Here is a 115343-nt window from a genome sequence, read left to right as displayed (position 1 = left end):
TCAGGTATCAGGACAGCGGAAAGTACGAAGCCTGGCAGAATCCAGTTTAAGTTTTTCAGAATCCATTGAAGGGGTTAAACAAGCATCCTCCAGTGTGACCGAGTTGTTATTCCTGGATGATGAGTACCAAGATGACCAAGAAATTATTGGGGCATGGACTACCACGGCTGATGGTTGGAACATGAGCCGATATTATGATTACCCATACGAGCAATTGATTGTTATTGGTGACAAGTTATATGGCGTTACATCGAATGGTATTGAAGAACTCAAGCATGGTGCACAAAGCATTACGGCAAAGATCAAAACCGCAAAACTGGATCTAGGGGATGGTGGTTTAATTCATCCTGAAAGCATGATTTTAGAATATAGCCTAGACGGTCAATTGTCGGTCGATGTGGGAACCACTCAAACAGGCTACCAACAAACATTTAACTATGCCTTGAAGAAAGAACCAAGCGAGTATTTGACCAATGGTCGTGTGGTGTTTGGTCGGGGTTTACGTGGCAGACATTTTGAATTTGCAGTCAATATTGAGGGATCTACAGCCTACATTAACGACATGGTTGTGAACATCACTAAAACAAAACGGAGAATTTAAACATGATTATCCCCACACTCAATGTCGTTGACCAGGCGATTTCCGAAGTCCAAGACAAGATGAAATACTTTGAAGGACGCAGTAATCAGTTACTCGGTGAAATGAGTAATGCGATGACAACGCTTTCTGGTGTTCAGGTTGAACCGGTTAGTAATGTTCCAGAATTGCCGCGACCTGAAAATGCACAGTTCCAGAATATTGAAACACCGGACGCGCCTGAACTGAATGTCACTGCACCAGTACCGCATATCCTGGACCTGGATATTGAAAGACCTACAGCCATGACTGCACCGGCAATTCCTAATCTGGAAATCAATCTGCCTGATGCACCCATCATGCAGAATGATATTGAGATTCCGTCAGAACTCACTAATTTTTCTTTACCTGAAATCGACACCAACATTGAAATTGGTACCTTGCCACAACTCAGCTTAACTGGTCTGGATATTGGCCGTAATACAGTCAATATTGATGTATCAGAACTTTTGGGTGGTCTGGATTTATCTGATCTGAATTTACCCGAAGCACCTGAAAACCCGATCTTAACCTTTCCGACATTGCCAAGCCTGGGTAACTTTGATTTACCGGTGCGACCAGATATTGATATTGGCAGTGTGGAAATCCCCGATGCGCCTGAAATTGTATTGCCTGAAATAGAAGCCCTGCAAGCCATTACCTTGCCGACCTATGAGCCAGAAGCCTTACCGGTATTTGATGACTTGCCACCGGAGTTTAGTGTAGAGCTGCCAAGTGATATTGATAGCATCATGCAACAAGCACAGGACATTGCTGCAACGGACTATCACGCTCATAACAAGGACAGCGCGATTCAACCATTGGTTGCTGAAATCCGCGACTGGATACAAAGTAAAGCATCTGGAACCGGTTTACCTGTAGATATTGAAACAGCACTGTTTAATCGTGCACGTGAACGTAATAGCCGTGAAACAGAACGTGCTGTACAAGAGGTGATTGATCAGTGGGCCAGTCGCGGTTATAGCTTGCCACAAGGATCGACACAGAAGCAGATCGATGCCATCCGGGATGATGCACGTTTAAAAAGTGCTGATCTGAATCGTGACATTATGATTCAGTCCTTTGAAAAGCAGCTTGAGCATATCCGTTACCTCACCGAGCAAGGTATTGCCCTGGAACGGTTAAAGCAAGACCTATGGATTGCTTATGTCGGTAACATCATGGATGCAGCCAAGTTCCAGGTCGAAAGTAAACTGAGTTTATTTAATGCACAAATCTCGATTTTTAATGCGCGTACCGATGCGTTTAAATCGATGATCGATGTATACAAGACCAAGATTGAAGGCACCATTGCTAAAATCACCGCATTCCGTTCCCAGGTGGAAGCACAGGTGGTGATTGGTCAGATCAACCAACAGACAGTTGAAATCTTCAAGTCCAAGATTGATGCGGTCATGTCTAATGTTGATGTGTATAAAGCACTCATCCAAGGTGCAACTGCACGTGCTGACCTAGTGAAAAGCCACTTTGATGCCTACAAAACCGAAGTGCAAGCATACAGTGAGCAGGTTGGGGCAGAGCGAATCAAGGTGGAAATGTTTGATTCTCAAATCAAGGCCGAAGGCACCAAAGTACAAGCCTATGAATCTTTGGCACGTACCTATGCCACCACTATTGAAGGTCTTTCGTCTAAAGCCAATATCAAGATGAAAGAAGGCGATATGAAACTGGAAGCGGCACGTGTACGAATTGCAGAGTTTCAGGCCAATACCGAAGCCTATCGCGCATCTATGGATGCACAGTCGAAAGTGCTGCAGTTTGAAACCGAAGCATACACGGCCAATCTGGAAGCAATGAAGTCGCAGATTCAATTGTCCATTGAGAAGATGAATGCGCAAGGTAATCTGGTTGAATCCAATTCACGCACACGGATTGCCCTGGCCGATGCCTTGTCTAAGTATGCTGAAATGAAAATCCGGGTCGGGATTGCTAATTCAGATACCCTGGCACGATTTGCCGATATGCGCTCACGTACTGCGATTGCGGTATCAGAAGCACATTCACGCTATGCAGACTTATCGCTACGGACCACGATTGCCAACAGTGATATTTATAACCGCTACATTGAATCTCGTACACGTGTCGCACTGGCCAATGCAGATACCCAGGCCAAGTATGCCGACTTGAATTTACGCACCAACCTGGCGTATGCAGATACTCAAGCCAAGTTTGCTGATATGAAAATGCGTACCGGTATTGCCAATGCAGAAACCCAGGCTCGTTATACCGATATGAATATCCGGACTAACCTGGCTTATGCTGAAATGCAGATCAAAAAATATGAAGTCGATCTCAGTAATGCTATCAAGAAAGCCGAACTTGCAGCGGAAAGCATGAAAGGTATTGCGCAGTTCAATACACAGCTTGCCGCAGGTGCTATGTCTGCTATGCACGTTTCAGCTAGTATTAGTGGTAGTGGTTCAACTTCAATTGGCTACAGTGCCAGTGAGTCTGAATCTAAGAGCGAAAGCCACAACTACAGCTATTAAGCGTAGTGTTCATTAGAAGCAGCTAATTAAAGACATACTTTTAATCACTCTCAAAACTATCTTTGCACAAAGATAGTTTTGTGTTTCAACTTTATAATTATTTATATTACTTCTATTTCACCAATAGATTCGATGTTAATTATAGATTCAGAATATAGGTCATGTAAGTGATCATCTAAATCATCTGGATCACATTTAGCAATCTCAGAAAAATCTACACTACTTGTATCTATTGTAATCGACACGATTCCTGTCACTTTAATATTGATATCACTTTCAGCACGAAGAACATGATCATTCCAATCTTCAACGGAAATATTTGAAGCAAGGTTTTGACCCGAATAAAATTCGGAATAATAATCAGATTTATTAACAAAATAATCGACCAATACTCCCACTTCAAGTTCAAAATTATATCCAATTTGATTATCGCCATAATGTATAGGATTATCTAAATCAATTCTGATATTTTCGCCATTATGATAAGAATTTATGCTGGCTTCACCATCCATATCATTCGACAGAGGAATATCATAAATATTGGCATATAAAATTTTTTCACCAATTTGAGACTCAAGAAAAGATTCTATTAAACCTGTAGTTGCTTCGTATTCTTTAATAAAGTCCACTAAATTTGTGAGCCTACCTTGGAGAATAACTTTACCCCTAATAGTGTCTAGTTCTTCAAGTATTTCTTGTACTTTTTTTGAATTAATAAAATCAACAATTGTCTTATGTATTTCAATATTAGACATGTCTTTAAACGTATTATATACCTTTGAATCTTTTGCTAAGACAGTTAAATTGGTAACTGTTTCTTTGATTTCTTTAATAGCACTACAGATAAAACTATCTGGTATATCCTCTCTATTCTTTTTCGATGTTAGGGGTGCTGTTCCATTGAAATATGCATCCCAAGCAGAAATTGCCTGAGCCTTGTTTAATTCCCATATATTGCTATTTAGGCCATTTACCCAAGCATTAGAAAACCTTTCAACATCTGATAAAATCTCACTATCTATTTGCTTAACTTCTTTTTTCATACCATTAAATTTTTCATAGAGTTCGGTTGGTTTTTGAACACTATTGAATTCTTTTAAACTTTTCTGTAATGCCTTATATCTTGTTAGGTAAAATTCTTTCTCTTGAGACTCAATTTCTTTTTTAACGATATAGGGAATGTGTATGGTTATTTTATTGGCATTAACGAGTCGTTGAAGTGCTTTGTAATTTGCATCATTAACAGATTTATTATTTTCAATTGCACTTGTATCGATAGCTATATGAATCATAGATTTATTTTTAAAATTGAATACATTGCTATGCTAAAAAAATATTTGAATGAATGCAAGTTAAACCTATAGTCCTCTAGGGTTCGCCTTAAGTCCTATCTGATGGGTATCTTTTACCAATCAAATAAGATTTAGGGCTTTTTTATGGGCTTCGGTTTAAAAAAAGGGCAGAAAAAGCCCAATCAGGAAGGCGGTAAAATTCAGGGGCCGGGTACAGGTACGTCTGATGACGTACAAAAGACTGTGCCGAATGGAACCTACATCATGCCGGCAGATTCAACCGCTCAAATTGGTGAACAGAATTTAGAGCAGCTTGGCCAAGGTAAACCGCTGGATATAAATGTCAGCAATGGCGAATTCCAGATGACACCAGAGCAGGTGCATGCAGTCGGTGCACAAGCACTGGATCAAATGAAAGATCAGACCCATACCCCAAGTGGCTTACCACAAACCATCATGGATCAACCAGGTGAAAAACCAAAGCTATTTTTCCGGGATGGTGGATTGGTGCAAAACCGTTATCCTTCTGCAGATGAAGTGCGTAAAGCACAACAGACACGTTTAGGCGGCCCTCAAATGCGGGATGTCACACCGGAGCAACGTCAATTGCCAGCGACACGCACTCCACAACCAAGTGCTCCATCTGTACAGCATCCTCAATTTCAAGTGCCCAAAACTTCTGAAATGCTAAAAAGTAGTGCTAAAAATACCGCAAAAGGTCTAGGTGTATTCCATGGTATTGCATCGATGGCAGGGGGGGCGGTTGATGGTTTTAATACATCAACAGAAGATTATGCGACACGTATGGGGTTGGATCCTAAGGTTGAGCGTGGCGTACTGCCTGATTTAGGGATTCGTACCGCTGGTGTATTATCTGATGTTGGGAATAGAGCATCATTTGGCTTGCTTGGCAGCCGATTTGCCGACAAACAAATCAATCAAGCCCGTGCAGATGCCGATGCAAATATGGCAGATATTGCCAAACGACGTGCAGAGCGGGATGCAATACGTGCAAAAGCAACACCACAACAGCAAGTAGCTACAACACCAGCACCGTCATTTAACGATCAAATGAATGAGGCAATGTATGGTTCAACTGCAGGTAATCAAGCACAATCTGGCACAACAAATCCTTATGCAATTCAGCAGAACGGGAACAGTTTCAGCTATGCCAATCCAGGAGCAGCAGCTCAGGCCCGTGCTTCAGGTGTTCCTGAAACTCAAGCGAGTGGTATTCGTCGTCAGGCTCGAGATCCTGAAGGTGTGGCGAAGTTTATGGCCAATACCCGGGAGATGGGACCAAGTGAACAGCAGATTCAGGCTGCGATTGGGCAGCAGATGAATCCACAGGGTTTTGGATTGCGCTATCCAGATCGACCGCAAATGACAGATGAACAAGTAAATGAACGTCGTCAGTTGGTCCGTGATATCAGTGCGCCTATCAAGGGTGCACGTGGGATGACTGCGAATCAACGTGGACAGTTACTTGAGCTGAACCAGGGTGATCAGAACCGGGCGGTGCAGATGTATAACACTGATGCCAATAATATGACCAGTGTTCAAAACAATAGCACCAACAATGCTGCCAGCATATTGCAAACTGGTATGCGCGAAGATGGTCAGAACATGCGTCATGGTGCCAGTCTTGCTCAAGATGGTGAGCAGTTCAATGCCAACTTTGGTTTAAAAGCGCGTGAACAAAATCTGACTGAGAAGAAGGAAGGTTTTGGTATTCGTCAGGCGGAGCGAGTTGAGAAACTGCATGAAATGTATGATAAAGCTCAGACTGATGAACAGCGTCAGTCTATCCAGCAGCGTATTAACCGCTTAACTGGTGCGAAAGATCAGAATGGCCGTGATCGTTATATGGCAGTTGGTGGTGGTCAGGAATGGGATGAAAATACAAGAAGCATGATCAATCGTCCACAACAGATTTTTGATACTCAGTCTCGTCAGTATGTCGATCTTGGCAATCCGCAACAGGGACAGGGTCAGTCGACACAGCAATTTGAAAACTACCAGGTGGTTGAGGATGCCAACGGTAACCGAGCCTATGTAGTTAATGGGGAATATGTCCAGATCCCTTAAATAAAAAGCCACCTAAACGGTGGCTTTTCTTTATTAATTACATTGCATCTGACCACCAATATCTCGGCACATACGACCATTATTATAATAAGTGCCATTATTTCCATTATAGCGGTTGCCCTGATTATCCCAACAACCAGACCCATCACAACTGGTCATATGTGTTGACGTTGGTGCTTTTGTCTGAGGAGGCATAGGTGCTGAATAGGAGTTTCTTGAGTTTGAGTTAGCAGCTGGTACATCTACACCTGACATGGCAGCTAAAGTATTGCGCTGATTAGCAGTCAATCCTTTTGAACCCTTATAAGGTGTGCTCGCTTCTTTAATAATTTTTTGACGCAAAGCTTCATCTTCTGCGTTGCGTTCAGATTGCCGTGGTGTATAAGCTTGCTGCGTGGCGGCCTGATATTGACGGTTTTGTGTACTATTAGTAGAAGGCTTTGGTGTATAGGCTCGTTGTAGTGCAGGAGGTGTGCCAAGTGATCTTATGGTGTCAATTTTTTGCTGTTTTGCACCTGATGGGGGTGGCTTACTTGAATAGGTGACATTCCCCTTACTGTCTACCCACTTGTAATAGTTTTTGGCTTGTACGTGTGAAAATGAAAACCCCAATATCAAACTCGTTAAAATCACTTTTTTTAACATTATGTTATCCCTCGTTTTTTGTAGATTATTAAGGACTGAAATGAGCATTAATGCAATAGTTTTGTAGGGTTCGACCAGTACTAAGTGGAAGCAGCATGATTTAGGCATACCATAGGAGCGTGTCATGCCTGATTCCAAAGTCATCAATAATCCCTTCTTAGAAGAACAGAATACTACAAAAGTTAGTCAGCCCAATGGCTCTAAATTTGATCCAAGTACTGCCAAGCCTGTGGCAAATACAACTCAGGCTTCAAACAATAAAAATACCAAGTTTGATCCAAGTACAGCCAAGGCGGTAGATAAAGGTTTTGGTGGGCATGTCCGTGACTTAGGTGCATCCCTGATGGGTGGTCTTGCATCGGTGCCAGACGTTGCAGTCGGTGTTGCTGATCTGTATTCCGGTGGTCGCGCAGGTAAGGCTGTAGATAATCTTTCAGACAATTTCAAACTGGGTGATGGTCGGAAGTACTGGCAGGACCAAAAAACAGATCATGCCAAGGTTCAGTCGCAGGAATTTTCTGATACTGAAGGAATTGTTGATAAAACCAAGGTGGCATTATCCAATCCATCCATGATCACCAATACAGTCGTTGAGTCTTTGCCATCTATGGCACTGGGTGGTCTGGCAGGCCGTGGTCTAAATGTAGCATCCAAAGGTCTGATTAATCCGGTTGCTGCAGGTGCTGCTGGTGAAGGTCTGGTCATGGCTGGTGCTCAGGCTGAACAGATCCGTCAGGAAACTGATGATGGTCTGCTGACTGGAAAGCAGGTTGCTGCGGCAGCGGGTACCGGTGTAGCAGGTGGTTTGCTTGGTTTTCTGGGTGGTACCGTTGCTAAAAAACTAGGTTTTGAAGATGTAGATACGCTGATGGCCCGTGGCGTTAAGCCTGAACAAATGGCGAATGAAATTTCACAAATCCCGTTCTCGAGTATTCCTAAAAGTGTCGTACTCGGTGCAATCAGTGAGGGTCTACTTGAGGAAATGCCACAGTCAGTGACTGAGCAGGTCCTTCAAAACTATGCGCTGGATAAGGATCTGTTTGAAGGTGTGGATGATGCCATCGTTATGGGCACCTTAGCTGGTATGGCCATGGGTGGTACCGTGGCAGGGGCCAGCCAAGTATCGAAGTGGGCAGGTCAGCCAAATATTGAAAATCTAGCATCAGGTGACGAAACAGATACTACAGGCAGCACTCCAATGTTGCCAGCACCAACGGGTGGTAATGGCGGCACCGGTTTAGGTTTTGATGGCCTGCAAGGTGAGTATATTCCTGCCGGTCAGCAAGATGCTGTAGATCCAGTCCAGGCGCGTCAGAACTTTGAATATGACCAGATGCCGACCGATGCAGAACGTCAAATTGAATTTGGTGGTCTGTCACGTCAGTCTGCGCCAACACCATCCCAGCAGATGGGGCTTGATCCAAATCTAGGTCCACTTTCTGCAGCAGCTGCAACAGCTGTAGACAATGGTGTATCTCAGCAGATGCAGATTGAGATGCAGGCACAAACGGCAGCTGAAACAGCGTCTAACGTTGCCGGGAAGACTGAAGACAGTAATGCACCATTACAACAGGCAGCAGATGCAGCACGTGAACTTACACCTGAACAGATCCATGGCAAACAAAGTACCTATGGCGCAGACGTTACTACGGCGATTGAACAGCTGAAACAGCGTCAGCAAGGAGAACAAAATGCAACAATCACTATTGATGAAGGCATTCAGAATGGAACAGCACAGCAAGGAAATGCACCGTTTAACAATGGAAGCCAACCAGTTTCTGAACAGCATGACACCAATGCAGCGTCTGCGATGGGAGCAGCGCAGAAGGGATTACAACCTGCGAAATCTGATGCAGATCAGATCGTCCCATCTAACCAGAGTCTAAATGAAATCCAAACTAGCGAAGCAAAATCCAAACTACCTGATATTCAATCCAAAGTAACCGAACTGGAAGCACAGCTTGTCACTGAAAAATCAGTACCTAAAAAGGCGCAGATCCGCAAGCAGATTGCTAAATTGCAGCAAGACAACCCGATTGATCAGGGTGCGCATGCAGCTGCGACCAGCATTCAGAATGATTTGCCAGAACCTACTCAGGCACAAATTGAAGCCGGAAATTACAAGAAGGGACATATCAAAGTTCATGGTTTGGATATCACTGTAGAAAACCCGCGTGGTTCTGAGCGACGCGGTACCGATCCTGATGGAAAGGAATGGGCTCATGAAATGAGTGACCATTACGGTTACATTAAAAAAACGACTGGCGCAGACAATGAGCACATTGATACCTATGTAGGACGTAATCCTGAATCAGATCAGGTTTTTATTGTGGATCAGATTGATCAGAAAACTGGTGGCTTTGATGAACACAAGGTAATGATGGGCTTTAATTCAAAAGAAGAAGCAGTTCAGGCCTATTCATCTAACTTTGATGACGGCTGGAAGGTAGGCCCTGTGCGTGCCATGAGTAAGGATGAGTTTAAGTCATGGTTAAAAAATGGGGATACCAAGAAACCTGCAGGTGGAAGTGCAGCACCTCAGTCCGAAACCACCATAGATCCACAGAGTATTCAGCGTGACTATGGTGACAGCCTGGAAAGCGTGATGTCTGATGTTGAAACACTGGCTGATGATTTTACGATTGACCTGCATAGCGTTCCCAAAAAGAGAAATGCACTCAAAAATCCAAACTATCATGCAGTACAACATGAAAATGGCCGTGTTGAAATTTTGGGAATGAAGCATCCCGCTACGGGTGAATGGGTCGGGAAAGCACCGACAGAGGATAAAGCTCCGGTGCAAGACAGTCCGGCTCCGGCACAAGCTCCGGTGCAAGAGCAAAATAAGGATATTAAATCCAACTCTCCGGAAAAACCGGATAGTTCAAAACCTGCTGCCACAAAACCAAAAGAAGTCATTCAGGACTTTGGTGAAAAAATTGGTGGTGCACGTAAAGACACTGCAGTAAAAACTGGTAAAAAACCTGTAGCAGAAAAACCTAAAGATGACCGTCCGACCTGGGCCAAACGTTTTGAGATTTCGGAAATTGCAGCATCATCCAATCCAGCTGAAGTCGGCAAGTGGACGATTTCAGATGCCAAAAATAAGGACTGGATGGGCAATAACCGTCGTCTTACCAATCAAATGTTTAACAGCCAGGAAGAAGCTGAGAAGTTTCTACCTGTGGCAGCGGTTGCTATGAAGCATCGTGTCACCACTGACACAAAAGATGGAAAAAAAGGCTACATCATTGTCCGAACCGTATCAGACCGTAAGCATGTGCAGGTTGTGCAGCAGTTGTTTGATACCCGTGATGCAACAAATGAATACCTGGTACGTCATGCGCAGGAAATTTTAGAGACTAATACCACGTTTGGTGAGCTAGATCTGCCACGTCCTGAGAATACTCAGCGTACCGGTGTAGCCCGCCGTGAAGGAGATGCCAAAGATTCTGACTTTAGCCGTGTATTCGGGTTCCGTGGTGTGGAATTTGGCAACTGGAATAATCAGGCCGAACGTCAGGAATTATTGAATGATGCATTTGATGGCCTGATGGATCTGGCTGAAGTTTTGAATATTCCACCAGAAGCTTTAAGCCTGAATGGAGAACTGGCACTGGCATTTGGTGCCCGTGGTCAAGGCTTGAGTAGTGCCAAAGCACACTATGAATCTAATCGTGTCGTTATCAATTTAACCAAAATGAATGGTGCCGGATCTCTGGCGCATGAATGGTGGCATGCATTCGATCATTACCTGTCACGCCAAGATGGTTCAGCCAGTTCTGTATGGATCCAGCATGAAGATGGGTCCCGTAGTCTGAATGTAAAAGCGAACCCGGCAGATCGCTTTGCAAGTCATGGTTTCAAGGTGGTGAAGTCCGGCGTACGTGAGGATGTGCGTAATAACTTTGAAAAGCTTATGGTGACAATGTTTAAAAAGTCACAGGCTTATATTGAAGATACACAGGCAGCAGATGAGTTTGTGGCACGTTCACGTGACGAAGTTCAGGATAAGCTAAATTCTATCCGTGAGAACCTGACCAAGCAGCTCGATCCGCAGTACTACAAACGATTTAATAAACCTGCCTCTGCAGACCAGCTGGCAGAGTTCGACACTGCAGCAGAGCTTATTATCACAGGCCAGTTACTTGAGACTGAGGCGCGTAAGAACCCCAAAAGCCGTAGTACTTTTGGTGGGTACCGCCATACTAATGATGCGCTGGACAAGATCAATGAGATTTTTAAAGCCGTCCGTGGTCGATCAGGATTTAATGCAGACTTTAAGGGAGTACTGGACTATCTTCGCGGCAGCATGAGCCGCTATATGGGCCGCCTTAAACTACTTGCTGATGCACAGCAAAGCACGACCAAGTACAAGTCTGTACCGACTGAGTTTGCCATGAATGCCAAAGAGCTAGATCAAGGTCGAGGTAGTGACTACTGGACGACTCCACATGAGATGTCGGCACGTGCATTCCAGGGATATGTAGAAGATAAGATCTCTGCCAAAAATGCCCGTAGTCCTTTCCTGAATTATGGTCCTGAAAATGTGGGTATCCTTACACCTTATGGCGTAAAGCGACCTTTCCCATCTGGTGAGGAACGTGTTGCAATCAATCAGGCTTTTGATGATCTGATCGGCGGGTTGCAGACTGAGAAGACTGATACCGGTACACGTCTTTATAGTCGTGCTCAAGATAATATGCAGTCTGGCCAGACACCAAAACAAGTGCGTGAAGCTCTAGTTGATCGCTTCGGTGAAAAGACTATTTCTAGCCTGGAGCGTCGTGGGCTACTCGATATTGTCAGTACTGTAGATGAACCAGGTGTGGAAGGCTTTTATCAGAATGGCCGTGTAACCTTGGTTGCAAACAACCTGAACGAAACCAGCATTATCCCAACCTTCCTGCATGAGCTGGGTGGTCATGGTGGATTCCAGAATGTCATGAGTGAAGAAAAATATGCCGACCTTATGGGTATATTCAACGATATGGTTCAGCGTAAACATCCGCTTGCACTAGAAGCCAAACGTCTTGCAGAACGTGAAACTGATACCAAAACACAGCAGCTGGAATACCTGCCTTATCTTTTAACCCTAGCTTCTACTCAGCAAGAGATGAATGCCCTGCAAAAAAGTGCAATCAAACGCTTTATTGATAAGGTCGTGAGTGCTGTGAAGGCATGGGCCTTTGATCGCTTGGGTATCAATTTAAATCTGAATGAAAACGATATGGTGGCCTTGGCCAACCGCATGATCCAGCAGCAAATTGCCGAACCGACTTCAGTAGAAAATGTACGTGCACAACTCCAAGGTACAGATCAGTGGATGAAAGCACCGAATGGTAAACCTACCAATCTGACTGAACAGCAGTGGTTGCAGGTACGGACACCAGAATTTAAACAATGGTTTGGTGACTGGGAGAATAGCCCTGAGACCGCCTCTAAAGTGGTCGATGAGAATGGCGAACCTCAAGTGGTTTACCACGGCACATCCTCTCAATTCACCCGCTTTAAACTTGGAGGTGGTTTACTGGGTCGTGGCGTGTATCTAACCGATCGTTATGAAGAAGCGCAAAATTATGCCGGCAGCCGCTCTCAAGATAATGAAGGGACAGTGATGCCCCTGTTCGCCAATATTCCAGAGATGTTTGATAGCAATTCCAAGACCACACGTGAGCAGATTGTTGGTGCTATGCAAGACGGTTTCAATGGAATTCGGCACCAGTTCAACGATATGGATTACCTGGTCGCATTTAACCCGGAACAGGTCAAATCAGCCGTTGGAAATACTGGACTATTTAGCAGTCAAGATACCGATATCCGGTTTAGCCGGCAGGCCAACGCTCAGCAGATTATTCAGAATCTGGTTAGCAATATGAATAAGCAGGGTCGTAATAAACTTAAAACCGAAGCAGGTTATAAGGCTACACATGCTTTGCAGTATGTATTAGGTGCACTGGGCCGTCGTCAGTTGACAGAGTTGTATCAAAAGCTATTACCACAATTAAAACCATATAACGATATGGTGGCGATGATGGATGCTGATCAGAACGAAGTGGCTGCAATGTCAGATGAACTGGCACGTCGTTGGGCTGACTTGAAAGATGAAAAAGAGTTGGCCAATGTGATGCACGATGCAACCTTGGCCAAGATTGATCCTGCCAAGCCATATCAACCAGGTGACAGTGTTGCAGAATATGCCAAGCTGAAAAAACAGTTTGATGCATTATCTGATGACGCGAAAAAGGTTTATCGAGAAGCACGTGATGCCTATAAAAAGCATCACCGTGATGTGCGCCAGGCAATTCAGGATCGTATTCTGCGCTCAAGTATCAGTAATCAGAAGAAGACTGAATTACTGCAGCAGATGGATGCTAATTTCTTTGGTTATACGCAGGGTGTGTACTTCCCGTTACAGCGTTTTGGTAAATATGTGGTAGTGGCGAAGAATAATAAAGGCGAAGTGTTGAGTGTTAGTCGTGCTGAAACCTTGTCCGAGGCTTATAAATTACGTGAAGTTTTATTGACAGAATATCCAGGCAGTAATGTGCTTGAACCAAAACTTGATAAAGAATTTAATGCGGCCCGAGATGGTGTAGGCCGTGGCTTTATGACTACTCTATTTAATGAGTTGGGCAGCCTAGGATTGAATGCACAACGTCAGACAGAGCTAGAAGATATTTTAGGGCAGTTATACCTAAAATCATTGCCGGATCTATCTTATGCAAAACACTCAATTCACCGTAAAGGTACCGCAGGTTTTAGCCAGGATGCTCGTCGTGCCTTTGCCCAGAATATGTTTCATGGTGGCAGTTACTTGGCCAAGCTGCGTTATAAAGATCAACTTGAGGAAATGCTGGATGGAATGCAAAAGCATGCTAATGATGAATTTAATGCTGGTAAAGGTTATGACCAGCGTGTAGCACAACAAGTCATCGAGGAGATGAATAAGCGTCACAAGAATATGATGGAGGCGAATTCACACCCATTATCGACAGCTTTAACCAGTTTAGGCTTCCTGTATTACCTGGGTTTATCACCAGCATCGGCAGCAGTAAACACCTTGCAAACAGTATTGGTGGCCTATCCTCAGATGGGTGCCAAGTGGGGATATGATAAGGCAGGGGCAGCACTGGCTCAGGCATCAAATGATTTCCGTAAAGGCGTGTCAATCAAAGGGATCAATCCAAAGAACTGGGAAAATGATATTGCCAAGATTCTGAAAGGCGATGAGCTCAAGGCTTATGAAGAAGCTGTGCGTCGTGGTGTGATCGATGTGACCATGGCACATGACTTGGCCGGTATTGCCCAAGGTGAAGATAGTGGTGTGATGTGGAAACTGCGTCCGATTATGCGGGTCGCAAGTACTCTATTCCACAATGCTGAACGTTTTAACCGTGAAGTGACCTTTATTGCAGCGTACCGGCTGGCACGTGATAGTGGCTCAATGCACGAACAGGCTTTTGAGCAGGCAATGGACTCTACCTATAAGGGCCACTTCGATTATTCATCAGGGAATCGCCCACGAATCATGCAAGGTAATATTGCCAAGGTCATTTTGTTGTTCAAACAGTTTGGCCAGAACATGATTTACACCTTGGCACGTACCGCTCACCAGTCGCTTAAAGGCGAAACTCCTGAAGCACGTCGTGAGGCACAGCGTGCATTAGCCGGTATTATCGGTATGCACACCGTATTTGCCGGGGTAATGGGCTTGCCTTTGGTTGGGCCGATTCTGGCCATGGCTTCAATGCTTGGAAGTGATGATGATGAACCTTGGGATGCGGAGGTAGCGATACGCAACTGGCTGGCAGATACCTTTGGCCAAAAAACTTCTGAAGTTCTTATGAAAGGTGCTTCACGGTTTGGCCCAGCTGACTTGTCTGGCCGTGTTGGTATTAATAATTTGTTATTACCAGATGTACAGGATGGCCTGCAAGGTAAAGACTTTAGTGATGCCATGGTGATGAGTGCATTAGGCCCAGTGGTAGGGATTCTCACCAATACCTTTAAAGGCTTGGAAGAACTTAAAGATGGTTATGGTATGCGAGGGGTGGAAACCATGTCACCTGTATTCTTGCGCTCTCCGTTACGATCTATTCGTTATGCGACCGAAGGTTCAATAGATAAGACAAAAGTGGTTATTAAAGATGATGTGGGTATGTTGGGCCTTGCAGCACAGGCAGTTGGTTTTAGCCCAAGTGAAGTGCGTTTGGCCACCGAAGGGCGTAGCGCAATCTACTCTCATACCAAGCGTTTGGATAATCGTCGTGATGATCTAATGAATGATTATGTCCGCGCGGTTCAGCGTGATGATACAAATGACCAAGAAAAAATCTGGGCAGAGATTCAAACCTTCAACCAAAAGAACCCATCACGTCGGATCAGTAGAGTCCAAGCGATGCAAAGTTTACGTCAGCGTGAAAAACGTGTGAAGCAAGCAGAGCATGGTATTTATCTGCCGAACAAGAAACGTGAGGATGCAGATATAGGACGTTTTGCGTTTGATGAGTAAAAGAGAAAGCCCCTTAGGGGGCTTCTTCTTTTAAGCTTAATAAAGGCTAAATTCTATAAAGTCCAACTACCACCTTGTCCTATCTCATAAATGATGAGAATTAAGGCTACTATCATTAGAACGACAACGGCGATTTCTGTTTTTGTTAGCATTTTCGGCGCTTCACTTTTCATCATTCATATGCATATGATAAGTAAAGCAAACAATTAATAACATAAATGTTACAAAAGAATTATTGGTTGTTACAAAGGTGGGGAGGTTTGGTTTTATCTAACCCATTTTGGCAACTGTCTATATTTCTTCAAATACATTTCATCATGGCGACCTGAGACGTCCCAATAAAAAAATACAGCAAGTACCACTGGGAGGACAAGTTGCCCCCAAAATAACCAACCTATATTTTCTGCAATCAGATTTTGCAATGGATAGCTACCGAAATAGTTAAAGCTATGTGCCAATTTTAAAATAGGCATATAGAAAATCGCTAACAAAATTACCAGTGCAGCATAAAGCAAGGATAAGTACTTCAGTTTAGGAAACTCTCTAAAAGCACAATCTATTTTAGTTATTCTAAAATCTAACCACTCAGGCATGGCAACCTCATAATATTATTTATATATTCAATTTATACAATATATTGTTGTTTTTTCAAACATTAAAAAACCACTCTCCGGAGTGGTTTTAGTTTAATTAAGTTATCAGGCAGTCTTTGGGGGGAAATATTTTATATATAATGCCTCTACCAACGCTTGGGAAATTTCTTTTGCACTTTCTACACGTTCACTCCAGTCTAATTTAAATTTCTTCATTATCATTATGCTTAAAATCTAGACTTGGTTGTACTTGTTCAATGAGATCGTCTAATTCTTTTATGAGCGCCGGTTTAGTCTGTTTCCCATTCACTGATAAGAATCGACCCGCCTCTGATAGTGATTGGGTAATAATTTCTACTTGCACGGAAATTTTTGCAATTTGTGCCTGTAACCCATCTTTAAGCTGACGTGCTAGTTGCTCTTGCTCAATAAAATATTTTCGAATCTCATGGCCTTTTTCATTTCGTTCCATCATTCCGAGGTGTTTGGTCATATCTACCGAGATGATGTATTCAGTGGTTGGTCGTCCACCTTTTAGGTTATCGTCTTTTTTGACGTAAACCTGATAATCAAAATTTTCTTCAAATTTACACTGTGCAATTCGTCGTTTAATCCAATGAGAAAACTCAGCCTTTACTTCCAGCATCTTGTATAAATCACGCGCATTCACACCCAACTGGATTCTTCCATTCAACTCAACTTCGATGAATAGAGGTCGATCTTCAATTTTTAAAACTGTGCTCACCGCCTTACTCCAAATGATTCCGTATTCATAAAGATGCTTCTGGCTTTTACGTCTTGCTGTGTGTTTTTTAGGCTAAATGCTCCTGTGTAGGGTTCGCGTAACTATCTGTAAAAAGTCAATGATGCATCAATAGATCAGAATTTGTATTGAGAGCGTTATGCAAGAGAACACCATCCCCTGGATCATCAAGATCGTACCCGCAGTTGTTGGTGCAATCTTGGCACTGGTCCTAAGTGGTGACATTGATAAAGACGGAAAGATAGAAGTCTCACTGAATGTCATCGTCAAGTTTATGGCCAGTGTAACTGTCAGTTTGTATGGTGGTTCGGCTTTCATTGAATATTTCAACTTACTCCACGTATCTACGATGTACCAAGGCGCAATCATGCTGTTCTTTGCAGTATTTGGCTTGCTTGGGATCGGCATCGTTTATCAGTCTGTTGCGTTACTGCAGGGGAAATCTATGTCCGAAGTGCTGCATGAAATTAAAGCGGCATTTTTAGCAATTTGGGGGAATGGGAAGAAATGAATATTGAACAATTTTTAAATGAACTCATCCGCCGTGAAGGTGGCTATGTAAATAATCCTGCGGATCGAGGCGGAGCAACAAAGTACGGTATTACCGAAGCTGTAGCGCGTCAAAACGGTTATAAGGGCCACATGAAGGATCTGCCTGAATCACTTGCGCGAGATATTTACCGCAAACAATATTGGATAGTACCGCGTTTTAACCAGGTGAATGCACTTAGTCCACTGGTTGCAGAAGAATTGCTTGATACAAGCGTGAACTGCGGTGTTGGTTTTGCCAAGCCTACTTTGCAGCGCGCCTTAAACCTATTGAACAACCAGGGTAAAGGTGGTTGGCCTGACTTGGTACCAGATGGTGTATATGGTCCGGCTACCTTAGGTGCATTAAAAACATTTTTGGCCAAGCGTGGCAAGGAAGGCGAAAAGACCTTATTGAAAGTCTTAAATATTTTGCAGGGCAATCGTTACATTGAAATTTGTGAACGCAACCCAAGCCAGGAGCAGTTTTTCTTTGGATGGATCTCGAATCGAGTGGTGATTTAAATGGTACTAGATGCCTTTTTAGCCCAATTCTATAAAGCTGTGATTGTGGTGCTGCTGGCCTTACTTGCCCTAGCAGTTGCCTTTGGTGCATGGAAGCACATTGCACTTGAGCGCAGTGAAGAACAGCGCGAAGCCGATATTGCAAAAGCAATTAAACCTTATGTAGATGCGGAACGTGAACAACGTAGCCGCGCTGATAAAGTGAGTGGTCAATATGAAGAACTTAAAGGTCAGGATCGAGTGCACACGGAAGTCATTAACAACAAAGTTGAGAAAATCACGGAACGCCCTGTTTTTCGTAACGTGTGTCTTGATGCTGATGGCGTGTCAATCCTCAACGAAGCCGGTCGCATGGAACCTGCCGGCGAATCTGACTCAGGACTGTCCCGACCTCCCTGAGATTGAATTGGGTGATGGTGGTTATGTGCTGAAAGCCTGGGTAAAAGATCGCCGAATGTATGTTGAATGTGCTCAAGCCAAACGTGCTTTAAATCAAGCTATTAAAAGGCCTTCAAGTTGAAGGTCTTTTTTGTGGGGTAACTATGCAGGAAGATCAGGTAATTCGAGTAAAAGCTAAGCCATCATTAGGTGTGAGAATTTTGCGCTGGTTGATTTGGTGGGGATAGCCAGACGTAAATGGCGGATTTAAACTTAAGGTAAATCACCTTGAGGTCATGATGTTACAACAAGAAATTAAGGTTGCCTGGTTGCAAGAACAAACTCCTAATTGAGCGTTTTGGTTGGAGTAAAAATAGTTAGGAATATTTTTGGAATAAAAAACTATTAAAAAGTAAAAAAAGGTTGTATAAATACTTATAAATTATTCCTTAAGAGAGTTGTATGGCTTTAGCAGAAGAGATTCGCGCACATGATTTAATTAATCCTTATGCAGATATAATTATTGAATCTATTAGAAGTGCATGGATGGAATGGCTTGGTAGTCCATTTTTTGGAAAATGGTCTTCGAGAGGAAGGGCTACATTTGTTTGGGAAACAGTGATGGATTCTCTTAAGGATAAATTCAAGGGAAATAGAGATGTATATATTTTAGATAAAGGCACAACAGTTCTTTTTGTTGTAAAACAAGAAATTGTATTTCGATTTAAGCTAGCTGACAAAAGTGGTCGTAGTAAAAATGTTCAGACGAAATCTGCAAAAAGCTTTCATGATCCTGAATTAGATTATAATTTGTTAGCAGAGGGTGGTATCGCAAGCGATATACCTCGTGTTGAAGTTGTTTATTCTTTAAATAAAACAGCTACTCAAATTGATAATATTAAAATGATCGCAAGAGACAAGAGTGCACTGGTTTGGAATACAAGTTTAGTCAGTACTCAAAGTTCATTTGTCGAACTTGGTAATATTTCAAATAATACTGTTGATAGTGAACCTAAAGCTAAACGACGCTTTAAAGGAAAATCAACAGAAACTGTTAGAAAGAAAGCGGTAGGTGAGATGTGAGTAATGTGACCTTTAATCCTGAGTTGTTAAGGATATTAAGGCAGTATAGAGGCTTTGGGCAAACCGCTCTGGCTAAGGAAACTTCCATGTCGCAGGGAACTCTGTCTAAACTGGAAGCTGGACTATTAGAGCCCAATGAAGAAATTATTACAAAACTCTCTAAGGTTTTAAATTTTCCTGAGTCAATTTTTTTCGAAAGCTACAAGCCGTTTGGTTTGCCTTTAAGTGTGCATCCAATGTACAGAAAAAATGCTTCACTTGGAAAAAAGGCAATAGAGCAATTAGAAGCTGAATTAAATATTCGAATTTTTAATTCCGTGAAACTAATTAAGGCTATTGAATTCGAGGAAGATCTACCTTTGCCTTTTTTAAGTTTGGATATTTATGAAACACCTGAAAAAGTTGCTGAGCTTGTAAGACGGACATGGTTAATTCCTAATGGACCTTTAAGGAATCTAACAGAATATATTGAGCGTGCTGGTTGTTTGGTCTTTCATTGTGATTTCTCCCAAGAGGGGGTTTCTGGAGTTACTTTAAAAGTTCCTGGATTAAATCCATGTATTTTTATTGATAAAAACATGCCATCGGATCGCCAAAGATTTACACTTGCTCATGAGCTTGGGCATGCAATTATGCATAAAATTCCTTCAGAAGATATGGAAGATGAAGCAAATCGCTTTGCTAGTGCTTTATTGATGCCTTCCAAGGATATTAGAGGGCAACTTTCTGGAAAAATAACACTGGAAAAGTTAGCCACATTAAAAATGATATGGCGGGTTTCTATGTCTTCACTTCTGATGACTGCAGATAGGGAAGGACTTTTAACACCATCACAAAAGAAGTATCTTTGGATTCAGATGACTAAATTAGGATATCGAACAAGAGAACCTACAGAGCTTGATTTCCCAAAAGAAAAAGCTCTTACGATAGACCAGATCTTTGATTATTATCAAAATGATTTGGAGTATTCAATAGATGATCTTGTTAACTTGCTTCATACTCCTAAAGAAGATATTGATCAATTATATTCATTAAATATTGTAAGAAAGAAAACACATTTAAGAGTCGTATAAATAGATACTCTTATCAAAAAAAAGCCATGCTGCATAAATATTTATGCGACATGGCTTTTTTCAAAATTTAATCTCCAATTGTCCCCAATACTGGCACCATTCTAGGCCCAAATTTTCGTGCTTTACTTACAATTTCTACCAATTCATCATAAGTCAGATTAAATGAATCAGAACTGTCAAAAACATAGACTACATTCTTATCCTTAAGCTCTTCAGGTTTTTCTGGAATAAAGCGGGTAGGGATCAGCTTCTGAGTTAATTGCTCATCTGTTAAAGCTTTTGGTAAATTATTTGGATCGAATTTTTTAGTCTGCATTTTATTGCCCCCATTTATCAACTATGTCAGCCCAGTCTTGTAGCATTTTCCGGCGTTGACTAATGTATTTAGCGTGATTGTATGATGCTCTTACCTTATTCTGCTCGGCATGAGCAAGTTGCTTTTCAATCCAGTCATCATCGAAATCAAGTTCATTTAAGATAGTACTCGCGGTTGCCCGAAAGTCGTGTGATGTCGAGTTTTTAAGTCCTATTTTCTTTAGAGCACTATTCAATGTAGCACTTCCGATTGTGGTAGCGCTACTGTATGCACTTGAGAATACATACTCTTTGTTGCCTGTTTCAGCATATTGAGACTTGAGTACATTGAACAGTTGATCAGACATAGGAACCAAGTGGATCCTATTCTTTTTCATAGTTCTTTCCTGAGAGTTACTTCGTGTTGAAATCGGGAAAGTAATAATTCTTTCTTCAAAATCGACATACTCCCATTTCATACGTCTAATCTCGATTGAGCGTAGCATTGTATAAGCTAAAGTGAGTAAGGCATTTTTAACTGTTGCTGTGCCATGGTACTTATCAACCCCCTTTCTAAATTGCACCTGCTGCTCTTTTGATAGTGGCTGAGCATGCTCGACATCTGGACGATTGATGGAACCACGTACTGCATAAGTTGGATCATTCTCAGCTCTTAGAGTGGCGATCGCATACCGCATAACAGCACCAATAATTTTAATATTATTTGCTGCGGTAACTTCACCAGTCCCTCTAGCGCCTGTTGTCCGAACACGAGTGATGGTTGATCTTGCAATATACAGGACTTCTGCAGCAGTCACGTCAGCAACACTCTTGGCTCCAATTACTGGGTAGATATCCGTATCAAGAGACCATCTTACTTTTCCAACGTATTTTTCTGATCTGTTTTTTAAGATATCGGCAATATATTCCTCAGCAACGGCTTTAAATGTATTTGCATTCTTCACACTTTGTATGACTTTTTCTTCTTTGCGGGCTAAAGCCGGGTTTTTGCCCTCACTGAGTAGAGCCTTCGCCTCATCACGATTCTTTCTTGCTTCTGCTAGACTTACCCGTGGATATTCCCCTAAACTTAACATTGAGGCCTTGTTTTCAAATCGGTATCGATAGCGCCAAAGTTTTGTACCTGTAGGTCTAATCTCAATACAAAGCCCGTTATGATCAGCAATACGATATGCTTTATCTCTTGGTTTAAGGCTCTTAATTTTGGTGTCGGTGAGCATGTGAGTAACCTAAATAAAATATGAGTAACTTGAAAAATTACTCACAATACTACTCACAAAATAAGATTTTGCATATAGTGTTTAGATTTGTTTTGGTTTTATAAGTGCTTAATTTATAATAAATACAATAATTTAAAATTTGTTTAGATTTGCCTAGCTTTATATAATATTGTTTTCGGATGAAAAACAGTATTTTGTTGCCATCTTACCGGTACATCATCAACTCAATCTGAAAAAAGTAGCGCAGGCCGTAGGATGCAAAAAACTCCAGATGGCAGATCCTAAACATGCAGAACGCTTGACCGGTTATCTAGTCGGCGGAATCAGTCCCATTGGTCAAAAGAAACGATTAAAAACGGTGATTGATGCCAGCGCAGAACAGTTGAATACGATCTATGTCAGTGGCGGTAAAAGAGGCTTGGATATCGGAATAAAACCAGCTGATCTTGCCAATGTGCTCAATGCACAGTTTGTCGATGTACTGGATACATAAGATCGAAGTACGATGATCACCTAAATTCATAGAACCTGAAGTGATAGATTTAAAATGGCTGCATATTTTTTGGTCGGAAATAACAGTAAATCATTTTATACGTTTGTATATTAGATAAGTTAAAACACAGCCTGACTGTGTACACAACAAGGAATGAAAACAAAAATATAAATTATGATGCGGAGCATAATGGATGAAAATTCAAAATAAAAAATGACCACGGTTCTGTCTGACATTATCTGCAATGGCGATGCTTTCTGCGTTGCCGAGTGTACAGGCCGCTACTTCGTCTTTAGCAGCACCTGCCAATTCACAGCAGGTTTTCTTTGTCGGAAATAACTGGGATGGCACAGTAACCGTGATTCGTCCATCGGGTGATTTTGGCAAAATAGGCGTCATTAACATGATTCCTGACCGTAAAGAGCGCCTTAAGGAAATTCACCTGAATCCAATCAAACTGATTGCTTATACTTATTCAGACTACAGCTGGTGAAGGCAATGACCAGCTGGTGGATGATATGTACTCGACACCAGACGGTCAGTCAGTCGTTGCATCGCGCCCAAGTTTCGCTGATGTGGTATCGATTAATATCAAAACCGGCAAGATTAACTGGCGGACGCCTGTTGAAAGCTTCCGTGCCGACCATATGGCGGTATCACCAGATGGGCAACGAGTCGCCGTATCTGCATCTTCAGGAAATGTGGTGCATGTACTGGATATCCATACCGGTAAAGAGTTGGGCCGTTTCAGCACTGGCGATAAACCGCATGAAAACATTTACTTCGATGGCGGCAACAAGATCCTGAACTCTGCCATCGGCAATGTTGAAACCTCGATGGATGCACAGTGGCAAGACTTTACTAAAGGTAAGCGTTTTATCACTATCGCAGATGCCAATACGCATCAGGTGGTAAGAAAAATCGATTTCAGGCCTGCATTGGATGCATTTGGTCGAAAAGATTTGTCCAACTCAGTACGACCAATGGTATTTAGTAAGGATGAAACCAAACTGTATGCCCAGGTTTCATTTTTTAATGGGCTGATTGAGTACGATCTGAATCAGAACAAGATTAGCCGGATCGGACAGCTGCCTGGCAGTGACAGTATTCCGAAAGACCGGACAAAATGGGTGAATGATTCGCGTCATCATGGCCTATCAATCAGTGCTGATGGTGAAAAGCTCTGTGTCGCCGGTACCATGGATAACTACGCTACGATTGTAGATCGCAAAACACTGACAGCCGGGAAACTGATTTCTGCAGATAAACCTTATTGGGCAACGCGAAGCCCGGATGGTCGTAGCTGTGTAATTTCAGAAAGTGAAACAGATGTAGTCACAGTGATTGATTTTGCCACAGGCAATAAAGTGCTGAGTGTACCGGTAGGAAATCATCCACAACGCGTTCGGATTGGTTATGCACCAGCAGACTGGTCAACGCCGTAGTCAATCGTCGATTAGCGAAAAAGACAGCTTTTTGATAAAGGTTGTCTTTGTTGAGCTGAGGACATAAAAATGAATGATAAAACAATTCTGTTCTATGTAATGATCGGATTGCTCTTGTTTGGGACTTTAGTGGGTATTGGTTATCAGGTACGACAAGAAATCTATCGGACGAATTTTACTGATCAGACCCATTCTGATCCGGTCCTGCCAGTTGAAAAATCGGCAAGCTATATATCTGTTAACTCTCCTGAGAATAGTCAAACTACGAAGAAGAAACAGAACGATACGGTTGCAAAGCAAAGCGAATTATCAAAGCAACAAGAACAGTTATATCTGGACTTTACTCAGATCATTAACGCTTTAAGTGAGGGACAACGACCAAATCCTCAACAAGTCAGTTTGTTGATCAGTCAGCAGCAAAAACTGGTAGAGGCCCAACTGGTGAGCAAGGCCGAAGCGAAAGCACAAATTGAGTTTCTGATTAAAGTTCTGCCTGAAATGGATCATGAATTGCATCGGGCGTTGCGAGTATTAGAACAAACTCGAACTTGACGAATTAGATCCAGCTGTATCTTTCATTATTCTCAGTCTGAAAATTGCTCTCATAAAAAAAAGCCCAAAAAATGATCTGGGCCTTTAAATACACACTATAGAAAGCTAAGTATCTTTATAAACAATTTGCAGGCTTGGGTACACCAGCCAAACGGCTTAAGTGACGGGCCACCAGACCAGTATTAAACTTTTCTTGAAGCATGGCATTATTGATATCGGCACTGACAGTTTTCATTAAAAATTTAATCAGTGGTCGTGTTGCTGGTGAATGACCAAACTGCTGATAGAACTGACGTACCGCTTGCAGAATTTCAAAATGCCAAGGAGTTAAGCTCAGTTCCAGACTATCGGCCAGCACTTGAGCGACTTCTTCATTCCAGATGGTATAGTCAACCAGATGGCCATCTTGATCCAATTCTAAATTCATATCTAACTCATTTATTATTTCATTGAAATGCAGCGATTAAACTCGAGGCAAAGATCTGCAAAATCCGCATAATTCAAAAGCTTTATCTGATCAGGCAAAGGCTGTACTAATAACTCCGCATCATTTTTCAGTATGTGAATTTTCGGCAAGCTTTGAAGAAATGAATGCTCTAGCAGCAAAACCGCTTCACCCATCAGTACGACCTGATCACCCATTGTATAAGTTTGAGCCAGTTGCTCTAGGATCTGCGCTGTTGCCGAATAGCTGGATTGGATCAGATAAAGTGTGTGATTTGACATTTTTATATCCTTGTTCCTTACCAATACATCACATGATCAAAGCTTTGAATAAATTCAGAATTAAGCTCAATAAATTCGATTTCTTGTTCGCTCTGTGCCACAAATGAGGAATGCTGGTTTTTTTTCTCAATCAGAATCGGAGTGAGATCATAAAACTCGAAACTGTCGACCATATTTGATGCCAGTTTGAATGCATGATGCACCTGGTCAAATTGCAGGTCTGAATGCAGCAAACTGAGGGCAGCACTTTGTAGCAGGACTTTAACTTCTGCGCCAAAAGTTGCCAGGACCATCGTAGCCGATAGGCTTTCATGCACCTGCAGACTGGTCAGATTGGCTTGGGTTAATATAACAAGTACAGATTTCACACAAGATTCCTTGGAAAAGCAACACATTCTAAAAAATGAAACATCTAGAATTGAATGAGACGTTGTGAGGACTGAACAGCATCGGCAAGTTCACCTAAACCGACCAATTCAAAGGCATCTGCCAGATTATGCTGCTGAATATTGTGACGTCGAGCATTGTCCAGATCTGTAATTCCACGTGCCAATGCTGCACTTACACAGACCGGGAGGCGAATCTGTAGCGCTTGCCATGCATGTGTAAGATGACGTTGATCGTCGGGTACCCATTGCAGTGCATTTGCGACCGATACGCCGTCCTGATAGAAGAATACACGGAATGCTTCCTGTTTATCTTGCAAGGCCTGAGCCAAACCCAGGGCATGCCAGGCATAAATGGAAGTCGGTGCGGAGGTAACAAGAATTAAGGTGCTCATCGAAATTCACTACAGGCTTGATCAATAGCAACAGATTGATCTTGGCTTCATCAGAAAGTAGGTAGTATAAATGATTTTAGTGACGGGTGGATTAGGCTTTTTAGGCTCACATATTGCTTTAAGTCTGTTAGCACAAGGACTAGAGGTCATTGTGGTCGATAATTTGGCCAATGCGAACTTACAGACTCTGGAGCGTCTTGAGTTTATCTCCGGCATGTACGTACCTTTTATCAAGATTGATATTCGCAATACCCCAGCATTGAACAAAGTCTTTGAGCAGCATTCGATTCAGGCTGTGGTACATACCGCAAGTTTTAAGTCACTGGAAGAATCAGTATTAAAACCACTTGAATATTATAATGATAATGTCAGCTGTATTATGAGTCTCATGCGTGCCATGCAACGTACCGGAGTGCGTCATCTGGTACATTTATCCAGTCTGGCGGTATATGGACAATCTGGCACAGATTTAAGCGAAGATCTGCCTTTTAACTATACCTATCCGAATCCCTATATCAAATCGCAACAAATGGTTGAGGAAATTATCCGGGATACTGCCAAAACTGATAATGAATGGCGGATTGCGATCCTACGTCTATCCAATATCGCCGGCGCCTTTGAACACGGTGTGCTGGGGGAAGCGGTGCCACCTTTACCGAAAAATATTTTGCCTTTGGCGATGCAGGTCGCTGCACAGCAACGTGAATATCTGGAATTACGCCGTCAGGCCCATACTGCGGATGGCACAGTAGAACGCAGTTTTCTGCATGTCGCAGACTGTTGTGATGCCGTGATCAAGTCCTTGCAATGGCTATCACAACAGCAGGAATTAAAATGTGAAGCCTTTAATATTGCCGGTGAATTGATTTCCATACAGGATTTGCTAGATCAACTGGCTGAAGTGACTCAGTCTGCAATCAAAACCATGGATGCTCTGCCATACCCACATGCGGAAATGGATCAATTGGGGGCGAACATTGGAAAAGCGCGAAATATCCTACATTGGCAACCTCAGCGATCACTCAGAAAGATGCTTGAGGATGAATGGTTGTTTTATCAGAATATGCTCAGAGGGCAGTAAGTAAGAGAACTTAGCTTATATTTGATAATAATTATCATTTACATTGATACTGTAATCGATTACTTTAAATAAATAGATTAAATCATTGATATAGAAATTCCTAAGATCCGTAACAGGCAAGAAGAATTGAGGTTGAACATGCAAACACGTATTGAACATGACACGATGGGAGAGGTGGCTGTACCGAGTGAGGCTTTATGGGGCGCTCAGACTCAGCGTAGCTTGCAAAATTTCAAAATTGGCAATGAGCGGTTGCCACGGCCAATGATTCGTGCCATGGGACTCGTCAAAAAAGCGGCTGCCTTGACCAATGCCGAGCTAAACCAGATTCCCCAAGAACTGTCACGCTATATCGTGGATGCGGCAGATGAAGTCATCAGCGGGAAATGGGACAGTCAATTTCCACTGGTAGTCTGGCAAACTGGTTCAGGTACACAAAGCAATATGAACTGTAATGAGGTGATTGCCAATATTGCCAACCAGAAATTGGGCAATCATTTAGGGGCACAAAAACCGGTTCATCCAAATGATCATGTCAATCGTGCCCAATCTACCAATGATTCATTTCCAACTGCGATTCATGTGGCTGCGAGCTTGCAGATTAATGAACTTTTAATTCCGGCTGTCACACGTTTACGCGATACTTTATATGCCAAATCTCAGGATTTTGCCGATATTGTAAAAATTGGCCGGACACATCTACAAGATGCTACGCCTTTAACCTTGGGGCAGGAATTCAGCGGTTATGTCTCTCAGCTGGATCATGGGCTTCTTCGTCTAGAACAGGCATTGGTCGGACTATATGAATTACCATTAGGCGGTACAGCGGTTGGTACCGGTCTGAATGCCCATCCTGATTATGCCGTTCAGTCTGCTAAAACCCTGGGACAATTAACTGGCTTGCCATTTGTAACTGCGCCAAACAAGTTTGAGGCTTTGGCAGGCCGTGATGCTGCGGTATTTGCTTCTGGTGCATTAAAGACTTTAGCGGTTAGCCTGAATAAGATTGCCAATGATATTCGCTGGCTAGCCAGCGGGCCACGTTGTGGTTTTGGTGAATTGCGTATTCCTGAAAATGAACCGGGTTCTAGCATCATGCCGGGTAAGGTGAACCCGACGCAAAGTGAAGCGATGACGATGGTGGTCGCGCAAGTTCTCGGAAATGACACCACCATTAACGTGGCAGGTGCATCAGGTAACTTTGAACTGAATGTATTTATGCCGGTCATTGCCTATAATCTGTTGCAATCCATCCAGCTTTTAGGCGATGCGTGTAACAGTTTTAATGATCATTGCGCCGTAGGCATTGAGCCGAATCATGAGAAAATTGAACATTTCCTGCATGATTCTTTAATGCTGGTCACGGCATTGAATCCGGTCATTGGTTATGAGAATGCAGCCAAGGTTGCCAAAACAGCTTATAAGGAAGGAAAAACCTTAAAACAGGTGGCTGTTGAACTGGGTTTAGTCACCGCTGAACAGTTTGATGAAGTGGTGCGTCCTGAACAGATGGTCTCACCGAATGCTAAATAAGGGCCGGAGCACTTTTATTTTCAATCTTTACGCCTGTTTTATCATGGAATAGTCAGCAGTGGTTTTTATCTCAGGCAGAGTTGCGTACAATAATGTTAGATGAGATTAACCACTGATGATTGTTTTATGCTTGATATTTATTTAACAGATGTTCAAAGAAAGGTGCAATTCAAGGATTATCCAGGTGAGCATCCTGTTAAATTTATTCTGAATTTCAAAAAGATTTTCCCAAGTGTGATGGAACTTCTTTTACCTGTGCTTCCCGATAATGAAAATCTGGAAGAAATGTCTTGGGAATCGACCAGCGATGATTTTGAAACCTTCCAGATGTTCTTAACTGGATGGGGTATTATCGAACTTCGATTAAAAGCAATTACCCAGTTTAAAGATAAAGCATTTGCGGATCGTCTGGTTAAACAAGCCCAACAGAAACGCAAAGACTATCAAAAACAGCAGACTAAACTAACCACAGTTGAACTGGATTATTTGTTTATGCATGAGATGCATGCTCTGATTGATGCAGAACTGGTGGAACTCGGTGAGAAATTCTATTTACCGATTTTACGTGAGCTCTGGAAGACTAAAGTATCTGCTCAGGTGCTGAACGCGAAGTTTTAAATCGGTTTTTTAGCTTTTAATTATAAAATTAATCCTCCAATTTTGGGGGATTAATTTTATCTGGAATATGAGATTTATTTCATGATGCATGATCTCTTGAAATAGCCTAAGCAATATTAAATATGGTCATTGAACTTTTTCATTCTTAAAATTTTGATCAATAATAGCGCATGTTGAACCATTGTTTAGCGTCAGGCACTCGCATAGGGCAGTAGTTTTAACGATTGTTCAAAAAATAGATGAAAATGATCATTTTTAGCTAAAAAATATATAAAAATATCAATTAAATAGCCTAGTAATTGAGTCCATTATTTTTTAAGGTATATAGGCTTTATCTCACGTTAAAGCAAAAGCTCCATTGATTAGCTATCCTTCATAAAAATAACTGAAGGTTCAAATTTTCCCGAAGATATATCCCAGGATTTTCAAAAATGTCGAATCAGTTTTTAGATTTAATTACTAAACGCCGTACTATTTATGCCATTGCCAAGAATGTTGAACAATCTCCTGAACATTTAACTGATTTGATTCAGACTGCAATTAAGCAAAGCCCATCTTCTTTCAATTCTCAGTCTTCACGCGCCGTCATTTTATTCAATTCAGAACATGAAAAGTTCTGGGGCTTTGTAGCAGAAAAATTAAAAAGCTATGCTAAAGATGAAGAAAGTGCTGCAAAAACCACAGTAAAAATGGCAAGTTTTGCGGCAGGGCTAGGTACCGTTTTATTTTTTGAAGATCACACAGTCGTACAAGGCTTACAGGAACAATTCCCATCTTATGCTGATAACTTCCCAATCTGGGCAGAGCATTCGACTGCGATCGCACAATTTGCAACCTGGACAGCATTGCATACAGAAGGTCTGGGCGCATCATTGCAGCATTACAATCCGATCGTGGATGAACAGGTACATGCGGAATGGGACATTCCATCGAACTGGAAGTTGCGTGCACAGTTGGTCTTTGGTTCGATAGAAGGCGAGCCACGTGCCAAAGATTATCTGGCAGATGAAGAGCGCTTTAAAGTATTCCAATAAGCTGAGATCCATATCTGCACTTAACACGGTTTAAGGGCAGATATTTTTTAGATCTCGATGAAATCCCAATCAGCTTCATTAAAATTAAGTTAAAATAGCGTGCTAATGAAAATTGATGAGTAAGACCGAATGTCGAAAAACACGCAAAACCTATCACCTTTACAAGAACTGATCGCAGAGCAAAAACTACTTTGTGAAGAAGTAGGCTCGGCTTATGTTGAAGTCACGGGTGATGATGTTGTTGCGGTGGCCGTACATACCTTGAAACAAGATCCGATTGTCGGCATCCGTAAAAAGCCTGAAACGGCTGAAAATATTAGCTGGTATATTTATGGTGGAGAACCTTCAAGTGAAGAAACTTTTGAAACCATGACAGTACGTGAATTACAGGACATTGCACCAGAAGTTTTACCGTATCTGGCTCTGGAAACAGGTTTTCGTTTCATGATCGATGCCGATGATTATGAAGATGTCTGGAAAGAAGAAATTTAAATGCTAAAAAAATCATCTTTCATTTGTGCTGGATTATTATTAGGACTGAGTAGCGTAGTCTTCGCACAGCCGCTTTCACAAAGTGCCTATGATGAGTTTATTTCAGCACAGACTAAAATCGTGAATGAAACCAAACATATTTTAGATGAAGATGATCAAAAGGCAGATGCCCAAACTCAACGCCAGGCTTTCTGCAAGCGACTGAAAGCCTATCAGGATATTCAAAAGGTGTCCGAAGAAAACAGCAGTCTGAATATGGCACCTACGATGTCTATGATTGCCAGAAATTTTCTTGAGCGGCAGGATCAAAGTTTGACTAAATCTGGAATGACGGCGAGCGTATTTTGTAAAAATAGGGAAGTAGAATAAGTTATAAACTACTTTTTTATCTTGAAAGTTTTTCGCAGTGGAATAAAAATAAAGTATCTAAGTCTATTTCACAATCAAATTTTATAGATATTAAAACCTGAAAGACCATCTCCCGAATATCATTTGATAAAGAGTTTGTTAAGTTAATTTAAATTTATTTTAATGTGAATACCTCATACCTCGGGGATATATCCACTGTATTCAAGCTATTGATAAGAATAGATGAATAATCGTGGTTTTGTAATTTCTAAAAAATGTCTTATTTATGCGGTGTAATTTCTTGAACAGGATAATTTAAGTAGGATAGCGTGATTGCACGTTTATATTTAAGCTAATAACTTGAACATCCTAAGATATTAAAATAGCCTAAGCAATACATAATTTTAACAACTTTATCAAGAAAGGGGGAGAGGGGAAATTTATAATGTTGATGTTTACTACCTGTAACTCATTTGGACTTAAGACGTATTATTCTAAACAGAATCAAGTGGATTAATAAGCTACTTATGAATAGTCATTTTTTGATAAATAATAAGCAATGAATAATTAAAAACAATATTTTCAAAATTACCTCAGTCTATTTGGGTAATAACAGCGAGTTAGTTTAAGAAACACTCTGACCTAAAAGTGGTTTACATGTTATTAAATCCCAGTTTTAAGATTTTCATTAATTTTATTTAGTCTGCATCACAACTCAACCATCTTCTTTCATATTTATAGCCAAATATCCATCCAGATCTAAAATCGTAATTTTAAATACTTACAAATCGATTATGAATTATTTAGCCTAAGCAAAATATATCCCCATAAAATAGCCTAAGTAAAATTTATATTTAAAAATTTCGCAATTGATTAATTCCCAATATAAATCCATTATAAACACTTAAATAAAGAAAGAAATCACGGAATTCTCAAATGATCCTAAATTATCAACTCCAACACCACGAAACGTCAGTACTATCTCCAATGATTTTTATTCATGGTTTATTCGGTAGTTTAAGTAATTTAGGAATACTAGCTCGATATTTTTCTGAGCAAAGAACCGTGCTTCAAATTGATGTACGCAATCATGGTCTTTCTGGTCATAGTTCAGACTTAAATTATCAGTTCATGGCGGAAGATGTCCTAGAAACTTTATCAAGTTTAAATATTCAAAAGTTCATAGTAATAGGGCATTCTATGGGCGGAAAAATTGCTATGAAATTGGCTGATTTAGCCCGAGTACAAACTGAAAAGTTGGTCGTTCTTGATATTACACCAATCCAATATCATGAGAGTCATCATACTGAGATTTTTAAAGCCTTATTTGCTGTGCAGCAAGCAAATGTTGCTTCACGACTTGAGGCAGCAAAAATTATGCGTGAATACATTCATGAAGAAATGGTAATTCAGTTTTTATTAAAATCCTTTAATAAAGGGCAATGGCTCTTTAATGTTCAAGCTTTATTTGATCATTATCCAGATATTATGGCTTGGGAAAAGGTCGAAAAAGTTAATCAGCCAGCTTTATTTCTTCGTGGCGGTAATTCTTTTTATATCTCAAAACCTGAACATTTTGCGGCAATCAATGAACAATTTTCTCAGGCGAAAATTGAATGCATTGAAAATACAGGACATTGGCTGCATGGTGAAAAGCCAGATGAAGTCATTAAACATATGCAGACTTTTCTAAATTAATTTACGATTTCGCACTCAAGGCTGAAATGTTTGAGTCTGTAATTGTCCTTCATGAATGAGTTGATGCGCCATTTCAGCTGTTTTCTTTAAACCGAGAATGCTCAGACAACCATGTTGGGAAGTTATGCCTTACCCGGTTTTTATAGCTATCAAGCCTGGAACGAATATGTACAACCTGCCATAGAAACCGCGGCGCAAAGCCCAACTGAAAGTAAAGATTGGGTACTTAATACATCACAGTCTGATGATTTGAGTTTTAGTGGCAGTCCTGAACAAATTCGACGCCAGCTGACTGAAATGTATAAAAAAGAATATATCAGCGAATGGCGTAAATTCTTGGGTGCCATTTATTATGCCAAGGCCGGTGACTTTAATCAGCAAACATATCAGATAGATATTCTTAGCGAACCAGAAAACTCACCGATTCGTAAAGTCATACAACGGGTAGCGCAAGAAACCAGCTGGGATAATCCAATGGTACAAGCTGAGTTGGCGGTTCCACAAAAAGGTTTTATTGCCTGGTTTAAACGCAAGATATTGCAACGTCATGATGGCAAGTTGGCACAGAATTCTGCATCGACTTTCTCTCAGGGGATGATTGCCAAAGACTTTCAGATCTTCTACCAGATTGTACGTACACGAGATGATTTGCAGAACCGGTCGCTGCTGGATGAGTATATGCAATCTCTGGCCAAGATACGGAGTCGCTTTAATGATCTAAAAAGTTCTGGAGATATTGGTCCGGCGAGCATGATGCTCCTTAAGCAGACCGTTGATGAGCAGAATTCTATCTTTAATATCACTCAAAAGTTTGTGGATGAGAAAATGTCGGTAGGAACCCATGAGCTGGATCAACAGCTGATTAAGAAGTTGTTTAGTGTTCCTCTCACACGTTCCTTTGAAAGTCTGATGCTTCCGGCACAAGCTGAAATGAACGAACTCTGGCTAATACAGGCCTATCAACCATTTAATGCAAATTTATCGCAAAAATATCCGTTTAGCAGTCAAGGTAGCTTACAGGCAACCTCTCAAGAAATTAATCAGATTTTTGGTGAAAATGGCAGTATTTCCCGTTTTGTCAAAGAGCATCTTGATCCCTTAGTGATCCGTCGTGGCTATAGCTTAAGCTCGAAAACCTGGCAAGATTTAGGGCTTAATCTAAATCCTGTGTTTGTTGCAAACTTTCAAAATTATGTCGCGCCTGTGAATGGTATGGCAACTGGTGAGTTAAATAATACCAGTCGTCAGGCAGTGAGACCCAATCAATCTAATTTCCAGTTTTACCCACTGGAACAGGCTCATTTATTGGCTTATACCATTGATATTGATGGACAAAGAATGCTATTTAAAAACGGAATTCAACAATGGGTGAATTTTATCTGGCCAAATTCCGGCGCAATTCCAGGCGCACGGATCACGGTGATTGATTTGGAAGGGAAGACCCATACCATTTTTGATGAGCCTGGGGAATATGGAATCAATCGTTTGATTGATAGTGCTCAGCGTACACAAAAAGGCAATATTTTTGAAATGGTCTGGCGCAGTAAAGAGAATCCTGAACTATTTGTGAAGACCAATTTTCGGTTGGTGAGTGGGAATAATACAAGTTCTATCGGAAGTAATCCAAGTTATAGTAATTTGCAGTTGGTGGATCAGGTGGTTTCGAATAAAGCAGTAAGAGTGGTCGCAGCTCAGAATAAGACGATATCAGGAAAAACTGTTCAGACAACTACCACGGCTGCTGCAAACATAGGAACTTCAGCGCCATGACATTGATCAATCAATTATATTGTAAATGGATCACGTGGGTGAATTGATATGAATTAAAAACAACTAATTTTAATGTAGAAAATAATTCAAGGTTGGCGGCACTAGAATAGTCTTTAACTGAAAATCAGATGAGCCTGACTCAAGGCATTAAATTAATTAAATAAACATTTATAGAAGCATAAAATGAAAATAAATACTTAAAGTTAAATAAAATCATTATTTTATCCTGTTTTTTAATTGGTTTTAATGTGCATGCACAACCTGTAATTGCTGAAGGTAATGTACCGAATAACAATAGTAAGCAAGCTATTTTGGCGAAATTGCATTCAAATTATGGTCAGGAAAATGTGATAGATCGCATTCAGATTCGTCAAGTAGTGGCATCAACGGATTGGTCGAATATAGTCAGTGATGTGATTAATAAAGACCTTAAAAAAGTTAAACAGGGAACGTTAACGGTTAAAGGTTCTGATATTAAGCTAACGGGTAAAGTATCAAATTTTTATGAAATTCAGGATACTACAGAAAAATTTAAGGGTTTAATACCTGAAAATTATCGTTTAAATGCACAGCTTTCAGTCAATCAGGCCGAACAGCGGATTATTGATGCTGCATTAAAGAACCGGATTATTGAATTTGAATCTGGCAGTGCAGTATTAGCAACCTCAGGTATACAAATTCTGGATGAAATGGTCAGTGCCTTAAATAAGGTTAGCGGCAAAAAAATACGGATTATTGGACATACGGATAGTTCAGGCGATATTAATAAAAATCTCATGTTGAGTCAGCAACGTGCAGAAGCAGTGAAATCTTATTTAATCGCAAAAAATGTTCCAACACATTTACTGAGTACTAAAGGCTCAGGTTCAAGTAAACCTGTAGCGGATAATGCAACAGCTGATGGTCGCAAGAGAAATCGTCGGATTGAATTTGAAGTGCTTTAACGTTTAAGTTGCTTGAGCAGCAGCTATAAGTATATGGTGAATGCAGTTATATGAACATATTAGGTTGTGTTATTCACCAATTAAAATGTCTATGCGATAAACCATTTAAAATGTCCTGTTTTTAACCACAAGAGTCAAGCACAGGATTTAACTTTCTTTGTTCAATAACAGCTTTCTGAGCTTTACAACTCGGCATACTTTTCTTGAGACGGGAACGTTTATTCTGTTTTTCCAACTCTTCATGCTGTTGCTGAATATGTGCCAGAACTGTACCTAACCGTTTATTCTCAACGATCTCATTCTGCTGTAGCCCAGCTAATTTATTGAAAATGCTGTAGTTGAGCTTTCGTCCCTCGTGCATGAGGGCCACAGTCCCATCCGGGTACTCCAGAAATGAAATATATTGCCCAACAAGCTTATGATTCAGCTCTGTCGGTTCAAGCAGATAAATACATTTGTCATAGGTCAGGGTCAGATTCTTGGTGACCTTACGCAGTTCCTGCCAGGTAAAAATATCATCCAGTTCAAGATGAGATTCGGTTAATGGCCGATGTAAATTCTTTGAGTCTCGCGCACACTTGGCAAACTTCTGATTGAAATGCTCAATAAAGCAGGGCAGCCAGGCATTTGCCTCGGCAATTGAACAGATACCTTCTAGGCGCATTTCCTTGATCAGGCGATCCTGGAGTGTTCTATTGGCACGTTCCACACGGCCTTTGGCCTGGGGTGAGTTGGCGAAGATAATATCAATATTTAACTCATTCAGAATCCGCCCAAATTGCGTGATCTGGCTATCTTGGCTCGATTTCTGATTCACTCGGAATACCGAGTGTTTATCGCTATAAAACGCTAAAGGCTTGCCGTATTGCTCAATGTAGGCTCGGGTTGAAAGCATATAATCAAAGGTCGTTTCAGCCTCACAAAAGCGCAGATGCAACAGCTTTCCAGTGGCGTCATCGATATAAACTAGCAAGCAGCATTTGGAAGCTCGACCTTCAAACCAGTCATGATATGAGCCATCGATCTGGATCAGCTCACCGAAGCAATCACGGTTGTATCGAGGCTGATATGGACGTTTCAGGCGCTTGGATCGAGGAATCCAGAGGTCATTTGCAGTCATCCAGCGACGAACCGTTTCTACCGGGATATGCAGGCCAAACATGCTGCTGAGCTTCTCATGAGCCAATGTAGGACCAAAGCCAAGTAAATGTTCAGAAATAATGGAAAGACATTCTGATTTTAACAGGACGTCATGGCGACGATGACCCGGTTGACCACGACTGGCATGTGCCATACCTGAGACACCATCTTGATTGAGCTTCTGCAATAACCGGGTAATTTGACGGGTGGAAAGATTCAGGATTTCAGCAGCACGGACCTGGGTAATACGATGATCTCTAACGTCTTGCAGAACTGCAAGACGTTGAATTTCTTTATCAGACATAGTGATCAGCATCTATATTTTATATCCAGTCCATGGTGATAAAAACCATCATAAACCAGACATTTTTATTGGTGAGAATATAGACACTTTAAATGGGTTCTAACAATAGTATTTCGTATAATGTATATTATGTTAAATAACATCTCTACGACAGCACCCTAATTTAGTTGCGTTACCGCAACTCATTTCAATCGTTGGTGCTGTGCTTGACAGCTTATGTAACCAGTGACATCGCTGTCAAGCATCTGTTAATGAATATAATATAAGTTATGCAGAAATCAGATCGCTACTCGATTTGCGTGCAAGCAAGCTTACGCAAATCTGCGTGGCTATGACATCAATATCATTATTGATAAGACTTGATCTCAGCCATAATTTTTTGAATGGATGCTCTATCGTGAATTTGTAAATGATCTCTTATGTAGATGAGTTTATTTATATTTTTTTGAAGTACGTCTTGTTGTTCAGGGTCAGCTAATTTCGTTTGTCTGCTTAATTTAAATATCAAGCTACAAATACTTTCCTTGACAATTTCATAGTCAATAATTTGTTTATATTCAATACGTTGTTGATCAGATAAAGTCTTGTCTAAATAATCTAAATTAAACTGAATGAGTTGCATCACATGATCTCAAGTTGAGGATCGAAACACTGGCGCGTCTGTACTTATGGTAACGATAGCAAATATTTCCCGTCCTTGCCTGCTCCTTAAGCCACGCATAAAGCGTTTGTTATCAATGATCACCAGATCACCATCCTGCCAGTCAATTTCTGAAGTCTGGGTTTCACAGCGCTCTGCCAGTTCTGCGAGTAAGTCTGAACTGATTTCTGAACCGTCTGCAAAATAAAAACGGGGTTTTTCATAATTGTAAGAAGGCCCAAGTAAGGTATTGGCGAAGGCTGGAACACCCTTAAGATTGTCATGGCGGACCATCGGCATATTTAAATGGTAGTACACTCCCCCATCATGTGTCGGGCTAATCTGCTGTCCAGGCACCATCTGGATAAAATGTTGTAGCTCCTGCTGGCCGACCTGCTCTGCATTTTCAATATTCAAGGCAGTGGCCACATATTTCTGCCAGATCGGTTTGGGTAAATAACGGCTAATGATCATCGGTTCGGCAAATTTCTGCTTGAGAGCATCCGACATATTTTTCCAGACTTCATGCCCATCACATAAGGTAGTCTGCGAACCGCGCGAAGCACTTTTCTCACTGAAAAAGGCGATGATATCGGGCGGTAAAGGCGTCGTACCATTTTCAATATGTAGTCCCATGGCCTGGGTACCGGCATCAACTCTCTGGGACTGCCGGGTGATGTTTTCCCGCGCCGGATCATAGGTCAGCCGCTGGCACAACCTATTCATGAGCTCACTAAACGATGTCACGTCATAGTGTTCATGTCTTAACAAACCCAGCCCTGTTCTACCAATTGCGTTTTAATCTGTTTAGGGGTGGTGTGCAAAGCTTGCTGTGCAATATTCATGTGTTCGCTCTCATTCAACAGATCTATGGGTCTGTGAACTATGCAAAAATAGATTGGGACTCGTCCGGTATCAGTTCAGCCTGAAACTTTTGCTGGATCTGCTGTCTGCGCAGTTTGCCGTTGTCGGTCAACATCTGGTTTGTTCAGGGAAAATGGCTCTGGAGATCTACACCAGTGTTTGATCTGAGCATAGTCTGGCATCCGGCTATTGGCCCGTTGAATCGCTGCTACCAGTTGCTGGTCTGAGGTGTCATTAGGGGCATAAATCACAGCCGACAGATAGGGCTGGGCTTCGCCAAAAATGGCAATCTGCTGGATTTCCGGCTCGGTCAGACTGTTGGACTCAACCCATTCCGGGGAAATATTGCGTCCAAAACTGCTGATAATCATCTGCTTGATGCGTCCGGTAATGTACAAATAGCCTTCCTCATCAAAATAGCCGGCATCACCCGTATGAATATACGGTGTCGCGGCCTGATCATTGACATAACCCAGCATGGCATTACCTTTCACCACCACTTCGCTGTTGGCTGCAATCTCAACTTCGACATGCGGTAAAACCCGACCCACACTGCCAATACGGCGTGCATCCGGCAGATTCAGGCTGACTACCGAGGTACACTCGGACAGGCCATACCCCTCATAAACCGGAAGGTTAAGTTGCTGACACTGTTTGAGTAAATCAGCAGAGACTTTCCCTCCACCGACCGCAATAAATTTCAGCGTCTTGAACCCTGCAGCACCGTGTTCAGCGCTATATTCCACAATCGCTTTCAGCATCTGCGGTAATAAAATCACACTTTCGATTTGATAGCTCTGCACTGCATTTACAAACCGCTGTGTATCAAAAGTATGGTTAGATACCAGACCGAACTGGCTCACCTCGCCAACAATTACGGCGCGTCCCATGCTCAGTGCGACATAAATGCCGGCAATATTTTCCAGCAAGGTGGCAAATGGAATCAGGCACAAATGCCGTCCAAGCTGACTGCTGGCCAGTGCCTGACTGAGTGAATGAATGCGTAATTGATTCTATGGTATCTTCTACCAGACACACGCCTTTCGGTGTTCCGGTACTGCCTGAGGTATAAGTGATTTTTGCCGGCTGCTGGGTTTGTAAAGGAGCTGAATGCTGTACTGCCTGCTCTAGCTGAAAAAAGCGCGCATGTAGCTGGCCAGCAATAAAAATCTCATCTCTACTCATGTCTTGAGCCAGATTTAACAGCCATTCTGGTGCACAGAAAGATTCATCCAGAATACAGAGCAGCTCTGTTTGGCTGTCGGAAAGCAGATGCCGTACTTGGGCTACAGTAAAAAATAGAGGAACAGGTATTACAGTCATGCCGGCTTTTTGTGCGGCAAGATCGACCACAATCCAGTCGATGCTGTTCACGCCCCATAAGGTCAGACGTCGCAGATTAAGCTGCATGAAACTGGCACTCAATAATTCTATCCGCCGTTGTAGTTCCGCATAGCTCAGTGTTGCCTGTGCGGTAACCACAGCTTCTCGCTGCGGATACTGGTGTGCTTGTAGGCTGATATGTTCAAATAAAGCAGTCATCATTTAAATTCTGTGCCTCGGTAAACAAGCAAAATGCTTTAATGACTAAATTGATAAAGTTGACGAGCGACTTGTAGGGCTTCTGCCACATCAATCGCCAGGACATAAGGTTTCTGCTGGTAATAGCTGCCCCACAGGTGCTGTGCCTCTCCTAGGACTTGCGGGTCAGCCTTTTCAAGTACATGGAATGTAATCCCATCTGTTGCAGCACATAACGTACTGCAGTTGTTCCGGTACATACTGCCCATTCGATGTGTTGCTGCGAGAGATGAAAAACCAGAAAGGCCACCATCAGTTTGGCTTTGTCCATATCTAGTGCTGCCAGATTGCCAATTTCTACTACTTTGTCTCGGCTGACCCTGGTCTGGCTCAGTTTGCTTAATATGTTTTCAACGGGTTCATCGAGATACTGTTCCAGAAAGGCATTAAATTGATTTAAATGCTGCATACCAATCACCACCTGCATCTCGGCTCCGTGATAACCGGCAAACAGGGTCGAAGAGAAGCTCGATACAGTGGCCTGATGGACTTGCTGATATTTTTCCTGAATAAAATTTTCCAGGCTACGGCGTTCAGGTGTCTCTCTTTGTTCTACAGTTTTGACCGTCAAATGTAGCGATTGATCCTGTGCTGAAATTACCGGATACGCCGGAGGTACTTGTAGTAAAAATTTATTGTGATGGGTTTGTTTTTTATATTCAGGCTGCTTGAAATATGTATTTAGAAAGTGAATCTGACTAGAGAAATAAGGATCAAAACTAAACTTGATCATTTGGCTCACACCACGAAATTAACTTGCTACTCAAGATAGAAGTCCAAACTTAAAAAATTCTTAATTTTGTGCAAAAGAATGTAAAAGCTGTGTGTATAAAAAACCCAGAGAACGGCCGGTTTTTTAAGAGCATTTTAAGATTGAAAATTTAAGTTATTCCTATCTCTCTATTGAACTGAATCTGCTTTATGTCTTCCTACCGATCACCTTATAAAGGCACCTCAGGAACGCAGCGTATTTTTAATGCGACCCGTTATTCCATGGCTGGCTTTAAAACCGCCTTTCAAAATGAGGCCGCCTTCCGGCAGATCCTGCTGATTAATCTTATTTTGATTCCTCTAAGCTTTTGGATGCCAGTTATCCGAGTTGAGCAAGCGCTCATGGTCGCCGTGTGCCTATTGGCGTTGATCATTGAACTGATTAACTCAGCGATAGAGGCAGTGGTAGATCGTATTTCCATGGAACGGCATGAACTGTCTAAAAATGCCAAGGATATGGGCAGTGCGGCTCAGTTTGTAGCACTCAGTTTAATTGCCCTGACCTGGGGCATCATTTTGGCTGGTCATTTGATTTGACCTCTGCTCTTGCTACTGCCTGAAATGGACAACTTAAAAATGATCACTGACCGTTCCCGGTTTTTACTGACCCAAACCTTACTTTTGATCTTCAGTTTTTTGATTCTTCTCAACTTCTTTGATATTGGAGGAGTGCTGGACTTGCAGCTCATCTATCCCTTTATCGATGATCAGGGTCAATTTCCCCTTCGACAACAATGGGCACTGGCAGAACTCAATCATCGCTATGTTAAAGACCTGCTGATTCTGGTGTATATCACATTATTACTGGCCTGGTTGGCATCACTAAAATGGCAGAACTGGCATACGCAGCGCTGGGAATTTGGCTATTTCTTTAGCATGGTGGTGCTGACCACGGCCTCGATCGGAATTTTAAAATCTCAGTCGGCCCATGCCTGTCCCTGGGATATGACCATACCTACCCATAACGGGATTTTGTGGGATTTTAGTGCTACTGCGGGCCACTGTTTTCCTGGAGGGCATGCATCTAGTGGTTTTGCGTTGATGGCTGGTTATTTTGTTTATCGCATTTCTAACCGCAAGCGTGCTTATTTTCTTCTGATCGCTGCAGTAATTTTAGGGTTGACCATGGGCTGGGCACAAATGATGCGCGGAGCACATTTCCTGAGTCATAATTTATGGACTGGCTGGATTATCTGGTGCATGAATGTCATTGGCTATACGCTGTTTAGCCATAAACTACCCATAGAAAAGACCACTCCTATACTCTCTAGTATCAGGCAACCTTAACTCCAAAAAAACCAGAAGCTTATTCGCTTAGGCTTCGATTAAAGGAAGCTTGACCTGTACACAAAGGCCACTCAGATTGGTACTTCGCGAAAATTCTAGTGTTCCACCCAAGCGCTCGGTGGCTTTATCTACAATGGATAAACCCAAACCGCTGCCAATTTCTGCATGGTTATGTATCCGGTAGAAGCGTTGCCGGATCTGATTGAATTGAGCAGGATCTATCCCTGCCCCACTGTCTTCAATTTGTAAAACCGCCTGCCGGCCTTGCTGGAAAATAGATACATTAATCACGCCATCCTTCGGACTGTATTTAATTGCATTATCAATTAAATTATAAATAATCGAGTGCAAAGCTGAAGCCCGGCCCTGAATCTGCAGTTCCTGTTGCTGTTCTACGCCCAAATCAATGTCTTTCTGTAGCGCCAATTGAATTAGTTCTTCGATACAGGTGGCTGTCATTTGATTCAGTGATAGCAATTGAACAGGTTCGCTTAAACCTTCGGTCACATCCTGTTTTGCCAGACTCAATAACTGGTTGACCAGATGCTGCATACGCAAAATGCCTTGACTCAAATTATGGATAGACTCGCTTTGAGGGAACTGCTGTAGCAAAATTTGCAGCTGTAAGTTTAGTGCTGTCAGTGGCGTGCGTAATTCATGGGCAGAATCTGCTACAAATTGACGTTGTTCCTGTTGGGCCAGAGAAATGCGGCCAAACAAATAATTCATTTCCTGAATGGTCGGTTCCAGCTCCAAGGGATAATCTTTCATTGCAATTGGCTTTAAGTCTTGTGCCTTGCGGCTGGCCAATTCAGTTTTAAAATCATTGAGCGGCTGAAAATTTTTCCGGATCATCCAGCCTAAACTGAATAATGCAAAAGGTAAAAAAAGCACATAAGGAAGAAACATATTGGCTGCCAGCTCCAGCGCCAGTTCCTGCCGGACATTTTGCTGCTGGCTCACCTGAATCTGTAATTGCTTAGCAGGAATAATATAAGTTAACCAGGTTCCATACGGCGTTTGATGCTTGTAGAAACCTGCTTTCCTGACCGGCGCCACCAGAACATCCTGCAGATGCAAGGAAGTGGCTGTATCTGTATAGGACCAGATATCTACAAATAAATCTTCTTCACTGTACTGTTTTGCCAGATCGATTTGACTTTGTAAGGGTTGCGGATGATTTTCTGAAATACGTTCTGCCAGACTTTGCATCTGTTTATCCAGTACCTCGTTAATTTCTTCGAGCGCAATCCGGTATGCAGCAAAGATCAGCACACAGCCCAGCACCACGCTAAACAGTGAAATATAAATAACCAGACGTTTTTGCAAGGAATAACGTTTCTGCATGGCGCTCATCCTAAGCGATACCCTAGCCCACGTATGGTACGTATGAAGTCTTTTCCTAATTTTGCCCGCAGATGATGGATATAGACTTCTACCGTATTACTGCTGACATCACTGTCAAAGTCATAAAGCTTGTCTTCCAGATCATTCTTGGAAAAAATTTTATTCGGATGATTTAACATAGCCATTAAGATGGACCATTCCCGATTGGATAATTCTATAGCCTGTCCATTAAACAGAGCGATATGCTGCTCCAGATCTAGTTCCAAACCGCTGTGTGATAATTTCTTATTCGTATCTATCCCGGTATTTTTTAAACCACTACGGCGTATTAAGGCATGAATACGGGCCAGCAACTCGTCAAATTCATAGGGTTTAATCAAGTAATCATCTGCTCCCTGATTCAGCCCATCCACCCGGTTTTGTAACTGATCCCGGGCGGAGATAATCAGCACCGGTAAATTCGGAAACTTCTGCCGGATATTTTTTAGCACCAGCATGCCATCCATCATCGGCAAGCCTAAATCGAGCAGGACAATATCGTAGACCTGCTGCTGTAACTGTTTTAAACCCTCAATCCCATTATTGACCCAATGCACATCAAACTGATGCAGCTTGAGCAATGTTTCAGTCGACTCGGCAATCATAAAGTCGTCTTCAATAATCAGTATTTTATGCATTTCAAGCTCTGTTCTTTAATGATGGTGAGCATTGTGCAAGCATATCATTTTTAGCTTCAGTCACTTGCGTTTTTATATCCAGCAAGCTTAATAAGCTGGGGAAAAGATGATCCTGACTACGGGCTTGGTTGGTCTGTCCTTTGAGACAGCTGACCTGCTGGGTATTCTGCTGCTTCCAGGCATCGGAGAACCACATCAGCATCGGGACATGGGTTTGCTGGGTCGGCGCCATGCTATAAGGAGCACCATGCAGGTATAAACCATGCTCTCCGGTGGATTCTCCATGATCAGACAGGTACCAGAAACCGGTCTGATATTGAGTCTGCTGCTTTAAAGTTTCAATGATCTGGGCAAGAACATGGTCTGTATATACAATCGAATTATCATAGCTATTCTTTAATTCTTCTGTACTGCAGCCCTGAATAGCATTGGTATTACAGGTCGGTTGAAATGGCTGATATGGCGCTTTGGAACGCTTGTAATATGCGGGGCCATGACTACCCATCTGATGCAGTACAATTAATTGTGGTTTCGGGTTGTTTTTATCCAGATGTGCCAGATAATCTTTCAGGCTATCCACCAGGATTTCATCAAAACATTCACCACCGGCATCACACCACTTCTGTTTCAGTTGTGCCGGAATCTGGTATTTTTGTACCCGGTCACAGGCACCTTTACAGCCCGAGTTATTATCAATCCAGGTCACCTGATACCCGGCGCGCTGAGCAATATCCAGTAAACCTTCTCGGTGGCTGGCTAACTGTTCATCATAGGTTTCACGTGACATGCCCGAAAACATACAAGGGACTGAAACGGCTGTTGCAGTTCCACAAGAGCTGACCTGATTGAAATTAATTACTGGTAACTTGCTCAGTTCAGGATTGGTATTGCGTGCATAACCATTTAAAGCAAAACTCTCGGCACGTGCAGTCTCCCCAACCACCAGCACCATCAATTTGGGATGATCCTGCATTTGGGCCTGCTGTAACAGATGTGCATCTTCGCCAAAAGCCACCAAAGGTAAATTCGCTTTAGGTGCTTTCTTTTTATAATAGGACAAGGTGGACGCGATGCTATTTTGTGGAGAAAGCATACCCTTCAGATCGCGGTGCTCACGGAAGATGGCGGCATAATCGACATAGAAACAGAACAATAAACCTAGAATCAGTCCGAGTGAGACTACACTGCTCAGGCTTTTATGCACCAGCTGATGCCCAAGCGATGCAGGCTGAATTTTAAGCATCCAGATGATAAAAAGTGGAAAAACTACAAATACTAGTGTCCAGATGACCAGTCGCATTGACCAGAGATCTCGAACTTCGCGGGCATCGGTTTGCAGCATATTCTGAATCTGGTCTGGCGTAATAACGACCCCCAGACTATTGACAAAATAAGCACTAAAACCACCCAAAATGATCAGGGCGCTGGCCAGTATTTTGGCGTTCCATTTCCAGTTCAGCCACTGTAGTATCAGATTGTAAAAGGCAATAATAATCAGTGCCGTAGCGACCAGTAATACGCCTGCTTTCAGATTGGTATAAGGTGTAAATTCATGAATTTTCTGGTAGAAAGCAAAGTTTAGGATCAATCCCAGCCACATAGCCAGCAACATGTTGAAGCCTGAAAGACTAATCGACTTTTTAGGTCGCTGACTAAAAAAAGACGAATGGGAAAACAGCTTCAGCATGATCCGTGGCTCAAAGACTTTAAGATGCTTTAGCCTAGAATCTGAAACTTAAAAATGGCTTAAAATGACTGGATCATTTTATAATATATGCAAACCAGCTCCCTTTTATTTCAAACTCAGAAGAATAAAGATAAGCCCTAACATATGTAGAATTTGGCTAGGCGCAAAATACAGAAAAAACTTCCATCCCCCAGTCACAAAAGAATTGATACTTTTAGACACCGCATGTGCCGCAAGTCCAATCATGACAGCATAAATTAAAGTCAGGTTATGAGGATTTCCCTGTATCACTACACCTGCTACAGCAGCATGCACTTCAAATAAAGAGGCTAAAAAAGTACCTAAGATTAAGCCGCTATCTCCCAGTAAAAGATTCGCGCCGTAAATCCCAGCCTGGATTAAGGTCAAACTGACCGCAATAATCACCGCTTCTTTGATACTGAACATTCGGCTATCAATTTCTTGTATTTCATTGATGGTCGTACTGTTATCCGCTTGGGGAGTTCGATAAATCAAGAATCCGGCAGCAATACATAAAATTCCGATCCCCACCAAACTCGGAATCAGCAGGAACTTGAACCACTCTACGCTCACTCCCAGAACAATCAGCAAGAGCTGTAATAAGGTGGTAATACAGGAGATCAATCCGGCGCCTGCATTTAATTTTGCACTGGCCCGCCCGGATCGGACTTGCATGCCCAAACTGGCAATCGTGGCCGTACTGGAGACAAATCCCGAGGCTAAGGCAGATAAAATAAGGGCCTTATCATTGGACAGGATTCGTTTTGCCACATGTGCCATGGACTGCACAATCAAGATTAAAATGAGTAGTTTAAGGATGATATAGGGATTCAGTACGGCGCCCCACAAGGGCTTATTGGGCATGACCGGCAACGCAATCAATATCAAAGCCAATAAAAGTAAGCCATCTCTTAACTCATAGCTTTGGATCGTTTTTCCGGCAAATTGATGCAATGTCTGTTTGCCCATCAGGATAATCGTGAGTAGAACCGCCATCCCTGCAGCCAGTGGGATATTCCACACACAAATAGCGCCAATGATATAAGTCATCAAAAAAGCCAGTTCAGTGGTAGAACCGATATCCTGCTTCTGTTGAAACAGGCTATACACAGAACAGGCTGACCGCGACGGCTCCTATCACTCCAATATAGAGATGCAAAAGGAAGCATGAAGCACCCAATAAGGCTGTAATCGTAAATGATCTTAATCCTGCAAAACTCTGCTCATGGTTATTGTTTTTATGACGTTCACGCTCAAGTCCAATTAAAAGCCCACAGCCTAATGCCGACAGCATGATGGTCAGTAATTCCTGAAAAGATAAACTTTGCAAAAGCATATTCAAGAGCATTCACCTTGTGTCATCCAGTGACAGTGCGTATTTTTAGTATATAAATAGTTTTTTAAAGCAGCCCATCAATTTAACCGCTGTATCTTTAAATTCTGGGCTATAGATAGCTGTAAATTATTGGATCAGTCTGCCATTCATCCTTATTTATGGTTTACATAATTCCCTATTCTTAGTAGACCATTTTAATCAAAATTACAAAAGTTAATAAGCTTTTAAATCTAAAATATTTTAATCCTACATCAGCTCCAGGATTAGGCAGGTTCTGTTTCCCCGACCTGATGGTAAGCACGATTAAAATAAACCAGGGCTCGATCTTCCTGATTCTGTTGAATGGCAACAATCGGACAAATCAAAATCGTATGTGTACCAACTTCCTGGATCTGCCCAATTTCACAATCAAAGCTCACCAGTGCATCTTGAAGTACAGGAGAACCTGTTTCTAATTCAGTCCACTCACCCTGTTCAAATCGTTGTTCAGAACTGAATTTTGAAGATGCAAAAACATTTGAAAGATGCGCTCGATCTGCACTGAGTACATTTACGCACAGCACTTTATTTTCAACAAAGTTGATATAAGAACGCGATGATTTATTCATACAAACCAACAATGTCGGTGGTGTATCGGTCACGCTACACACGGCAGACGCAGTAAAACCATGACGACCTGAATCGCCCATCGTGGTCACTACATTCACTGCACTTGTTAATAAAGACATTGCGTTTCTAAAGTCTGTCGCTTCAACCATCACCGTATTCCAACATTCAGCTTTTTATAAAGAGCGTTATATCACTCAAATGATGCTTTCAATCTTTAAAAGCATCATGGATTCACTTTAATTAGCGAGATAATTCCTGACGAATAATTTCAGCACCTGCACTGAGTGCATTGAGTTTGCCACGAGCAACTTGGCGACCAAGTGGTGCCATACCACAGTTGGTTGATGGATAGAGTTTGTCTGCATCCACAAACTGAAGTGCTTTACGCAACGTATTTGCCACTTCTTCAGCTGTTTCAATTTGATTACTTGCGACATCAATCGCACCGACCATGACTTTTTTACCGCGAATCAATTCGATCAGATCCATCGGGACACGTGAGTTATGGCATTCGAGCGACACAATATCAATTTTTGATTTTTGCAGTTTCGGAAATGCTTCTTCGTACTGGCGCCATTCTGAGCCTAAGGTCTTTTTCCAGTCGGTATTGGCTTTAATACCATAGCCATAGCAAATGTGTACCGCAGTTTCACACTTCAAGCCTTCAAGCGCACGTTCTAAAGTTGCCACACCCCAGTCATTCACTTCATCAAAGAACACGTTAAATGCAGGTTCATCAAATTGGATGATATCCACGCCAACGGCTTCAAGTTCACGAGCTTCCTGATTCAGGATCTTGGCAAATTCCCAAGCGAGTTTTTCGCGGCTCTTGTAGTGACCATCATATAAGGTATCAATCATGGTCATTGGACCAGGAAGCGCCCATTTAATCGGCTGATCTGTGAGTGAACGTAAGAATTTGGCATCTTCAACAAAGACAGGTTTTTGACGAGAAACTTCACCGACTACAGATGGAACGCTCGCTTCATAACGATCACGGATTTTGACCGTTTCACGCTGATTGAAGTCAACGCCTTCAAGGTGCTCAATAAATGTGGTCACAAAATGCTGACGGGTTTGTTCACCATCGCTGACAATATCAATGCCTGCCTGCTGTTGTTCATGCAGTGACAAACGCAGTGCATCTTGTTTTGCATCCAATAATTCCTGGCCTTCCAATTTCCAGGGTGACCAAAGTTTTTCAGGTTCTGCCAGCCAAGACGGTTTCGGTAAGCTCCCAGCAGTTGATGTTGGGAGTAGCTTTTTAGGTTGTAAAAGTGCCATGTCTAATCTTCTATCTCTATATTCGTAAAGTAATAATGTTGTGTATTAAGCAGCGCGTTCTTGGTCAGCAGTATTTTTAATCGTGAACTCTGCAGCCCATTGCTCCAGAATGTCTTTATAAGGCTGGATAAAGTGTTCTTCCGTCCACTTCCCTTGCTTCACTGCCAACTGACCACGCTCAACACGGTCATACACAATTTGAGTCAATGAATAATCCGGGTACTCAAGGCTGGGTTGATAGACCTGACCTGCAGCAGAATTCGCATTATAAATTTCAGGACGATAAATCTTTTGGAAGCTTTCCATGGTGCTGATCGCACTGATCAACTCCAGATCGGTATAATCACGTAATAAGTCACCTGCGAAATAAAATGCTAAAGGTGCAGCACCATTTTCAGGTTTGAAATAACGGACGGTTAAGCCCATTTTGGCGAAGTATTCATCGGTACGTGAATACTCATCATTTTTATATTCCACACCCAATACAGGATGCACATTCGCTGTACGGTAATAGGTTTTCGAGGTCGAAACGCTCAAACAAATCACCGGCTGTTTTTTAAATTCTGCTTTAAATACTTCAGAACTGACGAGATATTGATAAAGCTTGCCGTGTAAATCACCAAAATTTTCTGGCTTGGTCGAGGCTGGATTTTTCTTGATATGTTCAGGAAGTACCACGCTAAAATCATAATCGCGGACATAAGACGAGAAACTGTTGCCAATCATGCCATCAATACGCTGATTGGTTTGATGATCAATAATCGTGATTTTTAAAGTTTCAATTGCAGGGAACTTTTTGCCATTTCCTTCAATATCCAGGTCAACTGAAATAATATCGATTTCAACTGAATAACGATCTGCTTTTGGGTTATCCCAATGTGCCAATGCATTAAAACGGTTATTGATCATTCGTAGAGTGTTACGCAAATTCTGTTCGCGACTTTCGCCACGTGCCAAATTGGCAAAGTTCGTCGTCAGACGTGTGCTATCTGCAGGTTGATAGTTTTCGTCAAAACGAATGCGCTTAATTGAACATGCAAACTTTTTACTCATTGTGATTCACTACCCTAAGTTCTAATAACCAAATTTCTGAATAAGCCTAGTTATACGTGAACGTTAAGATGAATAAAAATGATTTAAACTCAATGAAAAGTGAATATTACTCATGATTGGTTGTTCTTAAGATATCAAGATCACTTAATGAAGAAAAATATGAAAGATTTTTTCTATGAAATTTTAGGGTTTAATAGATGATAAAATAATGAATATTAATAATTTAAGATAAATTCTATCGAATATTAAGTGGATGAAATTGAGGGGTAAATTCAAAGAATGGTTTTATAGCTTATTAGATGCAATTTAGAAGTGAATGAATGAAACTCATCTAAAGATTAGAAAATATCAGTCTATTCACTCTGTTTAATTTCATTTAAATCATGCGTTAGAAAGGCGTCTGAGGTCACCCCACTATCAATGAATAACCTCAACCCCCACGTAAATCTTAAAATTCTTCCCGCTGTAATTCATTCACCGTTTGCCCCTGCTTTGCAAACCACTGATCACGACGTTCAAACAAGCGTGGCGCCGCCTGATTCACTTGATCAATTAGAGCCTGTAAATCGGCATTGATCAAACGGCCATTTTTAACCACAGTCTGTCCCGCCACCATCGTCATCACGACATCTTGGCCTTGAACTGCATGGACTAAATTGGTATGCAAATTAAATAATTTTCTATGATCAATCAACGGCGTCATCCGCGGTGTATCCAGTTTCACCGCAATCAGGTCGGCCTGTTTGCCGACTTCCAATGAACCAATTTCATCTTGCATACCCAAGGCTTTAGCTCCTGTAATCGTAGCCATTTGACAGACTGACCAGGCATCCAGGGCGGCCGCATCCAGCGAAGAAAATTTGGCCAGCAATGATGCCGTTTTCATTTCTTCAAATAGATCCAGGTTATTGTTTTCTTTTTCTCCGTCAGTACCCAAACCCACCGCAACGCCTTGACGTAGCATTTCAACGACAGGCGCTGCACCGGAAGCCAACTTCATGTTGGAAATAGGATTGTGCGCAACCCCTACCGCATGTCGCCTTAAAATCTGAATTTCATTTGCATCTGTCCAGACGCAATGTGCCAACAAAGTTTTAGGCAGATCTAGCAAGCCCAGTTTTTGCAGACTCTCAATTGGGCGAATACCTGAACGGCGCAGGTTTTCCTGTACATCAAATTGGCTTTCATTGCTGTGGGTATGAAAACCGGTTTGATAATCCTGACAAAGTTTCTCAATGAGGCTTAATGCTGAAGCTTCAGCATAAAACAGGTGCTCTAAACCCACCCAAACCTGAATACGTCCATTCGCCTGCTGATGCCAACGGTTGATTAAAGCCTCATTACTTTTTAAGGTTTCAAAATAATTGTGATCCGGATGTTCCGCGACATAAGGTACTAGAACGGCACGAATTCCCAATGCTTGCGCAGCTTCAGCACTTCCGTCCATATAACGCCACATATCAACGATGGTGGTCGTTCCCGACAATAGTGCCTCGGCATAACATAAATAGGAGGCGATTTTCGCATCCTCTGGTGTCAACACCCGGTGCATCGGGTCAATATACTGCTGTAACCAATCCCAAACCGGTAATCCTTCAGCCGTACCACGCAATAAACCGGAATGACAATGGGTATTGATCAAGCCCGGCATCAGGATCTTTTGTGGGTAATCTTCAATGAGCACCTCTGGATAGCATTGAGTTAACTGTGCCAATGTACCCACTGCTTTTATTTGGTCGCCCTCAATCAGTATCGCGCCATTTTTAATACATTCATTCTGCGCATTCATGGTAAGGACATAGGAAGCTGTTAAAATTTTCATGATTTATACTCAAATCTATTCTATTTATGATGAATGGCTGCGGTTATGGCACGAAGGTTTTGCCTAAAGAAGATGGCAAATTCATTTTGAGTACTTTTTTATTCCGTGAAATCATGACCAGTACCACAATGGTGGCTATATAGGGCAATGCGGCAAGCAGCTCGTTCGGAACCTTGATTCCAAGCGCCTGGGCGTGAAATTGCAAAATGGTTACGCCCCCAAACAGGTAAGCGCCGAGCATTAAACGTGTTGGTTTCCACACCGCAAATACTACCAGTGCAATGGCAATCCAGCCGCGGCCTGCGACCATATTTTCAATCCACATCGGGGTATAGACGGTTGATAGAAATGCTCCGCCAACTCCTGCCATCAAACCGCCAAATAGTACTGCGCCATAACGAATCGCCAACACGTGATAACCCATGGCGTGCGCACTTTCCGGTGATTCTCCAACTGCTTTAAGCAATAAGCCCAAACGGGTTTTGGCCAGCACCAGCCAAACGGCAAAAAATGCCAAAATCGACAAATACACCACATAGTTTTGCTGGAACAAAATCGGACCCAATACTGGAATATCCGCTAATAGTGGAATATTAAAATTAGCCAGACCCGGTAAAGCCATACTGACGTAGTTCTGTCCCAAAAATGCAGAGATACCGAGTCCAAAAATGGTTAAAGCCAAACCGCACGCGGATTGATTGGTACTTAAAGACAAGGTAAAAAAGGCAAAAATCAGGGCCATCAGCATGCCTGCCAGACCACCCATCAATAAGGCACTTAATACACTGGCATCATATTGCGCAGCAAAAGCAAAACCTGCAATTGCACCGACCAGCATCATCCCTTCTACTCCAAGATTAATCACACCTGTCCGCTGTGTGACCAATTCCCCCAGACCTGCGAAAATCAGTGGTGTTGCTGCTGCAACAGTACCTGCAAGAATTGCAGTTATTTCTAAAGCCATATCATGCTTCCTTTTGCTGTAGACAACATTGGGTTAAAGGGTAGTTGCTGTGGGCTGAGGGACCGGTGACGCCATTTTTTTGCTAAACCGGTAACGGTTTTCAATTAATGCATCGGAAGCCAGCAGGAAAAACAACAGCAGCCCCTGGAAAATACCGGTAATCGCGACCGGAAGCTGTAGCTGCATTTGTGCCATTTCACCGCCCAGATAAATCAGCGCCATAAAACAGCCTGACAGCACAATACCGATTGGGTTTAAACGCCCTAGATAGGCCACGATAATCGCTGCATAGCCATAACCTGGGGACAGGTTCGGATTCAGCTGACCAATAGGTCCAGCCACTTCACAGATTCCGGCAATACCTGCCATCATTCCGGAAATCACCAGACTCATCCAGATAGCTTTGGAGGAAGAAAAACCTGCGTATTTGGCAGCTAAAGGTGCCTGACCGCTGACTTCCAGTTTATAGGCCGTCAGACTTTTACGCATAAAAACCCAGAACAGAAGGACTGCAAAAAAAGTGATAAAAATAGAGGTATTAATGCGTGTGCCTTCTACAATAAATGGCAGCGTCGCACTCTCACTAAAAACCACCGATTGAGGGAAGTTCATCCCTTCCGGATCACGCCAGGGACCATTGACCAGGTATAGCAACACACATACTGCGACATAATTCATCATCAGGGTGGTCAGGGTTTCTTCAGCATTAAAATGGGTTTTCAGTAAGGCAGGAATTGCACCCCAGAGTGCCCCACCAAGTGCGCCCATAACGATCATTAACGGGAGAATCCACCAGCCGATGTGATCATGAAATAAAATCGCAATACCACCGCCAAAAATCGCGCCCATGGTGAGCTGACCTTCAGCACCGATATTGAATAATTTGGCTCGAAATCCGACCGTCAGCCCCAAGGCAATCAGAATCAGAGGTCCGGCTTTGACTGCCAGTTCACTCCAACCATAAGACGATGTCAGCGGTTCAATAAAGAAGATGTACATGGCTTGCGCGGGATTAATCCCCAACATTAAAAACAGAATACTACCGACAATCAGCATGGCCAGCAGCGCAATGAGTGGTGAAAGCCACTTCATGATTTGAGATGGATGTTCACGCGGTTCCAGTAAATGCATGTCGCTTTCCTCTCAATTTATAGATTTATTATTGACTGTATTAAGCATGAGCTTGCTGCTCCTCTACTATGATCGCAGTGTCATGACTTGAAATACCTGACATCAAGACCCCAACATTTTCAGTATTGGTTTCATGGATAGGTATGGCTGGAGATAGTTCACCATTGGCCAAGACACAGAGACGATCACTGATTTCAAACAGCTCTTCTAATTCTTCTGAAATCACCAAAATGGCAACACCTTGTCGAGAGAGATCGATCAGGGTTTGCCGGATAAACATGGACGCGCCGACATCTACGCCCCAGGTCGGTTGAGCCACAATCAGGAATTTCGGGTTTTGCAGAATTTCCCGGCCGACAATAAATTTTTGTAAATTTCCACCGGACAAGGAACGTGCTTCTGCCTCTGGGCCACTGGCTTTCACTCCGAATTTTTCAATACAGTGCTGGGCAAAAAGCTTACATTGTGAAAACTTGATTAATCCCCATTGCGTCAGATTCTGCCGAAATGCAGTCAGCAAGGCATTCTGGGACAGCGTCATGTTCGGGACTGCTCCTCGACCCAGACGTTCTTCAGGTACAAAGCCCAGACCCAAGTCACGCCGTTGTCCAGGACTGAATTGGGAAATATCGATTTGATTCAGAACCATCCGGCCATATTTCAGGCTGTTTTCGCCCGACAATAAAGATAGTAATTCTGCTTGCCCGTTGCCAGAAATCCCGGCGATTCCTACAATTTCACCGGCACAAATATTTAAATTGATATTTTTCAGCGATACACCAAATGTGTCATCAGACTGGTAATCCAGATTCTCGATCTGGAATAGCACCTGTTTTGCACCTGTATATTCTGGGCGTACATAGGTCGGTAAATCACGACCAATCATTAAGCGCGCTAAATCACTGGTGCTGTTGTGTTTGGGATCAACATTTCCGGTAACATGGCCATTGCGCAAGATGGTTGCTTCATCACAAAGTTCTTTGATCTCGTGTAATTTATGACTGATATATAAAATCGAAACACCTTGGGAGGCCAATAACCGTAAAGTTTTAAACAGTTGCCGTACCGCTTGTGGTGTCAATACTGAAGTCGGTTCATCTAAAATGATTAAAGCGGGATTTTGCAAAAGGCAGCGAATAATTTCGACACGTTGCCGCTCACCTACCGATAAAGAATGTACTTCGCGGCGTGGATCAATGGGTAAACCATATTGTTCTGAAACTGCAATAATTTTTTGACTTAGAGCTTTTAAAGGAATCTTTTCATCCAGTCCCAGCGAAATATTTTCGACTACAGTCAAAGTCTCAAACAAAGAAAAATGCTGATAGACCATGCCAATCCCGAGCTTTCTTGCCATCGACGGGTTATCAATATGAACTTCTTTACCGTTCCAGAGGATTTGTCCCTGATTGGCCTTGGTTGCTCCATAAATGATTTTCATCAGCGTACTTTTGCCAGCACCATTTTCACCCAAAATGGCATGAATCTGCCCAGGTTGAACGGTTAAATGTATCTGGTCATTCGCTTTCAATGAATTGTAACTTTTACAGATATTGATGAGCTGTAAACGCGGTACACCTGAAGAAGAACGTGCGTTCAACTCTTGCGCATGAGCAGATCTATCGTGTTGAGAGGTCATCATCAGTGCCCTATTCAATGCTGTGACAGTGCGGCATCCATCTGAAGCGTGCAGGCATTCAGATGGATGCGGGAAAGTACATCAAAGTATTTAAAGTTTTTTGAATTGCAAAATGACAAAGCTTTATTTCGGTAATGAACCCTCTACGCCCTTCACGTAGTAATTCATTTTGCTTAGTGCCGCATCATCTAGGCGCTTGCCCTTTGCCAAGACCAATGTGCCATCCTGTTTATGAATCGGGCCGGTAAATGGATGCAGTGTGCCTTTTAAAATGCCATCACGTACGCTGAGCGCTTTTGCTTTAGAGGCTGCCGACACTGAAGGACCAAAGCTTTCGATATCGACGGCTTTTTGTTTTACGCCATACCACATTGCACTTGGTTTCCAGGTTTTCTTGCTGACTTGCGTCATTACCGGAGTATAAATTTTTTCCCAATGTAAAACCGATGCAGCAAGATGCGCTTTAGGGCCAAATTTGCTCATGTCAGAATCCCAGCCAAAAGCAAAGACACCTTTTTGTTCAGCCGCCTGTACCACTGCTGGAGAATCGGTATTTTGCATCAGCACATCTGCGCTTTGAGCAATCAAAGCCAAGGCTGCATCACGTTCTTTGCCCGGGTTAAACCATGAATTCACCCAAATGACTTTGGTTTTAATTTTTGGATTTACACTTTGTGCACCGAGGGTATAGGCATTGATATTACGGATAACTTCAGGAATCGGAAAAGACGCAACTACACCCAAAACATTATTTTTGGTTTTTTGCCCTGCGACCACACCCAGCATATAAGCACCTTCATAGGTACGGACATCGTAGACCCCTAAGTTTTTGCCCTGCTTATAACCGGTTGCATGCATAAATACTGTATTGGGAAATTGCTTGGATACTTTCTCCATTGCATTCATATAACCAAACGAAGTCGCAAAAATGACTTTATTGCCTTGTTGTGCCAGGTTGCGGATCACACGTTCGGCATCTGCTGTTTCAGGGACATTTTCGATATAAGAGGTTTTATATTTTCCTGCGAGGGTTTTTTCAGCCTTAATCCGGCCTTGATCATGAGAATAAGTCCAGCCATGGTCGCTGGTTGGACCAATATAAACAAACGCGGCTTTATCTTGGGCCTGAACATTCGCGACAGCGGCCATGCTCATTACACCGCTTGCCATTAACACCCCTACCAATTTTTTCAATCCGGTTTTCAAGCTATTTTTTTCTTTCATTCTATTCTGCTCTTGGTTGTTCTGTGTCATACAACACATGCTTTAAAATGACTTCACTCAAATGCGCTCAGTCTGTCCAATATATAATTAGCAATAAGCATTCCAGTTTTTATAAAAAATAATAAAAATAGGGTTTTTAAAAAGATATTTTTGTTTTTTATTTAATAAGAGCGTACTGTTATTAAATTTATAAATAATAATTTTATAATTGACCCTAAAATTTAATTTGATGGAAGGATTTTTTTATTTTTTCTTATAAGTGGTGAGATAAAATAAAATGCCTTAAATTTGTGCATTCCTTTTTTTAATTGGAGCTTCATATTTTTCATGAGCAAAGATAAATGTAGATGATAGAATCAGGTATTGAGACTCATTGAGGGAATGGGATTTTTTTAGATATAAATCATTAGGGTCTGTTGACATTTACTGTTCATAATTAACCCTATAAAGGTAGCCATAAAAATATACAGGCTAAAGCAACAGAACTTTGATAATTTCTTTTGAGCTTGTCATATCGAGTAGCTATTCCTCTAAATTGCTTTAATCTACAAAACATATTTTCAACTAAATGCCTGATTTTATATAAATACCAGTCCATATGGTCATTGTTCGATTGGCTATTTGTTTTCTTTGGTATATTCGCTTTAGTCCCTGTTTTCCTGATCTGTTCACGCAGTGGTTCTGAATCATAGCCTTTATCTGCACATACCACTTTTGTCTCTTTTAAATCTAATGTTGATATTAAATCAGGTGCAACTTTAACATCATGTGTGGTTCCATCGGTAATCATGAAATCAATAGGATTGCCATGTGCATCAACAATCAAATGTATTTTTGAGGAGTTTCCTCCTACACTTTTAGAAATAGATTGATTCGCTATGCCGGCAGAATGTTGATGAGCACGTACATGAGGGCCATCAATAAAAATCCACTCCATATCGGGGCATGAGGCTAGTAATTTGAATAATCTAAGTAACTTACCGCTGTTTGACCAACGATTAAAACGTTTGAAAATAGAGTTTGAATGACCAAAACAGCAAGGAATATCTCGCCACGGACAGCCTGTTCTAATTCTATAGAGAATAGCTTCAATAAAATTGCGTAAATTTGAGTTGTGGTGAATGGATAAATTACGCAGAATAACTTTCAATTTTTGCCAGTGTTGATCTGTCAGCATGGTACGAGGCATAGCGAATAGTAACATTGGGTTTGGCGATTTGATTTTACTACTTCGCTATTTTTTTAAGCTAAAAGTGTCAACACACCCTAATATTTAAATATATTAATAGTTTTTTTATAGTTAGGTTTAGCTTGTAATACGCCGAAAGGATGATGTTCTACAGGTATTTTTATTTTCTCTCATCATTGAAAGAGGTGGGAACTCGCTAATCGAAGCTTGCCTAGATTGATTTATTTTAATTTCTAAATTTTAACAATATTACTCATTTTTAATCAAAGAATAAGGAAATATAAATAATATTTTTATTATTTAAAAATAATATAAATAAAAACCACTATATTAAAACATAGGGTTTATATTTGAAGTTTAATCCATACTTTTAAATTTTAAAATATATTAGACAACATAACGTTTACTTAATCCCCACTCGGCTAAAATTCGACGATAGGTCGTTGAAGAGCGATCTGCTTCAAAATGCGCTTCCATGGAAATATCGAGCGGTAATTCTTCAGGTTTCTGGCTTTCTACCATGTCCTGATCTTCGGCAAAGATTTGTGCATTGAAGTCATATACCGCCTGTAAATCTCCTGTCGTATCGAAGTTGCGTGTCAGTGGTACAAATAAACGGGTTTTATTGTGTGAGACCGGACAACAGGCATTGAGAATTTTTAATTGTCCCTGTTCTGGGAAATGTACGGTTAGCACCGCAGAAAACGGTGGATAGACATCAAATACACGTTTCCACAAAAAACCTTCCGGTGCCAGATCTTGCATACCATGTGGATAGTTGCTGACACTGCTAACATATTCGGTATGCAGGCCGTAATCTGTACGTGCTGTCGTGTATTTGGGTACAACCTGATTTTCAGGATCTGCGAAAGACCCCTGATGAACCCAGGCAAAATGTGCAACATCAATAAAGCCTTCCAGTTGACGGCCACTTGAACCGGCAATATCCACAAACGGCGGTAAAATTGCCTGATGATCTGACATCTCCCAAGTATCTAAAACAGGGAAATTGGCTTTGGATTCGTCACGGCCAAAAATACTGGTCCAGATCAAGCCATATTTTCGCACTACTGGAAATTTAGTCAGAGAAAAGCGCTCAGAAATACTGGTCAGCTCGGGTTGTGCAGGAATTTTGATACATTTACCCTGGCCATTGTAGTGTAGACCATGGTAAGGACAGACCAGATTTTCACCCGAAACCCAGCCCTTGGTTAAGGGTACACCCCGATGTGGACAAATATCACGGACCAGATGAATATCGCCACTTTCTGTTTTGTACAATGCCAGTTTGACATCAAGCAGGGTTACTTGTTGCGGTTGGGTAGAAACGTCCTGAATCCGTGCCACCGGATACCAGTGACGAGCCAGAATGTCCCAGTCCTGATCATCAAACTGGCTATAGCAGGGTTTGTTGAATAAATTGATGACTGGAATTGCGTTCATATCAAACCTATATTTTTACTGTGGATGGTCTCTTTTTACAGGCCTTGAACAGTGCAGAACTGTGCAATTTTGGCTTTGCTTCTAATTGAAATTACTGAATTTATTGTTATTCTGTCTATTAGAATGATTCGTACTATTCATTCTTAAAATTAGAACACATCAACCATGTACAAATGTATTTGCCGATTAAAGCTGCCTTCTTTGGCATAAAACTCGCATAAACACGTTTATCTCAAATATTGATATGAATAAACGGTGGTTCTTCGCTTGACTAAATTAATGAATACGCCTTTTTCCCGATTTTCAGAATATTTTATCGCGGTGGCGAAAACGGGAAGTTTACGCAAGGCCGCAGATCAATTATTCATTTCCGTGTCTGCAGTACATCGGCAAATTGCTTTGGCTGAAGAAGAACTGGGAATTGTGTTATTTGAGCGTTTGCCCCATGGTTTAAAACTGACACTGGCGGGTGAATTACTCTATGCCGATGTTTTAAAATGGCAAAAAGAATTCCAGCAAACCCGGATTCGCTTTGATGAAATTCAGGGGTTTACGCGTGGGACCATCGAATTCGGTTTAATTTCTGCCTTAAATGATGGTTTTGTCATGCAGTCCATGCAATATATGTATGAACATTATCCCTGGATTAATTTTAATATCCGGGTCGCAGACAGTGAAATCGTAGCCAAAAAAGTGATTGAGGCAGATCTGGATTTTGGCCTGATCCTGAATCCAAAATCTCATCAACACCTTGAAGTCCTCCATTTTCTGGAACTGCCTTTAGGTTTTGTGATGGGTAAATCACATCCTCTTGCTCAAGCAGAAAAGATTTATTTTTCAGATACCTTGAACGACAACCATTTTATTCCGGCCGACCCCCTGATTATTCATGACTATGTACAAGCACTGTATAAACATCATCAATTTATACCTGCACGTAAAACGGAATCGAATGATATCCGCCTGATGAATACTCTCATTAAGGCGAATACCGGGATTGGGATTTTTAGTTATCTCGATGTTTTACCGTATGTAGAGCGGGATGAAGTGGTCTTTAAACCTATCTCTGAAAAAGGGCTGCATCCGCTGACCATTGCTCTCTGTGTAGCGCCTAGACGCCAGATTTCACGCGTTTCCCAGTTGATGATTAAACATATGATTGAACAAATGGAAGCCTTAAAAAGCAAGGTGCAGCAACTGTAGTATTTTCATATTTAAATAACAAAAACCGCGATGGCCAAAATCGCGGCTTTTATTCAATATTAATGCTGAAATTAACTGTTTTTAATCCAATGGATTACCGACAATATTGCTAATAATGCCTTTCATAATATGCGCGCCTTGCTCTTTACGTAGGTCTGCATACCAGTCTTGGGTAATTTGCTCATCTTTCATATGCGTGACATCACAACGCTTACGTGCACGTAGCAGCAATTCATTGGCGCGTTCATTACGTTTATTCTGATAGCGTTTCAGGGCATCTTCCAGACCTAGCGTATTAATTTGTAAGGCACGTGCGAGATAGACCGCATCTTCCATTGCCTGGCAACCTCCCTGTCCGATATCCGGTGTGGTGCTATGTGCCGCATCCCCTAAAATTACCACACGGCCCTTATAGAACTGGGTAAAAGGCTCAATATCATGGATTTCGACACGATTGGTTTTCTGCTCATCAATGCTGTCAATTAAGCGCTGAACCTGTGGGCACCAGCCAGAAAAATACTGTTTTAACAGGGTCTTATATTCCGAACGCTGATTTTCCAGACCTGCGGGCAATGGCACATCAAAGAAGAAATAAAAGCGATGCTCTGCCACAGGCATCAGTGAAGCACGTTTGCCTTCACCGACAAACGTGGTCCACTGCTGTGCAGGCGCTAAATCTTCAGAGATCTCAACCAGTCCGTTCCAGTTCACATAACCGGCATAACGGCGTTCAACCTGTTTGCCCAATACATACTGACGCGTCATGGAATGGGTACCATCTGCGCCAATCAATAATGCTGCAGAGGCAGTGCTGCCATCCTGAAAACCGATTTCGACGTGTTGCCCCTTATCCTCAATAGACACCATTTTTTTACCGAGCTGAATATCCTGCCGGCCAAACGCATCCATTAACATATTTTGTAATTCAGCACGCGATACCGGATATGGACGTTGACCGACTTCTTCAATTAACGGCGCCAAACTAAACTGCGTCATGACCTCGCCATTCAAACCATCGATATAGGCTAAGTCATTCATCTGGCCACCTAACTTTGCTACCTGTTCAGTTAAGCCCAGATAGTTCAAACACTTCACCCCGTTTGACCACAAGGAAATTGCAGCACCGACAGGTAAAATCTGTTCTGCCTGCTCATAGATGGTGACCCGATGTCCGAACTTTTTTAGTGCAATTCCTGTGGTTAATCCGCCCATGCCTGCCCCAATAATTGCAATCTCCATCTATTCCTCCTGGCTATTTCATCTTCATTGCCAGCTAAAATGCTAAAAACGTGCCATCCTGAAAAAAATGCACTAAAAAAATAGCAAGAGTTGGCACACGCTGTGCTTTTAAATTCCTTCAATGTCCTGTTTTTATAAAGGCAGAAGACCTAAATTTGTATTTATAAAAGTGCATATTCATGTGACGTATACCAATGATGGAAATTTAAGATGGCGACCTTATTAGCTCCAATTTTTGATCTGCCTGCTCCAGTACAGCAGTTAACTAACCTTGCAGATGCCCGAATTGGCGCAGAAATTCTTGAATGTTCAGATGAGTTTTTTGCTGAAGCAAAACGCATGTTGCAATTTGAGGCACCGGTCTTTATCGAAGACAAGTTTGATGAGCATGGCAAATGGATGGATGGCTGGGAAACCCGTCGCAAGCGCCACACGGGCTATGATTGGGCCATCATTAAACTTGCTGTTGCAGGTCAAATACAGGCACTGGATATTGATACGACTTTTTTTAGCGGTAATTATCCGGCCTCTGCTGCTGTGCAAGCATGTTATGCGCCAGATGGAAATCTTGATCAGGCAGAATGGATCAGCATTATAGAAAATAATGTCTTGGGCCCCAGCCAGCATCATATTGTTCAGATTTCAGCAAAGCAGATATTTACCCATGTCCGTTTGAATATTTATCCTGACGGTGGGATTGCACGTTTTAAGGTCTATGGTCAGGTAAAAATCAATCTGCAAGATAGTGATCAAATGCTAGATGTTTTGGCACTAGAACATGGTGGCCGTGTCGTTGCCTATAGCGATGCGCATTTTGGACATCCACGCAATCTGATTAATCCGGGACGTGGCATTAACATGGGCGATGGCTGGGAAACCAAACGGCGTCGTGCTCCAGGATTTGACTGGTGCATTTTGGCTTTAGGCGCCAGTGCCCGAATCGAGAAAATTGAAATTGATACCGCCCATTTTAAGGGAAATTTCCCTGCAGAGGTTTCTATTCAAGCCATCTATGTTGAGGATGCAACCGATGAGCAACTCATTCCACAAAGCATGTTCTGGCCTTTTTTGTTAGCAGCCCAACCTATGCAAATGGATCATATTCATCATTACATCAATGAAATTTTACAACACGAAAAAATTTCCCATATTCGTGTCAACATGATTCCGGACGGTGGCATCAGCCGGATTCGTCTCTGGGGAAAATTGGCTTGAGTGATCAATGATATGTCTATGCAAAGTATAAAAATACAGCCTTTAAGCACTGAAAGTTTTCTGCCTTTTGGAGAAGTCATTGCCTGTCAGGGTAATCATTATTTTCATATCAATGAGCAGCAGACTGAGCGTTATCATGCCCTGGCTGAAGTAGAAAGTGACACCAAGGTCGGACTGAGTATTTTTAGAAATATGCAAGCTACGGCAATTCCTTTTCAAATCTCAATGCTGGAAAGGCATCCTCTAGGATCACAGGCTTTTATTCCGATGCACGGCCAGCAATTTTTAATCGTTGTAGCGCCTGAACTTGATTATACACAGCCCGATATTAGTCAGATTCAGGTATTTATCAGTGATGGTTCTCAAGGGATAAATTATCGTGCCGGAACCTGGCATCATCCATTATTGACCCTTGAAGCACCCAGCGAGTTTGTCGTAGTGGATCGTATAGGTAGCGGATCAAATTGTGATGTTCATCCTTTTCCTGAAAACATCCAGATCGTATTTTAAACGCATTAAAAAAAGCCCTTTTATCAGGGCTTTTAACTTATTTCTTCATCACTTTGCCTAGAAGTGATATTTCACTAAAGCACTGACATTATTTTCATCGGCATTTGGGATACCGAATTTGTTGTTCCAGATAGAATGTTCAATCCCCAGATATAAATTGCTGTCTGGAGAAATGTGTTTACCGACATTCCATTTCCATTGGGTGGTCCAGTTCATCTCGCTGTCATGAGTATCTTCTTCTGTAGACCAGTCCAAGAAGCCATCCACCAGAAATTCTTCAGTTCCCAGTTTAATTGGCACGCCGTAGGTCAGTGTCAACTGGTAATCATCATCAATATTCTCATTATTCACGCGATAAAGGTTAATGCTAGCATAGCGGAAATAGGGAATTTCCAGATCGAAACCTACGCCGTAGAGGAAGTTATCAAAACCCTCTCCACCTTCCCAGGTCGTTGAAACCAGTACATCTTTAACCGGACCAAAGGCAAGCTTCTGACCCGACACTTCACCCAAGCTCAAACGTGGTGAAAATTCAAAATAACTTGATTTAAAGTCATCTGCACCGCGCATACGGTCAATGAAGAAGAAGACATCTGCATATTTTACTTTTGCCGTATATTCAAAGGTCGCAGTCGCCTGTTTCTCATCGACCACCTCATAGTTTTCTCCATAAAGTCCGGTGACACTGAAGTCTTGCCAGATCGGTTTTGCCTGTGCGGATGCCGCACCCAATACAAGTAATGTTGCAGCAGTAAGTTGAGTGAATTTCATAAATAAGGGTCCCCAGTGGAATGAAAGAATCACATTCTGAATTAAGCAAAAACAAAGCCAACATTTTTAATTTTTGATAAAAAAAACAGCCCATTTTCTGGACTGTTTTCATCCTGGTTTAAATTTTCTAATGTGGAATCTTTGCCACAATTTCTGTAGTCGCTGTGCTTTTATTTTTAAATAGGTTCAGATGATTGAACAACAGGTTGAGTAAAATGGCCATTAAGCAGGTTGAGCTAATCCCCGAATGAAACAAGGTTTGCACCCATTTTGGAAAGTTGGCATAAAAGGAATGATCAATAATGGGAATCATGCCGGCTGCAATAGCCGTCGCAACAATGATAAGATTTTTTTGCTCGTTATAATCAATTTTAGCCAAGGTACGAATCCCGCTTGCAGCGACTGTTCCAAAAAGTACCAGACCTGCACCACCTAATACCGGTACAGGAATGGCAGCAATCAAACGTCCCATAATTGGCAGTAAACCCAACACGACTAAAATCATGCCCCCAGCTGCGACCACAAAGCGGCTTTTAATTCCGGTAATCGCCACCAAGCCGACATTTTGCGCAAAAGCACTTTGCATGAATGACCCAAAAACAGGCGCCATCGCACTCGATAACATATCGGCACGCAAGCCATTCGAGATACGATCCGCATCCACTTTGGTACCTACAATCTCACCCACTGCAATGATATCTGCTGTGGTTTCAGTCATAATCACGAGAGTAACGATGAGCATGGAAATAATGGCTGTGAGCTCAAAAGTCGGTAGTCCAAAGGCGAAGAAGCTAGGTACCTGAATCCATGTCCCAGTCGCAACTTTAGAGAAATCACCAAAACCGAATAAATAGGCCAGTACTGAACCTAAAACAATTGCTAGAAGAATAGACAAGCGACGAATAGCAGCATGTTGGCTCAAATTCAGGCAGACGACTAAAGCCAATGTCATCAGTGCCAGACCAATATTTTCGACACTTCCCCATTCTGGTGCCTTGGGATTGCCGCCCATCATCCAGCGGACTGCTACAGGTAATAAAGACAAACCAATGATAGTAATGACGCAGCCTGTCACGACTGGTGGAAAGAAACGGATAATTTTGGAGAAATAAGGCGCGAGGAAAAAACCGATCAATGAGGCGACAATGACCGCACCGTAAACTGCTTGCAAACCACCGCCTGTGGTCACAATCGCGACCATCGTCGCAACGCCAGCGAAAGAAACCCCTTGTACCAAAGGTAATTTCGCGCCGATATATTTCACCCCAACGGTTTGCAAAATTGTGGCTAAACCACCCACAAATAGCGCCGCTGCAATCAATAATCCAATTTGATAAGCTTCTAGGCCGGCGGCCGTTCCCACGATTAAAGGTGGTGCAATAATTCCGCCATACATAGTCAGTACGTGTTGCAAACCGTAAGCTGCACTTTTTCCCGCACCTAAATATTCATGTTCAGGTGATATTGTTTTACTTTGTTCTGTCATTTTTCTCACCCTCAAAGTCTAAATATAAAATCAGCTTCCGCGATATGTGGAGTACGCGAATGGGCTGATCAGTAAAGGAATATGAAAATGCTGGGACGCATCTTTCACATAAAAATGAATAACTGCTTTAGGAAAAAAAGTTTCTAAACCCGAATTTTCAAAATAGGCAGATGTAAAGAACTCAAGACTATAGGCACCCGCTTTAAACTCGGTCATGCCGAAATCACTGACGCGGCCGTCTGCATTGGTTTTTGCTTCCCTAATCAGGCGACCGTCTTCAGCAAAAAGTCGAATGACCACGTCTGTCGCAGGTTTTCCCAGATGTGTATCTAAAATATGCGTGCTAATCATGCATGAAGCTCCTGAGCCAGTCGTGACAAGGCAATTTCTGCCAGTTGATGATGGACAATACGTTTCTCAATCTCTGGGTCATTTAGCAAACGATAGTTCAGGGCTTGAAGGACGTCTTCACTGCTCAATCCAGCGGCTTTGATCAGAAAGATAAACCCATATTTTTTCTCATAGGCAAGATTGCCTTTAAGTAGAGCGAGCTGGGTATCTTTATCTGCTGTAATACCGGATTGTTCACGATGGGAAAAGTCTTTTTCTATTTCACTTAATTCAGCCTGTGCCTGTTTTTCACCTATACGGGGATGATTATCCAGTGCAGTTTTAATCTCATCCCAACTCCAGGTCGCTGCTTGTTGTTTCGCTGCATTCAAAACCTCCTCAAGCGATCCATAAGGACGCTTTGCGGCAAGCTCGCTAGACCAGCTGGGTATTTGCACACAGTGCTTTAAAAAGATCATCGCATCTTCTGCTGATGCTTGATTAAATTCAACAAGTTGCACTATTCAATCGCCTGATTATATTGCTTGGTTATTTAAGACTGGTTTTGCAATAACAGTGCCAAAGCTAAGTTTTTCATTATTTTCATAAAATACATGACTCAAAAAAGAGCATTTAAGCTGATCTTTTCAAATACATTTTATGATTATGGCACATGATGGTTATACCAGTGCTCGGCAATATCCCCACAACGGCAAATCCAGACCTTGTCATGATTTTGAATGTAGTCTAGGAACTTTTGTAGTGCTTTAAAACGTCCCGGCCGTCCTAAAATACGGCAGTGCATGCCAATCGACAGCATTTTTGGCGCAGTTTCACCTTCGGCATAGAGCACATCAAAAGCATCTTTGAGATATTGATAAAACTGTTCCCCACTATTAAAACCGCCCGGTGAACTGAATTTCATGTCATTGCTATCCAGGCTATAAGGAATAATCAAATGCGGACGTGTTTCCCCTGCCTGATTGGTCAAGGTGCTCCAAAATGGCAAGTCATCCCCATAGTAATCAGCGTCATATTTGATTTGAGAAAATTCAGCCAGAAGTTGACGGGTATTTGGACTGTCCCGACCGGTATACCAGCCGATCGGTGCCTCATCAAACAGGCTTTCCAGAACACTGATCGCCTGATCCATATATTGGCGTTCGAGTTGAAGCGGCATGTCCTGATAATGTAGCCAGCGCTGCCCATGTGAAACGACATCATAATGGGCTGATTTAATCGCCTCGACCACATAAGGATTACGTATTAAGGCCATGCCGACTCCAAAGATGGTCATCGGCAAACCACGTTTCTGGAACTCCTGATGAATGCGCCAGAAGCCTGCACGTGAACCATATTCGTACATCGAATCCATCGACATATGTTTATCTGGAAAGCTGGCAGCACCAATGATTTCAGATAAAAACTGTTCTGATCCTGTATCACCATGTTCAATGTGGTTTTCACCACCTTCTTCATAATTCAGTACAAACTGTACCGCGACACGCGCGCCGTTTGGCCATTGCACTTTTGGTGGTTCACCATGATAGCCAATCAGGTCACGCGAATAAGGTGCACTGCGAATGCTGTCAATAAGTTCTTGTCCGCGTAAGTAGCTAGTCGTCACATCAATTCCTTGTCGATTCTGAGTAAATGATCAATTTTCTATACGCGTGATAAGCAATTTATGCGCCAAACTAGAGCATTGAAACTGAGAGCACGCTTTTTAAAAAAATATTTTCAGCGAAATTTAAGCTTAGAAATATCCCATCTCAATATTTGCGTGGTTGAATATAAAAAACCTGGAAAGATGCGTATTTATTTTCAATCGCCGGTCAGTGTTCTGATTTACGCAATCCTATGTCCTATTAATTGAAATTTCATAGAACACCTTGCTGTTTTATAGTCCAGCTAAAGGTCACGACACAGAACCCATTATGAATACAAATATCGCCACGTTTAGTCCCGACTTACCCGTCCATATGACATTCGAGGAACATGACTGGCATCTTTTGGCTCAGTACTGGTATCCGATTGCACTTGCGCGTGATATTACAGATCAGCCAACAAGTAGTATGCTGCTTGATATGCCGCTGGTGATTTATAAAATGAACGATGAACTGGTGGTGGCGAAAGATGCATGTCCGCATCGCGGTGTACCTTTAAGCTTGGGAAAAAATGACGGCCAAGGCGTGGTGTGTCGTTATCACGGTTTACGCTTTGGCAGTGAAGGTAAATGTAACCGTATTCCTGCACATCCTCAGCATAAAATATCGGAGCGCTTCCATCTAAAAACTTATGCTGCGGTAGAAAAATATGGTCTGATCTGGTGTTCGTTAAGCGCTGAAAAGGATGCAGAACCTCATATTCCTCATATGCCTTTTTGGGATGATGCTGAGTATCAGCAACTGGTCTGCCCTCAGATAGACATTCAATGTTTTGCAGGAAGACAGCTCGAAGGTTTTATTGATGTGGCACATTTTGCCTGGGTGCATCCCGATACTTTTGGTGATCCGGAGGATGTAGAAGTTCCTGATTACAGTACGACAGAAACGGAGGTCGGTTTTAATGCAGATTATATCAGCAGTGTGGGACGTTATCCGATCGGAATCGAGCAGCGTGGCCAGGAAGATTTTAAATGGTTACGTCATTTTGAAGTGAGCCTACCCTTTACTGCAACACTTACGATTCATTTTCCAAATCATGCCAAGCAGGTCATCATGAATGCGGCTTCACCCATGACTGCGCGTTCAACACGACTTTTTGCACCTATTTGCCGCAATTATGATAAAGATTTACCGGTTGAAGATGCCTATGCCTTTAATATGAAAATTTTCGAGGAAGATCGTGTGATTGTAGAAAATCAGAAACCTGAATATTTACCTCTGGACTTATCTTTAGAAGCGCATTTTCCGGCAGATCGAAGCTCGAGTATGTACCGAAAATTACTACGTAAACGGGGATTTAGTCCTTTATTTGCTGCTTAAAATTTTATTCAAAAGAAAGATTCATAATAAATAACCAGGGTTAGAGCTCCTCTGATATTTAAAAATTAATTGGGTTATATATTGATTTCTATGAGGATACATCTTGTTATATAGCCTCATAAGCCTTGTATTCTGGTGAAGATAAGGCCTTTTAGAACGATAAAGAACTTTAAGAAGATAAAATTAGTTTTTTATTAAAATAGGTATATAATAAATAAAATCACTTTAATTTACTATTTTAATAAAATTATGGATCAATATTGCACACTGCAGATTTATCAGGAAGATGAATGGCTGGATTGCGCTATTGTTGAGATTGTCGGTCAACAACAAACTGGATGGCAAGCAGCCACGCGCACATCATATCTATTTGAATATGCTATTTCTTATATGGACCTAAGCGATGGGCATGCGCTAGCCTATCATTTACCAGTAAATGTGCAAAATACATTGCAATCTACCTGGCCGGCCTTCCTGATGGATTTGTTACCTCAAGGTTATGGTCGTAAAGAATTACTCCGTCAGCTTAATTTTTCTGAAAATACTCAGGAACAAGCAGACTGGGCGCTTTTAAAAGCAGGTGCAGGCAATCCGATAGGTAACTTACGGGTGAAAGAGGCTTATGAATGGCTACAGGGGCAATTCCCTGTTCAGCAGAATCATGGCTTTAGTCTGGACCAAGTCGTAGAACGTCAAGAAAAATTTATTGAATCCTTAGCCTCTTATGGACTTTTTATTGCCGGTTCTTCTGGTATTCAGGGCGAGTGGCCAAAATTACTGTTAACTCAAGGTCACGATGACCTGTTCTATCTGGATCACACGCTGACAGATCATCAGGTCAAGCAGCATTGGCTGGTGAAATTCAGCCGTGGCAGTGATCAGAATTTAGATAAAATTTTGATGCACGAAGCCTTATATATGAAAATTGCCCAGTATCTGGGACTTCGTGTTCATAACGAACTGGAACTGCATGGCAAGACTTTATTCATTCCCCGATTTGACCGTAAGGTCATCGATAGGAAGGTCGAAAGAATTGCTCAGGAAAGTATTGCTTCTCTGGGAGGAAAAGCAGGTTTCGGGGTAAGAATGACCCATAACCAGATCTGTAGCCTGCTGATGCAATGCTGTACTGAACCAAAACAGGAAATTTTTGAATATTTGAAGCGTGATCTTGCCAATGTCGCTTTAGGCAATAAGGACAATCATACCCGTAATACAGCGATTCAACGTTTCAATAATGGAATCATTCAACTAACCCCATTATTTGATTTTGCGCCGATGTGGCTTCATCCGGATGGTATTGCCCGAACTACGCGTTGGGAGCGAGATGATCATGGTGGTATGCCAATTTGGCATTCAGTCATTGAACAGATCGCCGAAAGCACGATGATTGATCCAAAAGAAATCAAAGCGGTGTTAATCGAACAATTACCACTTTATCAGGGGTTACTCGAGCACATGCAGCATCTGCAACTGGCACCTGAAATTCTGGAAAATAGCCAGTATCGAATTAATAATATTTGCCAACAATTGGAGGAGCTGAATCATGGATAAACGCTTTAAGCCACTGACCCCGATTCAACAGATGCAAAAGAGATTATCTGTACTTGAAACCGTCAGTAACAATCCTGACTGGCCTTTTCATCAGGTTGCTCGCTTCATTCGTACCGAGTTGCACCTTACACTCAACGATATGGCTAAAATAACTAAGATTGCTCCCCAGACTCTACAGAAAATGGAACAACCGGAAGGCAATCCAACACTCAAGTCTATGCAAAAATTACTGGATGCTTTTGGCTTAAAGTTAGAAATTAGGGTTAAATCCTGATAGAAATCTGATGCTTTAATTGATATTAAGGGAAATTATAGAGAACAATAATAGCTTAACAACTGAAAATATGCCCTGCTCCAATCTGTTTATTGAATCCTTGCTCCATCACAGGAATCCCGATTTAAATTAAACACGGGATTCACTGGGGGCTGACATTTTCTCATCAGTTTTTAATGAATATGTTTACTTGCGAAACGTCATTATGAAGAAATATCAACACAGAGATATTTCATTTCAAGGTATTCATCCATACCGAATTTAGACCCTTCACGGCCTAATCCCGATTGCTTGACTCCACCAAATGGCGCAACCTCATTAGAGATAGCTCCGGTATTAATTCCCACCATACCGTATTCTAAGGCTTCGCCTACACGCCACTGACGTGCTGTACTTTGGGTAAATACATAGGTGGCCAGACCGAATTCTGTATCGTTCGCCATCTGAATCGCTTCTTCTTCAGTCTTGAAGCGGAATAATGGCGCCAACGGTCCAAAAGTTTCCTCTTTTGCCACACGCATCTGCTGGGTGACTTCAGTCAAAAGCGTTGGTTCGAAGAATGTACCGCCCAGATTTGAGCGCTGTCCACCGGTTTTCACCTGTGCACCTTTGCTCACTGCATCAGCGATATGTGACTGCACTTTTTCAATCGCAGCCTCATCAATTAATGGACCTTGGGTAGAGGCTTCATCACGGCCATCACCGACTTTTAGTTTGGCAACGGCAGCCACCAGTTTTTCTACCAGCGCATCATAAATGCCATCTTGTACATAAATCCGGTTCGCACAAACACAGGTCTGTCCACTATTACGGAATTTACTGGCCATAATGCCCTGTACAGCCTGTTCAAGATTGGCGTCATCAAAGACCAGAACCGGTGCATTACCACCAAGTTCTAAGGACAGTTTTTTGATGGTCGGTGCACATTGCTGCATCAGGATACGGCCGACTTGAGTCGAACCGGTAAAGCTTAACTTTTTCACAGTTTCGCTTTCACATAAGACCTGACCTACTTTAACCGCATCACCACTGACATGCAGCAATACATCTTGTGGTAAACCTGCGCGCAAGGCCAAAACTTCCAGTGCATACGCAGTTAAAGGTGTTTGTTCAGCCGGTTTAACCAGCATGGAACAGCCGGCAGCCAGAGCTGGCGCGGCTTTACGGGTAATCATCGCCGCCGGAAAATTCCACGGTGTAATGGCCGCTGTCACCCCAATCGCCTGCTTAATGACCAATAACCGTTGATGGGCAAGCGTTGGAGTCAACACGTCACCATCAATACGGCGTGCCTGCTCGGCAAACCAGCGGATAAAGGAAGCAGCATAACCGATTTCACCCCGTGCCTCAGCCAGTGGCTTGCCCTGTTCAGCAGTCAGGATCTGAGCCAGGGACTCTTTATTTTCCTGCATCAGATCGAACCAGGCCCAAAGCACATCCGCACGTTCAAGTGCTGTCTTGGCTTTCCAGGCTTTCTGGGCTTGCTGAGAACGAGCAATCAGCTGTTCTACAGACGCCCGGTCATGGGATTTTACCCAGGCCAAAGTGGCTTGGGTTGCTGCATCGTTGACTTCAATATATTCACCCGTGGCAGGCTGATCGAAGCTGATATCAGGATGCTGTAATAAATCTCTATATTGCGTTTGAAGCATGATCATTACTCTTTCATTAGGCTGCGACAGACAGTGCAAACCCTTGTTTCAAGATAGCCAATCCCGCACGGAACTGTTCTGCTGGAATGGTGAGCGGGTATAGGAAACGGATTACATTACCATAACGACCACAGGTCAGGATTAACAGACCATTTTGCATGGCATGGTTTTGTACAGCTTTTGCCTGTTCCGCAGTTTCGAGCTCAACCGCCACCATTGAACCCAGTGCGCGAATATCTTTAACCATGCTAGAGGACATTTTCAGTTCATGCAAAACATCAACCAGTTCTGCGCCTAGATCATTCGCTCTTTCACAAAGACCTTCTTCTTCAATGATATCCAGTACCGCATGGGCAGCCGCAACAGCAACCGGGTTACCTGCATAAGTGCCTCCCAATCCACCTGGATTTGGTGCATCCATGACTTCAGCACGACCTACCACGCCTGAGATCGGGAAACCGCCGCCTAGACTCTTTGCCATCGTAATCAGATCTGGCTTGGTCTCATAATAATCCATCGCAAACAGTTTACCTGTACGCGCAAAGCCAGACTGTACTTCATCAGCAATCAGTAAAATGCCGTTTTGATCGCATAGGACACGCAAGCGTTTCAGGAATTCTGCAGGCACCACATTAAATCCGCCTTCGCCTTGTACAGGCTCAAGCACAATCGCTGCTACGTCATGCGCAGCAATATCTTCTGCGAAAATGTCTTCGATGCTTTGCATTGCATCATCTACGCTAATGCCTTTGGATTCCACCGGGTAACGGGCATGGAAAACACCACCAGGCATCACCCCAAAGTCGCGTTTATAAGGTGCAGTTTTACCGGTCATGGCCATCGTCATAAATGAACGGCCATGAAAACCATTACCAAAAGTCACAATGCCATGACGGCCAGTATGGGCACGGGCAATTTTAACTGCATTTTCGACAGCTTCAGCACCAGTCGAAAAGAATGAGGTTTTTGCAGCACCTTGGATGGGAGCGCGTGCATTGATACGTTCTGCCAGAGCAACGTAACTCTCGTATGGTACAACCTGATAAGCCGTATGGGTAAATTTGGTTAATTGTTCAGTGACCGCAGCAATAATTTTAGGGTGACGATGGCCAGTATTCAGTACGGCGATTCCGCCCGCAAAGTCGATATATTGATTGCCTTCTGCATCCCAGATGGTCGAGTTTTCTGCTTTTTCCGCGTACCATTGACACATGACCCCAACACCACGTGGTGTCGCCTGCTGTTTACGTGCATTCAGTGCTGAGTGTTTACTGTCCATTTTGTATCCTCATTCTTGATTCATACGTTGTAAATTTTGCTATCCGGATCTTGGGATAGAAATTTGCCAAAGACTGGCTGATGTTGTTCATTTTGCGCTTTTATGCGTATGAGACGAGAGCCATTATTGAGTAATTCAAAGGAGCCAATTGATCTATTTAAAACGAGTAAAATAGTCAAAATATAAAATTATTTTATTTATAAACAATTATTTATATTTATAATGAAAATTGGCTCCTTTTTAAATAAAGAAGCCAATTTAAAAACCCATTGCAAAAATTTACGATGGGTCATCATGGATTAAATCTAGTCGTTTTTATGGATTAATTCATCTTGCAAAAAACTTCGCTTAACCCGGATAGATGCCGCGTTCCTGGCGTGCCATTAAAATACGTTCACAAGCCAGAATATAAGCGGCTGTACGCAAAGAACATCCGGCCTGAACTGCTTTTTGCCATACATCCTGTACCGCATTTTTCATACTGGCATCCATACGCTGGTTAATCTCTTCCTCAGTCCAGAAATAGCTGGCCAAATCCTGAACCCATTCAAAATAGCTGACCGTCACGCCACCCGCATTGCAGATCACGTCTGGCACCACCGTAATATGACGCTCACTCAGAATTTCATCGGCCTCAGTCAATGTAGGACCATTGGCACCTTCCAGAATCATTTTGGCCTGAATATTTTGCGCGACCTGAGTATTAATCACACCTTCCAGTGCAGCCGGAATAAAGACTTCAGCAGGAATGGTCCAGAAATCTGATGTAGAAATTTCATCGCTGGCAGAAAATCCCTGAATTTTATGGTGAGTATTTGAGTATTCAAGCAGCTTTTTAATATCAATTCCCTGTTCATGATACAGAGTGGCGGAGTGGTCCTGAACACAGATTACTTTGCTGCCATTTTCCTGGAAAAGCAGCGCAGCTTCACTGCCGACATTACCAAAGCCCTGCACACAGACCCGGGCATCTTTTAAATCCAGACCGATTTGCTGGGCAACTTCACGTCCGCTAATAAATACACCACGACCTGTGGCTTTACTGCGGCCCAAAGAACCTCCTAAATGAACCGGCTTTCCGGTCACTACGCCAGTAATCGTAGAACCCGCATTCATGGAAAACGTATCCATCATCCAGGCCATGATTTGCGGATTGGTTCCAACATCCGGCGCCGGAATATCTTTTTGCGGTCCAATAATTAAATTGATTTCTGCCGTATAACGTCGGGTCAAGCGTTCCAGTTCGCGCTTGGAAAGCTGGCTCGGATCAACTCGCACACCGCCTTTGGCACCGCCAAAAGGTAAATTTAGAGCAGCACATTTGATCGTCATCCAGGCCGACAGAGCCATCACCTCATCTAAATTGACATCTGGATGAAAACGCACGCCGCCTTTGCCTGGACCGCGAGTTAAATTGTGCTGAACACGATAGCCTTCAAAATGCTGAACCGTACCATCATCCATGATGACCGGAACATCGACAATCAAACTGCGCTTTGGGCGTCGCAGCATGTCCAGTCGTTCACTCAGCTCACCCAGATAAGGCGCTACTTTATCCAGTTGCTTAAGATAATTGTTCCAGGCCGTTGTACCTTGCTCGGTATAGGTCAATCCTTTCATCATCATGTTCATTCTATGATCCTTTTGTTATATGCAGTCGTATGTCCTGGCGGCTGCAACACATCTCTATTCGGCTGTTATGGCAATCATTGCTTGATTCAGGTCTTAGTTCAGCGAGCTCCAAACAAAATCAGTGTCTAGATTTTCCGCTTTAGTTTTAATCGGTATCTGTGTATATTGCCTGCCCGCCTGTATGCTCGCATTCAAGCCGCAGGTACATGATCAAAACGCATACAAGACACTTTACAATGACTGCCTGATCAGACTATTTTGCACCTAGCAATACCGCTCTCACGAGAGCCATTTCAAATTTGTAGGAGAGAGCCAATTGCGTAGCTTGCTTGGAGATTATTTACTGCAGCGATTGCAGCAAGATGTCACAGGAACATTACAGATGCGCCTGTTCCGCTGCTTGCGTAACGCGATTATTGATAGCGTATTGGCTCCCAAAACCCGCTTGCCTGCATCACGTGATCTGGCTAAAGAGATTCAGGTATCACGTAATACGGTGTTAAATGCCTATGAACAATTACAGGCACAGGGCTATGTGGATGCCCGTACCGGTCAAGGTACCTGGGTAGTAGAGAAATTACCCGAATCCTTTTTGGTGAAGGCAGAACAGAATTCTCCTGCCGTTGCAGAAAAAAAAGCACAGCAAAATTATAATCTGTCGCAACGCGGTTCTTACTTGCTCGGCTATTCCGCGGCTTCGCCTTATCAATGGGGAGCCTTTGTACCGGGCGCACCCGATGTAACCGAATTTCCGCATCATATTTTCAGCAAAATCCAAACGCGTTTGAGCCGTGAACCTCAAGTTAACAACCTGATTTACAGCAATGCCGGTGGCTCCCTAGAACTGCGTCAGGAGCTGGCAGAATATCTGAAAATTGCCCGTTCAGTGCAGTGCGATGCTGATCAGATCATTATTACCGAAGGCACCCATCAGGCGATTGATTTGGTCTCGCGTACTTTAAGCGACATAGGCGATGAGGTCTGGATCGAAGATCCAGCCTATTGGGGCGCGCGTAATATTTTACGAATTAATGGCGTCAATCTACGTTCCTTACCGGTGGATCAGGAAGGGATTATTCCCGATCTGCATCCCAAGAAACCACCTAAACTGATTTTTGTGACGCCGTCGCATCAGTATCCTTTGGGCTCACATTTAAGTTTAGAACGGCGCAAACAGTTAATTGCACTGGCACGCCAGCACAATAGCTGGATTGTTGAAGATGATTATGACAGCGAGTTCAGGTTCTCGGGCCAGCCCTATCCTTCTTTACAAGGTTTAGAGCCGGATTCTCCGGTGATTTATATGGGGACGTTCAGTAAGACGATTTATCCGGCCCTGCGTATTGGCTATTTAGTGGTACCAAAACAGCTCTTTTCTTCATTGCGAATTGTGGCCTCGGAACTTTATCGTGGTGGTCACTTAATCGATCAGCAAACACTAGCTGAATTTATCCGCGAAGGTCATTATGAAGCGCATATCCGACGGATGCGTTTATTGTATGGCAAACGCCACGCTTTTTTAATTGACCTGATTCGCCGACATTTAGGTGAAGATTTTCTGCATGAATACAATACCGCTGCCGGTTTGCATCTGATTTTAAAATTGCCGAGCAGCAGTGATGATGTCTTGATTGCATCCAAAGCGCTTGAACTGGGAATCAAGGTCAGAGCCTTATCGCAATACTATACCAAACATTATTCCACCCGGCAGAAAGGATTATTACTGGGCTTTGCCTGTGTGAGTGAACAGGAAATTCTGGTGGCTTTCGGGATATTGTTAAAGTGCTTGCGCGAGCATGGGATCCGCACTTTAACTTAGTAAAAACTTAAGGATCAATACAATTATATTTTTAAAATCAAAAAGCTTTTAATTTATTTTTAAAGGGAACGTAAACCTGCTTTTAGTCTGATATTTTAGGTAGGCTTTATTTTTCTGTAAATATTGCCTGCTTATATTTTTTATCTCTTAAGCCAATTGGCTCCTTTGAATTGCTCAAAAATGGCTCTCGTCACTTTACAACAAAAAAGAGAAATTAACCGCATACATGAACAGCATGTAACCGTACTTTAATCAAAGTGTGATCCTGTCTATAAGGCTACAAGGATTCATTTTATTAAGATTAACTTAATATTGGTCAAGCACTGATGAATTCGGTTACAGTTTCAAAGGATAAGATAGCGTAAGCCAAATAAGGAATTTTATTGCCGCTACGCTATTGATATTAAGGGAAATTATATGGCAGAACATCAACATTTCTCCAATTCCGAATCATCAGACGGCTTAAAAAACGGACTTAAATCACGCCATCTCACCATGATTTCAATTGCGGGTGTCATTGGTGGAGCACTCTTTGTCGGCTCCGGTAATGTCATCTATTCTGCAGGACCGGCTGCACTCATTGCCTATACTCTAGGTGGACTATTAGTTTTACTCATCATGCGTATGCTGGGAGAAATGGCGGTACTGAATCCCGACAGTGGTTCATTTTCAACCTATGCGGATCGTGGAATCGGGCGCTGGGCCGGATTTTCTATCGGCTGGTTATACTGGTCTTTCTGGACGTTGCTCATGGGCTGGGAAGCCTTTGTCGCCGGGAAAATCCTAAATAGCTGGTTTCCATTTATCCCGATCTGGGGCTATATGCTTCTGGTCACTGTAGCACTGGTCTGGATTAACCTCCGTGACGTAAAAAATTTTGGTGAATTCGAGTTCTGGTTTGCCCTGATCAAAGTCATTGCCATTGTACTGTTCCTGGTATTTGGCAGCTTGGCTGTGATGCACCTGTGGCCTTGGGGCGATGCCTCTATGCTCGGCGGTGGTACAACTCATCTAACCGCTCAAGGCTTTATGCCCAATGGCTTTTCATCGGTGATCACTGCCTTACTGGGTGTAATGTTTGCTTATATGGGAGCAGAAATTGTTACCGTGGCAGCAGCTGAAACCAAAGATCCCGCCAAGGAAATTCGTAAGGCCGCTAATTCAATTGTATGGCGTATCATTTTATTCTATGTCGGTTCAATGCTAATTACGGTTTGCCTGATTCCACACAATAATCCTTTATTGAAAGATCCGACCTGGGGTACGTATAGCGTGGCCCTTACCGCACTTGGTATTCCGGAAGCACGCCATATTGTTAATTTTGTCGTTCTCACCTCGGTATGTAGCTGCTTTAACTCCGCACTTTATACCTGTTCACGCATGGTCTATTCCCTCTCGAAACGTGGAGATGCACCAAAGAGTTTCGGTTTAACCAACCGCAATAACAGCCCATGGGTAGGTGTCATCTTTTCAAGCCTGTTTTCTTTCGTGGCGATTTATCTGACTGCCACCGAAAGTATGAATATTTATGATGTCTTGATGTTAGCGACTGGTACCGTATCTTTATATGTCTATCTTGCTATTGCCATTTCTCAGCTTAAGTTACGTAAAAAACTGGAAGCTGAAGGACAAAATATTCCATTCAAGATGTGGTTATTCCCATGGCTAACTTATCTGGTCATTATCTTTATTGTCGGCGCTTTAATTACCATGATTATTGAAGGAACCTATTTTAAAGAAGTGGTTTATACCAGTGTGCTTGCATTATTTATTGTGGGCTTAGGCATTTGCGCACAAAAGTTTAACTGGGGTAAAGCCTCAGCCAAAAAGGAAAAGGCAGCACAGGCCAGAATTAATTTAAGTGATAATCTTTAATTTATTTCTATAGAAATTTTTTAAACACATCAGAATGAATAAATAAATGGAGAGTTAAAAAACTCTCCATTTATTTTATATACAAGCCCAGTAAAAAAGGCCTATGTATGTCTAGATTTTAAATCTCCGTTGATACCTCACCTTTCCTAATCAAATTTCACCTTTCAAGACCACCTCAGCTATCAAAGTGTAGCCAGAAGCTGTTTCATCAGCTTTTTCTGTTCTGGTTGCTCAACCTGATCCGTTTCAACGAATAATTGATAAATCTCGAATACATTCTGTTATGAAATGTTGAGTCCAGCCTCATTTTGCCCAAAAGCTTCTAATATATTTTTTCTTATATGGCCACAATCATTGGAATTGGAAAAGATATGAATCATTATCCTGAAACCCCAGCTTCAACTGAAACACAAGACCATCAACCGGGTGTGCAAACCAAAATGGACCCTGCACCGGAAATTATTAAACCGCATTATAAAGGCAGTGAAAAATTAAAAGGCAAAGTTGCCTTGATTACCGGTGGTGATAGCGGGATTGGCCGTTCTGTATCGGTCTTATTTGCCCGCGAAGGTGCAGATATCGCCATTTGCTATCTGGATGAAGATCAGGATGCACGGGACACCAAAAAAATGGTGGAAGATGAAGGCCGCTGTTGTCTGCTGATTCAATGTGATTTACAAGATCAAGATGAAATCAAGAAAATGGTGGAAAAGACCCTTCAGGAATTTAAAACAATCAATATTCTGGTCAATAATGCCGGGGTTCAATACCCGCAAGAAAGTATTAGCGATATCTCGCCTGAGCAATTACATAAAACATTTAATGTGAATATTCTGTCGATGTTCCACCTGACTCAGGCGGTGATTCCACATATGCAAGAAGGTGACAGCATTATCAATACGACAAGTATTACCAGTTATCACGGACATGATCAGCTGATTGACTATGCCAGTACCAAAGGGGCCATCACTACATTTACCCGAAGCCTTTCCACCAATTTATTAAAAAATAAAACGGGCATTCGCGTCAATGGAGTCGCGCCAGGTCCTATCTGGACACCACTCATTCCGAGCAGCTTTGATGAAGAGCAGCTTAAAGATTTTGGTAAAAGTACCCCAATGGGCCGCATGGGCCAGCCAAGTGAAGTAGCACCGGCGTATTTATTTCTGGCCAGTGAAGAAGCTAGCTATATTTCAGGTCAGGTGATTCATGTGAATGGCGGCAGTATTATTAACGGCTAATCGGACAAAGAAGATAGCGGTTCTAGTTGACCGTTATCTTCATCTATTTAATCTTTAGATTTTCATATTTTTTAAAAATTTTGTTTTTATAAAATGATTCCAACAAATACTTACCCTCGTAAAAATAAGCTCTTGTTATAGTAATTTCAGCCAAACCTGATGAGGATATTAAGATGCCTAGAGGTGACAAATCAGCCTATACCGATAAACAGAAACGGCAGGCTGAACATATTGAAGAAAGCGAAAAAGAACGTGGTCATTCTGAGGAAGAAGCCGAACGTATTGCCTGGTCGACGGTCAATAAACAAGACGGCGGTGGCAAGAAAAAGAAAACGTCCCACTAAGCAGAATTCATACTGATGACGCTATAGGACACCTATAAAGACCCTTTATAATTTACTTATAGAGGGTCTTTTACCATCAAGTTTAAGTGATATTTTCGATACGCTGCTGAGTCCAAACTGGCCAGATCTTTTGCAAGGTCTTTTCAAATTTTGCATTCTCAGTTCGCCATTTTGGATTTTTGTCCTTATCAATAATCAGCGCACGAACGCCTTCAATAAAGTCGCCCTGCTCTAACCAGACATCTTGCAAGTCGCGTTCTAACTGCATGCATTTTTCTAGCGACAAATTCTGTCCAGCTTGCTGTAACTTCAAGCTGGTTTGCTTGGCCATGACCGGACGTTGCTGCAAAATTGCCAGCATTTTATTGGCCCAGTCCTGATCAGTTGAATTACTTGTATGAGCAAGGCTCTGTTCAATCTCCTCGAGGTTTGGATAGCCGAAATGCTGATTAATCAGATCTGCACGTTTTTGCAGCTCGCTTTCTACCGGATGCGTAATATAGGAACTAATGATCTTTTGAATCTCAAGCGAGTTTAATACCGGCGCTGCAATCAATGCCGCTTCCAGTTCAGCAAAACGCTCACTCGGCACATGATAATCCACCAGATCCAGATATAGCGCATCACTGTTGCTGATCTGTTCCCCGGTCAAAGCCATATAGACACCGACTTCATCTAGTCGGGACAAAAAATGTGTTGCACCGACATCGGGGAAAAAACCAATCGCAGTTTCTGGCATGGCAAAACGTGATTTTTCACTCGTAACTTTGATATGACAGGCTTGAGCCAATCCAAAGCCTCCGCCCAGTACATAGCCATCCATCATCACGATCACGGCCTTTGGAAAATTACGCAAGGTGCTCAGCATCTTATATTCAGTGGCAAAAAAATCCTGATATTGGGTATTGCCGGCCTGATAGCTGTCATACAGATAGCGGATATCTCCTCCGGCACAGAACGCCTTGGGACTGTTGGAATTGATCAGAACCGCTTGTACCTGTGGTTCATGCAGCCACTGATCGAGTTGCGCCTGAATGCCTTGGATCATTGGCAGGGTTAAGGCATTTAAATGGCTGGTGCGGTCCAGGCTGATAATGCCCAGACTTCCTGCGACCCGTATCGCTAAATTATTTTCATCACTCATTTTATTTTCCTATTTTTGTTTTATTGATGGGTAAATTTGGCTGGGCGTTTTTCTACAAAGGCCTGCATGCCTTCTTTTTGATCGGAACCGGCAAAAATCGAATGGAAAACCCGGCGTTCAAAGCGCAGGCCTTCAGCCAGGCTCACTTCAAAGGCCCGATTAATTGATTCTTTAATCATCATCACGGCAGTAAGCGACTTTTCAGCAATTTTCTCGGCAGCTTGCAGGGTTTGTTCCAGCAATTCTTCCTTGGCAAAAACCCGAGCGACCAAACCACTTTGTTCCGCTTCCTGCGCCCCCATCTGCCGTGCAGTCAGGCACATTTCCATGGCTTTGGCCTTACCAATCGCCAAGGTTAAACGCTGGGTCCCGCCAATGCCGGGCAACACGCCTAAGGTAACTTCGGGCAAACCAAATTTTGCATTATCAGCGCAGTAAATAAAGTCGCACATTAAAGCCAGTTCGCAACCACCACCCAAAGCATAACCACTCACTGCGGCAATTAAAGGTTTACGACGCTGCGCAATTCGATCGGCCAGACTGAAAAAATCATCCAGATAAATTTGCGGAAAATTCAGATCTGCCATTTCTTTAATATCGGCACCAGCGGCAAAGGCTTTTTCCGAACCGGTAATCACAATACAGCCAATTGCCGGATCTTTTTCCAGCTGATCCAGTGCCTGATTGACTTCAACAATCAGCTGGTTATTCAGTGCATTTAACGCTTGTGGGCGGTTTAAAGTAATTAGGCCGACCCCGTTACGCTGTTCGAGTAAAATCGTTTGCCATTGCATGAGATAAATCCTTTTAAAATTAGAGGCTGCGTGCAATCACCAAGCGCTGAATATCGCTGGTGCCTTCATAAATCTGACAAATCCGCGCATCCCGATAAATCCGCTCAATCGGGAAATCTTTGAGATAACCGTAGCCGCCAAAAATCTGCAGCGCTTTGGAGCAGACACGTTCTGCCATTTCTGAAGCAAATAGCTTGGCCATGGAGGCTTCGGTTAAACAGGCTTCACCGGCTTCTTTTTTGCGTGCTGCAAAATGTACCAGTTGCCGTGCCGCTTCAATTTCAGTCGCCATACTGGCCAACCTGAAAGAAATCGCCTGCTGTTCAAAAATAGGTTTGCCAAAAGCCACGCGGTCGTGCGCATAAACAGTGGCTTCTTCCAATGCGGCACGTGCCAAGCCAACCGCCTGTGCGGCAATACCGATCCGCCCGCCTTCCAGATTGGCCAAGGCGATTTTTAAACCTTCGCCTTCGGCACCGAGTCTTAAACTTTCATGAATGCGGACATCGGTTAAGGCAATCTGACAGGTATCCGAAGCATGCAGGCCGAGTTTTTCTTCCACCCGAATCACTTCATAGCCAGGTGTGTCGCGCGGCACTAAAAATGCACTCATGCCTTTTTTGCCCGCGCCTGGATCAGTCACGGCAAACACAATAATCATCCCGGCATTGTGGCCAGAAGTAATAAACTGTTTGGCGCCATTGATGATGTAATGATCGCCGTCCTTGACCGCCCGGGTTTTAATCGCGGCAGCATCCGATCCGGTATGTGGTTCGGTTAAGGCAAAGGCACCAATCATTTCACCTTGGGCCAAAGGCTTTAGAAATTGCTGCTTTTGCTGTTCCGTGCCGAACTTGAAAATCGGCACACAACCCACCGAGTTATGTACGCTCATAATCGCGGATGTTGCACCATCAGCCGCAGCGACTTCTTCTAAGGCCAAGACATAAGCCAGCGTGCCTGTGCCCGAACCGCCCCATTCCTCGGGAATCAGCATCCCCAGAAAACCCAGCTCTCCCATTTGAGCCAAGGCATCTTTGGGAAAGATGCCTTTTTGATCCCACTCGCCGGCAAAGGGTTTAATCTGTTCCTGGGCGAAGCTTTTGGCCATATCCTGAATCAGGTGTTGTTCTTCCGTTAATTGCATCGATGCTTCCTTCAATCTCTTTATTTAATCTTCTTATTCAATCTGTTGGCTTTATGAGCTTATGCAGTTTTGGATTGCTGCTTGTTGATTTCCTGATTGCGCAGTAAAAAGCGTTGAATTTTACCGCTTGGGGTTTTCGGCAATTCAGTCACAAATTCAATCAGGCGTGGATAGGCATGGGCAGATAACCGCTTTTTCACAAATTGACCCAGCTCTTCTTCCAGATGGGCCGAAGCTGCAAAATTATTCGCCAGAATCACAAAGGCTTTAATCACTTCGGTACGCTCAGGATCAGGCACGCCAATGACTGCTGCTTCAATCACGGCATCATGTTCCAGCAAGGCACTTTCCACATCAAACGGGCCGACCCGATAACCTGACGTTGTAATGACATCATCACTACGCCCAACAAAGCTCATACTGCCATCTGCATGAATTTCTGCGGTATCCCCAGTTAAGTAATACTGTCCGACAAATGGAGATTTACGGCTTTCTTCATAGCCAGAGAACCACATCATTGGGGACTGGCTGATATCCACTGCCAGGATGCCCGGGACGTCAGCTGCTAATTCATGCTCCTTTTCATCGACAACGGCAATCCGGTAACCCGGGCTGGCAAAGCCTGCCGAACCTGAACGGACCGGATGTTCCAAGGCATGATGATTACACACCACCATCCCGACTTCGGTCTGGCCATAATGGTCATAAATCGGCACATCCAGTACCTCTTTAAACCAGCGGATCACTTCCGGATTTAACGGTTCTCCCGCACTGCTGACAACACGTAACTTACCGCGTAGTTTTGCCATTTGAGCAGGATCGGCCGCCATCATCATGCGGTAAGCAGTCGGTGCACCGGCCAGATTGGTAATGCCATATTCCTTAACAATTTCGCAGACACTTTCTGCATTAAAACCGCCTTCATAAAACAAGGTCGAGTGTCCAAGCATTAAAGGACCAGTAATCGCGTAATACAAACCGTAGGCCCAGCCGGGATCAGCAATATTCCAGAAAGCATCTTCAGGAGTTAGACCAATGGCATTTTGCATATAGCTTGCAAAAGCAATCAGCGCTTTTAAAGGGACTTTAAGAGGTTTCGCTGGTCCAGTAGTACCGGAGGTAAACATCAATAAAAATGGATCATCGACATTCAGGATTTCCAGCTCACAAGCTTCAGCCTGACGGTTTAATACCGTCCAGAAGCTGAGGTCGTGCGGATAGCGCTCTGCCTCAGTTTCGGCATGTACCGTCACAATCGGTGGACAGTTGCTGATCTCGGATAATTTGTCCCGATTCGCCAGATCAGTCACCACCAGCTTGCTTTGCGCCAGCTGAATACGATGCTCGATGGCTTTGGGACCAAAGGCCGTAAATAAGGGTTGATAGACAGCACCAATCCGCCAGGTTGCCAAAATAGTAATGATCAACTCGGGAGTACGTGGTAATAATCCGGAAACGCGGTCGCCTTTACCAATGCCTTGAGACTTTAAAAAGTTGGCAAACTGGCTGGAATATTTTTTGAGTTCGGCAAAACTATATTGTTCTTTTCTGCCATCTTTACCATGCCAGTATAAGGCAATGGCATCGGAATCGGCATGACGGTCACAGCATTCATAACAGGCATTTACTGCCTGCATTGAACCGGAGAGATACTGACTTGCAACCGCATCTAAATCAAAGTTTTGAACTGTTGTTTGATAATTTAACATGTTAAACCTCAGCCTGAATTTATCGTTATTACTGACAAGGTGTAATTATTGAAGCGAATCCTTGCTCCATCTGAATCTTTTAAGTTTTAAGCAGGTGGCGTAGTGTATTGATGCATGATGCTGGAAAAGTCCAGATGGGCATCGCCTTCCTGACACAGTTGTTGATAGAGTTTTTGTACCATGCTGCCCAGAACCACCGGCTGATCCACCTGTTGCGCAGCATCCACGGCCAAGCCCAAATCTTTGAGCATCAGTTGTGCGGCAAAACCGTCGGTATAACCCCGCGATGACGGCGCATTGACACAAATATCGGGCCACGGATTATAAATTTCCGAACTCCAGCAGCGTCCGGTGGAACTGTTAATCACGCCAGCCAAGGCCTGTGGATCAATGCCCAGTTTGGCACCGAGTGCCATCCCTTCTGCCACCGCAGTCATGGAAATCCCCAGAATCAGGTTATTACAGATTTTTGCAACCTGTCCTGTTCCCACCGCACCACAATGCACCAGATTTTTACCCATACAGCCAAGAACCGGTTTGACGGCCTCAAAGGTGGCATCATTTGCACCGACCATGAAGGTTAAAGTGCCATCTTTTGCACCTAAAGTACCACCGGATACTGGTGCATCACAGACGCGAATCTGCTTGGCTTGCGCTGCTGCAGCAACCTCCTGAATGGTTTGTGGATCAATGGTGCTGCTGTCGATACATAAGCTGCCTGCTTGAAGCACCTCCAGAATACCGTGTTCACCTAAATAGACTTCACGCACATGCTTGGCGGCGGGCAACATGCTGACCACGATCTCCGCCTGCTTCGCGGCAGCTTGTGGACTGTCGCAGACGATACCGCCCGCTTGTGCAAAATGCTGTAAAGCCACTGCACTTAAGTCATAACCAAAAACTTGATGACCCGACTTGAGCAGGTTTTGCGCCATGGAACCGCCCATGTTGCCTAAACCAATAAATGCAATCTTCATTCTGATGCTCCTTAACGCAGACTGATTGTGGTATTGACACCAGTGGTTTCCTGGTCATCTTCAAACCAGCGGCTGGTAATGGTTTTGGTCTGGGTATAGAACTGCACCGCCTGTTTGCCATAAGGACCTAGATCACCCAGTTTTGAACCGCGTGAACCGGTAAAACTGAAGAAAGGCACAGGGACAGGAATTGGAATGTTGATGCCCACCTGACCGATATCAATCTGGTTCTGGAAGGTACGTGCCGTATTGCCATTCTGGGTGAACAGTCCCACGCCATTACCAAAGGGATTGGCATTAATCAGCTCAATGGCCTGCTCTAAAGTATCGACATGCATGATCGCCAGTACCGGGCCAAACACTTCTTCTTTATAAATGCGCATATCGGTCGTAACCTGATTAAAAATCGTTGGCCCGACAAAATTGCCTTTTTCATAGCCCGGAACCTGTACATCACGGCCATCGAGTAGCAGTTCGGCGCCTTGTTCAACGCCACTGTTAATTAAATCAATGACACGCGCTTTGGCACGGGTTGAAATCACCGGTCCAACATCGGTATTCGGTTCATGCCCGGCATTCACCTTTAAGGTTTTGGTTTTATTGACCAGTTCATCGACCCAGTGCTTGGTCTCACCGACCATCACCGCCACGGAAAGTGCCATACAACGCTGTCCTGCTGCACCAAAAGCTGCACCGACCAACGCATTTAGGGTTTGTTCTTTATTGGCATCCGGCATCACCACCACATGGTTTTTGGCGCCCATCATCGACTGCACACGTTTGCCATGCTGGCCTGCGAGGTTATAGACATGCGTACCGACCGCGGTTGAACCGACAAAAGAGATGGCTTTAATGTCACGATGAGTACACAGTAGATCGACCACTTCTTTGCCGCCATGGACCACATTCAGTACGCCTGCCGGCACACCTGCCTGAATCGCCAGTTCAACCAGCATCATGGTTGATAGTGGATCCTGTTCCGAAGGCTTTAAGACAAAGGTGTTGCCGCAGACAATCGCCATCGGGAACATCCATAGTGGAATCATCGCCGGAAAGTTAAACGGGGTAATTCCTGCACAGACACCCAATGGTTGCTGCAAGGTATAGGTATCGACACCGCGTGCCACACCCTCAATATACTCACCCATTTGTAATGAACCCACTGAACAGGCATGCTCCACCACTTCTAGGCCGCGCTGGATATCACCTTCGGCATCGGCTAGGGTTTTGCCCTGTTCCGCCGTTAAGACTTGGGCAATACTTTTTAAATTGGTACGAATCAGATCCTGCAGTTTCAGCATGATTCGCATACGGGCCTGAATCGGGATCTGGCGCCAGCTGGCAAAGGCATTTTGCGCAGCCGCAATCGCAGCATTGACTTCTTCAGCAGTAGCAAATGGCACCTTACCCAGAACTTCCTGAGTGGCAGGATTGATAATATCTTGCCAATGGCTGGTTTTTGATTCGACAAATTCACCATTAATGAGAAGTTTTGCGGTGGTGAATCCGGTACTTTGCTGTGGATGAGAAATGGCGTTCATGGTCGCTCCGTGCTGGTTTGTTATTGTCGTTGTATCTGCCTTTACTGGCTTTTATTTAACGTATAATTTTTACGCTGTTTCAGCAGACTAACAAAGAACACTTTGACCACCAATAGAAATTGGTGCACGATGATTGTGCAAATATGCACAGTAATTTAACAGGATGTTAAATAGAAAATGAAAGTAGATTGGGATCATTTACGTTTTTTTCTGGTTTTAGCACGTGCTAAAACGCTCACCAATGCAGCACGCTTGATTGGGGTTGAACATAGCACCGTAGCGCGGCGGATTCAGGCTTTGGAAAGTACTTTAGGTACGCAATTGTTTAAGCGCGAAGCCACCGGTTATGAACTGACCTCGGAAGGTCTGGCACTGGTGCCACGTGTCGAACAGATGGAACAGTCCTTTATCCAGATTGACAAGCGCCACGACCCTTTGCAAGGTCGGGTTCGGATTGGCGCGCCAGAAGGCTTTGGCACGGCATTTTTAGCCCGTCTTTTGGCAGAGTTTTCCCAACATTATCCTTTGTTGACCATTGACCTGATTCCGGTGCCGAAGGCGATCAAACTTTCACATCGAGAAGCCGATATTGTGATCGCGATTGACCGGCCCAAATCTGGTCCGTATATCATTACTCGTTTGTCTAATTACTGCCTAAAACTGTATGGCAGCCAGCATTATTTACAGCAAAATCCGGAAATTAAAAAACTGGAAGACCTCCAGCAGCACCGTTTTGTCGATTATATTGATGATCTGGTCTATAGCACTGCACTATATTCGCTAGAGCGTCTTCCCTTGCAGGTCAGTGCCTGTTTTCGCAGTAACAGCATTCTGGCGCAGGAAATTGCCGTGCGTGCAGGTGCTGGACTGGCTATTTTACCGAAATTCCTGGTCAATGATAAAAGCGAACTCAAAGAGGTTTTGGGCGATCAGGTCAGTTTTACCCATACTTTCTGGATGCTGACGCTAGTCGATCTTCAACATGAACCAAAAATAAAACTGGTCTGGGATTTCCTGCGCAAGCAGGCTGATCTTCAGCAAGATCTGTTAATGGGCAGATGAATATTAAATACAACTGTGCTGTATATAGAGTCCCTCTTTAAGTTAAATCAACTGAATTAACAACGTATCGATACAGCAAATGAACGTATCACAACACTGCTGACCTCTGTGGCTTGTTAAATTAACAGTCGATTATTCACGATGTTTAAACCAGAGACAGGAAAATAATATGAAAATCTTGATGGTACTGACTTCACATGACCAGCTGGGTGATACTGGCAAAAAAACCGGCTTCTGGCTGGAAGAACTGGCTGCACCCTATTACACCTTTGTTGATGCAGGCGCAGAGGTAGTTTTGGCATCTCCTGCAGGTGGTCAGCCACCGCTAGATCCGAAAAGTAATGAGCCGGATGCGCAAACCGAAACCACCAAACGCTTTGAAGCAGATGAAGTGGCCATGCAGGCTCTTGCCAATACACATAAGTTGAGTGAAGTCTTAAATCAGGATTTTGATGCCGTGTTCTATCCGGGTGGTCACGGTCCATTATGGGATCTAGCCAAAGACCAGAATTCTATTTCTTTAATTGAGCAGACTTTACAGGCAGATAAACCTGTTGCGCTGGTCTGTCATGCACCGGGTGTACTTCGTGAAGTCAAAGATGCCGAAGGTCATTCGATTGTAGAAGGCAAGACAGTCACCGGTTTTACTAATACCGAAGAAGACGGCGTAGGCCTAACCGATGTTGTCCCATTTCTAGTGGAAGACATGCTGAAAGAAAAAGGTGGGAAATATTCCAAAACTGAGGACTGGCAGGTATACGTGCAACAAGATGGTCTGCTCATTACTGGACAAAACCCCGCCTCTTCTGCTGCAACGGCTGAAGCTTTATTAAAATTATTAAAATTATTAAAATTATTAAAGTAGAAGTTAATCTAAAATTCGTATTAACCTTTTAGATCGCTTCTTTTTGAATAAGAAAAACCCTGAATGATGCAAGATTATTCAGGGTTTAATTTATCTATTTATTCCCAGATTTAGTTCGCTTCAACTGCCGTTGAGGCAATATGCTGAGCCAGTAATTCTCTGAGTTTAAACTTCTGGATTTTTCCCGATGGGGTCATCGGAATATCCTCCCAGATTTCCAGGCGTTCCGGAAGATACTGCATAGCCAGATTATGAGTTTTCAGGAAATCTACCAGCTCATTAAAACTTAACGGCTTTGTCTGATCTTTCAGCTTGATGATTGCACAAGAACGCTCGCCCATTCGCTCATCTGCATAAGCCACTAAAGCTACTGTGGCGATATTCGGATGCTTATAAAGTAGTGATTCAATTTCCGCGACCGGAATATTTTCTCCACCACGAATAATCACATCCTTCTTACGTCCGCAAATCCGAATATAGCCATGCTCGTCCTGATAGGCAATATCGCCAGTATCAAACCAGCCTTCGGCATCCGTATCATTCAAATGTGGACGTTTTAAATAACCGCCAAAATTTGAACAGGTGCGGATCATCAAACGCCCGGATTCATTCACGGCTTTGGTCTGACCTTTTTTATTCACGATCTTGATTTCAACACCAGGTAAAGCGATGCCATCCGTATTGAAAGAGTGTTCATCCTCATCTTCAGGTCGGGTCAGCGTCACTGCACCACATTCGGTCATACCCCAAGCGGATATGACTTTAACGCCCAGAATTTCCCGGGCTTTTTGTACCAATGGCCCCGGAATGGGTGCACCAGCACACAGGAAAATTTTTAGTGAATCAACCTTGTCATGCTGTTCCGCCACGGTATTGGACAGGTCATTCAGCAATGGGGTCGAGGCCATGGTGAAATTCACCTGATGCTGATGAATTAGATCCACTGCTTTGGCTACATCCCAGCTTGGAAACATGGGACAACTTGCAAGCTGATTTCTTTGATTTTTATGGTCAGGCCTTAAATAAGCTGGCTTTTGATGATGTGGTTACCCTAATTCATCTGCTCAATAAAGTAAATGATGGTTTAAAAAGTATTCATCTGCATAAAGAAACGGATCAGGAATAAACAAATAGAAATATAGCTTTAATTGAAGAATATAAAAAAGAGCCTGAATTCAGGCTCTTTTTTATAAATTGAAATTATGCCTTTTGTGGATCGTATTGACGATCTTTGATAAAGATCCCGGACACTGCACCACACAAGAAATAGGCACCGCCCATAATCAGGAAGCCCAAGCCAATTGAACCACCACTGGCTGCTGCGCCAATAATCGCAGGCGCAAACATGGCCCCAATACGCCCTGCATTATAGGCACCACCGACTGCTGTACCGCGGATTGACGTCGCAAAGCTTTCAGTCATATATGTGGCATTAATCGCATACGGAATACCATAGAGAAAGCCGAAGAAAATCAGCAGATAGGCAATATTATCGGGGGTGTTGAACAGCACAATCACGGGCAGGAAAATCGCCGTTCCAATTGCTCCAAACGAAAAGACAGCGCGTCTACCCAGACGGTCTGCAGCAAAGCCCGCCAGAATTTTTCCGAAAATCATCGCCACATAAGTACCAATCATATAGCCGGCCATGGATTTAAAATTCATGTGCAATTCAGATTCCAGATATGCCGGCATCCAGTTGTTTACGCCATAGTAGCCAAATTGCAGAAAACCGGCCGTAAAGATCCACAAAATAAACATTCTGCGATTCGCAGGATCCGCGAAAATCTCTTTGACTGTGCTTTTTTTGGCAGGCTGCTGTGCTGTGATTTCAGCTGGGGCATATAGACGCTGCAAACGTGCACGCTGCCAGGATTCTGGCTCAGGAACCAGTTTCTGGATAAAAATCGCCATAACCGAGGGAATAATGGCAATAAAAAACAGGGTTCGCCAGCCATATTCCGGAATGATCCATCCTGCCAGTACCGTGGCCACAATATAACCGACGGTCCATCCTGCCTGTAAGGTACCTAAAACCGTGGTGCGATATTCAGTTGGAACATATTCAGCCATGAGCGTATTGGCTGCAATATATAAAGAGCCTATGCCAAAGGCAGAAAGGAAGCGTAAAACAGCAAATTGTTCAAAGTTCTGTGCAAAGCCTAAGGCTGCGGTCAATATGGAAAATACCAGAATCGAAATGACTACGGTACGTACACGGCCCAGACGGTCACAGGCCCAGCCCCCTATAAAGCCACCAATCGCCATACCTGCCAAGGTAAAACTGCCTAGTGTACCAGCCTGCAGATTACTGAGACCAAACTCTGCTTTCAGGCTATTTAAACTGAAAGACAACAGCAACATGTCCGCGCCATCTACCAGTAAAGCCAGAAAGGCGAAAATAAAAGCAATTTGCTGGGTTCGTTTGGTCGTAGGTTTAATCTTTTCTAATTCTCTAGCTAAATCCGTCATATTTAAATCTCTGTTTCCCTATCCTTAGGTTTTCATGATCTTTTTATATTTAAAGCTATTCCGCTAGTGAATATGCTTTAAGGCTAATCCGTTTTTAATTCACCTGATTGACTCCTTTTTTAATCCTGTCTGGGAGATCCCTTTTTCCTTTTTATCAATTACCTCTTGTTCCTCGTTCATGCTTATATTTGCATCAGGCTAAAGAAAATAAGATGAATATTCAATTATTTTAGATGTTTTATTTTGTTATACGAAATTTATTATCATAAAGTTGATTGTTCTTTCATTTTCATATAGCTTTAAAAAGAGGGATAAGAACGATATGTCATTTGAATAAGATCGAACAGGGAGCGTAATAATGGGTGCCTTAACAGGATTTCGTGTACTGGATTTAAGCCGGATTTTGGCTGGGCCCTGGTGTAGCCAGATTCTGGCTGATCTGGGTGCAGAAGTGATCAAGATTGAAAAACCGGATCATGGGGATGATACCCGTATCTGGGGACCACCCTGGCTTAAAAACAATCAGCAGCAAGATACCCATGAATCAGCTTATTACCTGTCAGCCAACCGTGGCAAGCACTCGGTTGCAATCGATTTATCTACACCTGAAGGCCAAAGTATTATCAAAAAACTTGCTGAACAAAGCGATGTAGTCATTGAAAACTATAAAGCCGGTTCGTTGAAACGATATGGGCTGGATTATGAAAGTCTGAGTCAGCTAAATCCGCGACTGGTATATTGTTCCATTACCGGTTTTGGCCAGAACGGTCCGCGTGCGCAAGAGCCGGGTTATGATTTTATCGTTCAGGGAATGGGTGGCATGATGAGTGTCACTGGCGAACGTGACGATCTGCCCGGTGGTGGCCCGCAAAAAGCAGGTCTGGCCTTTGCAGATTTGACCACCGGCTTGTATGCCGCAATTGCCATTCAGGCGGCTTTGTTGTCCCGTGAGAAAACCGGTGAAGGTCAGTATATTGATATGGCACTGTTAGATACTCAGGTTGCTTCCCTCTCTGTTCTGGCCATGAATTATCTCACCTCAGGCAAAGTACCCGGTCGCTTCGGAAATGCACATGCCAATATTGTGCCCTATCAGGTGTTTAAAGCCCAGGAAGGTGAATTTATTATTGCCTGTGGCAACGATCTGCAATTTCAAGCTTTGTGTCAGGCCGTTGGTTTGACTAAGGTGGCAGAAGATCCTCGCTTCCTGAAAAATTCTGGACGTATTACACATCGTGAAGAACTGACCACAGTTCTACAGGCTCATTTCTATACTCGACCGGCAAAAACCTGGGTGGATCTGATTCATGCGGTTAAAGTACCAGTAGGAATGATCAATGACCTGAAACAGACTTTGCAAGAAGAACAGGTATTGGCACGCGATATGGTGATTCAGATGCCGCATACCTTACGTGAAGATTACACCTCAATCGGTTCACCGATTAAACTCTCCAAGACACCGGTAGAATATAAAAAGGCCCCACCTTGTCTGGGTGAAGATACCGATGCCATTTTGAGTCAATATTTAAGTTCTGCTGAAATGGAAGAACTGAAAAGCAAAAAAGTCATCCAGCAGCGATAAGCCTGCAAGCAGTAAAAAAGGAATCTTTAGATTCCTTTTTTATTTTAAAGATAATGGATTAGATCATTCCTTAGCAGGCTTTTGCACTCGGCTGAACAGTACGAGGCAGTTCACGACGCAGAATTTTGCCAACTGCGGACTTGGGCAATCCAGACACAAACTCAATATATTTGGGCAGTTTATAACTGGTCAGTTGCTGCTTCAGATAAATCATGACTTCATCTTGGCTCAGAGTTTCATCCTGTTTCACAATAAATGCCTTTGGTACCTGTCCAGATTTTTCATCATCAATACCAATCACCGCACATTCCAATATTTTAGGATGTTTGGACAGTACGCCTTCCAGCTCATTCGGATAGACGTTAAAACCGGACACCAAAATCATGTCTTTTTTGCGGTCCAGAATGGTGATATAGCCCTGCTCATCCATACAACCGATATCACCTGTCAGAAAAAATCCATCTTTGGTAAATACATGTGCTGTTGCTTCCGGTTGCTGCCAGTATCCTTTCATCACCTGTGGACCACGTATGGCGATTTCTCCAGCTTGATTAAACTCTACAGGTTTGCCTTCGTCATTCAGAATCAGAATTTCAGTCCCTGCCAATGGCAAGCCAATCGTGCCACTAAATCGCCGGCTTAAAGGCGGGTTAAAAGTTGCAGTCGGTGAGGTTTCAGAAAGCCCATAACCTTCATAAATCTGGCAGCCTGTGACCTCATGCCATAACTCTGCTGTACTTTTTAAAATCGATGCTCCCCCGCCGGTTGTAGTTTTCAGGCTTGAATGATCCAGTTCACGAAAACGTGAATGATGCGCCAAGGCATTAAACATGGTATTCACACCCGGAAAAACGGTCGGTGGATATTTCTGGTATTGATCCGCCAAAGCATCCAGATCTCTCGGATTTGGAATCAAGACATTGGCAAAACCACGGCTTAAACCATAACTGAACAGGCAGATGGTAAATCCATAAATGTGATACAGTGGCAAGGCACAGAATACATATTCATTTTCAGCGGCATAGCGGTCACCAAAATGGCTGATAAACACGGTACTGTTCTGGGCGATATTAAATAGAATATTGCGATGGCTCAGTTCTGCGCCTTTAGAAACACCTGTGGTACCTCCCGTGTATTGCAGAATGACCGTATCTTCCTGATGTTGTACAGGCGGTTCAAAATCAATAATCTTTACCTGATTTATTGCCTGTCTAAAGTCAGAAAACTGTTTATCCGGATATTGTGCTGCCTGACTATAAACAGCACTTGGCTGCTCTTGAATAAAATCCAGCGGATGCGTCGAAATGACATATTTGAGTTGAGGACATTCATCTAGTGCTGTTAATTGCTCCAAAGTCTGTCCCAGGATAATCAAGGCTTTAGCACCTGAATCCTGTAGCTGATGATAGAGCTCGCGCTGGGTGTACATGGGATTGACATTGACCAGCACATAACCGGCACGAATAATGGCGAAGGTCGCAATTGGATACTGAATAATATTTGGCAACATCACTGCAATACGGCTGCCAGCAGTCAGTCCAAGACTCTGTAAATAGCTTGCCAGTTTCTGACTATACATATCGACATCTTGATAGCTGAATTTGCGATCCAGATAGATAAATGCGGTTTTATCCTGAAATTTCACCAAATTCTCAGCAATTGTCGTGCTCAGGGTTTTCTCAGGATCTGGCCGGGTAAACTCCGGATTGATATTCCACTTTTTATATTCTTCCATCCATGGCTGACTGCTCATGACTATACTCCTGTCCTGGATTTACATTTATTTTGTATTATTTAAACTATAAAATTTTGATTCTAATCAAATATTTTTAAACCACTTTCTGCTGTCTCGATTCAACATACTCGTAGTGATAACCGCTACGAATAAAATGCTGATTTTTATCCCTAAATGAATGAGCATAATCCGGCCAGACCAAAGTCAGCTTGCGACTGACCGGGTCCAGATACCAGCTTTTACAGCTTTCCGATAACCAGACACTACCTTGGGAAAGTTGCTGTAGCTCCTGCATATAGCTATTTTCAGCTTCTTGATCTGCTTCAAAGACCTGAATTTTTTGTTGTTCAAAGAATTGCAAGGCATCTAGAATCAGATCAAACTGGGTTTCCAGAAAATAAAGCGCTGAATTATGCCCACTGCCTGTATTTGGCCCATTCAGGATAAACAGGTTTGGAAAGTTGTGTACGGTCGTTGACTGATAACCCTGCATACCTCTGGACCATTGCTGTTCCAGACTTAAACCCTGTTTACCGACTACCTTTGCGGCATAGGGTGGACGCGCCGCTTCAAATCCTGTCGCAAATACGATGATATCTGCAGAAAATTTATTTCCCGCCTGGCTTAATACACCGTCTTTCGTAACTTCTGCCAATGCTGAGTCTTCAAGTGTGATATTTGGTTTTAGAAAAGTCGGATAATAATCATTAGAAAGCAATAAGCGCTTACAACCAGGTTCATAATTCGGCGTAAGTTTGAGCTGTAATTCAGTATCTGAAATCTGATGTTTTAAGAATTGCAGGCAGTTTTTCTTGACCCGCTCAATCTGGCTTTTCAGATTACGGCGCTGGACAAAATTGTATTCATTGCCCCAGAACAACGAGTGTCTAAGTGCTGACATACTGTCCGGATCTTTGCGGAAAAGCTGTTTTTCTGATTCAGAATAAGGTCGGTCTGGTCGGGGCAAAATATATGGCGCACTACGTTGTAAGACGGTCAGGCTTTTGGCTGTTTTGGAAATTTCCGGCACAAGCTGGATGGCAGAAGCACCAGAACCCACCACAACGACATGTTGATTTTCCAGATTCAGCTCGTGGTTCCAGCGCGCGGAATGCATCACTTGGCCTTCAAATTCTTCCAGCCCCGGAATTTTCGGGAGATGCTCATCTGCCAGATGCCCGGTTGCGGTAATTAAAATCTCAGCCTGATACAGACCTATAGAGGTGTGAATTTCCCAGATGCGTTCTCGTGCATTCCAGCTGGCCTTTTCCAGTTGGGTATGAAAATTAATATGGGGCCGGATATTTTCCTGATCACAGCATTGAATTAAATAGCGCTGAATTTCTACCCCTTGTGGAAAGACACGCGACCAGTTGGGATTTTTAATAAACGAGAAAGAATATAAATGGGAAGGTACATCACAGGCGACTCCGGGATAGGTATTGTCACGCCAAGTACCGCCCACTTCTGCTGCACGTTCAATGATTTTAAAATCGTGGATGCCCTGCTGTTTAAGGCGGATTGCCATTCCCAAACCACCAAAACCGCTGCCTACAATTAGAATCTTGCTGCGCTGTCCTTTAGCTTGCATTATTTATCTCCTTTAAGGCATATAAGGCTGGATTTTTTGATTCACCGGATATTGTTCTGGATGCTGGCTAAACTGGTTTACCAGTTGCACCACTTCGGCTGGCGCTTCGACATAGAGCGCATGTCCTGAAGAAATTTCGATATAGCGACTGTTCGAAATTGAAGCAAACAGCAGTTTAGCTTGCGCTACAGGCACCATGCGGTCTTCACGACAGGCAACGACTAGAGTCTCTGCACAGATGTCAGATAAAGCTGATGTAATATCAATGCGATAATTCAGTTCACGCTGTTTGGCTGCATCTTGGGATGGTTTAACAAAGCGTGCCAGATCCAGCACCTGCTGTTCGCTTCGTGCAGACAGATAATCATCGCTATACAGGCAATAATTGACAAAATGAGGCAAGGCCGCAGATTGTTCAGTAAATAACTGTTGCCAGATAACGGTACGCAGTTGTTGCACCGAGCTAGTTTTGGCCCAACCGGCTAACAGGATCAAACGCGCTACGCGCTGTTTTAAACTGGCTGCTACTTGTGCAGCAATCACTGCACCGAGTGAATAGCCGACCACTGTAATGGTTTCATCTTCTGCAACCACATGCTGAATCAGTGCTTCAACTTGTTGGCTAAAATCGGTCACCTTTAGATCAGCTTTATCGGGGGTATGTAAATCAATGGATAAAACCCGTTGATGAATACCCAGCATCGGAAAAATATAACTGAAATGCTTGTCGGTATTTCCACCGGTGCCATGAATCAGAATAATGGTGGGAAATGCAGAACGCTGTCCGACTTCATGAAAAGTAAGCTGCAGATCAGCATAAGGACACTGTTGAGTAATCATGTCTAAATCCATATAGACTCCTGATCTTGTTATTTTATGGTTTATTCAATACCGAAGAATAACTCTCAATATTTGAATGAGGTTAGGATGCAAAAATTATTAAAAAAAGACCCACGACACGAGTATCGTGGGTCAAAAGGTTTAATCGAATTTGAACTCTTCAGGTTCAAGTAAAAACAGGCTTTCACCACCTGCCTGAATATTGGCAAAGTGGGTTGAAGTTCTTGGCAAAATACGTGCAAAGAAGAATTGTGCAGTTTTGATCTTGGCTGCATAGAACGGATCAGTATTACCTTCTTCAATTTTCTGCTGCGCAGTAATTGCCATTTTCAGCCACAGATAAGCGGACACGACATAACCAGAGAAATATAGGTAGTCAACTGATGCTGCCCCAATTTCATTGGCAGACTGCTGAGCCTGCTCCTGAATGGTTCTGGTTAATTCCAGCCATTGTTCAGTCAACTGGCTGACTTGTGCAACTTGCTGGCTAAACTGGGCATGTTGTTGATGTTCTTTTACAAAGCCTTGAATTTCCTCGGTTAATGCGGTCAACAGACCCAATTTTGAGCCCAGCACTTTACGCGCCAGCAAGTCAATGGACTGAATTTCAGTAGTTCCTTCATAGAGGCTGGCAATACGTGCATCACGGGCAATCTGTTCCATGCCATGTTCAGCAATATAACCGTGACCACCGAAAATCTGCATACCATGTTTAGCTGCTTCTATGCCGGTTTCAGTCATTAATGCTTTGGCAATTGGCGTTAATAATGCCAGACGGTCTTCAGCTGCTTTCTTTTCTTCCGGGCTGTCAGTGGCTTCAGCGATATCGGCATAGGTCGCCAGATAATATGCAAGTGCACGTGAACCTTCTGCAAACACCTTTTGAGTCAGCAGCATGTTACGTACAGCCGGATGCACGATAATCGGATCTGCAGGCTGGTCTGGCGCTTTCGCACCTTCAAGTGAACGCATCGCCAGACGGTCTTTGGCATAAGCCAATGCCCCCTGGTAAGAAGACTCTGCTGCTGCCAAGCCTTGAATGGCTGTACCGATACGTGCCGAGTTCATAAAGGTAAACATGCAGTTTAGGCCGCGATTTTCAGGCCCAATCAGGAAACCTTTGGCATTATCAAAATTCAGCACACAGGTCGCGTTACCGTGAATGCCCATCTTGTGTTCAAGAGCGCTACATACCACGCCATTACGGGAAGCCACATTACCAGCTTCATCCAGATTGTATTTCGGCACAATAAACAGCGAAATACCTTTGGTTCCCGCAGGTGCATCTGGCAAACGTGCCAATACGATATGCACGATATTTTCAGCCAGATCATGTTCACCGGCTGAGATAAAGATTTTCTCGCCACTGATGCTATAGCTGCCGTCTTCATTTGGCACTGCTTTGGTACGGATTAAACCTAGGTCAGAACCGGCATGAGATTCAGTCAAGCACATGGTTCCAGTCCAGCGGCCTGCAATTAAAGGTACCAGAAACTTCTGTTTCTGTTCATCGCTACCGTGGTGCTCTAAAGTACGCATGGCACCATGGGACAGGCCTGGGTACATGCCCCAAGACCAGTTCGTTGCGGTAATAATTTCAGAAATGGCAATACGGTATAAGGTCGGGAAGCCCTGACCGCCATATGCTTCGTCACCAGTTAATGAGGTAAAGCCGAGTTCTACATATTTGTCATAAGCTGCTTTAAACCCATCCGGGGTGGTTACGACGCCATCCTGCAAACGGCAACCCTGCTGGTCGCCTGTCGCATTAATCGGTAGAAGTTCGTTTTGGCAAAAGTCCGCAGCGACTTCCAGATATTGCTCCATAATATCCATAGAAACCTTGTCAGCGAATTTTGCATAGCCCTGATATTTCTGTTCAACGTTTAACAGGTCTTTCAGGACAAACTTCATGTCTTTTAATGGCGCAATATAATTTCTCATCGTAATTCCCTTGTATGAGTTCTAATTTGTATATTTATGACAATTAATTTCATAATACGAAATTATGTTTTAAATCCACTATAATATAATTTAAAGAATAAAATCTAGTCATTCGATGAAATTTCTCATTTAAAAATAAAAAATATACAGGATGAAAAAAGCCATTCATAGTGGAATGGCTTTTCTATTCAGCGACTTCACTAAAGTTGATTAACGTGGAAAAAATTGAGCTAAACGTTGCTGAACAATCTGCTCTGCCTCCTGCATGATATTTTCGATCAGCGCCTGACAAGTCGGAATGTCATGAATCAATCCCATCACTTGACCTGCAGTCAGTACACCAGCATCAATATCGCCATTTTCTAAAGCGAGCTTGCCTTTTAAACCGCTGACATAGGGACGAATCTGTTCAAATTGCAGGTTTGGATCTTCACTCATTTTCACCACAAGATCAGATACCGCATTTTTGGCAACACGGGTAGTATTCCTGAACTGTCGATACAGCAGATGTGTCGCCCTTTCATCATTATCGACATAGAACTGTTTGATGTTTGAATGGATCGGCGCTTCCTTAGTGGCACAAAAGCGTGTACCCATATTGATGCCTTCAGCACCTAAAGCCAAAGCTGCGACCAGACCACGGCCATCAGCAAAACCGCCACTGGCCACAATCGGCACAGTAAGCTGATCCGCAGCGGCAGGAATTAAAATCAGGCCAGGAATATCGTCTTCACCCGGATGGCCCGCACATTCAAAACCATCAATCGAAATGATATCCGCACCGATTCTTTGTGCTGAAAGCGCATGACGGACGGAAGTACATTTATGAATGACAATAATGCCGTGTTGCTTAAACGCCTCAATATGTTCATGTGGCTTGTTGCCTGCTGTTTCTACGATTTTGATACCGCTTTCAATGATCGCCTGTCGGTATTCTGCATATGGCGGCGGATTCACAGCGGGCAATAAAGTCAGATTGACCGCAAAAGGCTGATCGGTCATTTCTCGGCAGCGTGCAATTTCCTTGACCAAGGCTTCAGGCGTCGGTTGAGTCAATGCCGTTAATGTTCCCAAGCCACCTGCATTAGATACGGCACTGGCCATTTCTGCGGTACCGACCCACATCATGCCACCCTGGATAATTGGATAGCGAATGCCTAAAAGCTCGGTAATACGGGTCTGAATTTTCATAAATGCTCTCCTTAGCATCCGGTAAATTGTGCAGGGCGTTTTTCGACAAAAGCCTGGACACCTTCTTTATAGTCCTGACTGCTCAGAGCCAGATATTGCAGGTTTTGTTCCAGCTCCAGTTGCTGGTCCATGTTATTTTCAGCACTGCGTTGCAAGGCCTGTTTGGTTAAAGCCAGCGCATAAGTCGGCTGTTGAGCTAATTGCTGTGCAATGTCGTCGATATAAGCATCAAATTCTGTATCTGGAAGCATTTTCCAGATCATGCCCATTTCAGCAGCCTCTTTGGCATGTACAGGTTCCCCCAGAAAAGTGAATGCCATGGCACGTGCATAACCGATTAAACGTGGCAACATCCAGGTGCCACCGGCATCAGGAATCAAGCCAATTTTAGAAAAAGCCTGAATAAATCGGGCACTTTCCTTGGCAATGACCAGATCACAGGCCAGCGCGATATTGGCACCTGCACCAGCAGCCACACCATTCACTGCTGCGATTACCGGTTTGGGACTCTGGCGGATCAGATTAATCAAGGGATTATAGTATTTGGCCAGCGAGCCTTGCGGTGGCAAAGGCACATTGCCGAGCTGTCCAGCACGTTCTTTTAAATCCTGTCCCGCTGAAAACGCCCGGCCTTTGCCGCGAATCACAATCACTCGAATATCCGGATCTGTATTCCAGTTTTTCAGCACCTGCTGCACTTCCTCATGCATTTGCCGGTTAAAACTGTTGAGTGAATCCGGACGGTTAAAGCTTAAGGTTGCGACGCCTTGCTGAACCTGAGTTTGAATCGTTTCCCACATCATCAATTTCCTTATTTTTTTGCCTGTATCCCTACAATTAATAGCCTTTATTGACATCTACCTGATGGCACAAATCCAGCCCGAGATTTAAGCGTCGGTCATTTTCCAGAATCTGTTCCACTACCACAGACATGGGTGCATGTGAGGCGACATGTGGCGTAACTACGATCTTTTCATGCTGCCAGAATGGATGTTCAGCAGCTAATGGCTCCTGTTCAAATACGTCGATAATTGCACCACGTAACTGGCCGGAATCCAGTGCATTGAGTAGATCCTGCTCAATTAAATGCTGCCCCCTTCCGACATGAATTAATGCCGCCTGTTCAGGCAACTGCTGAAATAATTCAGCAGAAAGAATGCCGGTATTTTCTTCCGTGAGTGGTAGCAGATTAATCAGGATCTGGCTTTGAGCCAAAAACTCGTAAAGCTGTTCTGATCCTACATAGCTTTTCACCTGAGCAATCTCTTTTGGGGAATTGGACCACCCAGACACCTGATAGCCCATGTCGGCAAAACGTTTTGCCACATAACCACCCATATGGCCAAGGCCCATAATCCCAATCTGGATATGATGGCTATAACTTTGACGATACTGTTTCCATAGCTGCTGCTTTTGCTGCTGGATCATGCGGTCAAAATAACGCTGGAAATACAGCACGCCCCAGAGCAGATAATCAAACATGCCTTTTTGATGATGTGGATCCAGTACCCGGCAGACTGACTGGTCAGATCTAATCTCGTTTAAATTTAAATGTTCGACCCCTGCAGCAATCGAATGAATCAGACCAAGCTGTGGTAGCTGCTGCACTTTTTCCAGATCTGGAAACCAGGCAGCAACAGTGGTCGCCTGTTCAGCTTCCGGGCTGTCCACTGTACAGAAACTGCCAGCAGGTGCATATTTCTGAAAAGACTTCACCAGAATTGCTTCAATATTCGGCACAGTACTGGATATCACAATCATGATGCATACTCCGTATATTGATGCTCAATCAAAGACAAAGCGGCCTGCCAGGCACGCTGTAAAATCGGTTCAACTAAAGGACTTGCGAACTGCTTGGCAGTTTTAATTCGGACTTCTTCTGCTGGATAATACAGTTCGGCACCGCCACTTAAGGCCTTCACCTGCGCCTGACAGGCACGTTCCAGAAAATAGATTTCATGAAAAGCCCGTGCAATCGTTTCGCCAGCCGTTAAAAGTCCGTGATTGCGTAAAATCATGGCGCGATGGCCGCCCAGGTCCTGAATCAGGCGCTCCTGCTCATCTGTTGACAGTGCCACGCCTTCATATTCGTGATAGGCCACCTGCTGATAAAATTTCAGCGCATGCTGGGAAATGGGAAGAAGTCCGTGTTTCTGTGCAGAAACTGCTATGCCATCTGCGGTATGCGTATGAATGACACAGTTCAGATGAGCATGTGCTTCATGAATTGCGGAGTGGATGACGAAGCCAGCCATATTCACCGGCTTGTCCTGTTCATAGCTTTCTACCACTTGCCCTTCATGATTAATCTTGACCAGCGTTGAGGCACACATTTTTTCAAAAGCGATACCATACTGATTAATCAGAAAACAGTCAGGCTGATCAGGGACTCTTAAACTGATGTGAGTATCAATCAGGTCCGTCATCCGGTAATGCGCGATAATGCGATAAAGCGCTGCGAGTTCACAACGTGCCTGCCACTCGGCATCTGTGACGAGATTTTTTATTGTCATCGTTCCATCCTGGAAAAATATAGCATTTCGATCATTATCTGTTATATCATAATTCCAGAAAAACAGAATGTTATTTCATAAAGCGAAATAAATCGTTACAAGGAGTGGATATGCCCACATCACAATTAAACGGACTTGAATATCTTACCGCAATTAAAAATGGGGAAATACCCAGCTCAGCCATGAGTGAAATTATTCCCATGCGTCTGACCTTGGTGCGCGAAAACTATGTGGAATATGAGGTGCGTCCTGATCAGCGCCATTACAATTTACAGGGTGGAATTCATGGCGGCTTTTGTGCGACGGTTCTAGATAGTGCCACTGGCGCTGCCGTGCATACGACAGTAGATGCAGGTATTAGTTTCTCGACCATTGACCTGAATGTAAAAATGCTGAAAGCGATGAAAAGTGGCGAAACCTATACAGCTATTGGTGAAGTTATCCGGATAGGACGCAATGTACTGACCTCAGAAGGCAGAATTATCGATAAAGAAGGTAAAGTTTATGCCTTTGGGTCGGCAACATTATTAGTCACTGGTCGTAAGTAATCATTACACTGATGTAATCAATCCCTGTATGTGCAGGGATTTTTTTATTTTTAAAAAAATCCCAATAAAAAATGCCATGCATATCATATATACATGGCATTAAGGCGATTACTTAAGCTGTTATGCAGCTTCAGGGTTTTCAATCACCATCGCCAAGCCTTGACCCAGACCGATACACAGACTAATCACGGCATATTTTTTACCGGTACGCTGTAACTGACGTGCAACGGTTAAAGCCAAACGCGCACCCGAACAGCCCAGTGGATGACCAATGGCAATCGCACCACCATTTGGATTAACACGCGGATCATCCAAAGCGACATCCAGACCTTTCAGGCAAGATAATACCTGACTGGCAAAGGCTTCATTAATCTCGATGATATCCATATCGTCTAGCGTCAAACCAGCACGTTGTACTGCCTTTTTAATCGCTTCAATTGGGCCTGCACCCATGATGCGTGGCTCAATGCCAGCGGCTGCAGAAGACAGGATACGAGCCAAAGGTTTTAAGCCATACTGTTCCTGAACTTTTTCACTGCCGATAATCAGTGCTGCAGCGCCGTCATTGATTCCTGATGCATTACCCGCTGTTACTACACCACCTTCAAATAGCGGTTTTAACTTGGATAAAGCTTCAAATGTTGAAGATGCACGTGGATGCTCATCCTCAGTAATTTGTTTAGGCGGCAATTTGCGTCCTTGAGAAACTTCAATCGGGGTAATTTCACCTTCAAAGAAACCTGCCTCTTTCGCTGCCTGATATTTTGCCTGTGATGCAGCGGCAAAGGTGTCAGCCTGTTCACGGCTAATACCGAATTCTTCAGCCACGTTATCACCTGTTTCAGGCATACTGTGCGCGCCAAACTGATCCGTAAATTTACGGTTCGGGAAACGGGTACCAATCGTGGTGTCATAAATTTTGGCATCACGTGAATAAGCACTTTCTGCTTTGCCCATCACAAAAGGCGCGCGGGTCATACTTTCTACGCCACCAGCAATGTACAACTCGCCTTCGCCTGCAGTGATGGCACGTGCCGAATCAATCACAGCACCGAGACCTGATGCACATAAGCGGTTTACCGTCTGCCCCGGAACTGTTACCGGCATACCCGCTAACAATGCTGCAAAACGTGCCACATTACGGCTGTCTTCACCGGCCTGATTGGTACTCCCAAAGATTACATCTTCTACATCTGCTGCCGGAATACCGGTTTTTTCCAGCAGGTTTTTAATTACGGTCGCTGCCAGATCATCTGGACGTACGCTTGCCAGACTTCCTGCATGACGACCGATTGGTGAACGTAAACCATCATAAATATATGCATTTAACATGAGTGTTATTCCTTTAACTTTTTAATTAATGTGTTGTATGAACAAGTGGTAGACCAAGCTGAACACGGCGACGCAACCAAGGACTTGGACGGTAACGCTGGTCACGGGTAATCGCAGTCATGCGATCCAGAATTTTCAGGATTTTTTCAGCTCCCAGCACATCCCCCCACTCAATTGGGCCATATGGATAGCCAAGGCCTAATTTCACCGCGATATTGATATCTTCCACCGTTGCAACGCCTTGCTGGGCAATATCACAGCCGAGATTCACAATCATTGCCAAAGCACGTTGAGCCACAAAGCCGACGCTTTCCTGAATTACACTGGCGGTCACACCATCCAGATTGAAAATCGATTGGGCTGCTTTTATCAGTTCAGCTTTGGTCACAAACGTTGGCATTAAAGTACGGTGTTTATTCAGACCGTAAAGCAGATCAATACAGACTACTTGCTGCGGAGACACCTGATAGCGGACTGCTGCTGAAGTTGCATCTTCGCCATAAGTGGCAATCAGAATTAAAGCATTTGCTGAAGGTGCTTCTGTTTGCTCGATCTGAATATTGAACTGCTGCAGATATTGCTCAAGCGCCTGACGGTCTTCGCTATATTCTGTACCTAACCAAACCGATGGATATTGATCCAGCTTTTCAACCAAGGTTGGAGCCACATCACCTACTTTGCTACCCGAAGTGTAATCATAAAAACCTTTACCGGTTTTACGACCTAACTGCTTGGCAATAAAACGCTGACGGGTAATCACGCTTGGACGGTAACGTGCTTCTTCATAATACTGATGATAAATCGATTCACTCACCGGGTGCGAGACATCCATACCGGTCAGATCACCTAATTCAAACGGCCCCATCTTGAAACCGATTCCGTCACGGTAGATCCTGTCAATATCATAAAATGGTGTGACATTTTCATTCAGAATTGCATAGGCTTCGCTACCAAAAGCACGGCCGGCATGGTTAATGATAAACCCTGGCGTATCTTTAGCTTTGACCGGACGATGGCCCATTTTAGTCGAGAGCTGGGTTAATGCTTCAATAATGTCAGCACGGGTGTTAAAGCCTTCAATCACTTCGACCACTTTCATGAGTGGGACCGGATTAAAGAAGTGATAACCGGCAACACGTTCTGGCTGCTCACAGTTGGCAGCGATTGCACTGATCGACAATGAAGAGGTATTGGATGCCAGAATCGCTTCTGGTTTTATCATTCCTTCCAGTTGCTGCATCAGTTTTTGCTTGATTTCCAGATTTTCAATAATCGCTTCAACAATCAAGTCACAATCTTTCAAGTCTTCTAGCTGCTGCGCAGTCGACAGATGAGAAATATCTTCAGCGGCTTTTTCATGGCTGAATTTTCCTTTATCTGCCAAGGTATTTAATGTTTTGGCCAGTTTGTCCTGTGCCTGTTCGGCTGCCCCTTCTTTGGCATCAAACAGTACCACATCATGACCAGACTGAATCGCGATCTGGGCAATACCTGCACCCATCGTGCCTACACCAATAATGCCGATTTTCTGAATCCGAATACTCATGCTTATCGTCCCTGATAATTTGGTTTACGTTTTTCAATAAAGGCTTGCATACCTTCTTTTTGATCTTCTGAAGAAAACAGCATCTGGAAAGATTTACGTTCCAGCATTAATCCGGCATTTAATGGCACATCTTCAGCCAGTAAAGCCACTTCCTTGATTTGTTCAAGCGCAATTGGCGGCATTTTTGCCAGACCTTCAGCCATCTTGATTGCTGTTGCAAGGGTTTCGCTGTCTTCCGTTACTTGAGACACTAGGCCAATCTGATAAGCTTCCGGCGCTGGTATCAGACAACCCGTCATGATGATACGCATCGCATGGAATTTACCCACGGCACGGAATAATCGCTGGGTACCACCGGCACCCGGCATGACACCCACTTTCACTTCAGGCTGACCAAACTGGGCGCTTTTCCCGGCAATAATAATATCTGCATGCATCGCCAGTTCACAGCCACCACCAAGTGCATAACCGTTTACAGCTGCAATCACCGGTTTTGAACACTGTGCAATCGCCTGCCAGTAACGTTCAGTCCGGCGCTGCATCATTTGAATGGTTTCTGCATTGGCCAGTTCTTTAAGATCGGCACCTGCTGCGAAATCTGTTTCACCACCGGTAAGAATAATGGCACGTACATTTTCATCGTCATTCAGTTGCAAAAATGCCGCCGCAAGTTTCTGGCGAACTTCTGTATTCAGGGCATTTTTCGCTTCTGGTCGATGAATTTTAACCATCGCTACATGTGCTGAAACTTGTTCTACTTGAACGACCTGTTCCATTAAAATCTCCATTTATTTTGTATAGCGAAATTTTATTTTATATAAAACTAAGGTTTCTCAAGCTATAAATCAAGGATTTTTAACTCCAGAATTCAAAAAAGTTATTTTTTACTAAAAATAGAGTAAAAACTCTTGTTCAGATGGTTATTTTGTGATTAATTGATTTCGCAATACGGAATTAAATATTTTAAATGCAATCTGATTATCCATTTAAATGAATAATCACCATAGGGCAGAACTTAAAATTAATTTACGAAATCAAATTTTCCAGCAATGAGATGATTTTGATTTAGCGTAATAAAGTGAAAAATCGAATGTAGCCTGATAATAAATACAGCGGCTGTAGCGTTCAGGAGCAAGTCTGTTAAATCAGGAAAACTATGTTTCCGTGAGGAAGAAAAATGGATTTAGCGGTAGCAGAGGAAATGCTACTTTTAATATATAGAGGATATAAGAATGACAAGCGATACCATCGTAACAGGAGACAATAAAACCGATGTCTCCTCCACGGATACCATTAAACAGGCACCAAAACGTCTTTGGATGACGGCTTTTATCTTTGCTTTTCTGATTTTGCTCTGTGACGGTGCAGATATCGGGATTCTGGCTTTTAGTCTGACCAGTCTGAAAGCTGAATGGGGCCTGACTTCTGTACAGGCGGGTGCCTTGGGAAGTTATTCTCTTTTAGGTATGGGGATCGGAGGCTTTATTGGTGGATGGGCATGCGACAAATTTGGACGTGTCCGCGTCATTGTACTGGCCACCATCGCCTTCTCGATCTTGTCAGCCTACTCAGGTTTTGCTCAGTCTTATACTGAATTTGCAATTTTACGTACTCTTTCTTGCTTGGGTTTAGGCTGTTTATATATTGCCTGTAATACTCTGATGTCAGAATACGTACCGACCAAATACCGTACTACTGTACTGGCAACATTGATGACTGGTTTCACTTTAGGTTCATTGGTGATTACCATGATTTCAGGCTGGATTATTCCTGAGTTCGGCTGGCGTATGCTGTACTGGATCACAATTGCTCCATTAGCTTTGGGTATCCTGATGCACTTTATGGTGCCAGAGCCAGAATCATGGAAACGTGTCCGTGAAATGAAAAGAACTGGTCAGATTGTGGATAACGATACCAAAAAAGGTAATCCATACATCACCATTCTTAAAGATAAAACTCATGGCAAGATGTTCATCTTGTGGTCTTTCAGCTCCGGTTTCCTGTTATTTGGTTACTTCGGTGTAAGTAACTGGTTGCCAAGTTATCTTGAAGCTGAATTAGGCATTAAGTTTAAAGAAATGGCACTGTATATGGTGGGTACATTCATCACCATGATTTTTGCCAAAATCATTGCAGGTTATGTTGCTGATAAAATTGGTCGCCGTATTGTGTTTGCTTTCGGCACCATGGGAACAGCGCTATTTATCCCTGTCGTGGTGTATATGCATAATGCCGATAACATTGGCGTACTGATGCTAATCTTCGGCTTCCTGTACGGTATTCCATATGCCATCAATGCAACCTATCTAACCGAAAGTTTCCCGACTGGTGTTCGTGGTACAGCGGTGGGCGGTGCATTCAATATTGGTCGTATCGGTGCAATCTTTGCGCCAATTACGATTGGTTATCTGGCGATGCATGGTTCGATCGGTACAGGTCTGTTGGTAATGGGTGCAGCATATTTCCTATGCGGTTTGATTCCTGCCCTGTTTATTAAAGACCGTTTATACGATCCGCAAAAAGCAGAATAAACCCTACTTCGGAAGGCAGGTCAAATCGCTGCCTTCCTCACTTCAAATATTTACAACACGTCAGTATAGAAAGGTCTCCTTTCATTCAGGATTAAAAATTTCTTTAGGGATTAAGAAATGAAAAAATTAGTTTTAGCGACATTATGTGGTATTGCTTCAGCACAGGCATTTTCAGCAGAAGCTTCTGAAGACCGTATGCAATTTCTTGAGTCACAGTTAAAGCAAATCCAGGCAGAACTAGAACAACAAAAAGCCGCGCAACTTGCATTAAAGAACCAGCAGGAACAAGCCAAAGCGCAAGACTCTAAAACGCTGAGTTCAATGGTAGATAATGTCGATGTTTATGGCTTGATCCGCTTTGATGGTGCAGTCGATTTCAAAAGTACTACTGAAGCCCGTGGCCGTACCATTAACCAGATTAATAAAGTACCTTTTACTGAACCGGATTCTGTACGTTCCGATTTTACTGCGGCTGCCAGCCGGATTGGTTTCCTGGCCAAAGATCTAGGAGGCAATCCGAATGTTTCTGCTCGTTTAGAAGCCGACTTCTGGACCAACAATGGTAAAGGCGATGGTGGATTACGTATCCGTCATGCACACTTAAAATACTATAACTGGACGTTTGGTCAGGCCTGGTCATTGATGTCAACACCAGAGATTAGCACTGAAGCTGTCGACTACAGCTTGTTCCTGGGTGGATCAGTCTTACGTACACCTCAGGTGAGCTATGCTTTCAAACTTGATCCGGAAAATACCTGGAATGTCGGTCTGGAGTACATGGCCGGTGGCGATCGTTCTTCTGCCTTACCTGCCTTAAGCACTAAATATGTTCATCAATCAGGCCCTCTTCATTTATTAGCTCAAGGCTTTGTCAATCAAAAGCAAGCGCAAACAGATACAGGTGATATTGAAAAAGTTGGCTGGGGTGTGGGCGTTGGTGGACGTTACCGTTTAGATGATCAAAACTCAATTCAGGGGAACTATTTCCATATGGTCGGTGATCAGCGTATTGCAGCTTTCTTGACTCAAGGTTCAACAACCGATGGTGCTGCCTGGGGTGGCGATTATTCAGTCGATCCAATCAATAATGAACTTTTATTGAATGAGTTCAATAGTATAAATATTGGCTTCACGCATAAATTTACGCCGAAACTACGTAGTAGTATTAATGCCAGCGTGGTTGATTTTGATGATTCTAGCGATTATGCCAAAGCCAATCCGGAAACCAATAAGCGCTTAACCGACTATGTGGCTAACGTGATCTATTCTCCTGTTCCAAAGATTAATTTGGGTGCAGAATATCATCATGGCAAGCGTGAAACCTTTGACAATAAGGAAGCAGATATTTCGCGTATCAACCTCTCTGCCAACTATAGTTTTTAAAGCCTCAGGAGACAAGGATGTCAGCCCAAGGGCAAATTTCACGCCGTTTCATGTTCATGATGGCAATGACCTGCGCACTCTGCGCAGGTTGTAACTATTTTAACCAGCCCTTGATTTATTCTATTGCAGAGGATCTGCAGATCAGTGTGGCTCAGTCTGGCTGGACTGTAGTACTGACCCAGATTGGCTATGCCACCGGATTATTTTTGTTTGTCCCTTTGGGTGACTTGTTCGAAAAACGGTTGTATATCTGCAGTTTGATGTTCTGTACCGGATTGGCGCTTATTGGGCTTTCAGCCAGTACCAATCTGCATATGTTGTATGGCTTTACCCTGCTCGCCTCTTTTTGTTCGATCACCACCCAGATTCTGATTCCTTTTGCCGCCAGCCTGTCGCAGCGTGATAAAAGTGCCGAAGTCGTTGGCCTACTCATGAGTGGTGTTCTGGTGGGTATTCTGTTTGCCCGTACCGTGGCCGGACTGATTTCTACTTTATGGTCCTGGCATGCGGTGTACTTGTTTAGTGGTTGTGCAATTCTTCTGCTGAGTCTGGCCATGTGGTTCCAGTTACCAAGCGCTAAGAGCCAGTTGCAGATGAATATATTGCAAATTTATCGCTCACTATTTACCTTTGCACGCACAGAACCCATGCTGATCCGGCGTAGTATGATCGGAGGTTTGGGTTTTGGCATGCTGAGTATTATCTTTACTACCATGACTTTTATTCTGGCTGAAGCACCTTATCATTTTAATGATTTCCAGATTGGCCTCATGGGCATTGTGGGGGTGGTCGGCATCTGGTCCTCTCAGTGGACCGGTAAAATGATTGGCAGGCATCGGGAAAAATGGATTGCGCATCTGGCTACGTGCGGACTGATTCTGGCCTGGATTCCTTTATTCTTTGCCCAGAATTATTTATGGATTTATATCTTGGGCTTAATTCTGGCTTATTTTGGAATTTCCTGTTTGCATGTCTTGAACCAGAATCTGGTCTATCGAATTTCAATGCAGGCTCGCTCGCGGATTAATGCCATCTATATGACCTGTTATTTTTCAGGTGCCGGTCTGGGTGCATTTTTATCGCTGCATTTATGGAAAAGCTATGGCTGGTCTGCCTGCGTCATTTTAGGTTTTATTTTTGCCGTGTTGATCTTTTTGATTAACTATTATGATTTAAACCAAGAAAGAAATTTAGCCAATATTCAGCCTGAGCCTTAGATACTGTTAAAAACCTTTGGGGTTAAAAGCTTATTTTTTTATCCCGCTTTCTGTACCGAGCATAAATTATAGAGATGATACGCTGATAAAATAGAAAAATTCTTTAAGCCTGTTTAACGTTTCCTTTCTATCTGAAGAGCGGTTGAAAATATTGATATCTTAACTTTTAGAGTTAATTCAATTTACTATTTTCCATTGCGAGATAAACAGGCTTCAATTCAGTTAAAGGTGCAGGTTTTGCATAAAAGAAGCCTTGTAGCAGATCACAACCCTGTTGATAGAGTAAACTGGCTTGACTTACGGTTTCGACCCCTTCCGCGACAACTTCCAGATCCAGCTGATGGGCTAGATGAATAATCGATTGCACAATTGCAGCATCCTGACCATCGAGGGTCAGCTCTTCAATAAAACTACGGTCTAACTTGATTTGATTAATCGGCAAGCGACGCAGATAACTGAGACTCGAATAACCTGTGCCAAAGTCATCAATGGCGACCTGTACACCTAAAGCACGCACTGCTTTCAAAATTTCTATGGTTCGATCTGCACCATTAATGATGACACCTTCCGTGATTTCAATTTTAAGTAATTCCGGCGGTAATTGACTGAGTTCAAGTGCATGTTCAAGCACCTGCAAAAAGCCTGCTCTACGGAATTGCAAAGGAGAAATATTCACCGATACCGTGATCTGGCTATTGTGTGTCTTGTTCCACTCGGCAATATCTAAACAGGCCTTTTCCAATACCCATTGACCTACACTAATAATTTGCCCAGTTCTTTCTGCAAGTGGAATAAAAATCGCTGGGGAAATATAACCCTGCTGTGGATGGCACCAACGGATTAAAGCTTCTACACCTGTTACCAGTCCAGTTTCAGGATGAACCAGCGGCTGATAGAACAGGTCAAAATTTTCCTGATTGATCGCTTCCATGAGTTCCAGACGCAGATTGGTATAGTCTATTTCTGCGACAGGCTGCATTCTGGTTTTTTCATACCACTGCCACATATTACGACCTTGTCTTTTGGCTTCCTGCATCGCCAAAACAGACTGGTAGATCAATTCAGAAGAATGATGGATCGAACTGTCATCTGCCACAATACCAATACTGGCACTTAAATGTATTTTGTACTGATCAACAATAAACAGCATGGAAAGAAGATCAAGAATTTCTCCGGCGATCGCCTCGACTTCAGTATGCTCATCTGTCCCTGAGAGCAGCAAAATAAATTCATCTTCAGCGAAGCGGCATAGCACATTATTGCCTTGAACAAATTTTTGCAGCCGCTCGCCTACAATTTTGAGAATCTGGTCACCCACCAGATGACCTAAGCTGTCATTGATATTTTTAAAATCATCCAGATCTATATACAGCAAGACTAAAGGTTGTGAGCTCTCGTGCTGTGCTTCAAAAATATTTTCCAGAATCTGTTTGAATGCATACTGGTTCGGTAAACCGGTTAAATGGTCATGGGTATGCTGATGCTGAATATATTCTTCGTGAATACGTTGCTGGGTAATATCTTCCTGAATCCCCAAAAAATGGGTGCAGGTTCCTGTCTGGTCAAAAATAGGACCTATAGTTAAACGATTCCAGAACCAGCTACCATCTTTACAGTAACTTTTTATAGTCACCTGAATTTCTTTTTGTTCTTTGACCGCTTGCTTGAGTAATGCAATCTGATCCGGATCAGTATCTGGACCCTGTAAGAAAAAACAGCTTTGTCCTAATACTTCTGCTGCTGTATAACCGGTGAGCTTTAGAAAAGCCGGATTTACATACACCATTAGCCTTTCTTCAGAGACATCGGTAATAAAAAGACTATTCGGACTGGCCTCTACCCCCCGTTTTAATAATCGTAGAGACTCCTTGTTTTCACGCGATACAGTAATATCTCGGGCAATGCCAATAATACCGGTGACTTTCTGATTTTGAATAATCGGTAAATTGGTCAGATCCAGCCATAAGATATCGCCTGCAACATTATAAATTGGAAGTTCATAATGTTGAGATTTACCTTGCGCCGCTTCTGAAAATGAAACGTTAGCAAGTTCATGGAATTCGGGCGGTATGAAGGCACAATAGTGCTGACCATGAATTTGCGCTTTAGAAAAACCTGTAATTTCTTCGCAAGCAATATTGGTATTAAGCACATGTCCCTGTAGGTCAAGTTCAAAAATAATATCTGGATGATAGGTATAAAATGAGCTGTATTTTTCATTAAGCTCATGTCTTTTTTGGCGTTCCTGATCAAGCTCAATTGCCAGAGCAACTAATTTTGCCGCTTGTTGTAAAAGCTGAATATGATGCTCAGTCGGTATTTTTGGTGTTCGATAATAGGTAGCAAACGTTCCGTACAGAATATCTGAAGCATTAATAATCGGCATAGACCAGCAACTAGACAATTTTTCTGCATTTACCAAAGCACGATAAGGCTGCCAGTTTGGGTCTTTCATTAAATTCGGACTAATGACCAACTGACGTAAAAAGGCAGCTACGCCACACGATCCTTGATTTGGCCCAATTTTCAAATCTTGAATAGCATTACAGTACTCTTTTGAGAAGTGTTGTTTACCACTTATGATATTTAAAGTTTG

The 115343-nt window shown here is 43.0% G+C and carries 94 protein-coding genes and 7 pseudogenes (2 of these 101 cut by a window edge); 41 read left to right on the top strand and 60 right to left on the bottom strand.

The features are described 5' to 3' along the window. Nucleotides 1-601, top strand: partial view of a hypothetical protein gene (locus PYW33_RS07980; protein WP_004646867.1) — the 3' end only. 725 nt of this gene lie to the left of the window's left edge; only the last 601 of its 1326 coding nucleotides appear in the window; its start codon lies off the left edge, out of view; the stop codon is at nt 599-601. Between the two features lie 2 nt (nt 602-603). After that, nucleotides 604-3126, top strand: a complete 2523-nt coding sequence (locus PYW33_RS07975) for a hypothetical protein (protein ID WP_004646868.1) — start codon at nt 604-606, stop codon at nt 3124-3126. 101 nt (nt 3127-3227) lie between these two features. Here the strand turns inward: PYW33_RS07975 and PYW33_RS07970 are convergent, their stop codons facing one another. Beyond that, nucleotides 3228-4418: a PIN domain-containing protein gene (locus tag PYW33_RS07970; protein ID WP_004646869.1), complete on the bottom strand. Its 1191-nt coding sequence runs from the start codon at nt 4416-4418 to the stop codon at nt 3228-3230. Nucleotides 4419-4562: 144 nt separating this feature from the next. Here PYW33_RS07970 and PYW33_RS07965 point away from each other — a divergent pair, with 144 nt between their 5' ends. Next, nucleotides 4563-6506, top strand: coding sequence for a hypothetical protein (locus PYW33_RS07965; RefSeq protein ID WP_004646870.1), 1944 nt, complete (start codon nt 4563-4565; stop codon nt 6504-6506). Nucleotides 6507-6539: 33 nt separating this feature from the next. Here PYW33_RS07965 and PYW33_RS07960 read toward each other — a convergent pair whose 3' ends face one another. Beyond that, the gene (locus PYW33_RS07960; protein ID WP_228130094.1) at nt 6540-7295 is read right to left on the bottom strand and encodes a DUF4124 domain-containing protein; all 756 of its coding nucleotides are present in this window, start codon (nt 7293-7295) and stop codon (nt 6540-6542) included. Between PYW33_RS07960 and PYW33_RS07955 the strand changes: the two genes are divergently transcribed. Continuing rightward, nucleotides 7276-15666, top strand: coding sequence for a PLxRFG domain-containing protein (locus PYW33_RS07955; RefSeq protein WP_004646873.1), 8391 nt, complete (start codon nt 7276-7278; stop codon nt 15664-15666). The two genes, PYW33_RS07960 and PYW33_RS07955, sit on opposite strands and share 20 nt — an antisense overlap. A gap of 266 nt (nt 15667-15932) precedes the next feature. Here the strand turns inward: PYW33_RS07955 and PYW33_RS07950 are convergent, their stop codons facing one another. Continuing rightward, on the bottom strand, nt 15933-16259 hold the full coding sequence (locus PYW33_RS07950) for a hypothetical protein (RefSeq protein ID WP_004646874.1): 327 nt from the start codon (nt 16257-16259) through the stop codon (nt 15933-15935). Nucleotides 16260-16461: 202 nt separating this feature from the next. Further along, a complete protein-coding gene (locus PYW33_RS07945; RefSeq protein WP_004646875.1) occupies nt 16462-17004 on the bottom strand; it encodes a phage antirepressor Ant in 543 nt (180 codons plus the stop codon). Nucleotides 17005-17161: 157 nt separating this feature from the next. Between PYW33_RS07945 and PYW33_RS07940 the strand changes: the two genes are divergently transcribed. The 5 genes from PYW33_RS07940 to PYW33_RS07920 all read left to right on the top strand — a co-directional run bounded on the left by PYW33_RS07940 (nt 17162) and on the right by PYW33_RS07920 (nt 20609). After that, nucleotides 17162-17533, top strand: a complete 372-nt coding sequence (locus tag PYW33_RS07940) for a hypothetical protein (RefSeq protein WP_004646876.1) — start codon at nt 17162-17164, stop codon at nt 17531-17533. After that, complete coding sequence (locus PYW33_RS07935; protein WP_004646877.1) at nt 17530-18075, top strand: glycoside hydrolase family 108 protein; 546 nt, start codon at nt 17530-17532, stop codon at nt 18073-18075. The genes PYW33_RS07940 and PYW33_RS07935 overlap by 4 nt, the downstream gene beginning before the upstream one ends. Then, nucleotides 18076-18474, top strand: a complete 399-nt coding sequence (locus PYW33_RS07930) for a hypothetical protein (RefSeq protein WP_004646879.1) — start codon at nt 18076-18078, stop codon at nt 18472-18474. A gap of 441 nt (nt 18475-18915) precedes the next feature. Next, on the top strand, nt 18916-19536 hold the full coding sequence (locus PYW33_RS07925; protein ID WP_004646880.1) for a hypothetical protein: 621 nt from the start codon (nt 18916-18918) through the stop codon (nt 19534-19536). Next, nucleotides 19533-20609, top strand: coding sequence for a helix-turn-helix domain-containing protein (locus tag PYW33_RS07920; RefSeq protein WP_026055751.1), 1077 nt, complete (start codon nt 19533-19535; stop codon nt 20607-20609). Before PYW33_RS07925 ends, PYW33_RS07920 begins: the two co-directional genes overlap by 4 nt. 67 nt (nt 20610-20676) lie before the next feature. Here PYW33_RS07920 and PYW33_RS07915 read toward each other — a convergent pair whose 3' ends face one another. Together PYW33_RS07915 and PYW33_RS07910 are read right to left on the bottom strand one after the other, a co-directional pair. After that, on the bottom strand, nt 20677-20925 hold the full coding sequence (locus PYW33_RS07915; RefSeq protein ID WP_004646882.1) for a hypothetical protein: 249 nt from the start codon (nt 20923-20925) through the stop codon (nt 20677-20679). Between the two features lies 1 nt (nt 20926). Further along, a complete protein-coding gene (locus PYW33_RS07910; protein ID WP_004646883.1) occupies nt 20927-22144 on the bottom strand; it encodes a tyrosine-type recombinase/integrase in 1218 nt (405 codons plus the stop codon). 166 nt (nt 22145-22310) lie between these two features. On the opposite strand from PYW33_RS07910, the pseudogene PYW33_RS07905 reads away from it, so the two are divergent. From PYW33_RS07905 to PYW33_RS07895, 3 genes and pseudogenes are all read left to right on the top strand, one after another. After that, a pseudogene (locus tag PYW33_RS07905) lies at nt 22311-22637 on the top strand (aminoacyl-tRNA deacylase); the annotation flags it as partial. 244 nt (nt 22638-22881) lie between these two features. After that, nucleotides 22882-24082: pseudogene (locus PYW33_RS07900) on the top strand (YncE family protein). Nucleotides 24083-24151: 69 nt separating this feature from the next. Further along, nucleotides 24152-24634: a hypothetical protein gene (locus PYW33_RS07895; RefSeq protein ID WP_004280206.1), complete on the top strand. Its 483-nt coding sequence runs from the start codon at nt 24152-24154 to the stop codon at nt 24632-24634. A gap of 115 nt (nt 24635-24749) precedes the next feature. Here the strand turns inward: PYW33_RS07895 and PYW33_RS07890 are convergent, their stop codons facing one another. Genes PYW33_RS07890 through tusD form a run of 4 tightly spaced genes read right to left on the bottom strand, consistent with a single transcriptional unit; the run spans nt 24750 to nt 26141 of the window. Continuing rightward, nucleotides 24750-25061 (bottom strand): TusE/DsrC/DsvC family sulfur relay protein, encoded by a 312-nt coding sequence (locus tag PYW33_RS07890; RefSeq protein WP_004280207.1) that lies wholly within the window; start codon nt 25059-25061, stop codon nt 24750-24752. Between the two features lie 14 nt (nt 25062-25075). Beyond that, nucleotides 25076-25360 carry a DsrH/TusB family sulfur metabolism protein gene (locus tag PYW33_RS07885; RefSeq protein ID WP_004646886.1) on the bottom strand — a complete coding sequence of 95 codons (285 nt, stop codon included), beginning with the start codon at nt 25358-25360 and terminating at the stop codon, nt 25076-25078. 17 nt (nt 25361-25377) lie between these two features. Further along, the gene (locus tag PYW33_RS07880; RefSeq protein WP_004280210.1) at nt 25378-25728 is read right to left on the bottom strand and encodes a hypothetical protein; all 351 of its coding nucleotides are present in this window, start codon (nt 25726-25728) and stop codon (nt 25378-25380) included. Nucleotides 25729-25772: 44 nt separating this feature from the next. Next, a complete protein-coding gene (gene tusD, locus PYW33_RS07875) occupies nt 25773-26141 on the bottom strand; it encodes a sulfurtransferase complex subunit TusD (RefSeq protein WP_004280211.1) in 369 nt (122 codons plus the stop codon). Nucleotides 26142-26211: 70 nt separating this feature from the next. Here tusD and PYW33_RS07870 point away from each other — a divergent pair, with 70 nt between their 5' ends. The 9 genes and pseudogenes from PYW33_RS07870 to PYW33_RS07830 all read left to right on the top strand — a co-directional run bounded on the left by PYW33_RS07870 (nt 26212) and on the right by PYW33_RS07830 (nt 35659). After that, complete coding sequence (locus tag PYW33_RS07870) at nt 26212-27222, top strand: NAD-dependent epimerase/dehydratase family protein (protein ID WP_004280212.1); 1011 nt, start codon at nt 26212-26214, stop codon at nt 27220-27222. Between the two features lie 138 nt (nt 27223-27360). Then, nucleotides 27361-28755 carry a class II fumarate hydratase gene (fumC, locus tag PYW33_RS07865; RefSeq protein ID WP_004280213.1) on the top strand — a complete coding sequence of 465 codons (1395 nt, stop codon included), beginning with the start codon at nt 27361-27363 and terminating at the stop codon, nt 28753-28755. Nucleotides 28756-28881: 126 nt separating this feature from the next. Beyond that, nucleotides 28882-29373, top strand: coding sequence for a hypothetical protein (locus PYW33_RS07860; protein WP_004280216.1), 492 nt, complete (start codon nt 28882-28884; stop codon nt 29371-29373). Nucleotides 29374-29804: 431 nt separating this feature from the next. Beyond that, complete coding sequence (locus PYW33_RS07855) at nt 29805-30407, top strand: nitroreductase family protein (RefSeq protein WP_004280217.1); 603 nt, start codon at nt 29805-29807, stop codon at nt 30405-30407. A gap of 129 nt (nt 30408-30536) precedes the next feature. Next, nucleotides 30537-30899, top strand: a complete 363-nt coding sequence (locus PYW33_RS07850; RefSeq protein ID WP_004646887.1) for an immunity protein Imm33 domain-containing protein — start codon at nt 30537-30539, stop codon at nt 30897-30899. Next, entirely contained in the window at nt 30900-31268 is a 369-nt protein-coding gene (locus tag PYW33_RS07845; protein ID WP_004280221.1) for a hypothetical protein, read from the top strand. Nucleotides 31269-32183: 915 nt separating this feature from the next. Continuing rightward, nucleotides 32184-32945 (top strand): alpha/beta fold hydrolase, encoded by a 762-nt coding sequence (locus tag PYW33_RS07840; protein ID WP_004280222.1) that lies wholly within the window; start codon nt 32184-32186, stop codon nt 32943-32945. A gap of 93 nt (nt 32946-33038) precedes the next feature. Continuing rightward, a pseudogene (locus PYW33_RS07835) lies at nt 33039-34715 on the top strand (ImcF-related family protein); the annotation flags it as partial. Nucleotides 34716-34927: 212 nt separating this feature from the next. Next, nucleotides 34928-35659, top strand: coding sequence for an OmpA family protein (locus PYW33_RS07830; protein WP_043962853.1), 732 nt, complete (start codon nt 34928-34930; stop codon nt 35657-35659). A 121-nt stretch (nt 35660-35780) separates the two neighbouring features. On the opposite strand, the gene PYW33_RS07825 is transcribed toward PYW33_RS07830, so the two are convergent. The 6 genes and pseudogenes from PYW33_RS07825 to PYW33_RS07800 form a co-directional block, all read right to left on the bottom strand. Then, the gene (locus PYW33_RS07825; protein ID WP_004646891.1) at nt 35781-37115 is read right to left on the bottom strand and encodes an ISNCY family transposase; all 1335 of its coding nucleotides are present in this window, start codon (nt 37113-37115) and stop codon (nt 35781-35783) included. 334 nt (nt 37116-37449) lie between these two features. Beyond that, the gene (locus PYW33_RS07820; RefSeq protein WP_004646892.1) at nt 37450-37725 is read right to left on the bottom strand and encodes a hypothetical protein; all 276 of its coding nucleotides are present in this window, start codon (nt 37723-37725) and stop codon (nt 37450-37452) included. Nucleotides 37726-37734: 9 nt separating this feature from the next. After that, nucleotides 37735-38469 (bottom strand): TauD/TfdA family dioxygenase, encoded by a 735-nt coding sequence (locus PYW33_RS07815; protein ID WP_023278684.1) that lies wholly within the window; start codon nt 38467-38469, stop codon nt 37735-37737. 194 nt (nt 38470-38663) lie between these two features. Continuing rightward, nucleotides 38664-39560, bottom strand: coding sequence for an AMP-binding protein (locus PYW33_RS07810; protein ID WP_252509244.1), 897 nt, complete (start codon nt 39558-39560; stop codon nt 38664-38666). Beyond that, nucleotides 39445-40152 (bottom strand): AMP-binding protein, encoded by a 708-nt coding sequence (locus PYW33_RS07805; RefSeq protein ID WP_004646895.1) that lies wholly within the window; start codon nt 40150-40152, stop codon nt 39445-39447. Before PYW33_RS07805 ends, PYW33_RS07810 begins: the two co-directional genes overlap by 116 nt. 35 nt (nt 40153-40187) lie before the next feature. After that, a pseudogene (locus PYW33_RS07800) lies at nt 40188-40921 on the bottom strand (thermostable hemolysin). Between the two features lie 188 nt (nt 40922-41109). On the opposite strand from PYW33_RS07800, the gene PYW33_RS07795 reads away from it, so the two are divergent. Beyond that, the gene (locus PYW33_RS07795; protein ID WP_004646898.1) at nt 41110-41496 is read left to right on the top strand and encodes a diacylglycerol kinase; all 387 of its coding nucleotides are present in this window, start codon (nt 41110-41112) and stop codon (nt 41494-41496) included. A 39-nt stretch (nt 41497-41535) separates the two neighbouring features. Continuing rightward, complete coding sequence (locus tag PYW33_RS07790; RefSeq protein WP_004646899.1) at nt 41536-42246, top strand: phosphatase PAP2 family protein; 711 nt, start codon at nt 41536-41538, stop codon at nt 42244-42246. A 27-nt stretch (nt 42247-42273) separates the two neighbouring features. Here the strand turns inward: PYW33_RS07790 and PYW33_RS07785 are convergent, their stop codons facing one another. From PYW33_RS07785 to PYW33_RS07720, 15 genes and pseudogenes are all read right to left on the bottom strand, one after another. Further along, nucleotides 42274-43593 carry a sensor histidine kinase gene (locus tag PYW33_RS07785; protein ID WP_004646900.1) on the bottom strand — a complete coding sequence of 440 codons (1320 nt, stop codon included), beginning with the start codon at nt 43591-43593 and terminating at the stop codon, nt 42274-42276. A 5-nt stretch (nt 43594-43598) separates the two neighbouring features. After that, complete coding sequence (locus PYW33_RS07780; protein ID WP_004646901.1) at nt 43599-44270, bottom strand: response regulator transcription factor; 672 nt, start codon at nt 44268-44270, stop codon at nt 43599-43601. 1 nt (nt 44271) lies between these two features. Beyond that, on the bottom strand, nt 44272-45957 hold the full coding sequence (locus PYW33_RS07775; RefSeq protein ID WP_004646903.1) for a phosphoethanolamine transferase: 1686 nt from the start codon (nt 45955-45957) through the stop codon (nt 44272-44274). Nucleotides 45958-46062: 105 nt separating this feature from the next. Then, nucleotides 46063-47088: a DUF4010 domain-containing protein gene (locus PYW33_RS07770; RefSeq protein ID WP_004646904.1), complete on the bottom strand. Its 1026-nt coding sequence runs from the start codon at nt 47086-47088 to the stop codon at nt 46063-46065. Continuing rightward, on the bottom strand, nt 47081-47314 hold the full coding sequence (locus PYW33_RS16935; protein ID WP_370940755.1) for an MgtC/SapB family protein: 234 nt from the start codon (nt 47312-47314) through the stop codon (nt 47081-47083). Before PYW33_RS16935 ends, PYW33_RS07770 begins: the two co-directional genes overlap by 8 nt. Nucleotides 47315-47577: 263 nt before the next feature. Further along, nucleotides 47578-48072 (bottom strand): flavin reductase, encoded by a 495-nt coding sequence (locus PYW33_RS07765; protein WP_004646907.1) that lies wholly within the window; start codon nt 48070-48072, stop codon nt 47578-47580. 91 nt (nt 48073-48163) lie between these two features. Further along, nucleotides 48164-49207 carry a methionine synthase gene (locus PYW33_RS07760; protein WP_004646908.1) on the bottom strand — a complete coding sequence of 348 codons (1044 nt, stop codon included), beginning with the start codon at nt 49205-49207 and terminating at the stop codon, nt 48164-48166. A gap of 45 nt (nt 49208-49252) precedes the next feature. Next, nucleotides 49253-50260: a DUF1852 domain-containing protein gene (locus PYW33_RS07755; protein WP_004646909.1), complete on the bottom strand. Its 1008-nt coding sequence runs from the start codon at nt 50258-50260 to the stop codon at nt 49253-49255. 448 nt (nt 50261-50708) lie between these two features. Continuing rightward, a complete protein-coding gene (locus PYW33_RS07750) occupies nt 50709-52082 on the bottom strand; it encodes an amidohydrolase family protein (RefSeq protein ID WP_004646911.1) in 1374 nt (457 codons plus the stop codon). Nucleotides 52083-52125: 43 nt separating this feature from the next. Beyond that, nucleotides 52126-53046: an ABC transporter permease gene (locus PYW33_RS07745; RefSeq protein ID WP_004280246.1), complete on the bottom strand. Its 921-nt coding sequence runs from the start codon at nt 53044-53046 to the stop codon at nt 52126-52128. 33 nt (nt 53047-53079) lie between these two features. After that, nucleotides 53080-54177, bottom strand: a complete 1098-nt coding sequence (locus tag PYW33_RS07740) for an ABC transporter permease (protein ID WP_004646912.1) — start codon at nt 54175-54177, stop codon at nt 53080-53082. 40 nt (nt 54178-54217) lie between these two features. Then, nucleotides 54218-55819 (bottom strand): ABC transporter ATP-binding protein, encoded by a 1602-nt coding sequence (locus PYW33_RS07735; RefSeq protein ID WP_004646913.1) that lies wholly within the window; start codon nt 55817-55819, stop codon nt 54218-54220. A 120-nt stretch (nt 55820-55939) separates the two neighbouring features. Continuing rightward, on the bottom strand, nt 55940-57040 hold the full coding sequence (locus tag PYW33_RS07730) for a BMP family ABC transporter substrate-binding protein (RefSeq protein WP_004646914.1): 1101 nt from the start codon (nt 57038-57040) through the stop codon (nt 55940-55942). Nucleotides 57041-57463: 423 nt separating this feature from the next. Next, nucleotides 57464-58229, bottom strand: a pseudogene (locus tag PYW33_RS07725) (IS5-like element ISAba31 family transposase). A gap of 387 nt (nt 58230-58616) precedes the next feature. Beyond that, entirely contained in the window at nt 58617-59672 is a 1056-nt protein-coding gene (locus PYW33_RS07720; protein WP_004646916.1) for an aromatic ring-hydroxylating oxygenase subunit alpha, read from the bottom strand. Nucleotides 59673-59951: 279 nt separating this feature from the next. Here PYW33_RS07720 and PYW33_RS07715 point away from each other — a divergent pair, with 279 nt between their 5' ends. Continuing rightward, nucleotides 59952-60875: a LysR family transcriptional regulator gene (locus tag PYW33_RS07715; protein WP_004646917.1), complete on the top strand. Its 924-nt coding sequence runs from the start codon at nt 59952-59954 to the stop codon at nt 60873-60875. An 81-nt stretch (nt 60876-60956) separates the two neighbouring features. Here the strand turns inward: PYW33_RS07715 and hpxO are convergent, their stop codons facing one another. After that, nucleotides 60957-62114 (bottom strand): FAD-dependent urate hydroxylase HpxO, encoded by a 1158-nt coding sequence (gene hpxO, locus PYW33_RS07710; protein WP_004646918.1) that lies wholly within the window; start codon nt 62112-62114, stop codon nt 60957-60959. Nucleotides 62115-62324: 210 nt separating this feature from the next. Between hpxO and alc the strand changes: the two genes are divergently transcribed. Both alc and PYW33_RS07700 read left to right on the top strand, forming a co-directional pair. Continuing rightward, entirely contained in the window at nt 62325-63329 is a 1005-nt protein-coding gene (gene alc, locus PYW33_RS07705; protein ID WP_004280253.1) for an allantoicase, read from the top strand. Nucleotides 63330-63341: 12 nt separating this feature from the next. Beyond that, nucleotides 63342-63839, top strand: a complete 498-nt coding sequence (locus PYW33_RS07700; protein WP_004646920.1) for an ureidoglycolate lyase — start codon at nt 63342-63344, stop codon at nt 63837-63839. 57 nt (nt 63840-63896) lie between these two features. On the opposite strand, the gene PYW33_RS07695 is transcribed toward PYW33_RS07700, so the two are convergent. The 5 genes from PYW33_RS07695 to puuE form a co-directional block, all read right to left on the bottom strand. Then, nucleotides 63897-64610 carry an outer membrane protein OmpK gene (locus tag PYW33_RS07695; RefSeq protein ID WP_004646921.1) on the bottom strand — a complete coding sequence of 238 codons (714 nt, stop codon included), beginning with the start codon at nt 64608-64610 and terminating at the stop codon, nt 63897-63899. A 127-nt stretch (nt 64611-64737) separates the two neighbouring features. Next, the gene (locus PYW33_RS07690) at nt 64738-66096 is read right to left on the bottom strand and encodes a nucleobase:cation symporter-2 family protein (RefSeq protein ID WP_004646923.1); all 1359 of its coding nucleotides are present in this window, start codon (nt 66094-66096) and stop codon (nt 64738-64740) included. Between the two features lie 30 nt (nt 66097-66126). After that, complete coding sequence (uraH, locus tag PYW33_RS07685) at nt 66127-66447, bottom strand: hydroxyisourate hydrolase (protein ID WP_004646924.1); 321 nt, start codon at nt 66445-66447, stop codon at nt 66127-66129. Further along, on the bottom strand, nt 66444-66947 hold the full coding sequence (gene uraD, locus PYW33_RS07680) for a 2-oxo-4-hydroxy-4-carboxy-5-ureidoimidazoline decarboxylase (RefSeq protein ID WP_004646925.1): 504 nt from the start codon (nt 66945-66947) through the stop codon (nt 66444-66446). The genes uraH and uraD overlap by 4 nt, the downstream gene beginning before the upstream one ends. A gap of 143 nt (nt 66948-67090) precedes the next feature. Further along, nucleotides 67091-68053, bottom strand: coding sequence for an allantoinase PuuE (gene puuE, locus PYW33_RS07675; protein WP_004646927.1), 963 nt, complete (start codon nt 68051-68053; stop codon nt 67091-67093). 310 nt (nt 68054-68363) lie between these two features. Between puuE and PYW33_RS07670 the strand changes: the two genes are divergently transcribed. The 3 genes from PYW33_RS07670 (at nt 68364) to PYW33_RS07660 (ending at nt 71241) form a co-directional block, all read left to right on the top strand. After that, nucleotides 68364-69413 carry an aromatic ring-hydroxylating oxygenase subunit alpha gene (locus PYW33_RS07670; protein ID WP_004280261.1) on the top strand — a complete coding sequence of 350 codons (1050 nt, stop codon included), beginning with the start codon at nt 68364-68366 and terminating at the stop codon, nt 69411-69413. 249 nt (nt 69414-69662) lie between these two features. Next, entirely contained in the window at nt 69663-70967 is a 1305-nt protein-coding gene (locus PYW33_RS07665) for a type II toxin-antitoxin system HipA family toxin (RefSeq protein WP_004646929.1), read from the top strand. Beyond that, complete coding sequence (locus PYW33_RS07660; RefSeq protein WP_004280265.1) at nt 70960-71241, top strand: helix-turn-helix domain-containing protein; 282 nt, start codon at nt 70960-70962, stop codon at nt 71239-71241. The genes PYW33_RS07665 and PYW33_RS07660 overlap by 8 nt, the downstream gene beginning before the upstream one ends. A gap of 203 nt (nt 71242-71444) precedes the next feature. Here PYW33_RS07660 and PYW33_RS07655 read toward each other — a convergent pair whose 3' ends face one another. From PYW33_RS07655 to PYW33_RS07645, 3 genes are all read right to left on the bottom strand, one after another. Then, on the bottom strand, nt 71445-72893 hold the full coding sequence (locus PYW33_RS07655; RefSeq protein ID WP_004646931.1) for an NAD-dependent succinate-semialdehyde dehydrogenase: 1449 nt from the start codon (nt 72891-72893) through the stop codon (nt 71445-71447). Nucleotides 72894-72909: 16 nt separating this feature from the next. Continuing rightward, nucleotides 72910-74172: a 4-aminobutyrate--2-oxoglutarate transaminase gene (gene gabT, locus PYW33_RS07650; RefSeq protein WP_004646932.1), complete on the bottom strand. Its 1263-nt coding sequence runs from the start codon at nt 74170-74172 to the stop codon at nt 72910-72912. A gap of 348 nt (nt 74173-74520) precedes the next feature. Beyond that, a complete protein-coding gene (locus tag PYW33_RS07645; protein ID WP_026055730.1) occupies nt 74521-75792 on the bottom strand; it encodes a Glu/Leu/Phe/Val family dehydrogenase in 1272 nt (423 codons plus the stop codon). Between the two features lie 328 nt (nt 75793-76120). Between PYW33_RS07645 and pdxR the strand changes: the two genes are divergently transcribed. The 4 genes from pdxR (at nt 76121) to PYW33_RS07625 (ending at nt 81083) form a co-directional block, all read left to right on the top strand. Then, nucleotides 76121-77623, top strand: a complete 1503-nt coding sequence (gene pdxR / locus PYW33_RS07640; protein WP_004646934.1) for a MocR-like pyridoxine biosynthesis transcription factor PdxR — start codon at nt 76121-76123, stop codon at nt 77621-77623. Nucleotides 77624-78040: 417 nt separating this feature from the next. Then, complete coding sequence (locus tag PYW33_RS07635) at nt 78041-79498, top strand: amino acid permease (protein WP_004646935.1); 1458 nt, start codon at nt 78041-78043, stop codon at nt 79496-79498. A gap of 371 nt (nt 79499-79869) precedes the next feature. Next, nucleotides 79870-80739, top strand: coding sequence for an SDR family oxidoreductase (locus tag PYW33_RS07630; RefSeq protein WP_004646936.1), 870 nt, complete (start codon nt 79870-79872; stop codon nt 80737-80739). 173 nt (nt 80740-80912) lie between these two features. Next, nucleotides 80913-81083 carry a hypothetical protein gene (locus tag PYW33_RS07625; protein WP_004280276.1) on the top strand — a complete coding sequence of 57 codons (171 nt, stop codon included), beginning with the start codon at nt 80913-80915 and terminating at the stop codon, nt 81081-81083. Nucleotides 81084-81165: 82 nt separating this feature from the next. On the opposite strand, the gene PYW33_RS07620 is transcribed toward PYW33_RS07625, so the two are convergent. From PYW33_RS07620 to PYW33_RS07595, 6 genes are all read right to left on the bottom strand, one after another. Next, complete coding sequence (locus tag PYW33_RS07620) at nt 81166-82227, bottom strand: enoyl-CoA hydratase/isomerase family protein (RefSeq protein ID WP_004646937.1); 1062 nt, start codon at nt 82225-82227, stop codon at nt 81166-81168. A 20-nt stretch (nt 82228-82247) separates the two neighbouring features. Continuing rightward, the gene (locus tag PYW33_RS07615; RefSeq protein WP_004646938.1) at nt 82248-83021 is read right to left on the bottom strand and encodes an enoyl-CoA hydratase; all 774 of its coding nucleotides are present in this window, start codon (nt 83019-83021) and stop codon (nt 82248-82250) included. A gap of 19 nt (nt 83022-83040) precedes the next feature. Further along, on the bottom strand, nt 83041-84168 hold the full coding sequence (locus PYW33_RS07610) for an acyl-CoA dehydrogenase family protein (protein WP_004646940.1): 1128 nt from the start codon (nt 84166-84168) through the stop codon (nt 83041-83043). A gap of 59 nt (nt 84169-84227) precedes the next feature. Beyond that, the gene (locus tag PYW33_RS07605; protein ID WP_004646941.1) at nt 84228-85877 is read right to left on the bottom strand and encodes an AMP-binding protein; all 1650 of its coding nucleotides are present in this window, start codon (nt 85875-85877) and stop codon (nt 84228-84230) included. A gap of 86 nt (nt 85878-85963) precedes the next feature. After that, nucleotides 85964-86854 (bottom strand): 3-hydroxyisobutyrate dehydrogenase, encoded by an 891-nt coding sequence (gene mmsB, locus PYW33_RS07600; RefSeq protein WP_004646942.1) that lies wholly within the window; start codon nt 86852-86854, stop codon nt 85964-85966. Between the two features lie 11 nt (nt 86855-86865). Next, nucleotides 86866-88395 carry a CoA-acylating methylmalonate-semialdehyde dehydrogenase gene (locus tag PYW33_RS07595; RefSeq protein WP_004646943.1) on the bottom strand — a complete coding sequence of 510 codons (1530 nt, stop codon included), beginning with the start codon at nt 88393-88395 and terminating at the stop codon, nt 86866-86868. Nucleotides 88396-88572: 177 nt separating this feature from the next. Between PYW33_RS07595 and PYW33_RS07590 the strand changes: the two genes are divergently transcribed. Both PYW33_RS07590 and PYW33_RS07585 read left to right on the top strand, forming a co-directional pair. Then, nucleotides 88573-89457: a LysR family transcriptional regulator gene (locus PYW33_RS07590; RefSeq protein ID WP_004646944.1), complete on the top strand. Its 885-nt coding sequence runs from the start codon at nt 88573-88575 to the stop codon at nt 89455-89457. A 169-nt stretch (nt 89458-89626) separates the two neighbouring features. Beyond that, nucleotides 89627-90322 (top strand): type 1 glutamine amidotransferase domain-containing protein, encoded by a 696-nt coding sequence (locus PYW33_RS07585; protein ID WP_004646945.1) that lies wholly within the window; start codon nt 89627-89629, stop codon nt 90320-90322. Between the two features lie 110 nt (nt 90323-90432). Here the strand turns inward: PYW33_RS07585 and PYW33_RS07580 are convergent. Next, nucleotides 90433-91284: pseudogene (locus PYW33_RS07580) on the bottom strand (AMP-binding protein); the annotation flags it as partial. A gap of 2 nt (nt 91285-91286) precedes the next feature. Here PYW33_RS07580 and PYW33_RS07575 point away from each other — a divergent pair. Beyond that, nucleotides 91287-91448 (top strand): annotated as a pseudogene (locus PYW33_RS07575) (MarR family transcriptional regulator); the annotation flags it as partial. Between the two features lie 74 nt (nt 91449-91522). Here the strand turns inward: PYW33_RS07575 and PYW33_RS07570 are convergent. Then, a complete protein-coding gene (locus tag PYW33_RS07570; RefSeq protein WP_004646947.1) occupies nt 91523-92794 on the bottom strand; it encodes an MFS transporter in 1272 nt (423 codons plus the stop codon). 358 nt (nt 92795-93152) lie between these two features. On the opposite strand from PYW33_RS07570, the gene PYW33_RS07565 reads away from it, so the two are divergent. Continuing rightward, nucleotides 93153-94376, top strand: a complete 1224-nt coding sequence (locus PYW33_RS07565) for a CaiB/BaiF CoA transferase family protein (RefSeq protein ID WP_004646948.1) — start codon at nt 93153-93155, stop codon at nt 94374-94376. A 70-nt stretch (nt 94377-94446) separates the two neighbouring features. Here the strand turns inward: PYW33_RS07565 and PYW33_RS07560 are convergent, their stop codons facing one another. The 8 genes from PYW33_RS07560 to PYW33_RS07525 all read right to left on the bottom strand — a co-directional run bounded on the left by PYW33_RS07560 (nt 94447) and on the right by PYW33_RS07525 (nt 104190). After that, on the bottom strand, nt 94447-96129 hold the full coding sequence (locus PYW33_RS07560) for an AMP-binding protein (RefSeq protein ID WP_004646949.1): 1683 nt from the start codon (nt 96127-96129) through the stop codon (nt 94447-94449). A 76-nt stretch (nt 96130-96205) separates the two neighbouring features. Next, nucleotides 96206-97702, bottom strand: coding sequence for a flavin-containing monooxygenase (locus PYW33_RS07555; protein WP_004646950.1), 1497 nt, complete (start codon nt 97700-97702; stop codon nt 96206-96208). 12 nt (nt 97703-97714) lie between these two features. Further along, nucleotides 97715-98554 carry an alpha/beta fold hydrolase gene (locus PYW33_RS07550; protein WP_004646952.1) on the bottom strand — a complete coding sequence of 280 codons (840 nt, stop codon included), beginning with the start codon at nt 98552-98554 and terminating at the stop codon, nt 97715-97717. A gap of 129 nt (nt 98555-98683) precedes the next feature. Further along, complete coding sequence (locus tag PYW33_RS07545; RefSeq protein ID WP_004646953.1) at nt 98684-100486, bottom strand: acyl-CoA dehydrogenase C-terminal domain-containing protein; 1803 nt, start codon at nt 100484-100486, stop codon at nt 98684-98686. A gap of 210 nt (nt 100487-100696) precedes the next feature. Next, nucleotides 100697-101677 carry an NAD(P)H-dependent flavin oxidoreductase gene (locus tag PYW33_RS07540; protein WP_004646954.1) on the bottom strand — a complete coding sequence of 327 codons (981 nt, stop codon included), beginning with the start codon at nt 101675-101677 and terminating at the stop codon, nt 100697-100699. Nucleotides 101678-101688: 11 nt separating this feature from the next. Further along, nucleotides 101689-102477 (bottom strand): enoyl-CoA hydratase-related protein, encoded by a 789-nt coding sequence (locus PYW33_RS07535; protein ID WP_004646956.1) that lies wholly within the window; start codon nt 102475-102477, stop codon nt 101689-101691. Nucleotides 102478-102514: 37 nt separating this feature from the next. Continuing rightward, nucleotides 102515-103438, bottom strand: coding sequence for a 2-hydroxyacid dehydrogenase (locus tag PYW33_RS07530; RefSeq protein WP_004646957.1), 924 nt, complete (start codon nt 103436-103438; stop codon nt 102515-102517). Continuing rightward, complete coding sequence (locus PYW33_RS07525) at nt 103435-104190, bottom strand: class II aldolase/adducin family protein (protein ID WP_004646958.1); 756 nt, start codon at nt 104188-104190, stop codon at nt 103435-103437. Before PYW33_RS07525 ends, PYW33_RS07530 begins: the two co-directional genes overlap by 4 nt. Before the next feature lie 110 nt (nt 104191-104300). Between PYW33_RS07525 and PYW33_RS07520 the strand changes: the two genes are divergently transcribed. Then, nucleotides 104301-104738, top strand: coding sequence for a PaaI family thioesterase (locus tag PYW33_RS07520; protein WP_004646960.1), 438 nt, complete (start codon nt 104301-104303; stop codon nt 104736-104738). A gap of 120 nt (nt 104739-104858) precedes the next feature. On the opposite strand, the gene PYW33_RS07515 is transcribed toward PYW33_RS07520, so the two are convergent. The 3 genes from PYW33_RS07515 to PYW33_RS07505 are packed head-to-tail and all read right to left on the bottom strand — an operon-like array spanning nt 104859 to nt 108392. Then, nucleotides 104859-106070 carry a 3-oxoadipyl-CoA thiolase gene (locus tag PYW33_RS07515; RefSeq protein WP_004646962.1) on the bottom strand — a complete coding sequence of 404 codons (1212 nt, stop codon included), beginning with the start codon at nt 106068-106070 and terminating at the stop codon, nt 104859-104861. 25 nt (nt 106071-106095) lie between these two features. Then, nucleotides 106096-107616, bottom strand: a complete 1521-nt coding sequence (locus tag PYW33_RS07510) for a 3-hydroxyacyl-CoA dehydrogenase (protein WP_004646964.1) — start codon at nt 107614-107616, stop codon at nt 106096-106098. A 2-nt stretch (nt 107617-107618) separates the two neighbouring features. Beyond that, nucleotides 107619-108392, bottom strand: coding sequence for an enoyl-CoA hydratase (locus PYW33_RS07505; RefSeq protein ID WP_004646965.1), 774 nt, complete (start codon nt 108390-108392; stop codon nt 107619-107621). A 456-nt stretch (nt 108393-108848) separates the two neighbouring features. Here PYW33_RS07505 and PYW33_RS07500 point away from each other — a divergent pair, with 456 nt between their 5' ends. From PYW33_RS07500 to PYW33_RS07490, 3 genes are all read left to right on the top strand, one after another. Continuing rightward, entirely contained in the window at nt 108849-110147 is a 1299-nt protein-coding gene (locus PYW33_RS07500; RefSeq protein ID WP_004280309.1) for an MFS transporter, read from the top strand. A 117-nt stretch (nt 110148-110264) separates the two neighbouring features. Further along, entirely contained in the window at nt 110265-111530 is a 1266-nt protein-coding gene (locus tag PYW33_RS07495; RefSeq protein WP_004646966.1) for a DcaP family trimeric outer membrane transporter, read from the top strand. A 17-nt stretch (nt 111531-111547) separates the two neighbouring features. Continuing rightward, on the top strand, nt 111548-112747 hold the full coding sequence (locus PYW33_RS07490) for an MFS transporter (protein WP_004646967.1): 1200 nt from the start codon (nt 111548-111550) through the stop codon (nt 112745-112747). A 172-nt stretch (nt 112748-112919) separates the two neighbouring features. Here the strand turns inward: PYW33_RS07490 and PYW33_RS07485 are convergent, their stop codons facing one another. Beyond that, nucleotides 112920-115343, bottom strand: the 3' portion of a protein-coding gene (locus PYW33_RS07485) for a bifunctional diguanylate cyclase/phosphodiesterase (RefSeq protein ID WP_016806740.1). It continues 156 nt past the right edge of the window; only the last 2424 of its 2580 coding nucleotides appear in the window; the start codon falls outside the window, past its right edge; it ends in the stop codon at nt 112920-112922.

The organism is Acinetobacter lwoffii (assembly GCF_029024105.1).
Classification (GTDB): domain Bacteria; phylum Pseudomonadota; class Gammaproteobacteria; order Pseudomonadales; family Moraxellaceae; genus Acinetobacter; species Acinetobacter lwoffii.
Note: the sequence above shows the minus strand (reverse complement) of the source record. Positions and strands in the feature narration are given on the sequence as shown.

Bases quoted from the DNA above. Each gene is read 5' to 3' on its own strand.
- PYW33_RS07795 (WP_004646898.1), top strand. From the start codon at position 41,110: ATGTCTTCCTACCGATCACCTTATAAAGGCACCTCAGGAACGCAGCGT.
- PYW33_RS07760 (WP_004646908.1), bottom strand. From the start codon at position 49,207: ATGGCACTTTTACAACCTAAAAAGCTACTCCCAACATCAACTGCTGGG.
- PYW33_RS07595 (WP_004646943.1), bottom strand. From the start codon at position 88,395: ATGAACGCCATTTCTCATCCACAGCAAAGTACCGGATTCACCACCGCA.
- PYW33_RS07670 (WP_004280261.1), top strand. From the start codon at position 68,364: ATGAATACAAATATCGCCACGTTTAGTCCCGACTTACCCGTCCATATG.
- PYW33_RS07715 (WP_004646917.1), top strand. From the start codon at position 59,952: ATGAATACGCCTTTTTCCCGATTTTCAGAATATTTTATCGCGGTGGCG.
- PYW33_RS07860 (WP_004280216.1), top strand. From the start codon at position 28,882: ATGCTTGATATTTATTTAACAGATGTTCAAAGAAAGGTGCAATTCAAG.
- PYW33_RS07910 (WP_004646883.1), bottom strand. From the start codon at position 22,144: ATGCTCACCGACACCAAAATTAAGAGCCTTAAACCAAGAGATAAAGCA.
- PYW33_RS07735 (WP_004646913.1), bottom strand. From the start codon at position 55,819: ATGATGACCTCTCAACACGATAGATCTGCTCATGCGCAAGAGTTGAAC.
- PYW33_RS07665 (WP_004646929.1), top strand. From the start codon at position 69,663: ATGGATCAATATTGCACACTGCAGATTTATCAGGAAGATGAATGGCTG.
- PYW33_RS07740 (WP_004646912.1), bottom strand. From the start codon at position 54,177: ATGCATTTACTGGAACCGCGTGAACATCCATCTCAAATCATGAAGTGG.
- PYW33_RS07610 (WP_004646940.1), bottom strand. From the start codon at position 84,168: ATGCAATTAACGGAAGAACAACACCTGATTCAGGATATGGCCAAAAGC.
- PYW33_RS07555 (WP_004646950.1), bottom strand. From the start codon at position 97,702: ATGCAAGCTAAAGGACAGCGCAGCAAGATTCTAATTGTAGGCAGCGGT.
- PYW33_RS07720 (WP_004646916.1), bottom strand. From the start codon at position 59,672: ATGAACGCAATTCCAGTCATCAATTTATTCAACAAACCCTGCTATAGC.
- PYW33_RS16935 (WP_370940755.1), bottom strand. From the start codon at position 47,314: ATGCTTTTGCAAAGTTTATCTTTTCAGGAATTACTGACCATCATGCTG.
- PYW33_RS07745 (WP_004280246.1), bottom strand. From the start codon at position 53,046: ATGGCTTTAGAAATAACTGCAATTCTTGCAGGTACTGTTGCAGCAGCA.
- PYW33_RS07700 (WP_004646920.1), top strand. From the start codon at position 63,342: ATGTCTATGCAAAGTATAAAAATACAGCCTTTAAGCACTGAAAGTTTT.
- PYW33_RS07495 (WP_004646966.1), top strand. From the start codon at position 110,265: ATGAAAAAATTAGTTTTAGCGACATTATGTGGTATTGCTTCAGCACAG.
- PYW33_RS07915 (WP_004646882.1), bottom strand. From the start codon at position 20,925: ATGCAGACTAAAAAATTCGATCCAAATAATTTACCAAAAGCTTTAACA.
- PYW33_RS07645 (WP_026055730.1), bottom strand. From the start codon at position 75,792: ATGAAAGGATTGACCTATACCGAGCAAGGTACAACGGCCTGGAACAAT.
- PYW33_RS07545 (WP_004646953.1), bottom strand. From the start codon at position 100,486: ATGAGAAATTATATTGCGCCATTAAAAGACATGAAGTTTGTCCTGAAA.
- PYW33_RS07630 (WP_004646936.1), top strand. From the start codon at position 79,870: ATGAATCATTATCCTGAAACCCCAGCTTCAACTGAAACACAAGACCAT.
- PYW33_RS07955 (WP_004646873.1), top strand. From the start codon at position 7,276: ATGCCTGATTCCAAAGTCATCAATAATCCCTTCTTAGAAGAACAGAAT.
- PYW33_RS07935 (WP_004646877.1), top strand. From the start codon at position 17,530: ATGAATATTGAACAATTTTTAAATGAACTCATCCGCCGTGAAGGTGGC.
- PYW33_RS07960 (WP_228130094.1), bottom strand. From the start codon at position 7,295: ATGACTTTGGAATCAGGCATGACACGCTCCTATGGTATGCCTAAATCA.
- PYW33_RS07890 (WP_004280207.1), bottom strand. From the start codon at position 25,061: ATGAATTTAGAATTGGATCAAGATGGCCATCTGGTTGACTATACCATC.
- PYW33_RS07930 (WP_004646879.1), top strand. From the start codon at position 18,076: ATGGTACTAGATGCCTTTTTAGCCCAATTCTATAAAGCTGTGATTGTG.
- PYW33_RS07605 (WP_004646941.1), bottom strand. From the start codon at position 85,877: ATGTTAAATTATCAAACAACAGTTCAAAACTTTGATTTAGATGCGGTT.
- PYW33_RS07535 (WP_004646956.1), bottom strand. From the start codon at position 102,477: ATGTGGGAAACGATTCAAACTCAGGTTCAGCAAGGCGTCGCAACCTTA.
- PYW33_RS07530 (WP_004646957.1), bottom strand. From the start codon at position 103,438: ATGATTGTGATATCCAGTACTGTGCCGAATATTGAAGCAATTCTGGTG.
- PYW33_RS07550 (WP_004646952.1), bottom strand. From the start codon at position 98,554: ATGGATTTAGACATGATTACTCAACAGTGTCCTTATGCTGATCTGCAG.
- PYW33_RS07855 (WP_004280217.1), top strand. From the start codon at position 29,805: ATGTCGAATCAGTTTTTAGATTTAATTACTAAACGCCGTACTATTTAT.
- PYW33_RS07505 (WP_004646965.1), bottom strand. From the start codon at position 108,392: ATGGAACAGGTCGTTCAAGTAGAACAAGTTTCAGCACATGTAGCGATG.
- PYW33_RS07950 (WP_004646874.1), bottom strand. From the start codon at position 16,259: ATGCCTGAGTGGTTAGATTTTAGAATAACTAAAATAGATTGTGCTTTT.
- PYW33_RS07510 (WP_004646964.1), bottom strand. From the start codon at position 107,616: ATGAGTATTCGGATTCAGAAAATCGGCATTATTGGTGTAGGCACGATG.
- PYW33_RS07940 (WP_004646876.1), top strand. From the start codon at position 17,162: ATGCAAGAGAACACCATCCCCTGGATCATCAAGATCGTACCCGCAGTT.
- PYW33_RS07590 (WP_004646944.1), top strand. From the start codon at position 88,573: ATGAAAGTAGATTGGGATCATTTACGTTTTTTTCTGGTTTTAGCACGT.
- PYW33_RS07620 (WP_004646937.1), bottom strand. From the start codon at position 82,227: ATGAGTGATGAAAATAATTTAGCGATACGGGTCGCAGGAAGTCTGGGC.
- PYW33_RS07490 (WP_004646967.1), top strand. From the start codon at position 111,548: ATGTCAGCCCAAGGGCAAATTTCACGCCGTTTCATGTTCATGATGGCA.
- PYW33_RS07780 (WP_004646901.1), bottom strand. From the start codon at position 44,270: ATGCATAAAATACTGATTATTGAAGACGACTTTATGATTGCCGAGTCG.
- PYW33_RS07790 (WP_004646899.1), top strand. From the start codon at position 41,536: ATGATCACTGACCGTTCCCGGTTTTTACTGACCCAAACCTTACTTTTG.
- PYW33_RS07570 (WP_004646947.1), bottom strand. From the start codon at position 92,794: ATGACGGATTTAGCTAGAGAATTAGAAAAGATTAAACCTACGACCAAA.
- PYW33_RS07825 (WP_004646891.1), bottom strand. From the start codon at position 37,115: ATGCTGATCACTATGTCTGATAAAGAAATTCAACGTCTTGCAGTTCTG.
- PYW33_RS07755 (WP_004646909.1), bottom strand. From the start codon at position 50,260: ATGAGTAAAAAGTTTGCATGTTCAATTAAGCGCATTCGTTTTGACGAA.
- PYW33_RS07540 (WP_004646954.1), bottom strand. From the start codon at position 101,677: ATGAAAATTCAGACCCGTATTACCGAGCTTTTAGGCATTCGCTATCCA.
- gabT (WP_004646932.1), bottom strand. From the start codon at position 74,172: ATGGACAGTAAACACTCAGCACTGAATGCACGTAAACAGCAGGCGACA.
- PYW33_RS07965 (WP_004646870.1), top strand. From the start codon at position 4,563: ATGGGCTTCGGTTTAAAAAAAGGGCAGAAAAAGCCCAATCAGGAAGGC.
- PYW33_RS07785 (WP_004646900.1), bottom strand. From the start codon at position 43,593: ATGCAGAAACGTTATTCCTTGCAAAAACGTCTGGTTATTTATATTTCA.
- PYW33_RS07560 (WP_004646949.1), bottom strand. From the start codon at position 96,129: ATGAGCAGTCAGCCATGGATGGAAGAATATAAAAAGTGGAATATCAAT.
- PYW33_RS07750 (WP_004646911.1), bottom strand. From the start codon at position 52,082: ATGAAAATTTTAACAGCTTCCTATGTCCTTACCATGAATGCGCAGAAT.
- tusD (WP_004280211.1), bottom strand. From the start codon at position 26,141: ATGAGCACCTTAATTCTTGTTACCTCCGCACCGACTTCCATTTATGCC.
- PYW33_RS07585 (WP_004646945.1), top strand. From the start codon at position 89,627: ATGAAAATCTTGATGGTACTGACTTCACATGACCAGCTGGGTGATACT.
- PYW33_RS07885 (WP_004646886.1), bottom strand. From the start codon at position 25,360: ATGTCAAATCACACACTTTATCTGATCCAATCCAGCTATTCGGCAACA.
- mmsB (WP_004646942.1), bottom strand. From the start codon at position 86,854: ATGAAGATTGCATTTATTGGTTTAGGCAACATGGGCGGTTCCATGGCG.
- PYW33_RS07525 (WP_004646958.1), bottom strand. From the start codon at position 104,190: ATGACAATAAAAAATCTCGTCACAGATGCCGAGTGGCAGGCACGTTGT.
- PYW33_RS07765 (WP_004646907.1), bottom strand. From the start codon at position 48,072: ATGGTTGAAGCGACAGACTTTAGAAACGCAATGTCTTTATTAACAAGT.
- PYW33_RS07820 (WP_004646892.1), bottom strand. From the start codon at position 37,725: ATGCAACTCATTCAGTTTAATTTAGATTATTTAGACAAGACTTTATCT.
- PYW33_RS07625 (WP_004280276.1), top strand. From the start codon at position 80,913: ATGCCTAGAGGTGACAAATCAGCCTATACCGATAAACAGAAACGGCAG.
- PYW33_RS07775 (WP_004646903.1), bottom strand. From the start codon at position 45,957: ATGCTGAAGCTGTTTTCCCATTCGTCTTTTTTTAGTCAGCGACCTAAA.
- PYW33_RS07815 (WP_023278684.1), bottom strand. From the start codon at position 38,469: ATGAATAGGTTGTGCCAGCGGCTGACCTATGATCCGGCGCGGGAAAAC.
- PYW33_RS07515 (WP_004646962.1), bottom strand. From the start codon at position 106,070: ATGTTAAATGCATATATTTATGATGGTTTACGTTCACCAATCGGTCGT.
- PYW33_RS07975 (WP_004646868.1), top strand. From the start codon at position 604: ATGATTATCCCCACACTCAATGTCGTTGACCAGGCGATTTCCGAAGTC.
- PYW33_RS07695 (WP_004646921.1), bottom strand. From the start codon at position 64,610: ATGAAATTCACTCAACTTACTGCTGCAACATTACTTGTATTGGGTGCG.
- PYW33_RS07850 (WP_004646887.1), top strand. From the start codon at position 30,537: ATGTCGAAAAACACGCAAAACCTATCACCTTTACAAGAACTGATCGCA.
- PYW33_RS07615 (WP_004646938.1), bottom strand. From the start codon at position 83,021: ATGCAATGGCAAACGATTTTACTCGAACAGCGTAACGGGGTCGGCCTA.
- PYW33_RS07565 (WP_004646948.1), top strand. From the start codon at position 93,153: ATGGGTGCCTTAACAGGATTTCGTGTACTGGATTTAAGCCGGATTTTG.
- PYW33_RS07895 (WP_004280206.1), top strand. From the start codon at position 24,152: ATGAATGATAAAACAATTCTGTTCTATGTAATGATCGGATTGCTCTTG.
- uraH (WP_004646924.1), bottom strand. From the start codon at position 66,447: ATGATTAGCACGCATATTTTAGATACACATCTGGGAAAACCTGCGACA.
- PYW33_RS07500 (WP_004280309.1), top strand. From the start codon at position 108,849: ATGACAAGCGATACCATCGTAACAGGAGACAATAAAACCGATGTCTCC.
- PYW33_RS07925 (WP_004646880.1), top strand. From the start codon at position 18,916: ATGGCTTTAGCAGAAGAGATTCGCGCACATGATTTAATTAATCCTTAT.
- PYW33_RS07870 (WP_004280212.1), top strand. From the start codon at position 26,212: ATGATTTTAGTGACGGGTGGATTAGGCTTTTTAGGCTCACATATTGCT.
- PYW33_RS07970 (WP_004646869.1), bottom strand. From the start codon at position 4,418: ATGATTCATATAGCTATCGATACAAGTGCAATTGAAAATAATAAATCT.
- PYW33_RS07845 (WP_004280221.1), top strand. From the start codon at position 30,900: ATGCTAAAAAAATCATCTTTCATTTGTGCTGGATTATTATTAGGACTG.
- PYW33_RS07840 (WP_004280222.1), top strand. From the start codon at position 32,184: ATGATCCTAAATTATCAACTCCAACACCACGAAACGTCAGTACTATCT.
- PYW33_RS07805 (WP_004646895.1), bottom strand. From the start codon at position 40,152: ATGATGACTGCTTTATTTGAACATATCAGCCTACAAGCACACCAGTAT.
- PYW33_RS07635 (WP_004646935.1), top strand. From the start codon at position 78,041: ATGGCAGAACATCAACATTTCTCCAATTCCGAATCATCAGACGGCTTA.
- PYW33_RS07655 (WP_004646931.1), bottom strand. From the start codon at position 72,893: ATGCTTCAAACGCAATATAGAGATTTATTACAGCATCCTGATATCAGC.
- PYW33_RS07520 (WP_004646960.1), top strand. From the start codon at position 104,301: ATGCCCACATCACAATTAAACGGACTTGAATATCTTACCGCAATTAAA.
- PYW33_RS07730 (WP_004646914.1), bottom strand. From the start codon at position 57,040: ATGAAAGAAAAAAATAGCTTGAAAACCGGATTGAAAAAATTGGTAGGG.
- PYW33_RS07690 (WP_004646923.1), bottom strand. From the start codon at position 66,096: ATGACAGAACAAAGTAAAACAATATCACCTGAACATGAATATTTAGGT.
- fumC (WP_004280213.1), top strand. From the start codon at position 27,361: ATGCAAACACGTATTGAACATGACACGATGGGAGAGGTGGCTGTACCG.
- alc (WP_004280253.1), top strand. From the start codon at position 62,325: ATGGCGACCTTATTAGCTCCAATTTTTGATCTGCCTGCTCCAGTACAG.
- hpxO (WP_004646918.1), bottom strand. From the start codon at position 62,114: ATGGAGATTGCAATTATTGGGGCAGGCATGGGCGGATTAACCACAGGA.
- PYW33_RS07660 (WP_004280265.1), top strand. From the start codon at position 70,960: ATGGATAAACGCTTTAAGCCACTGACCCCGATTCAACAGATGCAAAAG.